The organism is Vibrio glycogenivorans (assembly GCF_051660965.1).
Taxonomy (GTDB): domain Bacteria; phylum Pseudomonadota; class Gammaproteobacteria; order Enterobacterales; family Vibrionaceae; genus Vibrio.
In genome coordinates this window covers 171,702-287,044 of the sequence record NZ_JBPVIS010000004.1, presented here as the reverse complement: position 1 = coordinate 287,044, position 115,343 = coordinate 171,702, and the positions used below count along the sequence as shown (strand labels likewise).

At 48.3% G+C, this 115,343-nt stretch carries 108 protein-coding genes and 1 riboswitch (2 of these 109 cut by a window edge); of the genes, 65 read left to right on the top strand and 43 right to left on the bottom strand.

The genetic code is table 11. From position 1 onward, the window contains the following. From ACSTTG_RS12040 to ACSTTG_RS12020, 5 genes are all read left to right on the top strand, one after another. Nucleotides 1–1,098 carry the 3' portion of a sodium:solute symporter family protein gene (locus ACSTTG_RS12040; protein ID WP_438474973.1) on the top strand. 669 nt of this gene lie to the left of the window's left edge, so the window shows 1,098 of its 1,767 coding nt (coding positions 670–1,767); its start codon lies beyond the left edge, outside the window; the stop codon is at nucleotides 1,096–1,098. Between the two features lie 139 nt (nucleotides 1,099–1,237). Then, nucleotides 1,238–2,668, top strand: coding sequence for a glucuronate isomerase (gene uxaC / locus ACSTTG_RS12035; protein ID WP_438474972.1), 1,431 nt, complete (start codon nucleotides 1,238–1,240; stop codon nucleotides 2,666–2,668). 6 nt (nucleotides 2,669–2,674) lie between these two features. Further along, on the top strand, nucleotides 2,675–4,678 hold the full coding sequence (locus ACSTTG_RS12030) for a heparinase II/III domain-containing protein (protein ID WP_438474971.1): 2,004 nt from the start codon (nucleotides 2,675–2,677) through the stop codon (nucleotides 4,676–4,678). Between the two features lie 267 nt (nucleotides 4,679–4,945). Continuing rightward, a complete protein-coding gene (gene kduD, locus ACSTTG_RS12025; protein ID WP_438474970.1) occupies nucleotides 4,946–5,707 on the top strand; it encodes a 2-dehydro-3-deoxy-D-gluconate 5-dehydrogenase KduD in 762 nt (253 codons plus the stop codon). A 7-nt stretch (nucleotides 5,708–5,714) separates the two neighbouring features. After that, entirely contained in the window at nucleotides 5,715–6,251 is a 537-nt protein-coding gene (locus ACSTTG_RS12020) for a YgjV family protein (protein ID WP_438474969.1), read from the top strand. Between the two features lie 15 nt (nucleotides 6,252–6,266). Here ACSTTG_RS12020 and ACSTTG_RS12015 read toward each other — a convergent pair whose 3' ends face one another. After that, the gene (locus ACSTTG_RS12015) at nucleotides 6,267–8,393 is read right to left on the bottom strand and encodes a methyl-accepting chemotaxis protein (protein WP_438474968.1); all 2,127 of its coding nucleotides are present in this window, start codon (nucleotides 8,391–8,393) and stop codon (nucleotides 6,267–6,269) included. A 458-nt stretch (nucleotides 8,394–8,851) separates the two neighbouring features. Here ACSTTG_RS12015 and ACSTTG_RS12010 point away from each other — a divergent pair, with 458 nt between their 5' ends. Beyond that, a complete protein-coding gene (locus tag ACSTTG_RS12010) occupies nucleotides 8,852–9,562 on the top strand; it encodes a hypothetical protein (RefSeq protein WP_438474967.1) in 711 nt (236 codons plus the stop codon). 328 nt (nucleotides 9,563–9,890) lie between these two features. Then, on the top strand, nucleotides 9,891–11,504 hold the full coding sequence (locus tag ACSTTG_RS12005; RefSeq protein WP_438474966.1) for a methyl-accepting chemotaxis protein: 1,614 nt from the start codon (nucleotides 9,891–9,893) through the stop codon (nucleotides 11,502–11,504). Between the two features lie 220 nt (nucleotides 11,505–11,724). Here the strand turns inward: ACSTTG_RS12005 and ACSTTG_RS12000 are convergent, their stop codons facing one another. The 3 genes from ACSTTG_RS12000 to ACSTTG_RS11990 form a co-directional block, all read right to left on the bottom strand. Then, the gene (locus tag ACSTTG_RS12000) at nucleotides 11,725–12,156 is read right to left on the bottom strand and encodes a hypothetical protein (protein WP_438456896.1); all 432 of its coding nucleotides are present in this window, start codon (nucleotides 12,154–12,156) and stop codon (nucleotides 11,725–11,727) included. A gap of 176 nt (nucleotides 12,157–12,332) precedes the next feature. Continuing rightward, nucleotides 12,333–12,812, bottom strand: coding sequence for an aminoacyl-tRNA deacylase (locus tag ACSTTG_RS11995; RefSeq protein WP_438474965.1), 480 nt, complete (start codon nucleotides 12,810–12,812; stop codon nucleotides 12,333–12,335). A gap of 395 nt (nucleotides 12,813–13,207) precedes the next feature. Then, nucleotides 13,208–14,059 carry an enoyl-CoA hydratase/isomerase family protein gene (locus ACSTTG_RS11990; RefSeq protein ID WP_438456898.1) on the bottom strand — a complete coding sequence of 284 codons (852 nt, stop codon included), beginning with the start codon at nucleotides 14,057–14,059 and terminating at the stop codon, nucleotides 13,208–13,210. A gap of 156 nt (nucleotides 14,060–14,215) precedes the next feature. Between ACSTTG_RS11990 and ACSTTG_RS11985 the strand changes: the two genes are divergently transcribed. After that, nucleotides 14,216–15,139: a LysR family transcriptional regulator gene (locus ACSTTG_RS11985; protein WP_438456899.1), complete on the top strand. Its 924-nt coding sequence runs from the start codon at nucleotides 14,216–14,218 to the stop codon at nucleotides 15,137–15,139. Between the two features lie 16 nt (nucleotides 15,140–15,155). Here ACSTTG_RS11985 and ACSTTG_RS11980 read toward each other — a convergent pair whose 3' ends face one another. From ACSTTG_RS11980 to ACSTTG_RS11950, 7 genes are all read right to left on the bottom strand, one after another. Further along, nucleotides 15,156–16,049, bottom strand: a complete 894-nt coding sequence (locus ACSTTG_RS11980; protein WP_438474964.1) for a DMT family transporter — start codon at nucleotides 16,047–16,049, stop codon at nucleotides 15,156–15,158. 214 nt (nucleotides 16,050–16,263) lie between these two features. Then, the gene (locus ACSTTG_RS11975) at nucleotides 16,264–16,620 is read right to left on the bottom strand and encodes a YibL family ribosome-associated protein (RefSeq protein WP_438456901.1); all 357 of its coding nucleotides are present in this window, start codon (nucleotides 16,618–16,620) and stop codon (nucleotides 16,264–16,266) included. A 220-nt stretch (nucleotides 16,621–16,840) separates the two neighbouring features. After that, nucleotides 16,841–17,050 carry a transcription antiterminator/RNA stability regulator CspE gene (cspE, locus tag ACSTTG_RS11970; RefSeq protein WP_438457583.1) on the bottom strand — a complete coding sequence of 70 codons (210 nt, stop codon included), beginning with the start codon at nucleotides 17,048–17,050 and terminating at the stop codon, nucleotides 16,841–16,843. A 264-nt stretch (nucleotides 17,051–17,314) separates the two neighbouring features. Next, nucleotides 17,315–20,071, bottom strand: coding sequence for a cation-translocating P-type ATPase (locus tag ACSTTG_RS11965; RefSeq protein WP_438474963.1), 2,757 nt, complete (start codon nucleotides 20,069–20,071; stop codon nucleotides 17,315–17,317). 92 nt (nucleotides 20,072–20,163) lie between these two features. Next, nucleotides 20,164–20,493, bottom strand: coding sequence for an SMR family transporter (locus ACSTTG_RS11960; RefSeq protein WP_438474962.1), 330 nt, complete (start codon nucleotides 20,491–20,493; stop codon nucleotides 20,164–20,166). 11 nt (nucleotides 20,494–20,504) lie between these two features. Then, nucleotides 20,505–20,885, bottom strand: a complete 381-nt coding sequence (locus ACSTTG_RS11955) for a DMT family transporter (protein ID WP_438456904.1) — start codon at nucleotides 20,883–20,885, stop codon at nucleotides 20,505–20,507. Nucleotides 20,886–20,993: 108 nt separating this feature from the next. Beyond that, nucleotides 20,994–21,926, bottom strand: coding sequence for a LysR substrate-binding domain-containing protein (locus ACSTTG_RS11950; RefSeq protein WP_438474961.1), 933 nt, complete (start codon nucleotides 21,924–21,926; stop codon nucleotides 20,994–20,996). Nucleotides 21,927–22,216: 290 nt separating this feature from the next. Here ACSTTG_RS11950 and ACSTTG_RS11945 point away from each other — a divergent pair, with 290 nt between their 5' ends. The 6 genes from ACSTTG_RS11945 (at nucleotide 22,217) to ppk2 (ending at nucleotide 27,007) form a co-directional block, all read left to right on the top strand. Further along, a complete protein-coding gene (locus ACSTTG_RS11945; protein ID WP_438456906.1) occupies nucleotides 22,217–22,882 on the top strand; it encodes a Crp/Fnr family transcriptional regulator in 666 nt (221 codons plus the stop codon). A 157-nt stretch (nucleotides 22,883–23,039) separates the two neighbouring features. After that, nucleotides 23,040–24,122: a baeRF10 domain-containing protein gene (locus tag ACSTTG_RS11940; protein WP_438456907.1), complete on the top strand. Its 1,083-nt coding sequence runs from the start codon at nucleotides 23,040–23,042 to the stop codon at nucleotides 24,120–24,122. A 358-nt stretch (nucleotides 24,123–24,480) separates the two neighbouring features. Next, nucleotides 24,481–25,326, top strand: a complete 846-nt coding sequence (locus ACSTTG_RS11935) for a magnesium transporter (protein WP_438474960.1) — start codon at nucleotides 24,481–24,483, stop codon at nucleotides 25,324–25,326. 52 nt (nucleotides 25,327–25,378) lie between these two features. Next, entirely contained in the window at nucleotides 25,379–25,813 is a 435-nt protein-coding gene (locus ACSTTG_RS11930) for a hypothetical protein (protein ID WP_438456909.1), read from the top strand. Nucleotides 25,814–25,826: 13 nt separating this feature from the next. Beyond that, nucleotides 25,827–26,198, top strand: coding sequence for a hypothetical protein (locus ACSTTG_RS11925; protein ID WP_438474959.1), 372 nt, complete (start codon nucleotides 25,827–25,829; stop codon nucleotides 26,196–26,198). A 50-nt stretch (nucleotides 26,199–26,248) separates the two neighbouring features. After that, the gene (gene ppk2 / locus ACSTTG_RS11920; protein WP_438456911.1) at nucleotides 26,249–27,007 is read left to right on the top strand and encodes a polyphosphate kinase 2; all 759 of its coding nucleotides are present in this window, start codon (nucleotides 26,249–26,251) and stop codon (nucleotides 27,005–27,007) included. 306 nt (nucleotides 27,008–27,313) lie between these two features. On the opposite strand, the gene ACSTTG_RS11915 is transcribed toward ppk2, so the two are convergent. Then, nucleotides 27,314–29,143, bottom strand: coding sequence for an ABC transporter ATP-binding protein (locus ACSTTG_RS11915; protein ID WP_438475030.1), 1,830 nt, complete (start codon nucleotides 29,141–29,143; stop codon nucleotides 27,314–27,316). 143 nt (nucleotides 29,144–29,286) lie between these two features. Between ACSTTG_RS11915 and ACSTTG_RS11910 the strand changes: the two genes are divergently transcribed. The 5 genes from ACSTTG_RS11910 to ACSTTG_RS11890 all read left to right on the top strand — a co-directional run bounded on the left by ACSTTG_RS11910 (nucleotide 29,287) and on the right by ACSTTG_RS11890 (nucleotide 36,692). Then, complete coding sequence (locus tag ACSTTG_RS11910; protein ID WP_438474958.1) at nucleotides 29,287–31,413, top strand: TonB-dependent siderophore receptor; 2,127 nt, start codon at nucleotides 29,287–29,289, stop codon at nucleotides 31,411–31,413. Between the two features lie 72 nt (nucleotides 31,414–31,485). Then, nucleotides 31,486–32,265: an ABC transporter ATP-binding protein gene (locus ACSTTG_RS11905; RefSeq protein ID WP_438474957.1), complete on the top strand. Its 780-nt coding sequence runs from the start codon at nucleotides 31,486–31,488 to the stop codon at nucleotides 32,263–32,265. Continuing rightward, nucleotides 32,256–33,179 carry an iron-siderophore ABC transporter substrate-binding protein gene (locus ACSTTG_RS11900; RefSeq protein ID WP_438474956.1) on the top strand — a complete coding sequence of 308 codons (924 nt, stop codon included), beginning with the start codon at nucleotides 32,256–32,258 and terminating at the stop codon, nucleotides 33,177–33,179. The genes ACSTTG_RS11905 and ACSTTG_RS11900 overlap by 10 nt, the downstream gene beginning before the upstream one ends. 19 nt (nucleotides 33,180–33,198) lie before the next feature. Then, nucleotides 33,199–35,163 carry a Fe(3+)-hydroxamate ABC transporter permease FhuB gene (gene fhuB / locus ACSTTG_RS11895; protein WP_438475029.1) on the top strand — a complete coding sequence of 655 codons (1,965 nt, stop codon included), beginning with the start codon at nucleotides 33,199–33,201 and terminating at the stop codon, nucleotides 35,161–35,163. Between the two features lie 653 nt (nucleotides 35,164–35,816). Next, the gene (locus tag ACSTTG_RS11890) at nucleotides 35,817–36,692 is read left to right on the top strand and encodes a nuclear transport factor 2 family protein (protein ID WP_438474955.1); all 876 of its coding nucleotides are present in this window, start codon (nucleotides 35,817–35,819) and stop codon (nucleotides 36,690–36,692) included. 55 nt (nucleotides 36,693–36,747) lie between these two features. Here ACSTTG_RS11890 and ACSTTG_RS11885 read toward each other — a convergent pair whose 3' ends face one another. Next, entirely contained in the window at nucleotides 36,748–37,242 is a 495-nt protein-coding gene (locus ACSTTG_RS11885) for a nuclear transport factor 2 family protein (RefSeq protein WP_438474954.1), read from the bottom strand. A gap of 179 nt (nucleotides 37,243–37,421) precedes the next feature. Here ACSTTG_RS11885 and ACSTTG_RS11880 point away from each other — a divergent pair, with 179 nt between their 5' ends. From ACSTTG_RS11880 to ACSTTG_RS11845, 8 genes are all read left to right on the top strand, one after another. Then, nucleotides 37,422–38,288: a LysR family transcriptional regulator gene (locus ACSTTG_RS11880; protein WP_438474953.1), complete on the top strand. Its 867-nt coding sequence runs from the start codon at nucleotides 37,422–37,424 to the stop codon at nucleotides 38,286–38,288. A gap of 170 nt (nucleotides 38,289–38,458) precedes the next feature. Further along, nucleotides 38,459–40,369, top strand: a complete 1,911-nt coding sequence (locus ACSTTG_RS11875) for an amidohydrolase (RefSeq protein WP_438474952.1) — start codon at nucleotides 38,459–38,461, stop codon at nucleotides 40,367–40,369. A 188-nt stretch (nucleotides 40,370–40,557) separates the two neighbouring features. Continuing rightward, a complete protein-coding gene (locus ACSTTG_RS11870; protein WP_438456919.1) occupies nucleotides 40,558–42,087 on the top strand; it encodes a SulP family inorganic anion transporter in 1,530 nt (509 codons plus the stop codon). 273 nt (nucleotides 42,088–42,360) lie between these two features. Then, nucleotides 42,361–42,564 carry a hypothetical protein gene (locus ACSTTG_RS11865; RefSeq protein ID WP_438456920.1) on the top strand — a complete coding sequence of 68 codons (204 nt, stop codon included), beginning with the start codon at nucleotides 42,361–42,363 and terminating at the stop codon, nucleotides 42,562–42,564. Between the two features lie 234 nt (nucleotides 42,565–42,798). After that, complete coding sequence (gene ahpC, locus ACSTTG_RS11860; protein WP_438474951.1) at nucleotides 42,799–43,356, top strand: alkyl hydroperoxide reductase subunit C; 558 nt, start codon at nucleotides 42,799–42,801, stop codon at nucleotides 43,354–43,356. 252 nt (nucleotides 43,357–43,608) lie between these two features. Continuing rightward, nucleotides 43,609–44,166 (top strand): alkyl hydroperoxide reductase subunit C, encoded by a 558-nt coding sequence (ahpC, locus tag ACSTTG_RS11855; protein ID WP_438456922.1) that lies wholly within the window; start codon nucleotides 43,609–43,611, stop codon nucleotides 44,164–44,166. A gap of 188 nt (nucleotides 44,167–44,354) precedes the next feature. Continuing rightward, the gene (gene ahpF / locus ACSTTG_RS11850) at nucleotides 44,355–45,947 is read left to right on the top strand and encodes an alkyl hydroperoxide reductase subunit F (RefSeq protein ID WP_438474950.1); all 1,593 of its coding nucleotides are present in this window, start codon (nucleotides 44,355–44,357) and stop codon (nucleotides 45,945–45,947) included. A 246-nt stretch (nucleotides 45,948–46,193) separates the two neighbouring features. Further along, the gene (locus tag ACSTTG_RS11845) at nucleotides 46,194–46,601 is read left to right on the top strand and encodes a GNAT family N-acetyltransferase (RefSeq protein WP_438474949.1); all 408 of its coding nucleotides are present in this window, start codon (nucleotides 46,194–46,196) and stop codon (nucleotides 46,599–46,601) included. Between the two features lie 150 nt (nucleotides 46,602–46,751). Here the strand turns inward: ACSTTG_RS11845 and ACSTTG_RS11840 are convergent, their stop codons facing one another. Beyond that, entirely contained in the window at nucleotides 46,752–47,717 is a 966-nt protein-coding gene (locus ACSTTG_RS11840) for a manganese-dependent inorganic pyrophosphatase (protein WP_438457586.1), read from the bottom strand. A 546-nt stretch (nucleotides 47,718–48,263) separates the two neighbouring features. Between ACSTTG_RS11840 and ACSTTG_RS11835 the strand changes: the two genes are divergently transcribed. The 3 genes from ACSTTG_RS11835 to ACSTTG_RS11825 are packed head-to-tail and all read left to right on the top strand — an operon-like array spanning nucleotide 48,264 to nucleotide 50,748. Beyond that, nucleotides 48,264–48,794 (top strand): TadE/TadG family type IV pilus assembly protein, encoded by a 531-nt coding sequence (locus ACSTTG_RS11835; protein WP_438474948.1) that lies wholly within the window; start codon nucleotides 48,264–48,266, stop codon nucleotides 48,792–48,794. A 12-nt stretch (nucleotides 48,795–48,806) separates the two neighbouring features. Continuing rightward, a complete protein-coding gene (locus ACSTTG_RS11830) occupies nucleotides 48,807–49,346 on the top strand; it encodes a TadE/TadG family type IV pilus assembly protein (RefSeq protein WP_438456926.1) in 540 nt (179 codons plus the stop codon). Between the two features lie 10 nt (nucleotides 49,347–49,356). Next, on the top strand, nucleotides 49,357–50,748 hold the full coding sequence (locus ACSTTG_RS11825; protein WP_438456927.1) for a vWA domain-containing protein: 1,392 nt from the start codon (nucleotides 49,357–49,359) through the stop codon (nucleotides 50,746–50,748). On the opposite strand, the gene ACSTTG_RS11820 is transcribed toward ACSTTG_RS11825, so the two are convergent. Next, complete coding sequence (locus ACSTTG_RS11820) at nucleotides 50,737–51,717, bottom strand: LysR family transcriptional regulator (RefSeq protein WP_438456928.1); 981 nt, start codon at nucleotides 51,715–51,717, stop codon at nucleotides 50,737–50,739. The genes ACSTTG_RS11825 and ACSTTG_RS11820 overlap by 12 nt on opposite strands. Nucleotides 51,718–51,968: 251 nt before the next feature. Between ACSTTG_RS11820 and ACSTTG_RS11815 the strand changes: the two genes are divergently transcribed. Both ACSTTG_RS11815 and ACSTTG_RS11810 read left to right on the top strand, forming a co-directional pair. After that, entirely contained in the window at nucleotides 51,969–52,373 is a 405-nt protein-coding gene (locus ACSTTG_RS11815) for a YybH family protein (protein ID WP_438456929.1), read from the top strand. A 12-nt stretch (nucleotides 52,374–52,385) separates the two neighbouring features. Further along, on the top strand, nucleotides 52,386–52,922 hold the full coding sequence (locus ACSTTG_RS11810) for a nuclear transport factor 2 family protein (RefSeq protein ID WP_438456930.1): 537 nt from the start codon (nucleotides 52,386–52,388) through the stop codon (nucleotides 52,920–52,922). 58 nt (nucleotides 52,923–52,980) lie between these two features. Here the strand turns inward: ACSTTG_RS11810 and ACSTTG_RS11805 are convergent, their stop codons facing one another. Continuing rightward, nucleotides 52,981–53,499 carry a cysteine hydrolase family protein gene (locus ACSTTG_RS11805; protein ID WP_438474947.1) on the bottom strand — a complete coding sequence of 173 codons (519 nt, stop codon included), beginning with the start codon at nucleotides 53,497–53,499 and terminating at the stop codon, nucleotides 52,981–52,983. Nucleotides 53,500–53,621: 122 nt separating this feature from the next. On the opposite strand from ACSTTG_RS11805, the gene ACSTTG_RS11800 reads away from it, so the two are divergent. The 5 genes from ACSTTG_RS11800 to ACSTTG_RS11780 all read left to right on the top strand — a co-directional run bounded on the left by ACSTTG_RS11800 (nucleotide 53,622) and on the right by ACSTTG_RS11780 (nucleotide 59,577). Beyond that, a complete protein-coding gene (locus ACSTTG_RS11800; protein WP_438474946.1) occupies nucleotides 53,622–54,542 on the top strand; it encodes a GlxA family transcriptional regulator in 921 nt (306 codons plus the stop codon). Between the two features lie 402 nt (nucleotides 54,543–54,944). Beyond that, nucleotides 54,945–56,228, top strand: a complete 1,284-nt coding sequence (locus ACSTTG_RS11795; protein WP_438474945.1) for an MFS transporter — start codon at nucleotides 54,945–54,947, stop codon at nucleotides 56,226–56,228. 1 nt (nucleotide 56,229) lies between these two features. After that, entirely contained in the window at nucleotides 56,230–57,246 is a 1,017-nt protein-coding gene (locus ACSTTG_RS11790; protein ID WP_438474944.1) for a nuclear transport factor 2 family protein, read from the top strand. A gap of 201 nt (nucleotides 57,247–57,447) precedes the next feature. Next, entirely contained in the window at nucleotides 57,448–58,458 is a 1,011-nt protein-coding gene (locus ACSTTG_RS11785; protein ID WP_438474943.1) for a LacI family DNA-binding transcriptional regulator, read from the top strand. Between the two features lie 183 nt (nucleotides 58,459–58,641). After that, nucleotides 58,642–59,577: a LysR family transcriptional regulator gene (locus ACSTTG_RS11780; RefSeq protein ID WP_438474942.1), complete on the top strand. Its 936-nt coding sequence runs from the start codon at nucleotides 58,642–58,644 to the stop codon at nucleotides 59,575–59,577. Nucleotides 59,578–59,643: 66 nt separating this feature from the next. On the opposite strand, the gene ACSTTG_RS11775 is transcribed toward ACSTTG_RS11780, so the two are convergent. Continuing rightward, complete coding sequence (locus ACSTTG_RS11775; RefSeq protein WP_438474941.1) at nucleotides 59,644–60,303, bottom strand: NAD(P)H-dependent oxidoreductase; 660 nt, start codon at nucleotides 60,301–60,303, stop codon at nucleotides 59,644–59,646. Between the two features lie 292 nt (nucleotides 60,304–60,595). Here ACSTTG_RS11775 and ACSTTG_RS11770 point away from each other — a divergent pair, with 292 nt between their 5' ends. Together ACSTTG_RS11770 and ACSTTG_RS11765 are read left to right on the top strand one after the other, a co-directional pair. Beyond that, nucleotides 60,596–60,853 (top strand): type II toxin-antitoxin system Phd/YefM family antitoxin, encoded by a 258-nt coding sequence (locus ACSTTG_RS11770; RefSeq protein WP_005448240.1) that lies wholly within the window; start codon nucleotides 60,596–60,598, stop codon nucleotides 60,851–60,853. Further along, nucleotides 60,841–61,143, top strand: coding sequence for a type II toxin-antitoxin system RelE/ParE family toxin (locus ACSTTG_RS11765; protein ID WP_438456938.1), 303 nt, complete (start codon nucleotides 60,841–60,843; stop codon nucleotides 61,141–61,143). Before ACSTTG_RS11770 ends, ACSTTG_RS11765 begins: the two co-directional genes overlap by 13 nt. A 234-nt stretch (nucleotides 61,144–61,377) precedes the next feature. Here ACSTTG_RS11765 and gcvP read toward each other — a convergent pair whose 3' ends face one another. Together gcvP and gcvH are read right to left on the bottom strand one after the other, a co-directional pair. Continuing rightward, nucleotides 61,378–64,242, bottom strand: coding sequence for an aminomethyl-transferring glycine dehydrogenase (gene gcvP / locus ACSTTG_RS11760; protein ID WP_438474940.1), 2,865 nt, complete (start codon nucleotides 64,240–64,242; stop codon nucleotides 61,378–61,380). Nucleotides 64,243–64,406: 164 nt separating this feature from the next. Continuing rightward, the gene (gene gcvH, locus ACSTTG_RS11755) at nucleotides 64,407–64,787 is read right to left on the bottom strand and encodes a glycine cleavage system protein GcvH (RefSeq protein ID WP_438456940.1); all 381 of its coding nucleotides are present in this window, start codon (nucleotides 64,785–64,787) and stop codon (nucleotides 64,407–64,409) included. A 223-nt stretch (nucleotides 64,788–65,010) separates the two neighbouring features. On the opposite strand from gcvH, the gene ACSTTG_RS11750 reads away from it, so the two are divergent. Together ACSTTG_RS11750 and gcvT are read left to right on the top strand one after the other, a co-directional pair. After that, the gene (locus ACSTTG_RS11750) at nucleotides 65,011–65,634 is read left to right on the top strand and encodes a helix-turn-helix domain-containing protein (RefSeq protein WP_438456941.1); all 624 of its coding nucleotides are present in this window, start codon (nucleotides 65,011–65,013) and stop codon (nucleotides 65,632–65,634) included. Nucleotides 65,635–65,862: 228 nt separating this feature from the next. Continuing rightward, a complete protein-coding gene (gcvT, locus tag ACSTTG_RS11745) occupies nucleotides 65,863–66,993 on the top strand; it encodes a glycine cleavage system aminomethyltransferase GcvT (protein WP_438474939.1) in 1,131 nt (376 codons plus the stop codon). A gap of 74 nt (nucleotides 66,994–67,067) precedes the next feature. Here gcvT and ACSTTG_RS11740 read toward each other — a convergent pair whose 3' ends face one another. Both ACSTTG_RS11740 and ACSTTG_RS11735 read right to left on the bottom strand, forming a co-directional pair. Next, on the bottom strand, nucleotides 67,068–67,961 hold the full coding sequence (locus tag ACSTTG_RS11740; protein ID WP_438456943.1) for a cation diffusion facilitator family transporter: 894 nt from the start codon (nucleotides 67,959–67,961) through the stop codon (nucleotides 67,068–67,070). 170 nt (nucleotides 67,962–68,131) lie between these two features. Next, entirely contained in the window at nucleotides 68,132–69,010 is an 879-nt protein-coding gene (locus tag ACSTTG_RS11735) for a LysR family transcriptional regulator (RefSeq protein WP_438456944.1), read from the bottom strand. A gap of 219 nt (nucleotides 69,011–69,229) precedes the next feature. Between ACSTTG_RS11735 and ACSTTG_RS11730 the strand changes: the two genes are divergently transcribed. The 14 genes from ACSTTG_RS11730 to ACSTTG_RS11665 all read left to right on the top strand — a co-directional run bounded on the left by ACSTTG_RS11730 (nucleotide 69,230) and on the right by ACSTTG_RS11665 (nucleotide 81,673). Continuing rightward, a complete protein-coding gene (locus ACSTTG_RS11730; RefSeq protein ID WP_438474938.1) occupies nucleotides 69,230–69,805 on the top strand; it encodes a class I SAM-dependent DNA methyltransferase in 576 nt (191 codons plus the stop codon). A 131-nt stretch (nucleotides 69,806–69,936) separates the two neighbouring features. Continuing rightward, the gene (locus ACSTTG_RS11725) at nucleotides 69,937–70,635 is read left to right on the top strand and encodes a hypothetical protein (RefSeq protein ID WP_438456946.1); all 699 of its coding nucleotides are present in this window, start codon (nucleotides 69,937–69,939) and stop codon (nucleotides 70,633–70,635) included. A gap of 154 nt (nucleotides 70,636–70,789) precedes the next feature. Beyond that, complete coding sequence (locus ACSTTG_RS11720; RefSeq protein WP_438474937.1) at nucleotides 70,790–71,623, top strand: patatin-like phospholipase family protein; 834 nt, start codon at nucleotides 70,790–70,792, stop codon at nucleotides 71,621–71,623. Nucleotides 71,624–71,782: 159 nt separating this feature from the next. Next, the gene (locus tag ACSTTG_RS11715) at nucleotides 71,783–73,249 is read left to right on the top strand and encodes a catalase (protein ID WP_438474936.1); all 1,467 of its coding nucleotides are present in this window, start codon (nucleotides 71,783–71,785) and stop codon (nucleotides 73,247–73,249) included. Nucleotides 73,250–73,455: 206 nt separating this feature from the next. Next, entirely contained in the window at nucleotides 73,456–73,974 is a 519-nt protein-coding gene (locus ACSTTG_RS11710; RefSeq protein WP_438456949.1) for an NUDIX domain-containing protein, read from the top strand. Further along, nucleotides 73,975–74,469, top strand: a complete 495-nt coding sequence (locus ACSTTG_RS11705) for a GNAT family N-acetyltransferase (protein ID WP_438456950.1) — start codon at nucleotides 73,975–73,977, stop codon at nucleotides 74,467–74,469. A 77-nt stretch (nucleotides 74,470–74,546) separates the two neighbouring features. Further along, complete coding sequence (locus tag ACSTTG_RS11700) at nucleotides 74,547–75,383, top strand: DUF6279 family lipoprotein (RefSeq protein WP_438474935.1); 837 nt, start codon at nucleotides 74,547–74,549, stop codon at nucleotides 75,381–75,383. Between the two features lie 30 nt (nucleotides 75,384–75,413). After that, nucleotides 75,414–76,178 carry a sulfite exporter TauE/SafE family protein gene (locus ACSTTG_RS11695; protein WP_438456952.1) on the top strand — a complete coding sequence of 255 codons (765 nt, stop codon included), beginning with the start codon at nucleotides 75,414–75,416 and terminating at the stop codon, nucleotides 76,176–76,178. Between the two features lie 191 nt (nucleotides 76,179–76,369). Further along, nucleotides 76,370–76,579, top strand: coding sequence for a hypothetical protein (locus tag ACSTTG_RS11690; protein WP_438456953.1), 210 nt, complete (start codon nucleotides 76,370–76,372; stop codon nucleotides 76,577–76,579). 276 nt (nucleotides 76,580–76,855) lie between these two features. Next, on the top strand, nucleotides 76,856–77,569 hold the full coding sequence (locus ACSTTG_RS11685; protein ID WP_438474934.1) for an amino acid ABC transporter ATP-binding protein: 714 nt from the start codon (nucleotides 76,856–76,858) through the stop codon (nucleotides 77,567–77,569). A 17-nt stretch (nucleotides 77,570–77,586) separates the two neighbouring features. Next, the gene (locus ACSTTG_RS11680; protein WP_438457587.1) at nucleotides 77,587–78,384 is read left to right on the top strand and encodes an amino acid ABC transporter permease; all 798 of its coding nucleotides are present in this window, start codon (nucleotides 77,587–77,589) and stop codon (nucleotides 78,382–78,384) included. An 82-nt stretch (nucleotides 78,385–78,466) separates the two neighbouring features. Further along, entirely contained in the window at nucleotides 78,467–79,258 is a 792-nt protein-coding gene (locus ACSTTG_RS11675) for a transporter substrate-binding domain-containing protein (RefSeq protein ID WP_438475028.1), read from the top strand. A gap of 50 nt (nucleotides 79,259–79,308) precedes the next feature. Next, nucleotides 79,309–80,214, top strand: a complete 906-nt coding sequence (locus tag ACSTTG_RS11670) for an amino acid ABC transporter permease (RefSeq protein WP_438475027.1) — start codon at nucleotides 79,309–79,311, stop codon at nucleotides 80,212–80,214. A gap of 253 nt (nucleotides 80,215–80,467) precedes the next feature. Then, entirely contained in the window at nucleotides 80,468–81,673 is a 1,206-nt protein-coding gene (locus ACSTTG_RS11665; RefSeq protein ID WP_438457589.1) for a hydroxymethylglutaryl-CoA reductase, read from the top strand. 83 nt (nucleotides 81,674–81,756) lie between these two features. On the opposite strand, the gene ACSTTG_RS11660 is transcribed toward ACSTTG_RS11665, so the two are convergent. Both ACSTTG_RS11660 and ACSTTG_RS11655 read right to left on the bottom strand, forming a co-directional pair. After that, a complete protein-coding gene (locus ACSTTG_RS11660) occupies nucleotides 81,757–82,152 on the bottom strand; it encodes a ribosome recycling factor family protein (RefSeq protein ID WP_438456956.1) in 396 nt (131 codons plus the stop codon). 126 nt (nucleotides 82,153–82,278) lie between these two features. Beyond that, nucleotides 82,279–82,722, bottom strand: coding sequence for a VOC family protein (locus ACSTTG_RS11655; RefSeq protein WP_438456957.1), 444 nt, complete (start codon nucleotides 82,720–82,722; stop codon nucleotides 82,279–82,281). A gap of 99 nt (nucleotides 82,723–82,821) precedes the next feature. Between ACSTTG_RS11655 and soxR the strand changes: the two genes are divergently transcribed. After that, nucleotides 82,822–83,241, top strand: a complete 420-nt coding sequence (soxR, locus tag ACSTTG_RS11650) for a redox-sensitive transcriptional activator SoxR (RefSeq protein ID WP_438456958.1) — start codon at nucleotides 82,822–82,824, stop codon at nucleotides 83,239–83,241. Nucleotides 83,242–83,263: 22 nt separating this feature from the next. Here the strand turns inward: soxR and ACSTTG_RS11645 are convergent, their stop codons facing one another. The 4 genes from ACSTTG_RS11645 to ACSTTG_RS11630 all read right to left on the bottom strand — a co-directional run bounded on the left by ACSTTG_RS11645 (nucleotide 83,264) and on the right by ACSTTG_RS11630 (nucleotide 86,354). Then, nucleotides 83,264–83,761, bottom strand: coding sequence for a YchJ family metal-binding protein (locus tag ACSTTG_RS11645; RefSeq protein WP_438457590.1), 498 nt, complete (start codon nucleotides 83,759–83,761; stop codon nucleotides 83,264–83,266). Beyond that, on the bottom strand, nucleotides 83,758–84,978 hold the full coding sequence (locus tag ACSTTG_RS11640) for an EAL and HDOD domain-containing protein (RefSeq protein ID WP_438474933.1): 1,221 nt from the start codon (nucleotides 84,976–84,978) through the stop codon (nucleotides 83,758–83,760). Before ACSTTG_RS11640 ends, ACSTTG_RS11645 begins: the two co-directional genes overlap by 4 nt. A 60-nt stretch (nucleotides 84,979–85,038) precedes the next feature. Next, a complete protein-coding gene (gene lpxH / locus ACSTTG_RS11635) occupies nucleotides 85,039–85,797 on the bottom strand; it encodes a UDP-2,3-diacylglucosamine diphosphatase (RefSeq protein WP_438474932.1) in 759 nt (252 codons plus the stop codon). A 62-nt stretch (nucleotides 85,798–85,859) separates the two neighbouring features. Beyond that, a complete protein-coding gene (locus ACSTTG_RS11630; protein ID WP_438456961.1) occupies nucleotides 85,860–86,354 on the bottom strand; it encodes a peptidylprolyl isomerase in 495 nt (164 codons plus the stop codon). 202 nt (nucleotides 86,355–86,556) lie between these two features. On the opposite strand from ACSTTG_RS11630, the gene cysS reads away from it, so the two are divergent. Continuing rightward, nucleotides 86,557–87,939, top strand: a complete 1,383-nt coding sequence (cysS, locus tag ACSTTG_RS11625) for a cysteine--tRNA ligase (RefSeq protein WP_438474931.1) — start codon at nucleotides 86,557–86,559, stop codon at nucleotides 87,937–87,939. Between the two features lie 96 nt (nucleotides 87,940–88,035). Continuing rightward, the gene (locus tag ACSTTG_RS11620; protein ID WP_438474930.1) at nucleotides 88,036–88,614 is read left to right on the top strand and encodes a thymidine kinase; all 579 of its coding nucleotides are present in this window, start codon (nucleotides 88,036–88,038) and stop codon (nucleotides 88,612–88,614) included. A gap of 68 nt (nucleotides 88,615–88,682) precedes the next feature. On the opposite strand, the gene infA is transcribed toward ACSTTG_RS11620, so the two are convergent. The 3 genes from infA to aat form a co-directional block, all read right to left on the bottom strand. After that, entirely contained in the window at nucleotides 88,683–88,901 is a 219-nt protein-coding gene (infA, locus tag ACSTTG_RS11615; protein ID WP_001040192.1) for a translation initiation factor IF-1, read from the bottom strand. 80 nt (nucleotides 88,902–88,981) lie between these two features. After that, nucleotides 88,982–89,680, bottom strand: coding sequence for an arginyltransferase (locus ACSTTG_RS11610; RefSeq protein ID WP_438474929.1), 699 nt, complete (start codon nucleotides 89,678–89,680; stop codon nucleotides 88,982–88,984). An 86-nt stretch (nucleotides 89,681–89,766) separates the two neighbouring features. After that, the gene (gene aat, locus ACSTTG_RS11605) at nucleotides 89,767–90,474 is read right to left on the bottom strand and encodes a leucyl/phenylalanyl-tRNA--protein transferase (RefSeq protein WP_438474928.1); all 708 of its coding nucleotides are present in this window, start codon (nucleotides 90,472–90,474) and stop codon (nucleotides 89,767–89,769) included. 222 nt (nucleotides 90,475–90,696) lie between these two features. Between aat and aroA the strand changes: the two genes are divergently transcribed. Beyond that, the gene (gene aroA, locus ACSTTG_RS11600) at nucleotides 90,697–91,977 is read left to right on the top strand and encodes a 3-phosphoshikimate 1-carboxyvinyltransferase (RefSeq protein WP_438456966.1); all 1,281 of its coding nucleotides are present in this window, start codon (nucleotides 90,697–90,699) and stop codon (nucleotides 91,975–91,977) included. A gap of 55 nt (nucleotides 91,978–92,032) precedes the next feature. On the opposite strand, the gene ACSTTG_RS11595 is transcribed toward aroA, so the two are convergent. Beyond that, a complete protein-coding gene (locus ACSTTG_RS11595) occupies nucleotides 92,033–92,281 on the bottom strand; it encodes a YciN family protein (RefSeq protein ID WP_438456967.1) in 249 nt (82 codons plus the stop codon). A 331-nt stretch (nucleotides 92,282–92,612) separates the two neighbouring features. On the opposite strand from ACSTTG_RS11595, the gene topA reads away from it, so the two are divergent. The 4 genes from topA (at nucleotide 92,613) to ACSTTG_RS11575 (ending at nucleotide 99,368) form a co-directional block, all read left to right on the top strand. Further along, nucleotides 92,613–95,243: a type I DNA topoisomerase gene (gene topA / locus ACSTTG_RS11590; protein WP_438457591.1), complete on the top strand. Its 2,631-nt coding sequence runs from the start codon at nucleotides 92,613–92,615 to the stop codon at nucleotides 95,241–95,243. Nucleotides 95,244–95,663: 420 nt separating this feature from the next. After that, nucleotides 95,664–96,956, top strand: coding sequence for a glucose-1-phosphate adenylyltransferase (gene glgC / locus ACSTTG_RS11585; protein WP_438456968.1), 1,293 nt, complete (start codon nucleotides 95,664–95,666; stop codon nucleotides 96,954–96,956). A gap of 1 nt (nucleotide 96,957) precedes the next feature. Then, entirely contained in the window at nucleotides 96,958–98,412 is a 1,455-nt protein-coding gene (gene glgA, locus ACSTTG_RS11580; protein ID WP_438456969.1) for a glycogen synthase GlgA, read from the top strand. 155 nt (nucleotides 98,413–98,567) lie between these two features. After that, nucleotides 98,568–99,368, top strand: coding sequence for an alpha/beta fold hydrolase (locus tag ACSTTG_RS11575; protein WP_438456970.1), 801 nt, complete (start codon nucleotides 98,568–98,570; stop codon nucleotides 99,366–99,368). Nucleotides 99,369–99,387: 19 nt separating this feature from the next. Here ACSTTG_RS11575 and ACSTTG_RS11570 read toward each other — a convergent pair whose 3' ends face one another. From ACSTTG_RS11570 to cmoA, 11 genes are all read right to left on the bottom strand, one after another. Then, entirely contained in the window at nucleotides 99,388–99,702 is a 315-nt protein-coding gene (locus ACSTTG_RS11570; protein ID WP_438456971.1) for a putative signal transducing protein, read from the bottom strand. A gap of 8 nt (nucleotides 99,703–99,710) precedes the next feature. After that, a complete protein-coding gene (locus ACSTTG_RS11565; protein ID WP_438456972.1) occupies nucleotides 99,711–100,412 on the bottom strand; it encodes a TVP38/TMEM64 family protein in 702 nt (233 codons plus the stop codon). A gap of 325 nt (nucleotides 100,413–100,737) precedes the next feature. After that, nucleotides 100,738–102,930 (bottom strand): glycoside hydrolase family 3 C-terminal domain-containing protein, encoded by a 2,193-nt coding sequence (locus tag ACSTTG_RS11560; protein ID WP_438456973.1) that lies wholly within the window; start codon nucleotides 102,928–102,930, stop codon nucleotides 100,738–100,740. A 291-nt stretch (nucleotides 102,931–103,221) separates the two neighbouring features. Further along, nucleotides 103,222–103,812: a TfoX/Sxy family DNA transformation protein gene (locus ACSTTG_RS11555; RefSeq protein WP_438474927.1), complete on the bottom strand. Its 591-nt coding sequence runs from the start codon at nucleotides 103,810–103,812 to the stop codon at nucleotides 103,222–103,224. Between the two features lie 111 nt (nucleotides 103,813–103,923). After that, a riboswitch (cyclic di-GMP riboswitch) is annotated at nucleotides 103,924–104,035 on the bottom strand. 138 nt (nucleotides 104,036–104,173) lie between these two features. Further along, a complete protein-coding gene (gene purR / locus ACSTTG_RS11550; protein WP_438456975.1) occupies nucleotides 104,174–105,187 on the bottom strand; it encodes an HTH-type transcriptional repressor PurR in 1,014 nt (337 codons plus the stop codon). Between the two features lie 185 nt (nucleotides 105,188–105,372). Further along, on the bottom strand, nucleotides 105,373–106,026 hold the full coding sequence (gene torD, locus ACSTTG_RS11545) for a molecular chaperone TorD (RefSeq protein ID WP_438457592.1): 654 nt from the start codon (nucleotides 106,024–106,026) through the stop codon (nucleotides 105,373–105,375). A gap of 178 nt (nucleotides 106,027–106,204) precedes the next feature. Further along, nucleotides 106,205–107,170 carry an alpha-L-glutamate ligase-like protein gene (locus tag ACSTTG_RS11540; protein ID WP_438456976.1) on the bottom strand — a complete coding sequence of 322 codons (966 nt, stop codon included), beginning with the start codon at nucleotides 107,168–107,170 and terminating at the stop codon, nucleotides 106,205–106,207. Nucleotides 107,171–107,173: 3 nt separating this feature from the next. Then, on the bottom strand, nucleotides 107,174–108,679 hold the full coding sequence (locus ACSTTG_RS11535; protein WP_438456977.1) for an inactive transglutaminase family protein: 1,506 nt from the start codon (nucleotides 108,677–108,679) through the stop codon (nucleotides 107,174–107,176). Between the two features lie 11 nt (nucleotides 108,680–108,690). Then, nucleotides 108,691–109,461 (bottom strand): ATP-dependent zinc protease family protein, encoded by a 771-nt coding sequence (locus tag ACSTTG_RS11530; RefSeq protein ID WP_438456978.1) that lies wholly within the window; start codon nucleotides 109,459–109,461, stop codon nucleotides 108,691–108,693. 118 nt (nucleotides 109,462–109,579) lie between these two features. Next, nucleotides 109,580–110,551, bottom strand: coding sequence for a tRNA 5-methoxyuridine(34)/uridine 5-oxyacetic acid(34) synthase CmoB (cmoB, locus tag ACSTTG_RS11525; RefSeq protein ID WP_438474926.1), 972 nt, complete (start codon nucleotides 110,549–110,551; stop codon nucleotides 109,580–109,582). Between the two features lie 88 nt (nucleotides 110,552–110,639). After that, nucleotides 110,640–111,368 carry a carboxy-S-adenosyl-L-methionine synthase CmoA gene (gene cmoA, locus ACSTTG_RS11520; RefSeq protein ID WP_438474925.1) on the bottom strand — a complete coding sequence of 243 codons (729 nt, stop codon included), beginning with the start codon at nucleotides 111,366–111,368 and terminating at the stop codon, nucleotides 110,640–110,642. A gap of 312 nt (nucleotides 111,369–111,680) precedes the next feature. On the opposite strand from cmoA, the gene ACSTTG_RS11515 reads away from it, so the two are divergent. After that, complete coding sequence (locus tag ACSTTG_RS11515) at nucleotides 111,681–112,838, top strand: D-alanyl-D-alanine carboxypeptidase family protein (RefSeq protein ID WP_438475026.1); 1,158 nt, start codon at nucleotides 111,681–111,683, stop codon at nucleotides 112,836–112,838. Between the two features lie 22 nt (nucleotides 112,839–112,860). On the opposite strand, the gene ACSTTG_RS11510 is transcribed toward ACSTTG_RS11515, so the two are convergent. Then, nucleotides 112,861–113,736: a DUF72 domain-containing protein gene (locus tag ACSTTG_RS11510; protein ID WP_438474924.1), complete on the bottom strand. Its 876-nt coding sequence runs from the start codon at nucleotides 113,734–113,736 to the stop codon at nucleotides 112,861–112,863. Between the two features lie 299 nt (nucleotides 113,737–114,035). Between ACSTTG_RS11510 and aspS the strand changes: the two genes are divergently transcribed. After that, nucleotides 114,036–115,343, top strand: partial view of an aspartate--tRNA ligase gene (aspS, locus tag ACSTTG_RS11505; protein WP_438474923.1) — the 5' portion only. Its footprint extends 471 nt past the window's final position; the window shows 1,308 of its 1,779 coding nt (coding positions 1–1,308); it begins with the start codon at nucleotides 114,036–114,038; its stop codon lies off the right edge, out of view.

Below are 115,343 nucleotides of genomic sequence, written 5' to 3'. Positions count from 1 at the left end.
CTGTTCGTCGCATGGTTCATCTTCATGTTTGTTAAGCAGCTACAAAACATCAACAACATGCAGGACTCTTACCGCTTCCTAACAGCGAAAGACTCAGTTAACGCACGTAAAGCGGCGCTGCTTGCTTTTGTACTGATGTTGCTTGGCCCTGCTATCTGGTTCGCGCCACCTTGGGTTTCTGCAATCATCTACCCAGACGCACTAGTCGCGCACTCTGACGCACTAGGCGGTAAGGCAGCAGATGCGGTTTACCTAGTGTTTGTAGAGCGTGCAATGCCAGTGGGTATGGTTGGTCTACTGATGTCAGCAGTGTTTGCGGCAACCATGTCTTCAATGGACTCTGGTCTTAACCGTAACGCGGGTGTGTTTGTTCGCAATTTCTACAGCCCAATCATCAACAAGAATGCATCTGAGAAGAAACTGATGCGTGTCAGCCAGCTTGTGACGTCAGTGTTTGGTGTCCTAATCATCATGGTGGCACTATTCATCAACTCACTACGCGAGCTAAGCCTATTCGATGCGATGATGTACGTAAGTACGCTACTACAAATGCCAATCCTAGTTCCTCTGTTCTTCGGTATGTTCATTAAGAAGACACCAGATTGGGCAGCATGGGCAACCTTGGTAGTTGGTGTATTTGTTTCTTACCTAGTGAGCTTCGTTATCACTCCAGACGTGATTGCTAACATGCTGGGCCTAGAGAACGGCTTTACTGGCCGCGAAGCCTCTGACCTTATCGTGATGAACGGTATTATTGGTCACCTTGTGATCACCGGTGGTTTCTTCTGCCTAACCACTAAGTTCTACAAAGCGCCAAAAGCTGAGCGTGCGGAAGAGCTTAACGAGTTCTGGACTGACGTTGATACACCAGTTATCGAAGAGGCAGGTCAAGACGAGTTTGACCGTCAACAACGCAACATGCTGGGTCGCCTAATCCTAGTCTTCGGTGCACTAGTGATGGCAATGGTACTGATTCCAAACCCATTCTGGGGTCGTATGGCATTCGTCTTCTGTGGCGGTGTGGTTCTGACTGTTGGTGCCCTGCTGCTTAAGAGCGCCAAGGTATCACCACAGCTGAGTGCTCAAACACAAAGCTAATTGATTTATCTCATCAAGGTCACCCTGTATAGGGTGGCCTTATTTAACCTTTACCCAACTTCTCACAATTTCATCGATACCCCAGTGTATTTAGCCAGCTGATACCAACACCTGCCTAAGTACTCTCGAGATAAGAGCAATGCCAAAGACTTATATCAACGACAACTTTCTTTTGACCTCGCCACTGGCGCAGCACTTGTATCACCAATACGCTGCGCCGATGCCGATCATTGATTACCATAACCACCTTGATGCCAAAGACATATGGCAAGATACCCAGTATGAAAATCTCGCACAGGCGTGGCTACACAGTGACCACTATGTGTGGCGCGCGATGCGCAGCAATGGCATCAATGAGCACTTTATTACCGGCAACGCGCCAGATAACGACAAGTTCGCAAAATGGTGTGAGGCGATGCCTTACCTGCTTGGTAACCCCTTGTATCAGTGGTCTCATCTAGAGCTTAAGCGCTTCTTTGATTGCGACTTATTGCTCAATCCAGACAACGAAAAGGCGATTTGGCAGCACTGTAACCAGCGCTTGGCGACTGGGCAAAACAGCACTCGTCAGGTACTCAAGCAGTTAAATGTCAAAGCGTTGTGCACTACCGACTCACCACTGGATCACCTGCAATATCATGCCGCGCTTGCGGAGTCTGATTTTGATGTACAGGTGTTACCAACCTTCCGCGCGGATGAGCTGTTTAGTTTTGATAATCGAGAGAAAATCGAAGAGCTTGCAGAGCGTCTGCATACTCTTACCGCGATTCCAGCCAACACGTTTGCTAACTATGTCGCGGCAATCGAAGCGCGTATGGAGCATTTCCACCGCTTGGGCTGCCGACTCTCTGATCTTGGCTTGACCAAGGTTGAATTTGCCGAGTGTGATGAGCGTGAAGCGGAGCGAATCTTTTTCCGCTTACGTGAGGGTGAGGAGCTTACAGACCAGGAAGTGATCCAATTAAAAACTCGCCTGTTCGTAGAGCTTGGCAAGCGCTACCACAAGTTTGGCTGGAGTATGCAGATCCACATCGGTGTGCTGGTGAATGTCAATCAGCGTCGCAAGGCACAGCTTGGCGGAGGCACAGGCTTTAGTGTGATTAACGATCGCCTGATCGCTGAGCATCTGGCAAGTCTGCTCAGCGCACTCGATAGCAGCGCTGAGCTGCCTAACACCGTGCTGTATAACCTAAACCCAAATCATAACGCCATCTTAAGCTGTATGGCGGGGGCCTTCCAAGACAGCGATTCTGCCGCTGGTAAGATTCAGTTTGGTGCGGCTTGGTGGTTTAACGACCATAAAGATGGCATGGAAGCGCAACTAACCACATTGAAAAACCTTGGCGCACTAGGGCGCTTTGTCGGCATGCTGACCGACTCGCGCAATATCTTCTCTTTCAGTCGCCATGAGTATTTCCGCCGGGTGCTGTGTAACCTGCTGGCGAAGTGGGTCGAGGAGGGAGAGCTGCCGCATGATGAGCAATTACTACAGCAGACGATAGAGAATATCTGCTTTAACAATGCGCAGCGCTACTTCAACTTTCAATCAACGAGCAACTCTGGGGAGTAATTGAGTATGCTGCAGTTTTCACAACAAGAGATGGCTTCAATCAAGCAACGAGCAACGACAGAGATCATTGAGGCTCTTAAGAAAAATAACGAAGTCGTGCTAAATAATGACGTCTTGGTGCCCGTTGATGGCCGCGCGACATGGAATCTTTATTACTTCTGTCCAGAGCACGGCGTGCGTTTGACTTGGGACCGTGATAAGCCAGAGTCTCACTGCTGTCCGGTGGATGGCAAAGAGTTTACCGGCGAACCGTACGATGGAGCTTGGTGGCGTTGGCTTAATGGCTTAAACGCCAAGGCTTGTTACGACTTGGGCCTGCTTTGGCATCTTACCGATGAGCCGATTTACTTAGAAAAAGTGCGCGAAATTCTGCTCGCCTACGCCACCTACTATCCAGATTACGAAGTTCATGGCGGTATTCCTTACAATGGTCCAGGTAAAGCCAACGCTCAGACGTTGTGTGAAGCGAACTGCCATATCGACCTTGCGCGCGGCTACGACTTTATCAAGCAAGCCCTAACGACAGAAGAGCAAGAGAAAATCGAGCAGCGCCTACTGCGTGAGGGAGCGGAGTTCTTGATGGAACATCGCACGGCGCAGCTACACAACCACGAAATGAAGATCAACGCGACCATCGGCGTAATTGGTTTGCTGCTTGATGATCAGCGTTATCTCGAGTTTGCCCTCAATACCGAGTACGGCATCCATTATCAGCTGGATAACGGCGGAATAGGCGAGGGGATGTGGTTCGAGGGCTCGATCCACTACCACTACTATGCGCTGCAAGCCCTGCTTAACTTTGAAAAGATGGCCTGCAACACGCCATATTCAGTGGCTTCAAACCCGAATTACCTCAAGCTGCTTAAGTTCCCACTGCAACTAGTAATGAATACTGGCGACTTCCCGCGCCTGAATGACTGTATTGCCGGCCAAGAGAAGCTGGTTCACGCTCATTTGTTTGAGTTCGCCTACAAGCAGACCCCGTGTGGGGAGTTTGCCCGCGTGTTGGCGAGCATTTATCAAAATATCAGTCGCGAGAATATTGACGCGCTTTTATATGGCGTCGATGAGCTGCCTGACGCTCAGCCACTGCAATGTCAATCGATTCATGCACCGGGTGCTGGGATCACCATCGCGCACGATAGTGAGATGGACAATGCGATGCTGCTTAAACATGCCCCTTACGGTGGTGAGCATGATCATTATGATCGTCTTGGTCTGATCTTAGTGCGCGATGGGGTGGAGATCTTGCCTGATCTTGGCACCACTGGATATGGTGCGGAGCTGCACTACGGCTATTACAAAAATACCGCGACCCACAACACGCTAGTGGTCAATCAACAGAATCAGTCACCAATCAACCCTGAGCTGCTGGCGTTTGCCGAGACAGAGCAGTACACCTTAGTGGATACGCGTGTTGATTGGAGTCAGGCTCCAGCAACGGTTGATAGTCATACGATTGTCCAATGGGACAGCAAGGCCTACCAAGATGTGGCATTCCGCCGCACTATGTTGTGGTTTGGCGACATGGCGGTTGAGCTTAACCATATTGACAACCCACATCAACAGCAATTTGACCTCACCTACCATGTGCGAGGTGAGCACCGAGTGAATGAGTTGCGTGAATCGATCGATAACCCACTCCAAGGGCCACTGGCGCGAATGACATCGACCCAGCTTGTAAAAGGGCAATCTCGTTTTACCCAAGCCTACGATATTGCAAACCAAGCGTCTTACAACCAGCATTTTGTGTGTGATAGTGATGTTGATGTGCTGACGGGCTACGCGCCAGACAATCCAGCAACCTCAGATCTGGCCTATAGCTTGATTCGCTCAAGCCAAGCGCAGCTAAAAGCCGCGGTATTACACGATCTTTCAGCGCAGCAAGACAAGCGCTTGGTCGGTGTGGTGTGGCAACAAGACTCAGTGTGTTTCAACATCGAGAGCCCAGACGAGGTTCGTCGTTATCGCTACGACTTAGCCGCATGTAGCCTATCTGTGATTGACTAGTAGACGCTCTGTCGTTGTCCGATTACCTGCAAAGCAAAGAGATTATGTCTAACCTTGTATAAGTGCCATTTAGCCAGCCTTCGGGCTGGTTTTTTGTGTTTATGGCACTGCAAGTGCGTGCTGATATGCGGTTTTGAACTTATGGTTTATTTTTTGCGAACCTAGGGTTGCTTTTATTTGTCATACAAATAAAATCCTATCTTCAAAAGTTGCGAAGTGGATGGTTCCTCGCATTTTTCATCGATTGTGAAAAGGTAGATAGACAACATGATTCTTAATGCTTTTAACCTGCAGGGTAAAGTGGCCATGGTAACCGGTTGTAATACGGGTTTGGGTCAAGGCATGGCCATCGGTCTGGCTCAGGCTGGCTGTGATATTGTTGCTGTCAATCGCTCAGAGCCAGCAGAGACTCAGGCGTCAGTTGAGGCGCTTGGGCGCAAGTTTATTGATATCCGCGCCGATCTCAGTGACAGTCACTGCGTGCCTGCGATTGTTGAGCAAGCCATTGCTGGGGCCGGTCGCATTGATATCTTGGTCAACAATGCTGGTATTATCCGCCGCAGTGAGGCGCTTGAGTTTACCGAGCAAGACTGGGATGAGGTGATGGATACCAACTCCAAGACGGTATTCTTCCTCTCTCAAGCGGTGGCGAAACAATTTATTGCACAGCAGAGCGGTGGCAAGATCATTAACATCGCATCGATGCTTTCTTTCCAGGGCGGTATCCGAGTCGCGTCTTACACCACCTCTAAGAGTGGCCTGATGGGCTTAACCCGCCTGATGGCCAACGAATGGGCGCAATACGGTATCAATGTCAATGCGATTGCACCAGGTTATATGGAAACCAATAATACCGAGGCACTGCGCAACGATACCCAGCGTAATCAAGAGATCTTAGCGCGTATCCCTGCCGGACGCTGGGGCACGCCTGAAGACTTGGCTGGGGCTTGTGTGTTCTTAGCCTCAGATGCAGCGAACTACATGCATGGTCACACGTTAGCCGTCGATGGCGGCTGGTTAGCGCGCTAAGGCTAAAATGATGGATAGCATGATGATGGCGCAAACCCTAGGGTTTGTTAGCTTTGCCCTTGGTGTGTGCACCTTTTATCAAAAAGACGACAAGAAACTCAAAACACTGATGATGGTTTTTCACTTCAACCATCTGATCCATTTTTTGCTATTGGGCTCGATGATCTCAGTGCTTAGCTCGGCGTTATCAGCTTGCCGTACGGCCACATCGATCTACACCTCTTCATTCAAGGTCGCCTTGGTCTTTATCGTCATAAGCCTTGGAAGTGGCCTATACATGATGGACTCGCTTAATGATCTTTGGCCGGTTCTCGGCACGGTGATCGGCACCTATACCGTATTTGCCCTGAAGGGCGTAGCGATGCGTGTCGGCTTTCTTATCGGTGCCTTATGCTGGCTTACCAACAACATCATGGTCGGCTCGATTGGCGGCAGCTTGCTCGAAGTCACCCTGATCAGCGTCAACTTAGTGACTATGAGTCGACTGATGAAACAGACTCACGACGAGTCAGTGGATGAAAATGAAACAAGAGAGCCCGCATAGGCTCTCTTAGCGGCATTAGGCGCTGTGACTGCTGACCTCAAAACGGCCAATCAGCTGCTCTAGGCGCTCTAGGGCGTTACTCATCAAGGTGACACGGCGTGAGAGTTGCTTAGTCGAGCCCTGTAGCTCTTGTACCGAGCTCTGGGCCTTATCCGCCGTCGCTTTATTTTCCAAGCTGTTTTCATCCAATTTAGAGATGGTCTGGAACAGGTCGGAAACCGCTGCATGCATCTGTTCGCTGCGCTCGGTCGAATCGACCATCAAGCTGCCATTACTCACGTTTTCAACCCCTTGCTCCATATAATCAACCGCCTGTGCTGACTTCTCATGCAGTTGCTTCATCAAGGCACCAATGTGATTGGCGGCCTCTGAGGTTCGGTCAGCCAGCGTTCTCACTTCCGAGGCGACCACAGAAAATCCGCGCCCATGCTCGCCGGCGCGAGCGGCCTCAATCGCGGCATTGAGCGCCAATAAATTGGTTTGCGCGGTAATATCCGTGATGAGGTTGATGATGTCCGAGACCTTTTCCATCTCGCTGTTGACTTGGTTGACACTGTTTGCGGAACGTTCAACAATCTGGCGCACGCTCGCCATCCCTGCCGCTGCTTGCTCCGACTCCTCCTCAGCACTTTTCACCGCCTCTTTCATTACTGCATCCATCTGGGTGGCAGAGACATTGGCATTGGTGATCTCTTGTTGCTGATACTGGCTTAGGTTAAGCATATTATTCAGTGCAGAGGACGCCTCATCACTGACACTGCCCATCGCCTGGCTGCGACGAAACATTGACTGCGATACCTGTTTAACCTCATTGCTGGCAAACACGAGCTCACTAATGATGCCATCAAGGTTGTCAATAAAGCTGTTGGTCCAGCGGCCAAGGCTGCCCAACTCATCACTACTAAAGGTGGTGGGATCCAATCGTTGACGAAGGTTGCCATCTCCCTCGGCCAGAGTCTGCATCACAAGGGTCATGTTATGGACTTTTGCCGCGAGCGGTTTGGTGATGGTCAGGCGAAAGATCATCAGACTGAGCAACATAGACAGGAACATAAGCCCACCTTGTGCCAACGCGCCCAGCCCAAACCAAAGGCTGATCAGAAAGGGAGTAAACAAGGTGACGGCCATACCTAAGGTAAACTGTTTGGCCAGCTTGTAGTCAATACTGCGGTCGCGATACACCTCTTCAAGGTCCGATTCACACATCATACCAAACGTATCGGGTGAGCCCTCAAGTTGGAACGTCACCCCCTTGCCGATAACGGGAATATGTCGATAGTCTGAATAACCTGGGTACTCAACAAACAGGTTGCTGCCGTTTTTAATGGTTTCGCGTACCCCTGGGTGGAGCTGATTGGTCGCAGGGTCGGTAAAGCGAATTTCAAACTCAGTGTGGCGCTGGATCTTGACGGTGCCCCAGTCGGTGTTGACCCCTTGTTTGAGGTTCTCACCGTGCGAGAAGGTGTTGTCTTCGAAGCGTGAGCGCGACAGAGCTGTGCCAGGTTGGATGCTAGGATCGTGTACCGATTTAACCATAAACAGGTAATTGTCGCCCGACTCACTGTAGATATGCCCGGCCTCACGCTGAATTAGGTCACCAATCACATCGTTAGGAACGCGGCCACACAGACAACCGAACCCGCCGTCCTCATTGGTAAAGGGGAGATAGAACATCAAGGTGACTTCATCGTGGAACGAGGAGCTTGAAGCGCCAGTGTCTAACGTACGTCTGTCAACATAAGGGCCGTGCAGGTAGCGCTGTGACAATCCATTTTTCAGCGCGATGGGATCAGTAATGGTCTGACCGATGTGTTGAGAATGACTTGAAGCTATGGTCACTCCTTGTTCATCGGTGATAAACAGCTCAGAGAAGTCCTTACCACGATTGAGTAGCTGCAACAGGGTTTCTGCGGCTTTGTCAGAGCCTCGGCTAGCAAGATAGAGCCCGGCATCATGGAGAAAGTTCCATTGGTTACTCACCCAAGTATTGAGTAGGTGAACACGAGTTTGAGCGATACTATCGAAGGTTTGCTCCAACTCTCGAGTGCGGTGGCGATTATGAAAGCAGGCTGTGCGCATCGCGAGTTTTCCAGTTGCCCCAAACCAGTTCAACCAGTGACGTTCTTCTTGAGATAAGTCCATGTATCCTTCCTGAAAAATCCATTAATTCAAACACTAAGCAATAATTATTCCAAAGGTAAATAAGATGTAAATAGAGGGAAATGGACTTTTTTGCTGAATCTTTGCCCTATTTGTGAGCAAGTTTCGTTATTTTGCTGATTCATATTGGTGCGTGGCACTTTTTTGGTGCATAGGGTTTTGGGAGCGATTCCCTCGCCGACTAAGCTTGATTTATCTCTCACGTGATGAGCTTTTGCTTCGCTAAAAGGCGAGATGGAACTGGATGTGTTTTTTGTTACTAATCTCAATACTCATACAGCGTGTTTCAGTCTATTTGGTGTTTGTCTCTAATCTGAATCTGAGATTTATATCATTGTATGTACATTGATATAGAAAGAAATTTTTAGTGATAGTGGCTCGTTGAGCTATGTCTGAAGTGTGACGACTATCAAAGTAGATACTTACTTTGGTATGTCGATATGCTCCGCTTTTTGGTTTTGATTACGATATTGTTGATGGTCGGCTGTGCACAGTACAACCAAGCTTCATTGCAAAACCACTTGGGTCCAACTGACTATGCGCAACAGGTCAGTGATATGGAAGTGGAGCAGAGTTTGTGGCATGAATATTCTGACATTGTCCACAGAGTCAAGCACGGGCAGGTAGTGACGTATACAGCACCAATGTTTGATGATGATTGTTTTTTGATTGTTAACCAATCTCATACCACGCTCGATATACAAGCGTATTTCGATAGTACGTCGAGCCATTGCGTTGAGGAGCGGTGGCTAGAGGATGTGATCGAGTTTGTCGACATCAAGTTAGATGCCGATTTCACACTCGGCAGCCGATTCTACGATATAACCTTGGTGGATAAAACCGCGAAAGCCCGACTACCCAATGTGGTTATTTTGGACTATCGCGGTTACGCGGGAATGAACCGGATACGCTCAGAAAGGGCGACCTTTGAGGTGTTTATACTGGCGCATGAAATCGGTCATAGTATTGAGCCTACAAATAAAACCGAGCTGACCCCAGATTTATTTGCCTTGCGTGTGGCAGATGCCTCGCTCGACGAAGCGGCCTATGACCTTCTTGAGCAAGATATTCTTAACATCAGGGGGGCCTCACTGATAGAAAGTCATGCGATTGCGGACGAGCTTAGGTACTACCTAGGAATAGAACCCTAGCGAGCGGCGTAAAGCTAAGCTACATTTCCTGCGCAAAACTGACACGCATCTAGATGCTTCCGGCACTTTTGTATTTTTATATATCAGCATAATAACGCCATCTGTCTACTCGAATGTACAGCGATATGCTTGCTCCCTGCGGAAGCGGTCACAGTTTAATGAGCTTGGTTTAAGGTACGCTGGACTGTGGCCGTTTTAATACAAAAATATCAATATTTTGTAACATTTGCTCGGTTGGTATTGAGCAAAATTGTCGTGTTCGCCCCATAAACCCATTGCTGCGTGCGCAATAATAGTTACAAATTTATAAAAATAAGAGAGGAAAGCCGTGGGATTAAAGGATATATCTATCAAGCTTAAGTTGCAGTTGATGGTATTAGTGACCGCGATTCTGATTGTACTCATGAGTGTGTTCAGCTTAGTGGTGCAAAAAGACCAACAGTTGGTTGAGCGTAATCAAAAGTTACAAGATCAAATCGAAACGGCCATCTCTTTAGCAGAGTATTATCGTAACCGTAGTGACCTATCTAACGAGCAGGCGCAGCAGCAAGCGCTCGAGGCGCTCTCATCGCTGCGCTATGAAGGAAATAATTACTTTTGGATTACCGATACCGCCAATACTTTGGTCATGCACCCATTGCGACCAGGCTCGGTGGGGAATGACATGACATATATCCGTGATGGTGCGGGTAATTACCATTGGCAGGAAATGTCGCGAATTGCCCGTACTTCCGGACAGGGTGGTTTGAATTATGTATGGATTGCGCCAAGTGGCGAAAGTCATGAAAAGATTTCTTATGTCAGCTATATCCCAGAATGGGATTGGATTGTTGGCTCTGGTTTATTTGTTTCGGATATTGATGAAGCGTTTGTTGACGATATCGTGCTCCAGATGAGTTTGGCACTGTCTATTATCGTCATCATGCTTGGGGCGAACATGGTCGTTGCGAGGACTGTCGCTAAGCCGATAGAGGTGTTGCTCGGCAAGCTAAATGTGATGGCCAGTGGTGACCTGACTAACAAGATTGCTCTGGACCAAAAAGATGAGGTCGGTCAGCTGTCAAAGAGTTTGTGTGATATGCAAACGACGATGCGTAAAACGTTGCAATTGTCTTCAGATACCTCGATGAAAGCCCAGGTGCTGTCGGAGAATATTGCTTCAACCAGTGAGCAGACCGCCGTCAGTATTGCCTCCCAGAACAGTCAATTAGAGCAGATCTCAACGGCAATGACAGAGATGTCGAGTACTGTCCAAGATGTGGCGTGTAACGCAGAGCAAACCGCCGAGCGCACTAATGATGTTGCCCAGCAAGCTCAGCTAAGTAGCACCAGTATGAACTCAACGCTTGAGGAGGTCGCGGCAATATCAAGCTCGATTGAGGAAACCTCACATCTGATGGCGCAGCTCAAGCAGGGGGTCGATAATATCGGAGCTGTAGTACAGGTTATCCACGAAGTTTCTGAACAAACCAATCTACTGGCGTTAAACGCGGCGATTGAGGCGGCGCGAGCAGGTGAGCAAGGGCGAGGTTTTGCTGTGGTTGCGGATGAGGTGCGTAATCTTGCTAGCCGCACCCAAGACTCGACTGACGAGGTGCAAAAGACAATCAACGACCTTTACAGCCAAGCCGATAAGGTGGTAGAGGTAATGGCAGCAAACGATGCCAATATCAGCTCGACAGTTGAAGCCGCCAACCAAACCAAACAGGCGTTAGACAGTATGGAGGGCGCCCTAGGTCAGGCCAACAGCATGGTGGCGCAAATCGCAGCCGCAGCAGAGCAGCAGGGCACAGTTGCCAACGAGATGAGTGAAAATGTCTCAACCATTCACCTGTCAGCCGGTGAAATCAATCAAGCCACCAATCACCTAGCCAGCCAAACCCAAGAAATGGTATCACTCGCCGAAGATCTCAAGCAGCAGCTAAGCTACTTCAAACTATAACCACAGGAGCGGGGTTCGGGTACGCTTCGCTACGGGGTACGAGGAGTTCGTAGCGTGTGTTGAATTCCTCAACCCTCAGAACGAAGTGAAGCGTGCCCCTGAATAGTAGCGAGATGTGGGTGCGTTTCGCTGTGGGGTGCGAGTAGTTTAAAGCGTGTGTTGAACTCCTCGCTCCTCGGAACGAAGTGAAACCCGCTCCCCGCCCCTAAAATAGCGTTAGCTATTTTATGAAAGTGACAAAGTAGTTGAGCATGATGCTGTCGCTGTTGAACTCGATGGCGCCGCCGTGCCCCATGTTGTGATAGGTTTGGTTGGCGGTAAACATCATGGAGAACAGCCAGTTGTCATCACTGTAGCGGTAGTCAATAAAACCACCACCAATACCAAAGCTTGCTCCGCCGACTAAGGTGTTGAGCGGGATGCTGTAGCCGCCTGTCACTGAGTGGAAGTGGCTGAAGTCGGATGCGGCTTTTGCGTAGAAACGACCAGGTTGGTTGACAATCAAGCTCGCATGCAAGCCAAGCTCATCATCCCAGTCATGGTCAACCTCTTGTTCGCCAAATTGAAAGCCAAGACCGGCACCAAACTGGCTATTTGCCATGCAGCCGAAAGAGACACTAAAAAGTGCCAGTAGTTGAATGAAGTATTTCATGAAAGTGTTAAAGGAAGCTAAAAAGTGGGGGCATAGTAATACAATAATGGCCTGATATTAAGCACATTTTTATTGTGTAACTGTACCGTAAGAGAATACGACAAGAGCAGGTGCTTTGAAAAACTAATTGAACCAATTTGGTTGATAGGGCGAAGATGACTTCGCCCCAACTGATATCAATGGAAGATTTGACTGCTAAAACGCAGATGCTTACTGTGCCCCATCAATTTGTGAAATTCTTTGTTTTCAAGCCTTAATAGGGTTTCGTGATCCCCCGCTTCTAAGTATATCTCATCCAGCTTACCAAGCATGTCATCAAACACTGTGGTCATATGGTAGGGGCTCCCTACTGGCGGCACAGCACCATGGTCACAGTCTTTGAACAGCTGATAAACGTCTTGCTCTTTCGCAAGGTGAAATGAGGCATTAAAGACATCATTGAGCTTGGACAGGCTAATTTTGTTATTCGCTGGCAATACCGCCATCATGTGACGCCCCTCGTGATCTTCAAGTACGACACCTTTGGCAAGATTCATCAGTGGGATGCCCGCCGCCCCACCGCTTTGCAAAGAGCTATTACTGTGTTTGTGTGTGACAGTATTAAACTGGATGTCATGTTCGACCAGGTATTGGTCTAATCGCGTTGCAATGGTCATACACACCTCCAAGTGTCTGGGACCTTATTTGCAATTATAGCGTAGACACAGGTTCGAGGTGCGGGGACGGGCTTCGCCCTACGAGTAGCGAGGATTTTTGCGTGTGTGGTAAGCCCTTCATTCATAGAGGCGGAGTATGGCTTGAACATCGCCCTAATATAGGTTCGAGGTGCGGGGACGGGCTTCGCCCTACGAGGAGCGAGTAGTTTTGCACGTGTGGTATGTACCTCATTCACAGAGGCGGGTATAGCTCGAACCTCACCCTAAAATCAGGGTGAGGTTCGGGTGCTGCTTTAGCTATTTGGGATGCAAGGACCTAAAAACATGTGATTCACTACTCGCTCCTCGGAACGAAGTGTAACCCGCTCCTCGCACCCTGAATAAAGCCGAAGGCTTTATTCGTCATTCACGTTTTGGATGTTGATGACGAGGTCGTTCCAATTGCGTTGGTTGTCGATTTCGAACTGTGCGCCTTGCTCGTCAGCCCAGGTAAAACGGGTGATAGCGGAGGTTTGGCTGGTGGCTTGATAGAGCCAGTAGGCTTCGGCTTTGAGTGCTTCTTCGATGGGTTTATCAATCGACTCGTAGACGGTTTGCTTACAAGCGTTGATCGATTCTGCAGGGAACTTGGCAATTCGGCGCGCCAAATTTTCTACGTATTCGCCGATTTCATCGGGCTCAAGCGCTTTATTAATGGTGCCGTAGGCTTCGGCTTCGTCGGCATCAAAGTCGCGGGCGCTGAGAATGATTTCTAACGCGCGGCCCAATCCCACTTGGCGTGCCATGCGTGATGCACCTCCGCCACACGGCAAGATACCCATCGCGACTTCCATTTGCATAAACTTGTACTTGCCGCGAGCAGCAAAGCGCATATCACACGCCAGCGCAAACTCATGGCCACCCCCGCGCGCAAAGCCTTCAATTTTGGCAATCGTTGCTTGAGGAAGTTTACTGATTCGCTCAAGTACCGCTTGCAGGTCGAGCAGTTTGGCTTCGTCGCGAGACACTGCCTGTTTTGACATATCTCTTAGCAGGTTGGTGTCGTAGTGACAGACCCAAATCTCTGGATGAGCCGATTGAAAGACTACGACCTTGACCTCACGGTCACGCTCCAGTCGCAGTGCCAAACTTGATAAGTCAGCCAGCATTTCTTGCCCTTGAACATTAACCGGTGGGAAGTCAAAAGTTACCCAGGCAATGCCGTCATCGATATCAACGTTAAACGTGGTGAAGTTCTTGTATTCCATGTTGCGATCCTCATTGGTTTGGTCACTGTTAAAACTAGAGGGCGCAGTCGGTTTCGTGTATGCGCAAGTGAGGAAAAGAGAATTAGCAATTGCGATATAATCAAATCACGTCGATTATCTAGTAATGTTATTTACGATAAGGTGCCCACTCACGTTATGGAAATCGAGTCCCTGCGTTTATTTGTTAAAGTGGCAGAGATGCTCAATATTAGTGGCGCCGGTCGAGCGCTAGGCTATGCCCCTGCGATGGCAAGCGCGCGCCTGTCCAAGCTAGAGAACCAGATTGGTACCGACCTTCTGCACCGTTCTACGCGCAAGGTCGCACTCTCAACTGAGGGAGAGCGCTTCCTCCCCTATGCGAGAGAGATCCTTGCTCAGCACGACAACGCACTGGCCGCGATTGGAACTGAACTCGACCAAGTGTCGGGTGTGCTGCGTTTTGCCGCGTCGAGCACCTTTGCTCAGCTCTACATCATGCCACTTTTGCCAGAATTTTTAGCCCGCTACCCAGACTTGGATATTGAGTTAAAGCTCGGCGACCAAGAAGTGAATATCATTGAGGGCAGCATCGACCTAGCGCTGCGAAATACCGCAGTGAGTGACAGTAATTTGCGCGCGCGCAAGCTTGCGCCCGATCGACGTATCTTGTGTGCATCACCGGATTATCTGTCTCGTCATGGCTTTATTTCTCATCCTGATGAGTTGGTTAATCATCAACTTATTGCGTTCAAAGCTAATCGAAAACGTATGCTTAGTGGTGATGACTCACCGGATATGGTGGCATTTCCTCCGCAAGCGAGCAAAGCCAGGCTAGTGTGTGATGATGGAACCAGTATGAGAATCGCGACACTGGCAGGCGCTGGCGTTTCAATGCACGCCTATTGGAGCGTTGCGAACGATATTAAGGCGGGTCGGCTGGTACGGGTGTTACCAGATTATGAGGTCGACGATCAAACCGCGATCTGGCTTGTCTATCCTAAGGCGAATGCAGTGAGTATGAAGGTGCGCGTATTTATCGATTATTTGGTCGATAAAATCGGCAACCCACCGGTGTGGGAGCGAGAGGGTGATCATAAGTGATCACCCCGATGACTAGTTAGCTTTTACTCAGGCGTAATTGGCGACCAAAGACATTGATCAATGCGCCAGTGACAATCAGACCACCGCCCATATACGTCCAAACAGAAGGCACCTCATTAAACACCCAGACGCCAATCAAGGCTGAGAAAACGATCTGAATGTAAGAGTACGCCGAAGCTTGTCCCGCAGCTTGGGTCTGCATCGCTTTAGTCAGGCCGTATTGGCCTATTTGGGTAAAGATCCCAATCAACACCAGAACACCAGTAATGTATAGGCTCGGCCAGACAAAATCTTGCCAAGCGAGCAACAGTGATGCAGGCAGGGCAACCAGAGGGAAGTAGAAGATGATCACCGAGCTGTCCTCGGTGCGGCTGAGCTTTCTGACAATGATATACGCCACGCTGCTGCCCATGGCGCCAAGCAGTGCAATCATCACACTGAACAGCGGTAAGTCTTGAGCCTGATTGCCGGCCATATTCGGCTGGACTATGACCCAAAGGCCGAGCAAGCACAATCCAATGCAGATCAACGTCGGCAGTTGAATACGTTCTTTGAGAAACAGCAAGCCCAGTAGCGCAGTCGATACCGGATGAACGTATTGCAAGATAGTCGCCTCAGCAAGTGGCAGAGTGGTCACAGAGTAGTAGACACACATCAAAGCCATTGTGCCAACGGTGCCGCGGGCCAACAGTAAGCGCTTATTGTTGCCCCAAATTGAGATTTTCTTACGTTTGACGTCGAGATAGCTGATGATCAGCGAGACCAATGCGCGCGCCGCCACGATTTCAAACACGGGTATGCCGTGAGTACTGACGTATTTAACGCAAGCGGACATAAGGGCAAAACCAAGTGCAGAGAGGAGCATAAAGCGAACTCCGGTTGGCACCTTGGCGAAAAGTTGACTAGGCATGATAGGTCTCTTAGCAATAGGGAGGCGGTATCATACGCGATACCCGTCACAGCGCATAGGCATCAAATAAAGTTTTTACTATTAAAATATAGTTTAGTTTTGAGGACATAACGGAGGGGGAGTAAACGCGAGGCGCAGGCGAGGCATGGCGTTTGTTCTAATAGCAAAAGAGCAGACCATGGTCTGCTCTTTAGATCGTCTTGGCTAGCGGCGTTTAGAATTTCTTTGGCGCAAAACCTGTCATCACCTCAAGGCGCAGCTCTTTACCAAGTTTGGTCATTGGGTGTACGACAATAAGTCCTTTTACCGAGCGTTTAAGTTTGCCCATGTCCGCTTGCTCTGCCTTGGTGATCTCGCGCGAGAAAGGCATATCTAGCAAGCTCTTACGCTCTTTGTTCAAGTCGTACTGCTGCTTGTGCTTCAGTGAGCTCGCTTTTTTGCTCAGCTTATCCAAGTCATCGGTAAACTTGGTAATCATCTCCTGATCACCACGAGACTTAGCGGCATCAAGCTTACGCTGACACGTATCAATGCGGTTGTTGAGGTTCTGTAGCTCTTTTTTAATGGTCATCTGTTTGGTCTCGGTGATTCAGAAAGGTGTGCGAGTCTAGCACAAGCTTATATGTTGTTCTAATTGTATACCTAAGTCGCCTGAAAGAGTCGCCTGAAAGAGTCGCCTCAAGAGGCAGTTTCGGCAAAGCAACTTGGGTATACAGCGCAAGTAGTTAGGCCCAGAAACGAAAAAGCCTTGCTCAAGAGCAAGGCTTTGAAACGCTTTTAAGGGCAGTAACTTATAGTGGAGTTACGTTAGCCGCTTGAGGACCTTTAGGGCCGCTCTCAACGTCGAAAGATACTTTTTGACCTTCGTTCAGAGTTTTGAAACCGTCAGAAACGATTGAACGGAAGTGTACGAAAAGATCTTCGCCGTTGTCTTGAGAGATAAAACCGAAACCTTTAGTTTCGTTGAACCATTTAACGGTACCAGTTGCTTTAGACATAATCTGTCTCCTATAAAAAATGAAAGTGATGCACTAGTGGTAGTAATTATTTCGACGACAATAACGCTAGGGTCGTTCAGGTGCTTTCACATAGGAGTAACAGCAGGGACGAACAGTATCGGTATTTCAAAAACAACTCTATCAACAGAGCAACGGTCACTATACAGCAAATTGAGTTAATGAAAAGTTATTTGTCGATAATCTTTCATTTAATGCTCTTTTTGAGCTGAAAACAGGGCGTTTTCACTAGGTAACACCCTGTCTTAACTATAGAAACTTAACTTTGGTGAACTCTTTGATCGCAGAGAGTGCAAAAGTGGGCAGTGCTGCGCCCAACACGATTGCAATCAAGTGCTCAATTTTTAACGCTTCAGTGCTGAAGATCCACTGACCAAGTTCAGTATAGATAACCCCCAGCGACAAGGTGCTTGATAGGGCAATAGCCGCAAGCAAATACTTGTTGGTAAAAGGTCGAATTCTGAACAGGGTAGTCAGTGAGCGGCTATCAAATAGATGCCACAGCTGACCAAAAATCAGCGTCATAAATGCAGCGGTTTGTGCATATTCAGCGCTGTATTGGTTTTGCAGCATCGAGTAAAACACACAGTAGCTTAATCCACCAAGCGCCAAGCCACGCGTGATGATTTGCGCGCCAAGGCCATTAGAGAAAAAGCCCTGGTCACGTTTGCGTGGCTTACGCTTCATCACATTACGCTCTTCAGGCTCCATACCCAGCGCAAGTGCAGGGATGCCGTCGGAGATGAGGTTGACCCACAAGATCATCAGTGGCGTTAGAGGCAAGATCGCCTCAGGCCCCATCAAGAGGAAGGCAAATAGGATCACCGAGACTTCACCGACGTTGGCCGTCAGCGCTTGGCGAATGAACTTGCGCAGGTTGTCATAGATCTTGCGACCCTGACGCACCGCCACCACGATGGTGCTAAAGTCATCATCAAGCAGAATTAGGTCACCAGAGTCCTTGGCGACCGAGGTGCCGGTGATGCCCATGGCGACACCGATATCAGCTGCACGCAGGGCGGGCGCGTCGTTGACACCGTCACCAGTCATGGCCGCTACCTCATTACTCGCTTGCTGAGCACGAACGATACGCAGCTTATGTTCTGGTGTCACCCGAGCGTAAACGGCGATTTGTCGACAAATCTGCTCAAGGTCGTAATCGGTCATCTTGTCGAGCTCTTCACCGGTGAGCACTTTGTCGTCGCGATTACGAATAATGCCGATCTCTTTGGCAATCGCGGTTGCCGTGGCGGCATGATCGCCCGTGATCATCACGGTTTTCAGTCCCGCATCATGACACTCTTCAATCGCCTCTTTTACTTCCGGGCGAGGGGGATCCATGATGCCAAACACACTTAAAATGGTCAGATCGTTCTCGAGCTCAGCGACATCCAAGTCAATCTCTGAGACATCCAAATAGCGGTAACCAACGGCGAGCGTACGCAAGGCGTCTTGAGCAAAGGTTTCCACGGCTTTTTCAAAGCAGACACGCGCAGCAGGAACTTGTTGGTAAGCCTCTAGCTGTGGTGCGTCTTTTGTCATAGGTAGTGGACGAATAACTTGTTGTTGGTGCGACTCACTAATGCGTGATTTCTTAAGCATCACATCGGGCGCCCCTGCGGTGGCAAGGAAATAGCGTCCTGACGGGTCACGCACAATGGCTGAGCCTAATTTACGTGTTGAGTCGAACGGCAGCTTACGCACCAAAATATAGCCAGCTTTCTCAATGAGTGAATCTTGAGTGATGCCTGTTTTTTTAGCCGCAACCAGCAAAGCGCCACTGGTCGGGCTGCCATTGACTGACCAGTGGCCATCTTTGGCATTCAGCTCAGCGTCATTACACAGTGTGCTAACAATCAAAGCAGTACTCATGATTTCACACTGTTCAACCTTCTTAATGCCATTTTGCGCGACAAAGTTGCCAATTGGCTCAAAACCATTTCCGGTGATATCCCAGAACATGCCACTGGCATCGAAGGCTTGTGTTGCTTGCATCTGATTCTGGGTCAGGGTGCCGGTCTTATCTGAGCAGATCACCGTGGTCGAGCCGAGTGTTTCGATAGCAGATAGATGTTTAGCTAGGGCGTTCTGTTTGGCCATCTTGCTTGAGCCCATGGTCAAGACAATGGTCAGCACCGTCGGTAAACCCTCTGGAATCGCAGCCACTGAGAGTGAAATACCTGTGGTCAGGATCTCAAGCCAGCTCAGGCCATGGTTGTAACCGATCACACAGATCATCGCCACAACAGACAGACCGGCGATAAGTAATAACTTCGCCAGCGTATCCATACGCACTTGCATTGGTGAGCGAGTCTCTTCGGTGCTGTTGAGCATATCGGCGATATGGCCGACTTCAGTCTCCATCCCGATGGCAGTTACGATACCAAGCCCGTTACCTGCGGTGACCTTAGTGGTCATAAAGCCCATGTTGACTTGATCGCCAAGACCGACATTCTCGCGCTCCAGAGCCGGAGTGGATTTTTGCACTGGCTCTGACTCGCCAGTCAGGGCGGCTTCATCAACAGCCAAGTTGTGCGCCTCAATCAGCCGCACATCCGCAGGCAGGATATCTCCGGTACTAATCTTAACAACGTCGCCAGGAACAAGCTCCACGGCGGGAATTTTTACCCACTCACCGCTGCGGCGAACTTCAGCCTGCGGCGCCGCCATTTGTTGCAAGGCCTCCATACCCTTTTTGGCCTTGTATTCCTGCCAAAATGAAATCCCTGTATTGATCAGGATAATCACCCCGATAGCAATCGCATCAATATAGTGCCCGGTCAGCCAAGACACCACGGTGCCGATCACGAGAATATACACTAATGGATTTTTATATTGCTCAAGATACAGTGACCAAAGAGATTGTTGCTTACTGGTGGTGATTTCGTTGCGGCCAAATGTTCTCTCTCGCGGCTCTACTTGGCGAGGAGATAAGCCTTGTTTTACATCGACCTTTAACTCATCAACAACCTCTGAGCTATCGAGAGCGTACCAATTATTGTTCATTGTGTTTACCGAATAGCAATTTAGCCCTACATCTCATCAAGAGACAGGGCTAATAATTATTTAATTAAATGGGTGAAACTATATTTTGGGGTTTATGCTGTTTTGATCACAATTATTGCTGCGATGACAGTGAAAATACCCACCCAGCCAATTGGCTTAAGTTTCTGATTAAGTAAGAAGTAGCCACCAAGTGCGGTACCCAAAATACCAATTGCGCCCCACGTTGCGTAGGCGATGGCAAGGTCCATTCCTTTTACTGCTTGAGCAAGCAGTGTAAATGCCGCAAGGACCAAAAGGATTGCAGAAAAGCCCCACTTTTTATTTTCAAAGCCATTTGACTTTGACAGTGACATATTTGCCGCGATATCTAGCAGTGCCGCGATAAGAACAAAGCCAAAATAAATATTAAAAATAGAATTCATGATCTTATTCCTTACTTGGTCATCTGTGCATGTTCATCTTTGCTTGGGCAAGCTGGTACTGTGTCCGCATGCTCTTCACCGAGGGTTACAAGCACAACACCAGCGACGACGAGCGTCAGACCAAACAGCTCTTGCATGGTCAGTTCAGCGCCAAAGTAGAAGATAGACACCACGGTAATCAAGGCGATACCTAATCCCTCCCAACAGGCATAAGCGACACCAATTGAGATTTTCTTCGCGGCCAGTGCCAAGAAGTAGTAAGAAATGGCAATCAAAATATACATCAGGCCATAGTTCAGTAGGCTTCCAGTTTGACCCGCCATATTCATAGAGCTTGTACCAGCTACTTCAGAAAGTATCGCAAGCAAAAGGAAGAACCGTGCAATAATCATTTTTTCCTCTCAGAAACATAGTTTTAGTGTAATGCAATTCATAACAAAATTGCGACTGATATGAATGTTATCGAAAAATTATGATCACGAGTGAATAACAGCTATTCATTATTGGAACAGGAAATTCTTGCTCTTGAACTCTTTTTTAATCATATTGTTTAGGCATTGAGTGAGCGGGTGATTACGTTTCGATTGTAAATAGCCACCATAGATTTGGTAGTTATTAATATTAAAAATACTCGCAGGCTGATGATAAATAACTAGGTTAGAAAAATACTTAGCCGTCGAAGGGCTGCCATACATAATTGCTTCGGAAGATGATAAAAAACTGGCAGCAGCGCGCAAGTTTAGGCTCTCAAATACCACATTCGGCATTTGGTTGTTTTGGGTATAAAAGTGCTCAAAATCGGTCTTATTGACTTGGCTATCGGGCGCTGGAATAGACACTACCGGCAGTTGTAATAGCTGCTCTAATGAGTGCGGTTGGGATAAGACTGGGTGATTTTGCCGAGCAATGATCACCACTGGCTCGTCGTAGAGTTTCTCTTGGTAGATGGCTTGCGGCAAAGCGATATCTTGGTCGGTAATGCAGTAATCGAACTCACCGAGCTTCATAGCTTCAATAGCATTGCGGTTCCAGGTACTAAAGCGCAGTTTAGCGTTGGGAAACGAGTGGATACAGGCTTGAGTCAGACTTTCGGCTTGTTCTTCTAGGACAAAGGGGTCAACGACCAGAGAGATGTTACCTGTGTAGGACACAGGGTTAAATTCACTGAACTCGCCAAGAGCAAGCTGCAGCGGGACTAACATCTCTTCAGCCGCTTGCGCCAGTTTCTGTGCCAATGCTGAGGCTTCCATACCGTGAGCGCTGCGAGTGAAGACATTTTGGCCAAATGCCTCGTTGATCTTGGCGACGTTGCGGCTCACGCTCGCTTGTGAGATACCCAAGTGGAGGGCAGTGGCTTTGGTGCTCTTGTACTTAACCAGGGTGCGCACGATTGAGAGTAGGTTAAGGTCGAAATTGTCCAGGTTAGAAATCATAGTCATAGCTCTGTTTTAGTGAAGAATGTTCTATGCGTGACCGAGAAGGTCGATATCCTAAACGCAGGCACTTCTATTTCCCTGATAGCAGATAGCTTGCTCAGAATTGCCTAAACTGACGAACAGTGGCCGATAGGGTAAGAGCAAAAGCTCAGAACACCACGCACTCAAAGTGCGTAGGATTTTTGAGCAACAAAATTATAATTATCTTCCTCGGAGAGGGTAGAGTGATTAGGTAAAGGAGCTACTGGCAAACTACTATTAAGTTAGAAATTAATAGGTTATTAGTGATGATTAGTACGCAAGAATTTCAAACACTATTTCAGGTATCGGCGCGATTAAGTGAACGACTGGTCGAGTCTGGTACGCTGCAGCGCTACTCTGCTGGCGATGTCGTTGTCTCTCAGGCGACGATGGCAGAACATATTGGTTTTGTCATCGACGGTATGGTGGCCAGTGTTCGTGACAACTATGACGGCGTTGAACGCTACTCTGCGTTTATCACTCAAGGCCTTATCTTTGGTGAGTCGAGCTTTATCGTTCCGCGTAAATCTTTTGCCACATTCAGAGCGATGTGTGATTGTATCGTGCTACTGGTGAGTTACGAGCAAATTAGACAGCTGATGGCCGAGAGTAGTGAAATCACAGAACACCTGATGGTGTCGCAGGCCAAGAAGTTACAATATGCGTCAATTATTCATTTTACTGCTAAAGAGCGAGATAAATTGGTAAAAGTGGCCACAACGGTTGATGCTATCGCTGAATTTAGTCGCCTAGATACCTTGCCGATCTCTATTGAACAGTTATCCAGCATGCTGGGTATGTCGCGCAATACCGTTAGTCAGTGCTTGAAGCAGCTTGATGAAAAAGGCGCGATTAAATTGGATAAATTAAATATCACTATTATCGATAGGGAGCTTCTTTCTGTCGGTAAAAATAAAACTAAGTTATTTTAGTAAAATATAATAAAACAAAAGGCAAATATTATCCATTGGAGATAAAGCACCAAAGGTTAATTTGAATGCCTCAGATCAGCAATACTTCACTTCTATGAAAGTCAGAAGTTGTTGTGATCCCCTACGCTTAAAAATTATAAATTATAAGTGAGATATTATGAATAATACTATTCAAGATCTATTTACATCATTGCGTGAGTATATTGATACGCATCAGCAAACTAAATCAAATATGATGACCGTTTACGCAAACCTTGATCCAAGCGATAAGAATAATCAGCGTGAACGCCCGGCATGGATGATTGAGTTAAAGAACCAGTTCGACAACCTAACGCCAGAGCAAAAGCGTGAAGCCGAAAATATGGTGGGTAGTGCATTGACGTGGGAGTTTATTGAGGAGCGCACGCTTGATGCTTTCCATCAGCATGAGGCGCAAGGTAAAGCGGCGATGATCCTGACGGATTTTGTTGATGGCATCATTGTTGACTTGCCACTGCCGGTTGAAAACCAGGTTTACTACGGTCTGCCTCAGGTTTCACACTTGATGTCGCAGTTGCATCGCTACGGCAAATATCTTGTCGTGTTGTTCTCGGAGAATGAGCACCGAGTGATTTCTGCCAATTTGAATACCGTGGGCGCAGAAGAGCTGATTGATAGTGGGATTCACGCCGGTGTATTCCTGCGTCCAGGTGGCAAAAAGGCACGTACTCAGGCGTCAGCACGCCGCGATTTGGATACGGAGAGCCGCGTGTATAAAAACGCTGCGCGAGAGATCAACGCTTACTTTATGGATGATCCTGAGTTTGACCGCATTATTTTTGGCGGCAACCTCAAGATTGCTAACCAAGTAAAAAATGAGCTGCACCACTCGGTTTCAGAGAAGCTAGTGACGATTGAGCCGATTGCCTTCGAAGCAAGTGATCAAGAGGTGAAAATCATTGTCCGTGCTATCGCGGATGAATATGAGGCTACCCATGATATTTCATTGGTGCAAGAGCTAGTGACACGCAGAAACGTGTGTGGTCGCACGGCATTTGGTAAAGAGGAAGTGCTGGCTGCACTGCGCAGCGGACAAGCCCAGCGTGTTTATGTCCCTTACCCAATTGTGGTGGAGAAGTTCAATGAGGTGTTGGTCGAGTCTATGGCCAATAATGTGGACGTTGAGATTATTCACGGTGAAGCCGCGGAGCGCTTGATCTCTCTTGGTGGGGTTGGCGCAACACTCTACTACGTAGTTTAAACAAATACTTTGTTTAAACAAATATTTATGGCGTACTCCAGGGACGGCGTTGCCACCTCTAGGGTTTATTGTCTGGCATAGATAAGTGAAGCGATCTAGCACAATTAAATCCAATGATGATTTCGGGGGAAAGGCAAATATCAACTTCAGCCTGATAGACCAGGTATTTGCCTTCGGCTTTGGTCAAGCCAAACGCGGTATAAACAAAGCAAGCACAGACTCGCTAGTTTCGCCGCGCAATTGGTTCACGCTTGGCTCCTGACTGACACTACTGCCAAGTATGAATCGTATTTACTGCAACGTTTGCTCCATCCAAGGATGGTGGAGCATTTTTTTATTCTCGAAACCGGAGAGAGTAATGGATAAGTTGAAACCTATTTGTACGGAAGATTTATCAATATTTTCTTCTGAATGTAGAGATGATTTTAAGGGGCGCTTTTCTCAACTAGATGACGAAGAGCAGATCAGAATCTTACGTATTTTGTGTGTCGAAGAGTCGGTGAAGATACTCTCGCAGCTTTCTATCTCACACGTACAAAAGCTGATCCAGAAAATTGAAAATAAAGGGTTGGACTCACTTGCCAGTCACCTGTCTCATCAGCTCGGCTTTATTCACTCTGAAGCGGAGCCCTCGAACGACTACTTGAGCACTGGTGTGATGGAGCATGTTCGTGAGCGGATTGGCTGGATTGTGATGTTGGCACTACTTGGCATTGTTTCTGGGGTGATCATCTCGCAATACGAGGATGCGATTAGTCAGTTGATCTTGCTTGCCGTCTACATGCCGGTGATCGCTGCGGCCGGCGGTAATACTGGCAGCCAAGCTGCCACGCTGGTGGTGCGATCTCTGGCGACCAGTGAGATTGGTCTGCGAGATTGGTGGCGTGTGTTTTGGAAAGAGAGTCGTATTGCGCTGTGTATGGCCACGATCGTCTCTTGTGTGATTGTCCTTCGAGTGGTGTGTTTTACTGATACCAGTTCGGTCGGCGACTTCTCTATCTGGTGGATCGCGTGCGCCATCGCGATTGCCTTGTTTATCCAGGTGACTATCTCAACCGTGGTCGGTGGTTTGCTACCGATTGTTGCTCGTGCCCTGCGCCTTGACCCTGCGGTACTCGTCAGCCCAGTACTAGCATCGATTGTCGATATCTCAGGGATCTGGATTTACTTTAACGTTGTTAGTTATGTATTAAATATTACTTAGCTGTGAAGCTAAAAATATTTATCAGCAGTTAAGTTTTAATAGGTGAATAATAATGAAAGCCAATAATATCAATGTGCTTGATGTTCTAGATTGTTATCTATTACTCAATGATAGCCATAAAAATAAAATTCTAAGTCTTTATATCAATACTGACTTTAAGGATGCGGGTAATCACAAAGCGCAACCCGATTGGAAAGTAGAGCTTATTGAAGAGATAGGTCAGCTCAGAAACGAGTATGGTGATGAGATCATACAGCATGTCGACCAATCCCTAACCTGGGATAAGGTCGAAGAGCGAATTATCGAGCAAATCATGCAACTGAGGCCCAGAGGACGTGCTCTAGCGGTCTTCACTGACTTTATTGATGATGTGTTTATTGAGTTGTCAAGACCGGTGGAAACAGAGGCCTTCTTTGGCACGCCAGAGGTAGAGACCTTGATGATCTCTCCTTGTATTCGAAAAGTATCTCACTACCCGTTTTTGTAGGTGTTGAGTTGCAATGAGTATCGATAACAGCGTAATTACCAAGTTGTCTGAGCGAGAGATCTCTGCTGTTGAGGCCTTGTATGAGCTAGAAAAAGCCTCGGGTGAAGCGGTCTATGTACTTGATGAGCATGTCGGAGTTTGGCTGTCTGATCTTGATTTTGAGTGCGAGAAAACAATCTTCAACGACCTTGGTCTCTACACGATTGAATACCAAACCCTGTCTAACTTGATTAAAAATCGTATCGTCTATAAGGAGCGCTTTTGTGAGCAGGAGTCGAACATTACTTCTGGTTACAAGTTGACCTCATGTGCTCGAGCCATGTTGGCAGCGAATAGACTCAATCTCTGGGATGGTAAGGCGATCGCGAGAAACTTTAACGTGTAACTTTCTCTGTCATTTAACCGTGAGCAGAGGCGAATTAACTGTGAAATAGAATGAATAAAAAAGAATACAAGAAAACACTAAAACATTTACAAGCAGAATTAGTTCAACTTCAAGCACATATTATTAAGCATGGTCTCAAGGTGGTGATTCTTTTTGAGGGTCGAGACTCGGCTGGAAAAGGGGGGAGCATCAAGCGTATTGTTGATAAACTCAACCCTAACCATGTGCGCGTGGTCGCCAAAGGTAAGCCCACAGATGCCGAAGAGAAACAGTGGTATTTTCAGCGCTGGGTGAAAGAGATGCCAAGTGAGGGTGAAATGGTGATCTTTGACCGCAGTTGGTACACCCGAGCAGGAGTGGAGTCGGTGATGGGGTTTGCTACCGAGGCTCAGGTGACGAGCTTTCTTAAAGATTGTCCTGCTTTTGAAAAGAGTTTGGTTCGCCAAGGTGTGATTGTGCTGAAATACTGGCTTTCGATTACCCATGCTACCCAAGAAGAGCGCTTTCACGAGCGATTGAATAAGATCACCAAGCGCTGGAAATTATCACCGATGGACCTAGAGTCTCGCTCGCAGTGGTTGCAGTATACTGATGCTAAGGAGCGTATGTTCCGTAAAACCAACACCAAGCATTGCCCCTGGTTTGTTGTCGACAACAACTGTAAGAAAAAAGGCCGGATAGACTTGATTCGTCACATCTTGAGTCAGTTTGATTTTGAGCGTAAATCTCTGGAGCCAAAGCAGTTACCCCCAGTAGAGGTTAATCGGTGTCAGCCCAACCCTGAGTTTACTGAGTTACGAGTGAACTGACGGCAAACCTCAAAAGTTCGCAGGTATTTTGACACTTCTACACTGAATTACTTGAGATGATAATGATAACTGTTATCATTAAGTGGTGGCTGGGTGAATAGGAGTGATGATTATGCTTGCGGATTGGGTTATTTGTGGTGTGATTGTGATGGTGTTTATCGTATGCATCAAATTGCGCTCGGGCAAACACGTGCACTATTGGCTCGGAGAACTGTTCAAGTTCTATTTCAGTAAATAAACTAGATAACCCATCAACCCCACATAGGGGCATGATGGGTGATAACACAATGGTTTGGCTAGTCGTTACTAATCTTCAGCTAGAAAGCCACCAGTCTGGTGTTTCCACAGCTGAGCATAGACGCCTCGTCTTTGAAGTAGCTCTTGGTGGCTGCCTTGTTCGATGATCTTGCCGTGATCCATGACGATCAGTCGATCCATCGCGGCAATAGTGGATAATCGGTGTGCAATGGCTATGACCGTTTTCCCTTCCATTAGAGTCTCAAGGTTTTCTTGTATCGCCGATTCAACCTCTGAGTCGAGGGCGGACGTGGCCTCATCCATAATCAAGATTGGCGCGTTTTTTAGTAATACGCGTGCAATCGCTACCCGCTGGCGCTGACCGCCAGAGAGCTTGACGCCTCGCTCTCCCACTTCCACGTCGTATCCGCTATGTCCTTGTTCATCTTTGAGTTCGCAAATGAATTCATGCGCGTGAGCTTTGGTTGCAGCATCGATAACGGTATCCAGATTAGCATCAGGATCACCATAAAGGATGTTCTCTTTTATGCTGCGATGCAGTAGTGACGTATCTTGGGTGATCATGCCAATGTGTTGACGCAGAGATTCTTGTTCAACCTGCGAAATGTCTGTCCCATCAATAGAAATCTTACCACCATGTACATCATAAAAGCGCAGCAGCAGGTTAACTAAGGTTGATTTACCCGCTCCAGAGCGACCAACGATCCCAACCTTCTCACCAGGTTTAATCGTCAGATTAAGCTGCTCGAAAACAGATTTTTGCTCGCTGTAATGAAAATCAACATCGTGAAACGTGATTTCACCATCGGTGACATTGAGTGCCTTAGCATTTGGCACATCTTTAACCTCGACATCATTAGAGATGGTACTTACCCCATCGACAACTGTCCCTATGTTTTCAAATAGGGCACTCACTTCCCACATTATCCACTTGGACATCCCCTGGACACGCAATGCGATACTGATGGCAACAGCAATGACACCAACCGTGACGCTGGCATCGAGCCACAGGGTAATCGATAGGGCAGCAATGGAGACCAGAAGCAGATAGTTGATGAAGTCCACACTCAGCAGTAAGCAGGTAACCATACGCATTTGACGGTACACTGTTTTTAGAAACTGCTTCATGCTGCTTTCTGCATAATCCAGTTCACGCTGGGAGTGAGCAAATAATTTGACGGTGGAGATATTAGTGTATGAATCCACGATGCGACCGGTCATCACTGAACGTGCATCAGCCTGATCCGTCGCCACTTTTTTCATTCTCGGAACGAAATAGAACTGTATTAGGACGTACATGACCAGCCAAACCACAATTGGGAGCATCAAGATGCGATCTGACTCTCCCATCATCCAGATCATCGACACGAAGTAGACTGAGATGTAGACCAGTACATCGACTAACTTCATCACGGCCTCACGGACAGCAAGTGCGCTTTGCATCACCTTAGTCGCTACACGGCCTGCGAAATCGCGTTGAAAGAAACCGACCGCTTGCTTGAGAAGGTAGCGATGGATGAGCCAACGGATCGACATTGGATAGTTACCAAGCAGGGTTTGATGCATGATCATTGAGTGAACAAACCCAAGTAGCGGCATCACAACAGCGACCAGGAGTAGCATCATCCAGATGCGATCCCCCTGATCTTGCCAGAAAGTGGCCCGATCTTGGTTACTAAGGATATCCACAAGCTCACCGAGGTAGCTCAGTAGCGTCACTTCGGCAATCGCAATGGCAGCACTCAATAGCGACATGACTACCAAGGGTAGTTCAAAACCCTTAGTGTAGTGACGGCAAAATCCAACTAAGTCTTTAGGGGGTCTAGTACTTTCTTTATTAGGAAAGGGTTGGGTCAAACGTTCAAACCAGTGGAACATAATCTCTAGCACATGTTTTCGTCAAAAAGAGGCTAATTATTACTGTCTTTTGATAAAAAAGTAAGTAAAATGCGCCGCCCAGGCCAAATAAGAATAACTATCATTTAAGGCCGTTGTAAGAAACTGATAAATTGGATTACTAAATGATGACCCCAAACTCTATTGCAGTGGCGGTACGAAAAGGTTTGTACTTTTCAGTACCTGCGATGGCCCTGGTTGCAACTCAAGCGATTGCAAACACACAACAAGATCAAGACGTTGAGACGATTAAGGTGACGGCGCAGGCGTTGAAGATTGAATCTCCTGCGCAAGAAACTCCACGTTCGGTCTCTGTCATTGATGAGGAGCAACTGCGCGAGCGCGCACCACAGAAACTTGATGAGGCGTTACGTTACACCGCAGGTGTCACTGCACAGCCTTATGGGGCAGATAATGATACCGATTGGTTTAAAGTTCGGGGTTTTGATGCAGCGACTTATCTCGACGGAAATCGCTTATTCCGCGATGGTTACTACACATGGCTTGTAGAACCATACGCACTTGAGGCTGTAGAAGTTGTCAAAGGCCCATCGGCAATATTGTTTGGCGAGTCGGCACCTGGCGGTATTGTCAACGGTGTGCAGAAGAAACCAACTTACACTCCTCAGGGTGAGGTGCGCGTTGAAGTCGGTAACAATGACCTGACAGCATTGGGTTTTGATATTGCAGACAACGCGAATGAAGATGGTACCGTTCGTTATCGCTTAGTCGGTATGCTTAAAGGTAATGATGGTGAGCTTGATGGAACAAACAACGAGCGTATTTATCTTGCTCCAAGCGTAGAGATCGACATTAATGATCGCACGATGCTTACGGTGTTGAGTAGTTATCTTAAAGATGATGGCGTGCCTACTAACCCGTTTTTTCCAGCGGCAGGTACGATTATTGACTCTGATTTTGGAACAATTGACCCGTCTACCAATCTGGGACAGCCTGATTATGATAAATACCAGCGCACTCAGTTCTCTTTTGGTTACAAACTCACACATGAGTATAACGACACGTGGACATTCAACCAGAACCTAAATTATGGTTACAACGAGTTGTTTTTGCGTAGTTCTTATGCGTTTAGTAATAATGATCCATCAGTATCAGAACTAGCGCAGGGCATCGTTTTCCGTGACGGTAAGACTCAGAGCATCACATTTGATAACAATGCGGTGGCAAACTGGTTCCAAGGCAGAAATGAACACACATTACTGCTAGGCTTCGATCTGCAGTATCACCATACTGAGGGCGTGGAGCAGGATGACTACACCTTTGGTAGCATTGATTGGTCTAATCCTGAGTACGGGAATTACACCCCGATTGATAGTTTTTACAACCTTGATCGAGACATCAAAAAATCACAAGCAAGTGTGTATGCTCAGCACCAGTTTAAGTATGCAGACCGCCTAGTCACCTCAATTGGTGCTCGTTATGACTGGGTAAAAACTGAAAACCGTGGCTATGGCTATCTAGAGGACCATTGGGGAATTAATGACGGTCAACCGACATTACTTGATCAAGATGAGTCGCGAAACGATGGACAATTGTCTCTTAATGCAGGTGTGATGTATAAGGCGGATTATGGTCTATCTCCTTATGCGAGTTACTCTGAGTCTTTTGAGGTCATCAGTGTTATCGACCCAATCACAAATGAGATTTACAAGCCTTTGGTGGGTAAGCAGTATGAAGTAGGGGTAAAATACACTCCAGATTTTATCGATGGCTTTGTTAACCTTGCTTACTTTGATATCACCCAAGAAAACGCTTTGGTAACTACACCAGACTTTTCTACCACACAAACGGGTGAAGTTACTTCCAAGGGTATTGAGCTTGATGCTGCAGCTCAGTTAACCGATAGTGTGAAGTTAATCGCCAATTACACTTACACAGATGCGAAAACTGATGAGACTGGTGGCCAAGGCGCTAAGCGTGTTGCTCTTATCCCTGAGCACCAAGCATCAGCATGGGTTAACTATGATGCATTTTCACTTGTTCCGGGCCTAAGTGTCGGTACTGGCGTTCGCTATATCGGTGAATCAAAAGATAACCCAATGGCATCAGATCTGACAGTACCAAGCGTCACCTTACTTGATGCGGCGGTGACTTATGATCTGAACTCGCAATGGCAAGCTCAGCTAAACGTCAACAACCTTCTTGATGAAGAATACATCTCAGGCTGTGACTACTGGTGCTACTACGGTCAGTCACGTTCAGTGGTGTTCAACGTCAACTATCGTTGGTAAAATCTAACAGCCCCTCCTTGAGGGGCTGTTTTTTTCGCTAAGTACCATCAACTAACCCAATAGCACATCTCTATGTATCAACTCTCCAACGTTAAGATGATTCGTGGTGGTCGCACCATTCTCAGTATTGATGACTTGACCATCCCAACCAACGAACTCACCGTGGTACTGGGCCATAATGGTTCAGGAAAATCGACTCTGGTCAGCTTACTGTCTGGTCAGCAAGGACCGGATAGTGGTCACGTTAGCCTGTTTGACAAAGCGGTGACCCAATACGACACAAAGTCGCTAGCCAAACAGGTGGCGTTTTTACCGCAAAAATTGCCGACCTCAGCAGGTTTAACCGTGCGTGAGCTGGTAAAGTTGGGGCGTTTCCCCTGGCGCGGCGCCTTTGGGCGTTGGAAAAAACAAGATAGTGAGATCATAGAGGCAGCCATGGCGCGCACCGGAGTCGATGGTTTTGCACATGCACTGGCTGATGATCTGTCAGGGGGGGAGCGACAACGCGCTTGGGTTTCAATGCTACTGGCACAGCAGTCGCCGATTCTGATCTTGGACGAGCCAACATCCGCGCTTGATGTTCACCACCAGTTCCAGTTACTGGCGCTGCTCTCTGAGCTCAATAAGAGTGAAAATGTTGGCATTATTGTTATCTTGCATGACCTAAATCTCGCCCTGCGCTATGCGACTCACATTGTCGCGCTTAAGCAGGGGGAAATCGCCTTTTCTGGCCATGTTGATGTCTTACATGATGAGGTGCAGTTGTCGAAGTTGTATCACACCCCAATCAAATTGATCCCACACCCTGAGCCGCACCTCAGTCAGCATAAGGTCGCAGTGGTATGCGAGTAATTGCCTTGAACCTTTTCACCCTGTTGGCATTGTCGACTATTTTCAGCGCCGGTGTGATGGCAAATAGCACTGCGGGAATAGTGATTGAGGACGCTCGGGGAGAGCAATATTTTTCAGCACTACCGCAGCGGGTTGTCGTACTCAACTGGGACCTTCTTGAACAAGTTCTGGTTCTTGGAGAGACGCCACTTGCGGCACCAGAGTTGAACAGTTACCGTCAGTGGGTGGTGAAACCGAGCGCCCCTGACTCTATAGAGGAGATCGGCTCGCGCGCAGAGCCGAATCTCGAAAAGATTGCAAGTCTCAAGCCTGATGTCATCTTAGCCGCAACACCGCAAGAAGATTTGCTTGATGTTCTAGAGTCTATTGCTCCTGTGGTGTATCTGCCCAATTTTGAACTGGAGTACGACTCTGCGCAGAGAGCGATGGATAATCTGAAAGTTATTGGTCAGTTACTGGGAAAAAATGAACAGGCCGAGCAAATTATCGATGAGATTGAAGCGGAGTTTTCTAGATTAAGAACGCAGTTAGCGACCCGCTATGCAGAGAATACCGATTTGGTGGTTATGCGTTTTTCAACTTTAAATTCTGTGTTTTTCTATTCTGAGAACTCTACCACTCAATATGTTGTGCGTAAGCTTGGATTTAATAACCCCATCAAGGTGGCGCCACAGGCCTGGGGCGTCAAACAGCAGCGGATTAACCCGCTGCAACACATAGAACAGGGCTATGTTATGTATTTTCGCCCATTCCCTGATGAGCCGAATCTAGCAAGCTCCCGCCTATGGCAGGCGATGCCTTTTGTTCAAGAACATCGATTTAATGGCATTGAACCTGTATGGAATTATGGCGGAGCATACTCTCTGATCTATATGGCGCAGGCCATCACCGATAGCCTGATGGAGATAGAGTAGAGTGACCCGTATAACATCTATAAAACCAGCCAGCTACACCTTAATAGTGCTTGCTATCCTGATATTAGGTATCTTGCATATCCAGCTGGACACCCATTTGAATCTGCTCGAGCAGTGGCGTTTGCTCCGTGAGCCTGGCCACGCTGAGACATTTGCGGACATCTTCTACCTCTATGCACAGTTGCCCCGTCTGTGTATGGCCCTGCTAATTGGTGCCATGCTTGGGTTGGTGGGGAGCTTGATGCAGCAGCTTACCCAAAATAATCTAACGTCACCTCTGACGCTCGGCACTTCTGCTGGTGCATGGTTAGCCTTAGTGATAATGAATATTTGGTTTGTCGACTGGGTAGCCAATTATTCGGCATTCGCCGCGATGATAGGTGCTAGTGTCGCCTTCCTGATCGTGGTCATGATCGCGGGTGTGCGCAATATGACCGGTTTGCCATTGGTCGTATCAGGGATGGTGGTGAATATAATGCTAGGCTCGATTGCCACAGCTTTGGTGCTGTTAAACAACGAGTTTGCGCAGAATGTATTTATGTGGGGGGCAGGGGATCTCACCCAACAGGGCTGGGGGCAGTTCCACTGGTTGCTACCCCGTACTTGGATTGCATTGCTACTGGTCTTTTTTGCCCCGCGTATCCTCTCTATTCTTAAGCTGGGTCAAGATGGCGCTGCCGCGCGTGGATTACCAGTGTTACCGGCCTTTGCTACGTTAATGGTGATAGGGGTATGGTTGGTCTCCGTGTCAATCACCACTGTTGGTATTATTAGCTTTATTGGCCTTCTCACGCCTAATATAGCGCGTGCTAGTGGTGCGAGGACGCCGCGACAAGAGCTGCTTTTGAGTGCGCTATTGGGAAGCTTGTTGCTCATCGCAACAGATAGTTTATCTCTCGGCTTGAGCCTGTGGCTTGAGGATATTGTACCTAGTGGTGTGACCGCAGCAGCTATTGGTGCACCGGCCTTGATCTGGTTTGCTCGTCGTCAGGTCACAGCTCAAGATCAGATTAATCTGTCGATGGTAGGGCGCTCGTCAACGGGACGAAATATTTTCTTGCTCTTAGTTGGCGCTTTGCTTTTGGGCCTTGGTTGTTATTTCTATCTCAGTCTAGATTCACAGGGCTGGGTGCTTGCTGCCCCGAACCAATACCAGTGGCAACTGAGATGGCCTCGGGCATTAACGGCGGTTTCTGTCGGCGTTGCGTTAGCGATTGCGGGTACGTTGTTACAGCGAATTGTTTATAATCCGTTGGCAAGTCCGGATATTCTGGGGGTTTCGTCTGGAGCGACCTTCGCTTTAATCATTAGTGGGATTATTTCAGGCACTGCAATGGCCTCTTTTGGTTGGGGGATTGCGTTTAGCGGCAGCATCGCCGTTCTTGCAGTGTTACTGTTTTTGACCAGAAAACGCCAGTTCGTTCCGTCCAACTTTGTTCTCATAGGTATCGCATTATCGGCTTTGCTTGAGTCATTGGTGCAATTTGCGCTTGCGAAAGGATCAGGTGATAGTTACAAAACACTGCTCTGGCTAACTGGCTCTACCTATCGTACGACCGCAGACCAAGCGCTTGCGCTGGCGACAGTTGTGGTAATACTTGCGATGATCAGTTTGTTGCTCTCGCGCTGGTTCACTCTCATCTCCATTGGTCGTGATTTTTCAGTGGCTCGAGGGCTAAATGCTCGGCTCGTCAATCAGGTTGCGCTTTGCTTGGTGGCGCTCTTGTGCGCTGTGTCTACAGCAACGATGGGCCCGGTTGCCTTTGTCGGGCTTGTCTCTCCTCATATGGCACTCATGCTAGGGGCGCGAACGTTTCAGCCACAGGTGGTGGTTGCGAGCTTGATTGGCTGCAGCTTAATGCTATGGGCTGATTGGTTGGGACAAGTGGTGATTTTTCCGGGACAAATTGCGGCGGGAACCTTAGTTGCGATTCTTGGTAGTGGTTACTTCTTACTGCTAATGCTCACGAGCAAATATCGATAAAGATTGTCTCGACCTGTCGGTAGTTGCCCGATTTAGTTGAAGTTGACACTTCGTCTGCACCTGGGTGTCGTTTCGGTCTAGATCAAAAAACAAAAAGCCAACCACAAACGGGTGGTTGGCACGATATTATGTGAGCTAAACAAGGCTCAAAAACGTCAGTTGCTAGGTCTATACTCGAACTACATACAAATCAGGCTTAGTTGAATCATATGTCTACCTTTCGAGTAAACAAAGTATTAACAAGTAATCTACATTATGCAATTTGCTTTATATAATTTTGTTTGATATTCGATATAGCTCGCGCTTTGCCTACCTCATAGTGACAATCCAATCTACAAGTAGAGTATCTACTAAGCTGAATTTGCGCTCTTTCGGTTCGATTTGATGCTTATTCTTAAGCATTGTATTAATAAAATCATTAGCTTACCTATTTAAAATGCTAAATGATGACAGATTGTAAATTGACTGTTATCACCAAAATTATTATTAAACTAAAAAACTACCGGAAATGGTTTTCGATCCCAAAATAAAGAGGTAGAAATCCACTAAAAATAGGTGACAAAGGTTTCCCGTAATTCTTCTCATTAATAAGACAGACTCAGCGCGCAAAAAGGTTCACTATCGATACAGTTTTCACGCTGGAGACGTAGTGCATGGTGTATCTTCCATTTTGCTGGCGCAGATTAGCTCAGCGGCTAGTTGGACTGCCCTTGCTGCTGTTGGTTATAGGTTGGGATTCAGATGTCGCTAACCATGAAGCGCGTAACCTTGCTCGCGCGCACGCTTTGCTCGAGGCTATTCAAACGGGAAACCAGTCGGCACTGAGGTTTGTTAGCGAGGATTACGTCCAGCATAATCTTAGCGTTCCTGATGGTAAGGCACCGCTGTATCAGATCATTACAGGTATCCCAGTGGGGATCACCGTCGATATTGCCCGCAGTTTTGCCGACGGTGATATCGTGGTGTTGCACAGTGTTTATGATGGCAGCTGGAACCATGGCTTTGCTCAAGTGATCATCGATGTATTTCGCTTTAACAGTCAGGGGTTGATCATCGAACACTGGGATAATATCACAGACCTTGCAGAGGACGGTGATGGCACCAGTCAAACCGACGGCGCTTCAACACCACCGACCGATATAGCACTTACGGGTTATAACCGTCATATCGTGACAGAGCTGGTTCATGAGTTGTTTCTTGGTGGTAATTGGACCAATGTCAGACGTTATTTTGATTTGGAAAACTACGTGCAGCATAGTGTGGATTCGGGCGCAGATGGTAGCTTCTTGATGGAATTGGAAGGTATGACGGATATGCCGTTCTATACCAGTACAGAGTTTATCTATGCCTCGGGCAACTTTGCCTTGGTTATGTCTGAGGGTCCAGACATCACTGGAGAGGATACGCAAAACACTTATGCCTATTTTGATATATTTCGCCTAGAAGCAGGCTTGGTCGTTGAGCATTGGGACGTGATTCAAGTGATCCCGCCTCAGTCTGAGTGGCGCAATAGCAACGGCAAGTGGTAGGTGAATGAGAATAAGATCGCTGTGATCTTATTCTCATTCAATTACACAGTCTGTGTTATTTCTCACTGTGATAAGCCTTAGATACGGCGTAGCTGTCTTCAAACCAGTTCCAGCTTTTCACCTTACCGTCCTCCACATGCACCCGCACCGCCCAGCTAAAGGTGCCAGTATCCACACCCGACTCGTTGACAATCGCGCTCATCGTGCCCATAAAAGCAGCTTGATTGCCATTGGCAAAACTAAAATCGGTTGTCCAACTGGTCACGCTTAGACCAGCACCAAACAGTGGCATAAATTCGTTAAGCACCGTGTCTTTAGACTCCCAATTGCCGATCCAGGGAATATCACTGTCGCCCTCGTTATGCCAAACAAAGTCATCAGCCATCAGGCTATTAAGTGTCTCCATATCACCGGTGCCTGCGGCGATTAGAAAGGCTTCCGCGACCTCGAGCGTTTGTTTGGATTGCATCTCATGCCCATCAGCGAGGGCGTTGGGGAGATGAAGGGTAAACATAAGGGCGAGTAGCCCAAGAGAGCGTGTCAATGTCATTGGGGTATATCCTTGTTCTGGGTATCAATTAGCCACAAGAGTATAGTCAAGAACAAGCAGCTTGATGGAGCACGTCGCATTGACAGTCAAAGTCACCCCCTTTGTCACCACTTATGGTTATAATCGGCCAGCATTGAGCCCATTTATATCTCTTTCGAGTCAAGGACACGCACAGAACGATGACCTCACCCAATATTGAACACATCCATTATTTTATCACTGTAGTGGAAACAGGGTCGTTTACCGCGGCAGGGCGCAAGCTCGGTCGAGACCGCAGCTCCGTTGGCCAGGCGATTGCCAATCTGGAAATTGATTTGGATGTGCAGCTGTTTGAGCGCAATGGTCGTAATATTACCCTTACCCCTGAAGGAGAGTCTCTCTATACCCGCGCTCGAACCTTGTTGCAGGGGTATCAATCGTTTTGTCAATTTAGTCAGAACCTCACATCCGATATAGAGTCATCTTTGACGGTTGGTATTGATAATTTTACTGGCTTTGAAGAGCTTGCCAGTATTGATCGCGCCATGGCATTGAAGTTCCCGGGGTTAACCATTCACTGGCAACGCCACCCAACCGATCAACTGGATGCCCATTTAGAGAGTGGGGCGATAGATGTCGTGTTACGGTTATTTCAAAATCGTGATTTACCTGAGGACTATCACCTGCGCCACGTTGATAACATCACCATGGTGAGTATTGTTCATCGCCAAGCAGAGACAGTGACTATTGTCCATCACTCTGACCTTCGTACAATGCCACTAGTGACTTATCCTGATGCAGAGAAAATCGTTCGTTTTGATCGGTTCGAGCATATTCAAAATACCTTTTCACCGGAGGCTGCACTAGAAATTATTGCTAAAAGACCAGGGTGGGGAATTTTCCCTTTGAAGGCGATTTCCCCCGACAGCCCAAACTATCAACCTATCGATCTAGATACCACGGATGCGATCAATATGCGACGTATTGTGGTTTGGCATCATCGGAAAAAGTTTGGCCAAGCCAAACGATGGTTAATTGAAAACCTAAAATCGCTACTTGAGACTTAATGTGATAGGCATCTCATCAGTTATTTATTATATGTAAAAGCGATACGAATAAAATGTCTTTGCGGGGGTAAATCCCCCGAAAAGGATGGAGTTACGATTAAGAGTTTTGTCTCGAAGTGCATACAATCATGGTCAAATTAGACCACTGATGAAAACTTGGAGCCATACTTATGTCGCTTTCATCCATGCTAAAGTACACCGCCATCGCTTCTGCTATCGCTACGCTGTCAGCATGTACTTCACCCCAAAAAACCTCGTTATTTGCCGAGTCAACAGGTTCACCGATCACACTATTTAGCGCGGCAGACGTTATTACAATGTCTGAAGCCATCGACACTGCCAACGCCGTTGCGGTACAAGACGGGAAGATCCTTGCGGTAGGGCAGCAGGAGCAACTGCTAGCTAAGTACTCGAATACCGATGGCTTTACTCATGACACCTCGTTTGCTGATAAAGTGTTGACTCCAGGCCTGATTGAGCCGCATGCCCACATTTGGCTGTTTGCTTTGGTCGCGAACACTCATTTAATTACTCCTGCAGATTGGGATCTCCCTTGGGGCGATGTTAAGGGTGTGGTAGGCCAAGAGGCTTACTTGGCGCGCCTTAAAGAGCTAGAGGCGAGCTTACCTGAGGGCGAGCCTCTGGTGACATGGGGATGGCATCGATATTTCCACGGTGAGCTTGATCGTTCAATGCTCGATGAGATCAGCACAGAGCGCCCAATCATTGTATGGCAGCGTTCTGTTCATGAGTTGTTCTTTAATACAGCGGCATTCGAAATGCTCAATGTCAAAGCTGAAGACTGGCAAGGTGATGCGAATCACTTCAACTACATGGATTACGAACGTGGTCATGCCTACGAGACAGGATTATATGCTGCCGCACCATTGTTGCTTTCGCAAATTGCGACGCCGGAAAAATTTGCCCAAGGCATAACACGTGCAAATGAATACCTGCAAGCGGGCGGGGTCACGACTGTAGTAGATCCCGGTATGATGCTGTCCGATGATATGGCCGCTGGTATGATCGATATCATGGAGCAGAAGCCGATGTTTGACTACTTCATGATTCCTGCGGGCAATACGTTCTACGATCATATGGATGGCGATGCACAAGGGGCGTTTGAAGCTGTGGAGGCACGAGTCAATGATCCATTGCTCAATGGCGAATATGTCCGTTGGTTGCCAGGGCAAGTTAAACTCTTTGCCGACGGTGCGGCTTATGCCCAGCTTATGATGATGAAGGATGGTTATACCGATGGTCACGACGGGGCATGGATCCAGTACCCAGAGGATCTAGAAAACAGTATGCGCCCGTATTGGCATAACGACTATACAATTACCGTGCATGCCAACGGTGACTACGGTCTAGAAGTAGCGGTGGATATTATGCAGAAGCTCAACGAAGAAAAAGCCCGTCAAGACCACCGCACGAGTTTTCACCACCTTGCGTATACCGATCCTGAGGATATTCAACGCGCAACGGATTTGGGTGCCAACTTTTCGGTTAACCCATTCTACCTCCACGTATTGGGTGAGCAGTATAGTTTAGATGGTATTGGCCCGGAACGTGCCCAGTATACGGCCCGAGGTCGCTCCTTCCTTGATGCGGGAGCCAAACTCTCTTTCCACTCCGATGCGCCAATGGCGCCTGGTCGTCCTCTAGCGCTGGCCTGGACAGCGGTTAACAGAACTGGCCTGTCGGGTAAGGTACTGGGAGAAGCCGAGAAGATGACGATGGAAGAGTCGATGCGCGCTATCACGATTGATGCCGCGTATGCCGCTCGGATAGAGCACCAAGTTGGCAGTATTGATTTAGGTAAGCACGCTAACTTTACCGTCCTCGGACAACACCCTTATACCATCGAGAAAACGAACCCAGAGGCAATCAAGGACATCGATGTGGTTGCCACAGTGTTCAATGGTCAGGTGATTGAAACTGAGAAAGCCTCTCAAGGGTTGGTCATGAGTCAGGAGGGCCAGAATACCCTCGCTATTCTCTCTCGTGTCGATAGCATGCGTGGTACTGGAGACAGCTGCGAAGCCGCAAAGATGTACTCGGAAATACTTGGCGAAATGTAAGCGCAGAGGCGCGAGGTGCACGGACAAAGGAAAGAGAGGTATAGGTGCTCTAATGAGCACTGCATATCACTCGCTACCCGGAACGAAGTGTGACTCGCTCCTCGCCCCCTGCCCCGTCCCTTTATTTTACATTTGAGCAATGGGCTGTTACATTGCGTAACTTTTTTGACCCGGAGTCTTTCGCATCCATGTTTGAATTACGCAGTAACCCCAACGCGTCGGCTCGCGCTGACCTGTTCGCCGGCCTGACGGTGTCTCTGGCTATGGTGCCAGAGGTCGTTGCCTTTACCTTTGTTGCCGCCGTGGATCCTATGGTTGGTCTTTATGCGGCCTTTATTGTTGGCTTTATTGCCGCCATCTTTGGTGGTCGCCCAGGTATGGTCTCGGGAGGCGCTGGTGCCTTGGCCGTTGTGGTGACCGCGCTGGTGGTCCAGCATGGTGTGGAATACTTATTTGCTGCCGTTGTATTGATGGGGCTGATGCAATTGGCGTTTGGCCTGCTTCGCTTTGGCCGCTTTATTGCGCTGGTGCCTTATCCTGTAATGCTTGGCTTTGTTAATGGTTTGGCAATCGTGATCTTCTTGGCTCAACTGCAGCAGTTCCAGACACTAGAAGACGGGCAGTGGCACTGGCTTTCAGGCACTCCGATGCTACTGATGCTTGGCCTAGTGGGGCTGGCCATGGCCATTATTCATTTTCTGCCGCGCTTTAGCCGTACCATTCCTGCCTCATTGGTGGCGATTTTGGTGGTGACCGGCCTAGTTCATGGGCTAGATCTGCAAACGGCAACCGTGATTGATTTTGTTCGCAGCATGTCAGGTAACCCTGCCGCTACGCTTGACGGCACTTTGCCAAGCTTTAGCGTACCAATGGTGCCATTCAATCTAGAGACTCTTGGCATTATCTTCCCTTATGCGCTGATCTTGGCGGCGGTGGGACTGCTGGAATCTTTGCTTACCCTCAACCTTGTCGATGAAATCACCGAAACTCAGGGACAACCAAACCGTGAGTGTGTCGCACAAGGCGCGGCTAATATTGTTTCTGGCTGTTTTGGCGGCATGGGCGGCTGTGCCATGATTGGCCAGAGCATCATCAACCTAAACTCAGGGGGGCGTTCACGCCTATCAGGCGCGACGTGTGCGCTATCCATCCTTGGCTTTATCTTGTTTGGCTCACACCTGATTGAGATGATCCCACTGGCAGCGTTGGTTGGGGTGATGTTTATGGTGGTGCTTGGCACCTTTGAATGGGCAAGCTTGCGCATGATCCGCAAAGTCCCTCGCGCGGATGTGTTTGTGATTGTGCTGGTAACCGTGGTGACTGTGTTCACTGACCTTGCGCTGGCAGTGTTTGTTGGCGTGTTGGTCTCTGCGCTGCGTTTTGCCTGGGATCAAGCAACTCGCCTAACCTTGAGTGAGAGCACAGACAATACGGGTACGGCATATCGCCTAGAGGGCGTGCTATTTTTTGCCTCAGTGACTCATTTTCACAGCTTGTTTGATATCAAAGCAGCGCCTGAGCAAGTCAGTCTCGACCTTAGCCGCGCACGCCTAGCTGATCATTCTGCTCTGGAAGCGATCCATAAGCTAAGTGGCAACTTTAAGGCGCAAGGCAAAAGCCTATATCTGCTCGGGCTGACTGATGAATGTCAGGCTCGCCTAGAGCGTGCGGGTGACCTAGTTCAGGTTCAAGTTGCGGAAGCTTCAGCCTCCGCTTGATGGGGATAGGGCAACCCCCAGAGCGAATCGGTACCTAGGTTCCTAGGTACAAAAAACGCAGATACTGTTTTGGTGTCTGCGTTTTTTTCATCTCAATATAAGTTAACCAACCTTGATACTCGTCAGCTCAAACTGGCTTGGTTGAAGGCATGGGTGACAGTGCAATGAGTGGGTACATAAAATATTCATAGACTTAGGTTACCCTCTCTATCCCCAGCTTAAATAGTCATAGCATGCGGGGAAGCTATAAGGATATTAGGGAAGTCATCGACAATGAAGAGCACACATTTTATCGAAGTAAAGCGTTACATGGAGCGTCAATACTCTCTGCCTGCCGCTTATATCGACAACCTGAAATCAGCACCGCTGAAAGGGTTTCCTAATCAATATGCCGTTCTGGTGGAGGCGTTCGATAAACAGTGGAGCTTATTGGTTGATACCAGCACGTCGAATATCAGTATTAAAGAAGTGAGCTAGTGTATACCCAAGCAAACCTCGCTGAAACTGCACCTTAAGGCCAGTTGGATATATTTACGGCGATAGCGCGCTGGCTTATTCCTCTCTTTTTGGTATTTCTTTTTCAATAGGATTTTCCTATCAAATAGATAGGCAAAGACGAATGTTCAATCGAACTCTGTTATTGCACTATACCTCCATCGGCGCAGGAGAGCGCCTCAATAGACAATAAGAACTTCAAAAGAGAGTAAGATAATGATCAATACGACTATCAAACCATTTTTAGCGACGGCATTTAAAAACGGTGATTTTGTAGAAATCACTGAGCAAGATGTAAAAGGTAAATGGGCAGTGTTCTTCTTCTACCCAGCAGACTTTACTTTCGTATGTCCAACTGAGCTTGGCGACCTTGCTGACCATTATGCAGAGCTTCAAGAGCGCGGCGTTGAGGTGTACTCGGTATCAACTGATACTCACTTCACTCACAAAGCATGGCACGATAGCTCAGACACCATCGGTAAGATCAACTACTACATGGTTGGTGACCAAACTGGCACCATCACCAACAACTTCGGCGTTATGCGCGAAGGTCAAGGCCTTGCAGACCGTGCAACATTCCTAATTGACCCAGAAGGCGTTATCCAAGCGATGGAAATCACTGCAGAAGGCATTGGGCGTGATGCAGAAGATCTGATGCGCAAAGTGAAAGCGGCTCAGTACGTTGCGGCTAACCCAGGTGAAGTTTGCCCTGCTAAATGGAAAGAAGGCGAAGAGACACTGGCTCCTTCTCTAGACCTTGTTGGTAAGATCTAAGATAACCTGAATTCAAGCTTGGGTTGCATGTTCTAAGGTCCTCCTTAACTTAGGGCGTGCAACCACCTATTTTTGCAAACCTCTTTCTAATGAAAGAGGTTTTTTTATGTCTGCTCAATCTTCAATAGGATTTTCCTATCAAATAGATAGGAAAGGACGAATGTAAAATTCAGCCCCGGTATTGCACTATATCTTCATCGGCACAGGAGAGTGCCAAAACAAACAAAAACAAAGAATTAGCGAGTAACTATTATGATCAATACGACTATCAAACCATTCTCAGCAACGGCATTCAAAAACGGTGATTTTGTTGAAATCACAGAGCAAGACGTAAAAGGCAAATGGGCAGTGTTCTTCTTCTACCCAGCAGACTTTACTTTTGTATGTCCAACTGAGCTTGGTGACCTTGCTGACCACTATGCAGAGCTTCAAGAGCGCGGCGTTGAGGTGTACTCAGTATCAACTGATACTCACTTCACTCACAAAGCATGGCATGACAGCTCAGACACCATCGGTAAGATCAACTACTACATGGTTGGCGACCAAACTGGCACAATCACTAACAACTTCGGTGTTATGCGCGAAGGCCAAGGCCTTGCAGACCGTGCCACTTTCCTTGTTGACCCAGAAGGTGTTATCCAAGCAATGGAAATCACTGCAGAAGGCATCGGCCGTGACGCAGAAGACCTGATGCGCAAGGTGAAAGCAGCTCAGTACGTTGCAGCTAACCCAGGTGAAGTTTGCCCAGCAAAATGGAAAGAAGGTGAAGAGACTCTTGCTCCTTCTCTGGACCTAGTTGGCAAAATCTAAGCTTGCTAGAACACGTTTAGGCGAATTATCGCAGTAATATCGCGCGCCCTAGTTGTATTGTTCCCCCATCGACAATCAAAGCTAGGGCGTGCACCCCAAATAAAAAACACAAACATCAAAAGGGCCCATTTTTGTTTTCCCTTTTAAATTCCTTCTGATGTTAGGCAGTCTCAAGATTAGGTATCAGTATGTTAGATCAAGCAATGAAGCAGCAGCTAAAAGCGTATTTAGACAATGTAAAAAACCAAGTGCAATTGGTTCTCAGCCTCGATGACAGCGGCACAGCCGGCAAGCTCCAGTCGCTTGCTGACGACATTGCTTCGCTAAGCAGCAAAATCGATGTGGTTCGAGATGATGCAGCGAGTGAGCGCAAGCCGGTAATGCGTGTGGTTAACCCAGAAAAAGGCACTGCGATTGGCTTTGCTGGCTTGCCAATGGGCCATGAGTTTACCTCGCTAGTACTTGCCCTGCTGCATACTGGTGGCCACCCAATCAAACTGGACGTTGAGACGATCAAGCAAATCGCAGCGCTTAACACGCCACTTGATGTTGAAATCTTCATTTCACTATCGTGTCAAAACTGCCCTGAGGTAGTTCAAGCCTTCAACATGATGGCAGCGATCAATCCGCTGGTTAACGTGACCATGATTGATGGTGCGGTATTCCAAGACGAGGTGAAACAGCGCGATATCATGGCAGTGCCGAGCGTCTTTATTAATGGTCAGCTATTTGGTCAGGGTCGTATGTCGCTTAACGAGATTCTTAATAAGGTCGATACGGGCGCGGCGGAGAAGAAAGCCAATCAGCTTAACGAAACAGCGCCATTTGACGTTCTTGTTGTGGGTGGTGGCCCAGCTGGCTCATCGGCGGCTATTTATGCTGCACGTAAAGGCATTCGCACCGGTGTGGTCGCCGAGCGCTTTGGCGGCCAGGTAATGGATACCATGGCGATTGAAAACTTCATTTCGGTTAAGACAACCACAGGGCCGAAGCTGGTGGCTAGCCTTGAAGAGCACGTTAAAGAGTACGGTGTTGAGGTTATCACCGAGCAGCGCGCTGCCAACATCATTGACGCTGAAGAGACCAACGATGGTTATACCCACGTGGTTCTAGAAAGTGGTGCTGTGCTCAAAGCACGCTCAGTTATCACTAGTACCGGTGCTCGCTGGCGTGAGATGAATGTGCCTGGTGAGCAAGAGTATCGCAACAAAGGGGTTGCCTACTGCCCACACTGTGATGGTCCACTGTTCAAAGGTAAGCGCACTGCCGTGATTGGTGGTGGTAACTCAGGCATTGAAGCAGCCATTGACCTTGCTGGTATTGTTGAGCATGTGACTGTGCTTGAGTTTGCTGACACGCTGCGCGCTGACCAAGTACTTATCGACAAAGCCAACAGCACACCAAATATCGAGATCATCACCATGGCGCAGACTACAGAGGTGCTCGGTGACGGCACTCGCGTAACTGGGCTTGAATATAAAGATCGCAATACCGACGAAATCAAGCAAATTGACCTGGCCGGTATCTTTGTTCAAATCGGTTTGGTGCCAAACAGCGAGTGGTTGAAAGACAGTAAAGTTGCACTTTCATCGCGCGGTGAGATTGAAGTGGATGCGCACGGCGCAACTAGCATGAAAGGCGTATTCGCCGCAGGTGACGTGACTACCGTGCCTTACAAGCAAATTATTATTGCGATGGGCGAGGGAGCGAAAGCGAGCCTAGGTGCCTTTGATTTCTTGATTCGTAATCCAGCTCCAGTAAAAGATGTTGAGGTCGCGTAAGTTACCAATTGAGTGAGTTTCTCACTCTGCAGTGAGAAATTTCGCCAAACTTGTCTGAGCCCACCTTAATTGGTGGGCTCAGCATTTTTGTAGCCTACTAAAGCTGAGTGACGCTCGAGCTTGGCTTTAGTTGCTATCGGGTGAGGATGATACTGGTGTATAAAGCAAGCGCGCTTGCTAGGGCTAGGCAGTTACTTTAATGTATCAATAAGCTTTATAGTCGAGCGCCCATCAAAGCGGAGAAACATGGATATAAAACAGATAGATTGGCAACAAGCGCTGCCGATCCGACATCGAGTATTGTGGCCAAATAAGGCTCCAGAGTTTAGTCGTGTTGAAGGTGACGAAAATGCCATTCATTACGGCGTGTTTGTTGACGGGAACCTAGTGTCTGTCGCTTCGATTTTTATCCACAACAATCAAGCAAGATTGAGAAAGTTTGCAACCCTGACTTCCCAGCAAGGCTGTGGGTTCGGGTCAAACCTCATTGCCCACATCATAGCGGAGCTTAAAGGCAGCAATATCGACCTGCTGTGGTGTGATGCGCGCTCGACTGCTATTGCATTCTATGAGCGGTTTGGGATGAAGCGCTTTGGCGATGAGTTTTACAAGTCTGGCACAGCGTATTTTAAAATGTCCGTTCACCTCAAATAAGACCATGAGAGTGTGACTAGGCATTGTGTGGATCGATACCTTTTCGGCTAGAGGTTTGCGATTAGGTTGATGTATTGACACTCTTTGTTGCGCATTAGAAAAAAGGCTCGAAACTATATTCGAGCCTTTTCAATCATTTGCTAATGAAAATTAAAGATTAATTTTCTCAACAGCCGTTTGAATCGCTGGCGCAATCTGGCGTTTACGAGATGTTACACCAGGTAGGTTCAGCCATTGCTCTGCTTGCTCAGAACCAAATGCTTGGTTGGCTACCTTTGAGTCAGTCGCGTCAATCCAGATAAGGTTCGCTTCACCGTTCTTGGTATCGGTTACCGAGAAAAATAGGTGGTCGAGCTGCTGTGCTTTTTTATGCGCTTGCATAGCTTCGATAAATTCGGCTTTTCTTGCAATCAACTGCTCAGCCGTGATGGTTTCCGCCACGCCGATACCGACTTTCTTACCTGCAAACTCAAAGTTTTTGTAATCCATGGTTAGGATCGTTGCTGCACTCATGTGGCTAAGGTCCGATTTAGCAATCAGCATTTTCTCACCGAAATCATTGATGTCTGCGATGCCCGCTGTTTTGGCTAGTGACTTAGCATATTGGTGGTCATAGCTGGTGGTGGTAGAAGACTCAAGCACCACAGTGTCAGAAAGAATGCCCGCTAGTGTAGTACATGCGATCTCTTTTGGCAGCTCAACGTTCATTTGCGCAGCGCGATCAGCAAGAATCGTCGCCGCTGAGCCCCATGGACGAATATCAATAGTGGCAATTTGGCTCATATTCACCGGACTACCACCGATAGCGTGGTGATCAACGATCGCCACGATGCTCGCTTCATCAATGGTTTTTTGCAGCTGAGTTTTTTGGTTAAAGTCAACTAGGCCCACTTGCTTGCCAGAAAAATCCTCAAGCACTCTTGGCTGTGCGTAATTACAATACTCAAGAGCAAAGGTGCTTTCTGGATTCATTGACTCAGGGACAACGGCTTCTCCGCCGTAGAGGTGCGCTGCGATAATTGCAGACGTTACTGTGTCAGTATCAGGGCTGATATGACCGGTCCAAACTAGGTTTTCGGTGTTATTTAGGCTTGGGTTGCCAAGGTCAAATGCCATTGCAGGTGCTGCAAGTAGAGAAAAAGAGGTAACAAAAAGGGCAGCTTTTTTCACTGGGTCTTCCTTGTGGGATTGCTCGTTGGATACTGAACGTTATGGTAGGCACTGTTTATTAAACAAATATTACAGTAATTGCAGTTTTATTATTGATATAATGGCTGTTTAGGGGGCGTCTGAACAGCCCTTCATCATCGTCTAAACTATTCTCTTGTCCTATTTGAGTTGCAATTGTTTTAGTGTAATCGATATCAGTGGCGTTTCCTTATTTTCCCAATTAGGAAACAATGCTGTGTCCCTTTTATGATACCTGCTCTTTTTCCATAACCATATCTAATGGTGGCCACTATTGTCCCTATTTGATCTAGGATTGGGTATCTAAATTTCTGATATAATTAATTATCTTGTTGTTTGGGGCTTTTAGATATCAGCCGTTAAATGCTTAATAATAAAGTTAAATAACCCATAATTATTATTACTAAGACAAGTACTAGAAACAATGAAGTCTAATATTGAAAGCATGGATTTATAGGTGGGCTGGCGAGCAACATGCTTATCAATCAAGGTGCCAAGGATATGGACAGAAAAATTAAGGCAGTTAAAAGACCTAGTATTAATGGGGTTTACCAATCCCGCAAGAAACAGTCGGGTCTAGCAATAGTCGAAATGTCAGTGGTCGCTTCGTTTTTCTTCTTGCTATTTTTTATCATCGTCGATTTGTCTGTTTTTGGTTACGTCAAACTGACGATGCAAAATGCCGTTCGTGAAGGAACCCGTTACGCCATCACGGGTCGATCAGATCTCGACCCGGACGGTAATGGCGTACGAGAAGCGGCGATACTGGCCAAGGTCAATGAAGCATCACATGGGTATCTTGAACGTCTCATGGAGATCGACGATGTCCGCGTTGAAGACCTTGATGGCAACCCTGTCACCGGTTTTGGTCAGGGTGGAGACATCATTGCCATTCATCTAGATTGCGAGTGGACTTCGATAAGTCCATTTACACATCTGTTTTTGGATGATGGCAAATACACCTTCACCGTGAGCAGTGCAATGCGAAACGAAGCCTTCGAATAAAAGGAGTCTGCTGTGAAAAACAACTTAAGAAAGCATAGCGGCTTTGCGGCCGTAGAAATGGTGCTTTTTACGCCCATTTTGATATTACTTATTGGTGGTATCATTGAGCTTTCGCAATTGCTGTATACCAACAACGTACTAGTAGGGATCGCGCGCGAGGGAGCAAACTTGGTGTCTAGGACAACCACTATGACCCCAGACGAAATCATGTCTATCGTAGCGACAACCTCTGGCCCTCTTGAACTAGAAAATGACGCAATAATATACATCACTCAAATTACTGGCCAGCAGGGTAGTGATCCGTTGGTTATTGAGCAGCACCGCTGGAGCCAGTCAGGCATTGATAAAACAAGTGAAGTTTGGTCTTTATGCCGAGCGTGGACAGACGGTATGTGCAACATGCCAAATACCAGCCCATCACTTAATAACCTTGGTATTAGTCTCGATGCAAACGAGACGATCTACGCCGTTGAAATACATTATCGCTACGCTCCGCTGACAAACTACTTCTACGACAGCAGTTTTATCATTTCTGATATTACATTTTTATAAGGAAATAAAAATGAATTTTAAAACACGTTTTCGGAGCTTAAAAAAAGCCAAAGGTTTAGTTGCTGTACTTGGCGTCATTGCTGCTCCATTTTTGGTGCTTGTTGTTGGGTTTACCATTGATACAGGCCGAGCGTTTTTGGTTCAGGCAAAACTGTTCACTGCCGTCGATGCTGCGGCCATCGCGGCAGCGCGATCCGTGTCAGAGGGAGAGAGTGCTGCTCGTGTTTCGGCGAATAAGTTATTTGCTGCTAATTTGCCCCAAGATTATCACGGTGCAAGCACGACAACACCCAACTTGGCGTTTGCCTATGACGAATCCGGTAATATCTCCATCGATGTCAACGCTTCGGTAGATATGGATACGATGTTCCTTGGTATGATTGGGGTGTCAACCCTTCCTGTGGCTGCCGAGGCACAAACAATTAGGCGTCCCGTGGACCTTGTCCTAGTGGTTGATAACACGACCTCTTTGCGATATGGCTCTGTGGGTGATGTCACGCAGGACGTTATTACGCGCTCTAAAGAATTTATTGGTAACTTCAATGAAAACTTCGACCGAGTAGCATTGGTGAAATTCGCTTTTGGTGCTGAGGTTCCGGTTTCTTTCAGCTCGACACGAGGACATAGTAGAAGTAGCTTGAATTCTGCTATCGACGGCTTTCAATTTGGATCCAGATCCGACCCGCAGTTTACCAACTCATCTGAAGGGATATATCGCGCGCTTGATGCGCTGCGTAACATCAATGACCCGGCCAGTCTCAAGGTGATCGTGTTCTTTACCGATGGCGCCCCAAACACCTTTTCTTCTAACTTCGATTTCACTCGCACCCGCACCAACTATACAGGCTCAATAATTTCAGGAGATAGCAGCTCTGGTACGCCATGGGGACTGTGGAACCATAGATCCGTGAACTCTGACCTATCTGGAACGGCAGACCAAGGCAGTAATATCAGTTCACGCCTTGCCAGCTTGCCTACCTACTATAACGCTCATGACTCAGATGATAATGAATTTAGAGTCCTGAACCCTGATCACTCGAATCGTCCTGTTACCCAGTACCGTCGTCGAAGCCACGATGCCTCGGATCTCTATGATCGTGTCAATCGGGTGTCACGTAACCTTGTTGAAGATATGGCGGAAGCTGCGAGACAAGAGGGGATCTATGTCTTTACGCTAGGTCTAGGCTCTTCATTAACCGGAACTGCGGGGCCTGATAATGAAATTGGCGAAGACTTGTTGTTACGGATGGCAAATGATCCACGAATTCTCGATGATCCCAATCTTGCTAGCGATTACCGAGCAAGCCAATTAGAAGGTGTTTATTGCCATGCGATCGATGAAAGAGCAATCGGACCCTGTTTCGATAAAATGCTGGACGTTATTATTCGACTAACACTCTGATTTTTTGACGAGATGTTTGCTCTTTGGATAGCCGTACATTGAATCAAAACCAGGTATGTTACGCTCCCAGATGGGAGCGCCCTCACCGATATGATTGATCACAGCATCAAGAAATAGCCGAGTACGCTGTGGGAGGTTTCGGTGTGGGTAGACGGCGGATATATCTCGAAAATCAGGGAGAGCAAGGTGAGTCATGATCGGCATCAAGCGACCAGTGGCGACCTCATCGCGGATCAAAAATGCAGGTACTAGAGCAAAGCCTTGCCCGTCGAGGGCATGTTGCATTAGCAGCTCGATATCACTGGTATAGTAGGTAATATTCAGCGGCAACTCTTGTTCTTGAGAGTGGCTATCAAGATATTTCAAATGAGTCTCTCGATAACTATCTACCACGTAACCACCGGCTGGAAGCGAGCTGAGTGCTTCGAGTGATTGAGGTGCGCCATAGCGGGATAAAAAGCTGGGCGCTGCGACTAAAAGTTGTCGGGTGCGGGCAATTGAGCGGGCGATTAGGGAAGAGTCATGCAGCTCACCAGCACGAAAGGCAATATCAAATCCTTCTCCGATGATATCCACCATACGGTTTTCCACTCGCAGCTCGATCAAAACCTCTGGATACTTGTCTTGAAAATCAAGTATCACTGGGCGGAGAAAATTGCGCGCCATTGCTGACATAGTCGCGATTTTCAACATGCCTTTTGGGCGCTGGTGAAAGCGCTTGGCCGCCTCGACCGTTTCAGTTAAGGTCGCACGCAGCTTCTGTGCTCGAATAACCACTTCGCTACCCGCCTCAGTCAGGGCAAAATTACGTGTCGTTCGGTTAAGTAGCCGCACGCCCAGCTCCTGCTCAAGCCGAGTAATTTGCTTAGATACGACAGAGCGGTCAATCTCGCGCAGCTCAGCGGCTTTTGCATAAGAGCCCCGCTCAACCACGTCAAGCAGCAGCAGTAGTCTTCCCGTCAGATCCATCCTTCCTCCTCGCATGATTTGCAACAGCACCACAATAGATTTCGTGCCATTGATGCACAAATGTGCGGTATCAACGGATATTTTTGTCCAGCAATCGCGGCATAAGGCGCCTAGCGAAAGTTTAGAACAAGATCTGAGTGTTATTGATGCCAGTAAGGCACTAATGAGATGCCAGTTTAGGGACTGTTTATCCAGGTCCGCCATCCGCATAATTCCTGACAGAGCAAGACATTGAACAAGAGGAAACCGCTATGACTACTTCACTGAGCAGCGAACAGATTTTGATGGATCTTGAGCGCGAGGCCTATCAGCGTACGCTGGCTCGAGATCTGGTTTGGATGAAGGATATTCATGCACAAGGAGCCTTGATGTTATCTCCTGGGAGTGAGGGGCGGCTGGCGAGCGATGTGTATGAGGATGCACTTGCCGAGCAGCGCGCAAACCCTCAGTCATCAAACGCACAAGACAGCGGGAGTTTTTTCTGGGAGCCAGTATCTGCACAGGTGAGTGCTTCTGACGACATGGGCTGGGTATACGGCGTGATCACCATTACCGATGCTAGCGGTAACAAGCAATTTGGCAAATATGTCTCGGTGTGGATCAAAGAAGAAGACAAATGGAAGGTCGCGGCAGAGATCAGAAACATGAACCAATAAGAGAGGTTTATCATGAAGTTACTAAAATCCCTACTGGTATTCGCCAGCTTGTCAGCCAGTGTAGTAGTGACATCTACGTTTGCTGCTGATGGAAAAACTGAGAGGCAGGGCAGCCTGGCAAAGGAGACGTGTGTGGTAGAAGGAGTTGAGAATATTCGTACTCCCCGCTTTAAAGATACCCCTCAAACTCAGGAAATCATGGCGATGGAGAGGCTACTGTGTCAACAGATTGCTGAGCATGCTTTTGATTCGGTTGGTGAGGGGCTACACGAGCACGGAATCATCTTACTCGAGGGGGGAGATATTCTTTACGGTCGAGATCAGCAAGTGGCGATGTTTAAAGCCTTCATTGGCGAGCAAGGCGCCTATTTGACTTACGAGCCTGCAGAGGCGCATGTTAGTCAGGATGGCACCATGGCCTGGGCGATTGGTTTGGTTAAACTAACCCTACCTGGTGAGGCGACAGAGGTGCAAAAATACGCTTCAGTGTGGGAGAAGGTTGATGGCAAATGGTTAAACGTGCTCGAAATGAGGAATAAGAACCACTAGGTTTAAAGCGCTGACACACACCCAAGTAGGCTTTATCCACTTGGGTGTGTGTATAAGGTTAAAACGCTTGCATGGTAGTGGTGAGTGCAACTCGGGTTGAGAGTGCATGCAGGGCGATATTGTGGATCATTTCATCGACGGTGGTGCAGCAATCAGCAAGGACCGAGATTTGGTATTTTTCTGCCGCTTTTGAAAGCGCAGTATGCGTTACACAGTTTTGCGTCATCATGCCACAGAGCAGTAATTCATCAACATCGTGCTCGCTAAGAACAGGCTCAAGATTGGTCCCTTCAAAACTATCAGCAAAGGTTTTTACTACCACTTCGGCATTCGCTGTGATAGCAGAAATTTCGTTGTGGATCTCCACCCCGTGGGTATCGGCATTGAAAAAGGGAGCCAGCCCTTGCTCTGGATTAGCGATATGTTGAATATTGATCACAGGGATCTGTTGTTCGTTAGCACGCGCGATGGCCTGTTTGATGTTAGCGAGTGTTTGCTGCGTGTTCCAAAGTGGGTATTTACCCTCGGGAAAATAGTCGTTTTGTAAGTCGATAACCAATAGTGCTTTTTTACTCATCTTGTTCTCCTAGCGTTAATTTCTCATCTGAATGTAGGAAGAATATCTTGTCTTGTACCCATCAAAGAAGAGTCTAAAATGACATTAATAGTGTCAAAAACGACAGTGTGCAGGGAGCAATAGTGAAACGTATCGTGATAGGAATTTGTCATTACCCCAATGCATCAAAATCGGCAGTCTTTGGATTAGAAGAGATGCTGATAATGACCAATCACATCTGCCAGCAGCAGGGGATTGAGGTTGAGCTTGTTCCTGTCATTTTTGATGTAGTGACATCTTTACCAGCACATTGTGCCGTGATCGTTTTACCGCCGAGCTCTCAGAGTGACTACTGGCTGGCCCCAGATGCGAATTTGCTCAATTGGCTCAAAGCCCAACATGCCCAGGGAGCTGTAATTGGATCCGCTTGCGCTGGGGCCTTTATTTTGGCCGCTACGGGGTTAGTCGGCCATCGACCAGTTACGACACACTGGGGTTTATCAGAGCTGTTTCAAACGCAGTTTCCTGATGTGACACTAGATACTAACCAAATTCTGATTGACCATGGGGATGTGATCTCGGCTGGAGGGATGATGTCGTGGATCGACCTTGGGTTTGAGCTAGTGGCGAAGTTTACCTCATTAAGCATCATGCGCCAGCTTGGCAAACGACTGGTCGTCGATACTGCTTTACGCGAGCAACGTTTTTATACCCAGTTTAGCCCTTCCTTCCTACACGGTGATCAATCCGTGATAGTCGTGCAGCAGATCATGAGTCAAGACTACCCCAAGCGGCTACTTATTGCTGATCTGGCAAGCCAAGTAAATATGACAGAGCGAACCATGCAGCGACGCTTTGCCAAAGCAACAGGATTGAGCCCCAACCAATACCTCCAGCGATTGAGAGTGCAAAAGGCTTGTGAACTGCTGGAAAACTCTCACTGCGCCTTCGAGCAAATCGCCAACCAAGTTGGTTATGAGGACGCTAGCGCATGTCGCAAGGTGTTTATTAAAACCATGGGATTAACCCCAAGAGAGTTTCGTGCCCGGTTTGTAAGAAGCTAAGGCCTGACATTGTTTGTGTCGCCTCTTTTTCGTCACCGCTGCTTGAGGGATGAAAAGCTGGTGGCTGTTCACTAGGAATGTCGTATCAGTGCCAGTGACGGATATTAGAGTGATCGATATCAAAAAAATAACGACGATTTTATGAATATTTTTATGTATACGTATACATATTGATTTGTTGTCATTCAATAATATGGCTTATAAACAATAAATTATGGGGTTTATGATGGATTTATTTTAATTCATATAAGAATTATTGAATGTATACGTATACCTAAATCTCGATGATAATCCACTTCACCAGTAGGTATTTACGCAGAGTAAATCACCAGAAGGCACTGAGGCGGATAGGTGTTGTTGCGTCAACAACGGCCTTAAACATTGAAACTTTGGGACTGAACTATGAACTTAAAACACATGAGTGAGATTGCGATCCAACGTCGTATTCTTGCTTATTTAGTGCTTCTCGCGGGGCACTTTTTCTACTGCTACAACTTCGTGATCATTGATTATGTTAGACCTTTCATTGTTGAGAGTTACGAAGGGTTAACTCTTGCTCATACGGCACAATTTTATACCTGGCAGTCCGTTGGTGCGCTATTAGGAGCGCTTGTGAGTGCTAAACTGGCCGGAAAGCGTGGCTTGATTTTCGTCACCCTGTTAAACGGTCTTGCGACTATGGTTAACATCGCGATGACGGACTACCTATCATGGGCCATAGCACGCCTTGTGATTGGTTTTTCTTTGGGTGGCTATTTCACGATTGCATTTACGGTGATGACTGGCCTATTCCCAGGCTCTATTCGCGGTAAACTTTCTGCCTTTATGTCGAGCATGTTCTCGGTTGTATTGATCTTTATGGGTTTCTACGCGGCGTACCTATCCAGTATCGATGCACCATGGCAAAACCTAATGATCCTTGGCGGTCTTCCACCTGTGGTGATCGCAGGCCTTATGGCGGTTGTGATCCCAAGTGAAAAAACGGTAGTGGCTTACGGCAGCGAAAACGCGACAGACGGTGATAGAGCGCAAGATGAGAAAAAGGGCAGCTGGGGTGAAATGTTCAGCTCGAAATATCGTCGCATCACCATTACGTGTTTATTGCTATCGGGCCTTAACTTTTATGGCTTTCAGTTCTTTAGTGGCTTTGTAACCACCTACCTCAGCACCGTGAGAATGTTTGATGCACAGACGGTCGGGCTTATCTTTTCGGTTGCAGCCTTCGGTAACCTATTCGGCGGCTGGCTGTGGGGTGCAATCTCAGACAAGTGGGGCCGCAAGGTCAACGCATTTGGTTTCATCCTAGCAGGTGTGATGTCTGCGTCATTCTTTGTTGCGCCTTCTCACGTGGAAATTATGGGCATCAACCTACTGGCGATCCTTGGCCTTCTTTACAACTTCGGTTTGGCTTCAAGCCTAGTGTGGGGCGCGTACTTTATCGAGCTATTCCCCGCGCGCCTTAAAGGCTATGGCGCTGCGCTATTCCACGGCGGTCGAATCATTGGTATGTGGGCGCCTATGGTATTGGTGTTCATTCAGACTCGCACCTCGCTAGAAACCGCAATGTGGGGCTCACCTATCCTTTGGCTAATCGCTGCAGGCGTTTGGTTCACGCTGCCGGAAACGGTTAAAAAAGGCCTATTTAGTAAAGACAAAAATTCACACAAACTGGCGACGGAGAAATAACATGTCACGTTTTCAACCAGCAAAAAAATTAGTAAGAGAGTATTTTGACGCGCTAGAGAAGTGCCCAGCATCAGAAGTGCAATCTGTGATGGACCAGTTCATGTCAGACGACTACGAGTTCCTGGGTAGCTACCCATTTCGTGAGCGCTCTGGGAAGTCGGAAGTCGCTGAAAAAGTGTGGCAACCACTTAAGAGCTCTCTGACGCGTATGCAGCGTCGCCAAGACATCTTTATTGGCGGCCAAAACGAATTTAACGACGAGATCTGGGTGATGAGCATGGGCCACTTTATGGGTCTATTCGATGCAGATTGGCTGGGCATTAAGCATACCGGTAAGGTGCAACACCTTCGCTATACTGAGTTTAGCTGTATTGAAAACGGCAAGATCACCAAAACAGGTCTGTTCCTTGACCTGATTGGATTCATGAATCAAGCCGGCTGTTACCCACTGCCGCCAATGACCGGTAGTCACTTCGTCTACCCAGGTCCTCGTAACCACGATGGCTTGCTTTTTGACGATGCGCCAGCTGAAGAAGGCCTGAAAACTCAAGAAGTCATGAATCTAATGGTGGACGACATCGACCGCCTAAACAAGACCGCGCCATTTGCTGATATGGAAACTCTGCGTGAATGTCTGCGTCTGCGCTGGCAGGAAGATATGATCTGGTATGGCCCTTGTGGTATTGGTGCTCAGTACACGATTCCACGCTACCAGAAAGGTCATCAGATGCCATTCCGTAGCGGCCTGAAAGATAAGGTATTCAATGGTCACGTGTGCCGTTTCGCTGAAGGTAACTTCTCGTGCTTCTTTGGTTGGCCAAACCTATCGAACAAGCCAATTGGCGGCTTCCTTGGCCTGCCTGGTGGTGAGGTGAAAGCGGACATGCAGGTGGTTGATGTCTATTACCGCCAAGACGATAAACTGTCTGAAAACTGGGTATTGATTGATATCCCGTATTGGTTGAAGCAGCAAGGCCTAGACATTCTAGAGCGCACCACTTCAATCACCAATCCATAAGCAAGGCTTAATGCATCATTAAGCCTTTATCGCCGCAAGGATGCGGCTTCTTCTTTGCCCCAGGTCATTAATTCAACAATTGATGACTCAGTAAACCTATTGCCATTGCAAAGCGGCAGCAGGCATAATTTACCCAACCTTGCGTCGATGGGGCTATAACAAGTAGCTTGCTCATCAAATCACACTATTTTGGAGTTATTTGTGTCAAAAAGTAGAAACCCAACCTCGAATGATGTTGCTCGACTCGCCGGGGTTTCACAGGCCACCGTATCACGTGTGCTGAGTGGAAAAGGTTACATCAAGGAAGACACAAAACAGAAGGTGATGGACGCGATTGCCCAACTCAACTATCGCCCTAACGCGTACGCTCGCACCCTCAACAATAGCCGCGCTAATCTGGTTGGAATTCTATTGCCCAGTGCCAACTATTCGATCTATTTAGAGCTGCTTAACCATTTAGTGCAAGCTTGCAAGCAAAAAGGCTATTCGGCGCTGCTTATCCCTGGTGAGCTTAACCAAGAGGAAAATTATTCCATTACCAACTTGCTGCAGTACAAGGTCGATGGAATCATCACCGCCTCTGCCCACCATAAGACCAACCTATATTACGAGTGTAACCTGCTGGGTTTGCCTGTTGTTCAGGTTATGCGGGTTGATGTTGACTCAGAGTGCAGTTATGCCGTGAGTGACAATTATGGGGCAGGTGAGCTGGCAGCCAATGAGATGCTCAAAAGGCGCGGACAAGAGTTGCTCTACATTACCGGTCATCTACCGTCTAAGACTAATGAGGATCGGTATGAGGGCTTTGCCAGCGAAGTCGAGCTGAAACTAGGGTACAGGCCAGAGAGTTTCACTGCCCACTTTGACTATGAAGTATGTAAGTCACTAATACGTAAAAGAGTAAAGCAAAAAGGTATCCCAGACTCCGTGCTGTGTGCGACCGATGTTATTGCTTATGCCTTTATGGATGTGGTTCGGTTCGAGTTCGGCTACCAGGTACCACAAGATGTTCAAGTGATTGGTTACGATGACCTAGAGCAGTCAGCATGCTCAGGCTATCAACTCGCCTCCTTCAGACAGGATATAAAACGCTTGTCCAACGAAGCAGTGTCTCTGCTCGAGCGGCAGATAAACGGCCAAACAGATAAGATTTATAATATTAATGTCTCGGCTAAGTTCATTGAGCGTGGAACATTGAGGGACGTGAGTTAAACCTAGCTCCTAGCTGATGGTGAAGAGTATTTGGCATTAATGAAAAATATAACAAGACACTCATTGTATTGGCACTGTGTCTAATTTCAGGAAGTAGAACGAACCCCAAAATTCGAGCTATCATCTAGTTGTTATGAATGTTTGCATTCTGGTTTTCAGCATCTCTTACCTGATAGGAGTACCATGCTAAACTCCAACCAAATACTGCTGTTTGTCGATGTCGTGCAACAAGGTTCGTTCTCAAAAGCGGCAGCGCTGCATGAGATGGATAACTCGTCGCTCTCAAAACAGATAAAGCGCCTTGAAAGTGATTTGGGTGTACAGCTACTGAATCGTTCTACACGCTCCTTCTCATTGACCTCGGCGGGTGAGGAAATCTTCCAATATGGACAGGCTCTGCGCGACACCTTGCAAGAGATTCAGCTCTCTGCGGATGCCTATCAGGAAAGACCCAAAGGCGTCTTGCGCATCACCTCACCCAGTTATTTTGGTCATCAATATTTACAGCCAGTGATCACCGAGTTTATGCGAGCTCATCCCGATGTTCAGATCCATCACTCGTTAGACGATAGAAAATCTGACATTATCTCTGATCATTACGATCTGGCCTTTCGCCTGAGTAAGTTATCTGACTCGAGCTTGATCGCTAAAACTATCGCTAAATCTCACTTTATCTTGGTGGCGGCAAATTGCTTTGTTGAAGAGTATGGTATGCCTACATCGCCCAAGGCGCTGAATGTCTTGCCAGCGGTTATCTACAGCAATCAAGAGGTGACCTTGGATACGTTTACCATCAGTGAAACGGCCAATGGTGAGGATTTTCAAGAGTACAAAATGCAGGGTCGTTATCGGGTAAATGATGTTCGCACCCTGATTGAAGCGGTCAGAGATGGCGTCGGCTATGCGCGTATTGATGCCTCAAATCTGTTTCGACCGCTCTCAGAGCTTGGGTTGGTCCAGCTGCTGCCAAATCATAGGATAATCTCCGGTGATAAGGCGATTTACGCCCTCTATCCACATCGAAAACAAACTCCGCTGGTTCGATCGTTTATCAGCGCAGTCGAGGCGCACATAGGCAACCCTCCGCGCTGGCTTGAGTATATTGAGGGCAAAACCTAGTTCAAAAAAACAAAACCACCCGCGTAAAATAGCGGGTGGTTCAATGATTCCGTCTTTTGCTAGTTACTACAGGGTAACTAGGACATCTTCAGCGGCAAGGCGAGATTTAGGTAAACCGTAGTTGTAGTCTTGGCCTTCAAGATGATAGCCCATCGCTAGTGCGAACTCACACACATACCCATCAAGTTCTTTTTCGAAGATTTGACCGATCATGTCAGGATCGACGCCCTCCATAGGTGTTGAAGCAATGCCAAGGCGTGCCAACACATGCAGGGTATTACCCAGGGCAATATAGGTTTGCGCCTTAGTCCAGTGGCCATTAAAGCCTGCTGCATCGGTCTGTGACTCAGCAAACCCAAATGCGCCATTGAGCATGTTGTCATACATCTCTGCCGGTAAGTGGCCTGAAGAAACCTCGACATCAACAACCTTGCGGTAATCATCTTTAGTGAACTTTGGGTTATGCGCAAACAAAATAATGTGTGACGCTTCTTTGGCGTGCGGCTGATTAAACTGGTGCATATTGGCGAAAGTGTCATGAAAACGTTGCTTAGCTTCATCACTTTCAATCACGATGAACTTCCATGGCTGTGAGTTAATCGAAGAAGCGGACAAACGGATCGCTTCTTTGATGACATCCATATCTGATGTTGAAATGCGCTTACTTGCATCATATTTCTTTGCTGTATAACGACGATTCAGGTCTTGGATGATTGGATGTGACATGGATAATTCCTCATTGTGTTACCGACGAGGGGCATGTTACTGATCACGGGGAAATAGAAACAGAGCGACTTTGGCCATTCATTATGGATAAATTTGCCCATAATCACTTTTGAATAATCCATGATCTGCTTCTATGTGACAATGTCATGCATCAAGCGCCTTACTCTACGCGGAGCAATTAGAGATCGTTAACGTCTAGTTGTTGTAGGTGGCCCGAACCAGTCGTTATCTAGCTTGCTATACTCAAAGTGATAGAATAGTATCACTTTACGATTCCTTTGGAGCAGCTCTTATGAAAGTAGAACTAGTTACATCGCTTAAACGTCAAGCGACTAAGATCCTCGCAGACCTCCACGATACCAAAGAACCTGTGTTGATTACCGAACATGGTAAGCCATCCGCGTATCTAGTTGATGTTGATGATTATGAGTTTATGCAAAATCGTTTAGCCATTCTGGAGGGTATTGCACGGGGCGAGCGCGCGCTAGCTGACGGTAAAGTCGTGAGTCATGATGAAGCCAAGGACAAAATGTCAAAATGGCTGAAGTAATCTGGACTGAGCCAGCGTTATCTGACCTCAATGATATCGCTGAATACATTGCACTAGAAAATATCGTAGCGGCAAAGCAGTTGGTACAAACCATCTTCTCTAGAGTTGAACGGCTAGAAACCTTCCCAGAGTCAGGTCGTATTCCGCCTGAACTAGAACATTTAAGTTATCGTGAAGTTGTCGTTAATCCATGCCGTGTTTTTTATAAACAGGATGATGGCAAGGTCTTTATTCTGTTTGTAATGCGTGGCGAGAGAGATTTACGTAAGTTCCTTTTGAACAAGCAATAACCTTGGGAGATTAGCGGCTCACAAACGACTATGCCATGATTGTGTCTCACTCTGAGCAAGCCACCTGACAGGTTCTCTGATACAGAAATGTCTGGCAATGTTTCACAAGGGTTTAGTAAGGATAGTTCTTAGCGATGGTATTGTGCCCACTGAGTGAGTCTGTTGAGGCGTTAAAAAAAGGTGAACCTAACGGTTCACCTTTAGTCACAGAAATTAGTTTTTAACGACTAACCGTTATTCAGAATAACTATCAATACTCGGACACGAACAAATCAAGTTTCGGTCGCCATAGACGTTATCCACACGATTCACCGTTGGCCAGTACTTCCAAATATGCGTTGATTGGGTTGGGAAACAACCTAGTTCACGCGAGTACGGGCGCTCCCAACTCTCAGACGCTAAGTCTGCTTGAGTATGTGGGGCGTTAACTAGCGGGTTATTCTCTAGTGGCCACTCTCCAGACTCAACCTTACTCATTTCTTGGCGAATTGCGATCATTGCCTCGCAGAAGCGGTCTAGCTCTTCCAAGTCTTCCGATTCGGTTGGCTCGACCATTAGTGTACCTGCTACTGGGAATGACATGGTTGGCGCGTGGAATCCGTAGTCCATTAGACGCTTAGCAATGTCTTCTTCGCTGATACCAGTTTGCTCTTTGAGCGGGCGAATATCGATGATGCACTCATGCGCAACGCGACCATTGGTGCCTCGGTAGAGGATAGGGTAGTGCGGACGAAGGCGCTCCATCACGTAGTTAGCGTTGAGAATCGCTACCTTAGTAGCGTCAGTCAGGCCCTCTTCGCCCATCATGGCAATGTAGGCCCATGAGATAGGTAGGATTGATGCGCTGCCTAGGTCTGCGGCGGCGACAGCAAAGTCGCTGCCCTCAACACCATTTTCGATGTGCCCTGGCAGGAACGGCGCAAGGTGAGATTTAACACCGATTGGTCCCATGCCTGGACCACCACCACCGTGCGGAATACAGAAGGTTTTGTGCAGGTTTAGGTGCGATACATCAGAGCCGATAAAGCCCGGAGAAGTAAGGCCTACCTGAGCGTTCATGTTTGCTCCGTCGAGGTAAACCTGACCGCCAGCGGCATGAACCATGGCGCATACCTCTTTAACCTGCTCTTCATATACCCCATGAGTTGATGGGTAAGTGATCATGATGCTGGAGAGATTCTCAGCGTGTTTCTCAATTTTTGCCGCCAGATCGTCAATGTCGATGTTGCCATCGTCGTCGCATTTCACTACCACCACCTTCATCGATACCATTGAAGCGGTGGCTGGGTTGGTGCCGTGTGCTGAGCTTGGGATCAAGCACACGTTACGGTGAGCTTCACCACGGCTCTCATGGTAGCGCTGAATCGCAATCAGACCGGCATACTCACCAGAGGCGCCGGAGTTGGGTTGCAGTGAGAACGCATCATATCCCGTTATCTCACACAGCTTCTGCTTGAGATCGGCAGCCAATGCGCTGTAGCCCGCCGCTTGCTCTACTGGAGCATATGGGTGGATCGCGCCAAACTGAGGCCAAGTCACCGGAATCATCTCAGCGGCTGCGTTCAACTTCATGGTACAGCTGCCCAGCGGGATCATGCCGTGGGTGAGAGAGAAATCTTTGTTTTCTAGCTGCTTCAGGTAACGCATCATCTGCGTCTCACTATGGTGGGTATTGAACACCGGGTGCGTGAGGTAGCGCGTGCTGCGTCGACAAGCCTCAGGGATCGAGGCAAATTCGTTATCGGCAATCTCAGCAGAGAGCGCCTGTGCCTGCTCTTTGATATCAAACACAGCGAACAAGACATTGATGTCTTCAATCGTGGTGGTTTCGTCGAAACTGATACCCAGCTGGCCATCGAGCTTACGCAGGTTGATCTCAGCGCTTAGAGCACGCTTGTACAGGGTCTCTGTATTGTCGCCAGTATTGACCGTCAAGGTGTCAAAGAAGCTATTATGAGCAAGTTCGTAACCGGACTTGGTTAGACCTGCAGCCAAGATAGCCGTTAAGTGATGCGTGCGACGGGCAATCGTCTTAAGCCCCTCTTCACCATGATACACCGCGTAGAAGGCGGCCATATTGGCTAGAAGTGCTTGTGCGGTACAGATGTTCGAGGTCGCTTTCTCACGGCGGATGTGCTGCTCACGGGTTTGCATCGCCATACGCAGGGCTTGATTGCCTTTGCTGTCGATAGAAACCCCAATAACACGACCCGGCATGGTACGTTTATGCTTGTCTCGCGTGGCCATAAAGGCGGCGTGTGGACCGCCATAGCCCATAGGCACGCCGAAGCGTTGTGCCGAGCCAATCACCACATCCGCACCCATTTCACCAGCAGGCTTTAGTAGAGCTGAGGCGAGTAGGTCAGTGGCCACAGTGACTAGCGTTTTGTTGGCTTGAGCTTTGGCTATCACGTCAGTGAGGTCGCGAACTTCCCCTGTTGTTCCTGGGTACTGAATCAGCGCACCAAACACATCTTGCTCTGGTAATGTATCCAAAGGAGCAACCACTACCTCAAAGCCGATGTACTTGGCTCGGGTTTTAACTACTTCGAGAGTTTGCGGGTGAACATCATCAGCGACAAAAAATACTTGGCTCTTGCTCTTGCCCGCACGCTTACATAGCGTCATTGCCTCTGCCGCTGCCGTTGCTTCATCAAGTAGCGAGGCGTTGGCGATCTCCATGCCGGTCAGGTCCATCACCATCTGCTGATAATTGAGCAGTGCTTCAAGGCGACCTTGCGAAATCTCTGGCTGATAAGGGGTATAAGCGGTATACCAACCTGGGTTTTCCAGCACGTTACGCAAAATCACGTTTGGCGTCACCGTGTTGTAGTAACCTTGGCCAATAAAGGTACGGTAAACCTTATTCTGCTCGGCAAAGGCACGCATCGATTTGAGCATGTCGGTTTCGCTTTGTGCCTCGGCGAGAGAAAGCGGCTTCTCTAGGCGGATCTGCTGCGGGACCGTTTGATCGATAAGATCATCTAGGCTCTCGGCGTTGATCGCCGCCAGCATTTTGGCTTGATCGGCTAGGTTGGGGCCATTGTGCCTGGCAACAAACTCGTGCTGTGTGCCAAGGCGCTTGAGTAAATCTGTCATCTGTGAACCTCCTCCTGAGGACTTAGCGCTGTCGTGATGGTGAGTTTTAGTTATCTCGCGCTAAGAAAAGCTGCTCTGTCTGCGGTTATTGCTGCTTCACTTACGATAGCCAGTAAGAAACGATCGCCTTAAGAAACAGTTCAGCTCGAGCAGCTTATGTGTGTTTATTCTTCTTCGATCGAGTTGTGATACTCTTCGGCGTCTTTAAGATCGCCAAGCTCTTCTGCATCACTCATTTTAACGCGAACGATCCAGCCACCTTCGTATGGCTCTTCGTTGACCAACTCAGGGCTGTCTTCTAGGTCTTCGTTGATCTCAACAATCTCACCGCTGATCGGTGCATAAATGTCTGACGCTGCCTTCACTGATTCAACCAGTGAGAAGGTGTCGCCTGCAGAGATCTCGTCTTCCACTTCTGGCAGATCGACGAATACTACGTCGCCAAGCATCTGCTGGGCGTGATCAGAAATTCCGATAGTGACCGTGCCATCTCCATTGTCGCGCACCCATTCATGGCTATCTGCAAACTTCAGTGTTTTATCCATTTTCTTGGTCTCCAAACCGTCAATTCTCAGGATTTATAATTCCAACATTCAAGTAACATACGCATAGAGTAGCAAATATTCAAATAAAATTTCCTATAGGAAACAAAATTAAGACATTTTCAAATTCCTGTGCTAATTTCTTTGAACATTAAAATGGATTTTAGCAGTTAACGTTGGTCTTCGATTGGCTGTTGACTGTCTCGATTGAGATGGAGAGAGAGGTATGACACAACAGCAACTGGATGACTATCCATCCATCACACTCGCCAAGCAGACCGCTGATGAGGCGATTGAGCCTTTGCGCCTTGGTGCACGCATTAAAGCGATCCGGCTGGCAATGACGCTGACCTTAGAAGAGGCTAGTCAGCGTACAGGGCTTGCGCGCTCTACACTGAGCAAGATCGAAAACGAGCAGATCTCGCCCACCTTTCAAGCGATGCAAAAACTTGCCCACGGCCTGCAGATTGATATGCCGCAACTCTTTGAACCACAAAGTAAAAACATATCATCTGGCCGCCGGGATATCACCTTGAAAGGGCAGGGAAAACCCCACCCGACACCGACCTATGAACACGAGTTATTGGCCACTCAACTGTCTCGCAAGAAGATGATGCCGTTCAAGAGTAAGGTACGTGCACGGGATATCGCTGAGTACCCAGATTGGGTTCGTCACGACGGTGAGGAGTTTTTGCTTATCCTGTCCGGGTCGGTGTGTTTTTACTCTGAGTTCTATGAACCCTTGCCGCTCAGTGAAGGGGATAGTGTTTACTACGATGCCAATATGGGGCACATGCTCACTTCAACCAGTGAAGAGGATGCTCTAATTTTATGGGTCACATCGAAATAAGCGAAATTTAATTTTGATGCGTGTTTCCAATAGTGTCGTAGAGTTTTTAATGACAAATCAGGCTAACAATCTAGTCACATTGTCTGTACTAATTATGTTTTTTAGACGTTAATTTGGCGGAGAGCTAAAGTCGATACAAAGACAGCTCCAATCTATAATCTCAATGTCCACTATACGAAACACGCGCTACATCGAACGATATTAAGTCAGTTGATCATGGAGAGAGTCATGACTGAACAAGTAAGTGAAGAATTATTGAAAACCCCGTTGTACCAAAGCCACTTAGATGCAGGCGCGAAAATGGTACCGTTTGCTGGCTATGACATGCCAGTCCAGTACCCATTGGGGGTGAAAAAAGAGCACCTTCACACGCGTCAAGCTGCAGGCCTGTTTGATGTTTCCCATATGGGACAGCTGTTGCTGCGAGGTGACACTCGAGCTGAGTTTATGGAAACCTTGGTGCCGGTTGATGTCGTCGGGCTAGAAGTGGGTAAACAGCGTTATGCTTTGTTTACTAACGAGCGAGGCGGGATCCAAGACGATCTTATGATTGCCAATCTTGGCGATGAGCTGTTCATCGTCGTTAACGCTGCGTGTAAATCACAGGATATTGCGCACATAAAAGCGCATCTTCCTGAGAGCCTGACACTGGAAGTCATTGAAGATCGAGCACTGCTTGCTCTGCAAGGACCTAAGGCTGCTGAAGTATTGGCGCGTTTTGCGCCGAGTGTGGCCGAGATGGTGTTTATGGATGTCGCACGCATTGAGATCCAAGGGGTTGAATGCATCGTTTCTCGTAGTGGCTACACCGGCGAAGATGGTTATGAGATCTCCGTGCCGGCCGAGCAAGCAAGTAAACTTGCGGCTGCACTCACCACAGAAGATGAGGTGGAGTGGATTGGCCTAGGTGCTCGTGACTCGCTGCGCCTTGAGTGTGGTTTGTGTCTCTATGGTCACGACCTTGACACAACCACCACGCCTGTCGAGGCAAGCCTACTTTGGGCTATCCAGCCTGTGCGTCGCAAAGGCGGCGAGCGCGAGGGAGGTTTTCCTGGCGCTGAGGTAATCATAGAGCAGATTGTAACCAAGGACGTATCACGTAAACGTGTTGGTCTGGTCGGTCAGACAAAAGCGCCAGTGCGCGAAGGCGTTGAGCTATTCGATGCTGACGGGAATTGTATTGGTGTGGTTACGAGTGGGACAGCGGGACCAAACGCAGGCAAACCCGTTTCAATGGCGTATGTCGCCACCTCGTTTGCTACCATAGGCACAGAAGTGTTCGCCTCAGTACGAGGGAAACTGCTGCCGATGACGGTAGAAAAAATGCCGTTTGTGCCGCAGCGTTATTATCGTGGTTAATAGCTAATAGCTAGGGTGATAATTCAAGCAGTTAAACTAAAAAGAGACTCATATGAGTCTCTTTTTGTTAGCGACTAGCAGGCGACGTTCAGGATCAAATTGAGCTTCATTGGCAACACCGACAGCCGTTCCGTCAAGTGAGCACGGGTGCGGGTCAGCTCTTTGACATTCAGCGCATTATCAACCGAGTGAACATTGAGCTTAACCATCAGTTCGTTACCGACCTTAGTGACCGCGACGACTCTGATGTTGGACTCTAAATCACGATTAATCAGGTTCACTTCTCTCATCACCTTAACTGTGACTTCTTTGCGCGGCGCCATCATTAACATTTCACGAAAGGCGTTTAACAGCATTTCCGATGGTACTTTCAAAAAGTAAAAGCCCATGATCAACATCATAATTGGGTCAGCAAGACCAGCAAAGCGCGCCAATGGTGTGTGGTTTAAGACAAAGGCAGTAATAAAGCCCACCGCGACCGCCAAACTGATCAGCGTATCCATTTTCCATTGCTTGGCTTCAGCTTCAATCAAACCGCTTTTACAGCGGCGTGCGTGCTTGCTGACGTACCACCAACCGATAGCGCAGCCAATCACGTTGATCACACCAAAGATAAAGGCTGTGCCAGTATCGACATCGCGTCCGCCCTCTAGCAAAGAGATCACTGCGGAATAAAGCGAGGTAACGACCAAGCCAAGGATAACCGCGCCCTTCACCGCAATCACTAGCGGCTCGAGTGCTGCTTTACCAAATGGGAAGGCATTGACGGCGGGCTTGGCAATGTAAGCAGCAACCAAAAGAGAAAGCAGTGTCAGTAGTAGACTGATGAGTGAGTATGCACCGTCAAAAATAATGACGAGCGAGCCGACGTACCAGCCCAAGACGACGCCCAGAACCGCAAAACTGAGTGACAAAAATGCTGAAAATTTGAGAATGCGGGTTTCAAGTTGTGAGTTTGACTGCGTCATGGGGGTATTCCGGTGAAAGTTCGCGGCTAATCATGGGTGACTGACACGTAATTCACAACGTTTAATTGATCCGTACAGACAGTTCTCGTCATGATTCAGGTTATTTAGTTCGATAGATCAATAGCTTACTGCAAATCATTGGTGTCAATTAATTTGGCGCTGAGCGCAGGCTAAAAGGTAAACAGGTAATCACTGATCTTATCTGCTAACCACAGCATCCCGGCGTCTTCCGCCAGGCCGGCGGTGGAGAACATACAGAAATCTTCTTGAGTCAGGCCGTAGGTGTGTTTGATCACAGCAAGCTCTTGGCTGCGCAGCTTTGGGCGTATCAGAGGCTCAGGCAGCACTCCCCAGGCACTTTCTTGTACTATAGTGTTGAGCATAAATTCAAAGCTAGAAAAGCCAAGGTACTTCAGGGCAAAAGGCTCAAGCTCTGGGTTCTCTTTTTCATTAAGGTAAACCATGATCGCCTGCATGTGGGCGCGCAGTTGCTCGTCATTCACTCGGCGCAGCATGGCTAACGGGTGATCGCTGCGACACACCGACATCATACGAATCTTACCTAGCGGGTGATACGCAAGTTTGGGATCATCAATGCGCTCATAATCAACACCAAAGGCATAGTCAACCTGTTGAGTTTCGACCAAGTTCGCTAAGTCACCACTAGAGGCAAGAACAAAATTAAATGAGGTGGCCGGGAAGCGCTTATTGAGGGCATGTGCCCACTCTTGCCAAATACTATCTGGAATCGCATCGTCACGAGCGATCCAGCGCTCAGCGATAAACTCACTAGTGGCTTGGGCACAGGTTTGGCGGATCCGCGAGGCCGTCGCAAGCAGGTTTTCACAATCTTTGACAATCGCCTTGCCTGCTTCAGACAGGCTGAGATGATTGCCGGTACGTTCAAATAAGGCCACATCCAGCTCACTCTCGAGCGCTTTGATCGCCATGCTCAGCTTAGTGCGGTTACAATCAAGCTGACGGGCAGCTTGGGAGACCGAACCGGTTGAGGCAACGGTAAAAAAGGCTTCAATTTGAACTAAGTTCATGGTTATCAATATCCTGTAACGAACAAATGTTATACAAACAGTTATGCATGGGTTGTGTATGTTTGATCCTGCCTACGAATTTGGTAGGCACCGCTTGATTATAAAGACAAGTTAGGGTCTAGTTATACCCAAGTAATTCAAGATGTAGAAGGCTACACTCTGAGATTACTTGGTTATAACTCATTGCTCCAATTAGATTCGGGCTTTAGGGAGAGTAAAATGGCATTAGATTGGGATGTTGTCGCTGATACTTGGGAAGAGAACGAGGCTGTACAGACGTTCGCCGACCGAGCGTTTTGTTCACTCAGTGGGGTCGTCGACGTTGCAAACAAAAGCATCCTGGATTTTGGCTGTGGGACAGGGATCCTCAGTCAACAGTTAGCACCAATGGCAAAAAGTATCGTTGCGTTGGATAGCTCTGAAGCAATGATTGAGCAGCTGGATGAGAAACAGCTTAGTAATGTTGAGCCGGTGGTCGATATGCTCACCCGTGGCCTAGTGGCACAACACCCGGCGTTTCGAGGTCAATTTGATCTGGTTGTTGCGTCATCGGTTTGTGGCTTTCTGCCGAACTTTTCTGATGTTTGTGACATTATTTACTCGGTCTTGGATGACAATGGCGTGTTTATCCACTGGGATTGGGAAGCACAGTCCAAAGAAGACGGCCTGACCAAAGATTATGTTGAGCAAGTGCTGTCGTGCGTTGGTTTTGGCCTCGTAACCGTCAAAGATGGCTTTGTGATTGAGACCGAGCAGGGCCCAAAAAAAGTGATGATGGGCATCGCGCGCAAGTAAGCGTTCTCTGATTAATTTCGTTTAAAACCACTTGGAGTCACTGCCAAGTGGTTTTTTTATTGTCTGACGGTATAGTTATCCTTTTCGCCGCCGATACTTGGTTATTCTGTCCTACTCATGGAGCTCTCATTATGAAAAAATGGCTGATGATGATGATCTTACTGTTGATCGGTACCGTTTCTGCTGGGATTGGCTACTACTTGTTTGTCCACCAGAGTGAGTTGGTGGTCGATGAGGTCGAGGAGGCTGAACTTACCCCTATTGAGGGGGAGCCGTCTGTTAATGAGATTGAGCCAGAACGAGAGTCTGAAGCTCAAATACCCATGCCCGAGGAGCCGATACGAGAGTACTATGTGGCAAAGCCGAGAATTGCGGTTAGGGAATCACGCGAAGAGCAAGCTTTTGCTGAGCGCGAGCTATTTCGTGGCGATAAAGTGGTTGTGCTCGAACAGGTACAAGGGTGGGGCCGGATCTCCTCCTATTTTGTTTATCATGAGGGCGGTGAAGAGGTCGCCGAATGGGTCAGACTTGATCAGTTACAATTAGAGCCGCCTGAGATAAGTAAAGAGGAGCGCTATGAAGCCCTGCAGTGGTCAATCCAAGGCTCGGATGATTATTTGCTCTATCAGCAAGCGTTCACGCAATACTCAGATCAATTGATTGAGGAGAAGCGTTGCGATCTGCTCGACTTTGAAGAGAGCAGTGGCTGGATGCGCTCGATTAATTATCCAGACAGGCAGGTTTACTTTGTGTACTGTGGCGGTTTGCTGCCCAGCGACAAGGTGTATCTTGATGTCGAAAATGGCGAAATTTTCGCTCCTTCTTACTAACCTACAGCCTTATTAACTACACAAGTCAGCCTATCAACGGTGGTGAATTCTCTCTGTTGATAGGTCGTCGCTATCAAAACTATCGATATCTTCCATTTCTAATCGGTGCGCCCTATTTATAAACTAAAGACATCAAAACTGATGTATTAGAAAAATGAATAGAGTACTTGTTGTTGAGGGCGGAGCGATGCGCGGCATCTTCGCCAGCGGGGTGTTGGACGCTTTTTTAGCCGCTGAATACCAACCTTTTGACGCCGTGATAGGGGTCTCGGCAGGGGCAGCCAACTTATCTGGTTATTTGGCTGGTAAGGTCGGTCGTAATAAGACCATCATCACCGAGATGGCGACACAAAAACGTTTCTTTGACCCACTGCGATTTTTCAAAGGTGGCAACCTTATTGATGTGAAATGGTTATGGGAGTGCAGTAAAGAGACGCTACCGATAAATATTGATGATGTCGTCAATAATATCCCTTTCTACGTTAGTGTCACGGATATCAATAATGGTCAATCGGACTATTACCAACTTGATGAATTAAACATCGACAAACTGATTGAGGCCACCACGGCGCTGCCATTGGTTTATAAAGACAGCGCCTGTCTAGCGAATTCGTGTTTTATTGACGGTGGTGTCGCTGACTCTATTCCAGTCATAAAGGCTTATCAAATGGGGGCAAAAGAGATCACCGTGATCCTGTCCAAGCCGCTAGGTTATGAAATGAATCAGCAAAAGTTTCCTAACTTAATCAGAAAGTTGATGCCCAATCACAAAGCGGTCGCTGAGGCACTAATCGCTCGTCACAGTTACTATAATAAAACATTAGAGTTTATAAAAAATCCCCCACAGGATGTCACGATACAGGTTATCTCTCCTGATGAGCGATTTAACGTTGGCAGGTTTACTCGAAGTAAAAGCAAATTAGAGCAAGGCTATCAACTGGGCATTGAGGAAGGTAACAAATTTTTGACTAATATCAATATCTGTTAACATTTGCTGGTCTTACAATAAGACTGCTAGTGAGGAAGACTATTATTTTGATTCGTATTTGTTCCGGGCTGAAAAACCACGAGTGGTAAGAAAGCGTTACTCTGCTCGGTATAACAACCAGCCCAATCGTAAGTTAAAAGACTAATTAAGGATGAGAGTATGACTAAGAAACTTACTACGGCTGCTGGTTGCCCAGTTGCACACAATCAGGACACAATGACGGCAGGCAAACGTGGTCCGGCGCTATTGCAAGATGTGTGGCTGCTGGAAAAAATGGCGCACTTTGACCGCGAGGTGATCCCTGAGCGTCGAATGCACGCCAAAGGCTCTGGAGCTTACGGAACCTTTACCGTCACTCACGATATTACCCAATACACCAAGGCGGCCATTTTCTCTCAAATAGGAAAAACCACCGATCTGTTTGCACGCTTTACTACGGTGGCGGGAGAGCGCGGTGCGGCTGATGCTGAGCGTGATATTCGTGGTTTCGCGATCAAGTTCTACACCGAGGAGGGGAACTGGGATTTAGTCGGTAATAACACGCCCGTGTTTTTCCTGCGCGATCCACTCAAATTCCCTGATCTTAACCATGCGGTAAAACGCGACCCTCGCACCAATATGCGCAGTGCTGAGAACAATTGGGACTTTTGGACCTCGCTTCCAGAGGCACTCCATCAGGTGACGATAGTGATGAGTGATCGTGGGATACCGGCGAGCTATCGTCATATGAATGGCTATGGCAGCCACACTTTCAGCCTTATCAATGCCGATAATCAACGGGTTTGGGTGAAATTCCATTTCAAAACCCAACAAGGGATCAAGAACCTAACCGACCAAGAAGCTGAGCGTATTATTGGACAAGATCGTGAGAGCCATCAGCGTGATCTCTACGACAGCATCGAGAATGGTGACTTCCCTAAGTGGATCCTTAAGATCCAGGTTATGACTGAAGAGCAAGCACAAAGCGTTGACTTTAATCCGTTTGATTTAACCAAGGTATGGCCACACAGCGATTTCCCATTGCTGGAAGTCGGGGTACTTGAGCTAAATCGTAATCCTGAAAACTTCTTTGCGGAGGTGGAGCAATCGGCATTTAATCCAGCGGCGGTTGTCCCTGGCATCGGTTTCTCGCCGGATAGAATGCTGCAAGGTCGCCTGTTCTCCTATGGTGATGCACAGCGCTATCGACTTGGGGTTAACCACCACCAAATCCCAGTGAATGCGCCGCGCTGTCCAGTACATAGCTATCACCGAGATGGTGCGATGCGGGTGGATGGCAATTATGGCTCAACCAAAGGTTATGAGCCCAATCAATATGGAGAATGGGCCGAGCAGCCAGAGCATGCCGAACCAGCATTGGATCTCACTGGTGCGGCAGGCCACTGGGATCATCGTGAGGATAGCGACTACTTCACTCAGGCGGGAAACTTGTTCCGCATTATGACGGCTGATGAGCAGCAGCGTCTGTTTGAGAATACCGCGCGCTCATTAGGCGGCGCTTCCAAACCGATACAGCTCAAACACTTGCGCCACACACTGCAAGCTGACCGGGCCTATGCCGAGGGACTAGCCGCCGCGCTGGGTATCGATATAGCACTGGTGGAGGAGAGCTATGAGCCTGCTTAAACACTTGTTGTGTTTCGATCGGTTGTTTTTTGTCTTTGAGCATATCGAAGACTCTGTTAAGCCCATTTATTACTAAGATAGCGTAACCTTAAACAAGCCCAGCACTGACTCGCGTCTCTGCTGGGCTTTTTGCTGACCGCTGCTAATTTTCTCTCAGCGAGCATCGCGTGTTACTATGGCTTCCTCGTAGTATAAGGAAGTTATGTATGCGTCATTTGCACACCAGTGTCCACCCATCGATAGCACATCTCGATCAGGTCTCAATCATCAAACGCGATGCCGCGCGCGCCATCGTGGTCAGTGGTGAGGATATTCTGCTGTTGTATACCGAGCGTTATCACGATTATACCTTACCCGGTGGTGGGATTGACTCTGGCGAAGACAAACTGGCGGCACTCGTGCGAGAACTTGAGGAAGAAACGGGCGCCAATAACATTCATTCGATCAAGCCTTATGGCATCTACGAAGAGTTCCGGCCTTGGTATAAAGATGACGCGGACGTGATGCACATGATCTCCTATTGCTATACCTGCAAGATTGACCGTCAGTTAGGCCAGACGCGCTATGAGGATTATGAGGTCAAAAATGGCATGCAGCCGGTGTGGATGAACATTCATGAGGCGATTGCCCACAACGAACAAACCATGGCTCAGAGCCCGAAAAAAGGCATGAGTATAGAGCGAGAAACCTACCTGCTGCACCGAGTGGCAAAAGAGTTACTATAAATGTTAGTGATTAGACCCATTGAAAAACAAGATGATGACGCAATCAGTCAGATTATTGACCAAGTAGGCCGAGAGTTTGGTGCCATCGGTGATGGCTTTGGCCCATCCGATGCCGAGGTGTCGGCGATGAGCGAACACTACTCAAATGAGCAGGGCGCACGGTATTTTGTCGCTGAGCTCAACAATCAAGTCATTGGGGGTGGCGGGATTGCCGCGTTAAATGACGAGGGAGTCTGTGAGCTAAGAAAGCTGTTTCTGCTGCCCGAGGCGAGAGGAAAAGGGGTTGGCGCCAAGCTGGTAACCGCATGCCTAGATTATGCACAGCAGCAGGGTTACAAGGCTTGCTATCTCGATACGCTGAAAACCATGACGGTCGCGATACGCCTCTACCAACAGTTTGGTTTTGAACCACTAAGCGCGCCTTATTCCGGTACGATTCACTGCGGGTGTGACGTATGGATGCTAAAATCGTTGCAACCCTGTCACGCACTTTAAACCCTGTGGTCATCTTAGTGCGTAATAATCGTTAAGAGGTAATCGCTTGCCATGGAGTAGGGAAGTTGGGTATCAATATGTTACGTAGAATTCTGCTGTTGATGATGGTCTGTCTGTTAGCTGGGTGTGGCGCTCGGCTGCTGTACAGTAATGTCGATTGGTTTGTGGTGGACTACGTAGAGGATTACGTTGAGCTTGAGGGAGAGCAGAAAAGCTGGCTTAAACAGCGTGTCGAGCTCTTGACTCTGTGGCATCGCCACAACGAAATTCCCGATTATATCACCCACCTTGACTTGCTGATCGACCTCGATCTGAATACCTTTACGGCCGAGCAGTTGCAAGAGCAAGAGCAACAAATTCAGCACTTTGGTGAGCGGATCCTTAAAGAGCTTGAACCCCAGCTGGTCACCTTAGTCGGGCAACTTAGTGATCAGCAGGCGAGTGAATTTATGACCAACTTGCGCTCACGCCACAGCAAGTTTCAAAAAAAATACCAATCAATGGACGATGATGAACTGCGCGAAGTCTATGCCGAGCGCGTTACTGAAAATGTCGAGTATTGGTTTGGCTCTGTGACCCCTGAGCAGGAAAAGTTAATCCAACGCTGGGCAAGTGGGGTTGAGGTGACGGTGTCCGACTGGGCGGAGTATCAGACTCAACTGCGTATTGCGATCAAGCAAATGTTGGCCGAGCGACAAGATCCACAAGTGGTGTTGCCAATCTTACAACGCATCCTTTTTCAACCGAGAAGTTATTATTCTGCTGATTTAGAAAGAAAAGTCGCGCATAATCGGCAGGTGATGAGCCAGTATTTGGTTCCGATAGTCAATATGGCCACCGAGCGTCAGTCTCGACATTATCGAGAAGCGCTGATGGATTGGAGAGAGGTGGCCACTGATATTGCACAAAATTAATGGTAAATTTTCGAAAAAGGACGAGTTACTTTGGAATGGACGCTATTGTTTCTTGCTGGATTTGCAGGAGGCATCCTTAACAGTATTGCCGGTGGCGGCAGCTTTATCACTTTCCCCGCGTTGATGATGACAGGGGTCCCCCCTATCTATGCTAACGCAACTAACACCTATGCCTCATGCGCCGGCTACATCAGTGGCACTTGGGGGTTTCGCCAGGATATTGCCCAATCTCGTCGACAGTTGTTTCTGACCATCTTAGGCAGCTTGGTCGGTGGTGCACTTGGCGCGTATTTACTCCTCACCGTTGATGACAGCCAATTTCTCACTGCCATTCCTTGGCTACTCTTGTTTGCGACCTTGTTGTTTATCTTTGGTGCCAAGATCACTGAACTATTGCAGCGAGTTCAAGGCGATGGCGTGAAAAAGGCGGGTTGGGTGTCTTTAGTTATTGCCCTGTGCTTAATTGCGGTCTCGGCCTACGGCGGCTTTTTTAACGCGGGCTTGGGCGTGATTGTACTGAGCTATCTGGTGATTGCTGGCTTTACCGATATCAATCAGATGAACGGCCTCAAACTGCTTATCTCCTCGTGCGTATCACTGATTGCGATTGTGATTTTTGTCGCTGAGGGAGCAATAGATTGGCAGCGCGGCAGTGTCGTTATGTTGGGCACCTTACTCGGTGGCTATGCCGCCGCAAGAGTCTCACGCACCATTAAACAAAGCTATGTGAAGGCATTTGTTGCTGTATTTAGCCTGTCATTGACCGGTTACTTTTTCTACGATGTTTATCTCTAAACCTCGATCACGCTTTAATAAGTTTTGAGGTTTCTTTAGCTTATTCTGAGCCAGTTTATGTCATAGTCAAAGGGTACTAAGTAAGTGTTCACTAAGGTGCTGTTCACAACGCTACAAAGTACCCTTATTCACCAACCCAACGATCCACCTATGCCCCCTTTTCTCGGTCTTTTCCGCATATAGGAGGGGTTATGAATAAGAAACTCGGTCAAGTAATGACAAGCAGTCGCATGGTATCGTTTATCGCGTTCCTATTCGCGACGTTCGCCTGGATACTCAACCTCAAGGCGCTGTTTACCTTCTCACTGATCGCCTGCGTCGCCAGCGCCAGCCTTTATTGGAGCGAGCGACGGCTCGTCAGAGGCGAGAATCGAGAGTCGAGAAGCGAGAAAAAGCTCTAATCTCGTTTCTCTCGACTGACTTCGTCAGAGGCGAGAGTCGAGAGGCGAGAATCGAGAAAAAGCTCTAAACTCGACTCTCAATGCGAGGGGCTTACACTCAGCAAGGAGCCGTTTCTTTACCGAGGACGATCAACACGCGCCCCTCGCAGCGAAGCGATCTCGCCTCTCGCAACGCAGTGATCTCGCCTCTGCCCCCAAGGGCAAAAAAAATCCCCAGATTTGTTTCAATCTTGTTATGATGGTTTTATTCCTGCGTAAACAACAAAAGATAATAAAATGAACGCAATAGAGTTTAGCCAGGTCAGTAAGTGGTATGGTGATTTTCGAGCTTTGAACAATATTAACCTGTCTGTCGCCAAGGGGGAGATCCTCGTTGTGTGTGGGCCGTCTGGCTCGGGTAAGTCGACCTTGATCCGCACCGTTAATGGACTTGAATCGCTCTCTAGTGGGGAGATTCAGGTGCTGCCTTACCTGACGGGGAGCTTGGCAGGCAAGGTGGGCATGGTCTTTCAGCACTTCAACTTATTCCCCCATCTCACCGTGATGCAGAATCTTACTCTCGCGCCGATGCGCACACTCAAGCTTTCACAGGCACAGGCTGAACAGCGCGCGCTGGCATTTCTTGAGCGGGTCAATATCCAAGAGCAGGCGCATAAGTATCCCGTGCAATTGTCGGGTGGTCAGCAGCAGCGGGTAGCGATTGCTCGTTCGCTGTGTATGCAGCCAGAGGTGTTGCTGTTTGATGAGCCGACCTCCGCGCTGGATCCGGAAACCATCCAAGAAGTGCTCGACGTGATGGTCGATCTCGCTCAAGACGGCATTACCATGATGTGTGTCACCCATGAAATGGGCTTCGCGCGCAAAGTCGCGGATCGGGTGATTTTTATGGATGAGGGGCAAATTCTCGAGGTTGCACCACCAGAGCAGCTGTTTGCTGCGCCGAGCCATCCGCGCACCCAGCAATTTCTAAACCAAATCTTGAGCCATTGATGATGAGTCATGTTTTTGTGATGGGTAGAGTGCTAAAGCCGGTTATATCAGCACTATTGCAAATCGCGGTACTGGTGTTGGCGATGGTATGGGTGTTGGACTCCGGCGCTCAGGCTATGGGCTATCGATGGCAGTGGCAGCGCGTGCCAGATTTTATCGCTTTCTACGAGGATGGGCAGTGGTGGTCGGCCGAGTTACTTCAGGGCTTAATGGTAACGTTGAAATTGTCAGCGCTGAGTCTGTTGTTTACCGTTATCTTTGGTCTGACGACGGCACTGCTCAAGTTATCTAGTTCGGTTGTCGGGCGGGCAATAGCGACCAGTTACGTGGAGTTGATCCGCAATACACCGCTGTTAGTGCAGATTTACTTGCTGTATTTCGTCTTTGGTCCAGTGATAGGGCTCGATCGCTTCTCAACCGCTGTATTGGCGTTATCACTGTTTCAAGGGGCCTACACGGCAGAGATCTTGCGCGGTGGATTAAACAGCATTGATCGGGGGCAATTCGAGGCGGCAAGCAGCCTTGGCTTGTCGCGCTTTTATACCTATTTTGATGTGATCTTACCCCAACTGCTCCAGCGCACCTTACCACCAATGACCAACGAGGTGGTGTCTCTGATCAAAAATTCTTCAATCGTCAGTGTCATGGCGATCTTCGATCTGACTACTGAGGGGCGCAATATTGTTTCGGAAACGGCGATGCCATTTGAGATCTGGTTTACCGTCGCCGCGATCTACCTCGTGCTGACGCTATCGCTGTCGGGGCTGTCAGCTTGGCTAGAGCATCGATTAGGCGCGCAGTGGCGCCGTCAATAAACTTCTCATTAAGGAGATAATAATGATTCATAAAGGACTAGGTAATGGGCTCAGAGCGATGGGCAAAAAAGGCTTAACAATAATGCTGACTGCGGTGGTTGGTTTGAGCGCAAGCTTTGCCTCACTGGCAACAGAGACACCAAATTTGGATCAAATCAAGGAGCGTGGGACGCTTCGAGTCGGTATGTCGACCTTTGTGCCTTGGGCGATGCGTGATAAACAAGGTGAGTTGATTGGCTTTGAGATTGATGTTGCCAAGCGCCTGGCTGAGGATTCAGGTTGGCAGGTTGAGTTTGTCCCTACCGCATGGGATGGCATTATTCCAGCGCTGCTGGCCCAAAAGTTTGATGTGATCATCGGTGGTTTGTCAATCACAGAAGAACGTGCTAAGAGTGTGCTTTTCTCAGATCCTTACTCACACTCCGGTATTCAAGTCGCGGCAAGCAAGTCCCTAGCCGGTGATCTGACTGAGTTGAGTGATTACGACTCGCGTCAAATCAAGATCGCGGTTCGTCGCGGCGCTACGCCAGTGCAAGTAGCGCGTGAAACCTTCCCCAAGGCCCGCTTACTGCAATTTGATGATGAGGCACAGGCATTTCAAGAGGTCCTTAATGGTAATGCCCACGCTGTGATTGCCTCAAGCCCGAAACCTGAGCATGAAGCGGTCAAGCACGCCGATAAACTGTTTATCCCGTTTAGTGAGCGCCTAGCTATGGGCAACGAAGCGTTTGCTGTGCGCTTGGGTGAAGAGGACAAAGCGCAGTTCTTTAACCAATGGATTGCGGCGCGAACCGCCGATGGCTGGTTAAAGGAGCGTTATGAGTACTGGTTTGCGACTCTCGATTGGCAAGACCAAGTGGCTCCGGGTCAATAATCAATAGTTGGGTATAAAGATGGATACAAAGCGACGTGGATAAGCGGTCAATGTTGTCTGATCAGGGATCGTTGGCAAAACAGCTGTGGTTTACTCGGCTTAATCGCCTAGATGTGCTGCTACTTGCCTTACTAGCTTTAGGGGGCTTGTGGTTGGTTTATCGCTCATCAATCGGAGTGACCTACCATTGGCAGTGGAGCCGGGCGTTTGACTTGTTGTTCACTCGCCGCGCTGACGGCGGCTTACCCTATTTCTTTCAGGGACTGATTGCCACGCTGCGTCTGAGTCTGTGGGGGATGGTGTTGGCACTGGTGCTAGGCACTTTGCTTGGCGTCGCGCGCTTGTCTGCATTGGCCATTGTGCGTGTTCCGGCCAACCTGTTTGTTCAGTTGGTGCGTAACATTCCCCCTTTAGTGTTTGTATTCATCTTTTACTTCTTTATCTCCAACCAGTTGATCCCACTGCTGGGGCTCGAACAGGTACTCAGAGGCTACCGCGGTGAGCCCAATGCGTTGCAACTCACCCTGTTTGGCCCAGCGAACTTATGGGAAAACCTACTCTCGGGTGTATTGTGTGTTGGATTGTTATCGTCGGCCTATGTTGCAGAGGTGGTACGCTCAGGTCTGATGGCAGTGCCTAAAGGTCAATGGGAGGCAGCTGATTCACTCGGCCTGTCGACTTGGGTCAAATATCGTTTCATCATCGCTCCCCAAGTACTGGCAGCGATTACCCCAGCCTTGGCCGGGCAAGCCATCTCTCTCGTCAAAGACACCTCAATCGTGTCCCTGATCTCGATCCAAGAGATGACCTTCGTCGGCACCGAAATCGCCAATTCCTCAGGCATGATCTTCGAAATCTGGCTAGTGGTCGGCTTAGTCTATTTCTTAATTTGCTTTAGCCTATCCCTAGCCTTCCGCCACCTAGAACAGCGCAGCCTAAAACACTTGAATAAATAGGAACGAGGGTCGGGTTACACTGCGTTCCGAGGCTCGAGGAATCTACCGCGCGCGATAGACCCCTCGCACCTCGTAGGGCGAAGCCCGTACCCGCTCCTCGCCCCTAGAGTCTCGCCCCTGTGTTTTAGTGGTATTTTTTTTACGAGTCAGTAGAATCGTGCCACTTATTGGTAGTGCACAGATAGACAGCGACAAACATATGCCTAAAATTAATTTACATCGACAAGACCACGCCTCTGCGCTAGCTGATGAGATGGATACCGATATGCTAAAGGATAGGCTGGAGCCTCGCTTGGGAAGAGCAAAAAACCGTCTGACTCCAAGTCCTTACATTTCAGATAAAAACCTTAAGCGTCGTTGGGACAAAATCAACAATGCGCAATGGCAGTCGCTGCTACTTGATGATACGACTCGTGAGCAGGCGGATGTTTATAACAAAAACATTGAGTACTTTATTGGTACGGTCAAGATGCCCGTCGGCGTGGCCGGCCCTTTGCGGGTCAATGGCCTGTTTGCCCAAGATGACTACCTAATTCCTCTTGCAACAACGGAAGCGGCGCTGGTGGCCTCATATCACCGCGGATCGCAACTGCTAACGGCTGCGGGTGGTGTCAGCGCAATGTTGCTCAATGAAGGGGTAACCCGCACACCTGGCTTTGCCTTTTATAGCTTGGTCGAGGCCGGACAGTTTGTTGCTTGGGCAGTGACTCAGTACGGCGCCTTTAAGCAGATCGCCGAGGCAACCACATCGCACGGCAAACTCAAAGACATCAATGTCAATATTGAGGGTAACCACGTCTACTTGGTGTTCGAATACCTAACGGGCGATGCCTCGGGACAAAACATGGTAACCATCGCCACCAATGCGGTGTTCGAGTACATCATGGACAACTCACCCGTCTCTCCAGAATTTGCTTTTCTCGATGGCAACCTCTCTGGTGATAAGAAAGCCACCGCACAAACTCTGCGTAGCGTTCGCGGTAAGAAGGTCACGGCGGAGGCGCATATTCCGGCTGAGTTGGTTGAAAAATACCTGCACACCACACCAGAGCGTATGATGCAGTTTGCTCAGATGACCACGGTTGGCGGCACGCTCAGTGGCACCATCGGCATCAATGGTCACTATGCGAATGCTTTAGCTGCGTTATACATTGCCTGTGGTCAGGATGCGGCCTGTGTAGCGGAATCGGCTGTGGGCATGACGCGTCTTGAAGTGGATCGCGATGGTGGACTGTATGCCAGTGTCACCCTACCGAACATCATGGTTGGTACTGTGGGTGGTGGTACAGGCCTACCAACACAAAAAGCTTGTCTTGAGATGATGGGCCTGCACGGCAACGGAAAATCGCAAGCGTTGGCGGAAGTGGCGGCAGCCTTGTGTCTGGCGGGCGAGTTGTCGATTGTGGGCGCTTTTTGTGCGGGCCACTTCTCGCGCGCTCACCACAAACTCGCACGCTAAATGGGCATAGCCGTAACGCGCAGCCTGTGATGTCCTAACTAGCCCAGTAGCGCCTTATCGTATCAACCGCGATAGGGCGCAGATCACCAGGTTTCCTCTAGCGAAAGGCGTGCTTGCCGTGCCTGCATCAGTGAGCACTGCGTAGCCTGCATTAACTCCGCCAACGTCATGTTTGGCTGCTCTTGCAGCATGCGCTGCAGTTTATCCTCTAAGGGCTCAAGCTTGTCTTGATGTTGATTCAATATCGCTTGCACCTTGTTGATGAGAAAATCCACCTCCGTTTTCGCTTGGACCTGATATTGGCGAACAAAGGCATCAATCGCCATCGGGCTACCAACCAGTTGCCAGTTGCGTGAGCGGCGAACTCGCTTTAACTGGCAAGACTGTGCTTCACATAACTGTTTGGCGAGGTCAACTTTCTGCCGCTCAAGGCGGTGTAGCAGGGAAGGTAAAGGGACAGTGATTGGCTCGCAGGGCATAAGTGATAAACCGCATTAGGACGCAAGGGTTAAGCTTAAAAAAGCTCGAGCACACTTGCAACACTAGTTAGGCCCACTTCTGTCCGATACAAGCCTTTGTGTCAATTGAAGCAAGTGACTTATCAGCTAAGCGATGTTGTCATAGCGATAGCGCTGCTTAGGCTCTTGGGTGAAGTATTCGACCAGCTCCCACTCAAATCCGGCACTGTCCCAAAAGTACACACGTTTACGACTGATTTCATCGGCAATTTCACCATTCATTCGATAGCCGCGCTCGAGCAATCGCTCTTTGATTCCCTCTACGTCGGAGACGATCAGTGCCAGGTGATTTACCCCAATATCATAGTAAGGCCGGCGTTGATCCTTGGTGGTGTTTTTTGCGCTGGATTGGTGTAACTGTGGCTCTTGCAGGGCGAGATAGCTCTCGCTGTTGCCAACGTGGGCCCAGCGGTAACTGTCTTGTGGGCTGTTGTCAGCACGTACCTCGAAATCGGGGGCAACGATATCTAAGAATTCAATGGCGGCATCGATGCTCGGTACAGTGATATTGGCATGTTCTAGTTTTGTCATAGCGTGATCCTTATTGATCCTATCCCAGAAAGTGGTTTAACTTGTTACTACTGAGCGTAAAACCTAAACTTAACTTGAGGTCAAGAAGGAATTTGCACTATGTTATCAGTCGGCCAAGTGGCTAAGCGCGCAGACGTTGCTGTGTCTGCGGTGCACTTCTATGAGCGTAAGGGATTAATTGTCTCGACGCGCAACAGCGGCAACCAGCGTCAATACACCAGTGATGTGCTGCGGCGTATTGCGGTGATTAAGATCGCCCAACAAGTGGGCCTATCACTTGATGAAATCAAGCAAGCGATGGCGGTGCTGCCACTTGAGAAAGCGCCGAGTCAGGCGCAGTGGCAGCAGATGAGTCAGCAATGGCGCAGTGAGCTTGAAGCTCGGATTGAGAATATGCACAAGTTGCATCAACAACTCAGTCACTGTATTGGCTGTGGCTGTCTATCGATGAAAAGTTGTCATTTGTACAACCCTGATGATGAGCAGGGGCTAGAAAAAACGGGCCCCACTTTGTGGTAGCCCGTCTTTAAGTTTGCTCACGTTAGCCGCAACATTTCTTAAACTTCTTTCCGCTGCCACAGGGGCAGGGATCATTGCGACCAACCTTGGTTGAGGTGGCAGGGGTATGATTGTCAGTCTGTGGCTCTGGGTCTGGGAAGGTACCGTCAATGTAGTACCACAGGCCATTTTCGCGTACAAAGCGTGAGCGCTCCTCAAGGCAGAACTCTTCACCCTCTTGCTCAAGGTAGGCCTTAAAGGTGACAAAGCCCTCATTGGCATTGTTGCCAGGCTCGCGAGCGACCACCTCGAGATTGACCCAGTTGCTGTGTACCGATTCAGCGATCGCCTCGCGGTCGTCTTGGGCATGACAGCTTGGGTGATAGGTGTTGATGACAAAATCAACCAGATCAAGCACATGAGCACAGTAGCGGGCACGCATGAGTTGCTCAGGGAGTTGGGCGGCGCTGTGCTGTTGGTGGACAAGCTGACAGCAGTTTTGGTAAGGCTTACCACTTTTACATGGGCATGGTTTCATTATGTTGTTCCGGTCGGTGCCGAGGCTAAGAGCTCATTGGTCCAACTGACTGATTGGTCGTAGCAGTGACTTAGGGCCTCGTCTGACAAGCCAAGCTTCAAAGCAAGGCGGTTGAGGCTCGGCCAGTTTGCGCGCTCATAGCTGATGGTGGTTCTTAATATTCGCGCCAGTATGCCACTCCCTTCGGTAAGCGCAAGTTTAACTTCATCATCAACCGGAATGGTCTCGAGCAAATCTTGCATCGGTTGGTCGAGCAGGCTATCAAGCAGCGAGAACATACCGGTCAGAAACGCTGCGCTGGGATCTGCATGGGTTCGATTGGCCAGCAGCTCACAAAAGCGTGCCCGTTGAACCGACAGCCGATAGAGGTAGTCTGGTTTAGTATCGCGTGTTGAAGCGATCGCGACTAGGGCAACAAACTTTCTCAAGCGTTCTTCACCAAGGTAAACCAGTGCTTGGTGGAAAGACTTGATCCGCACACTGACCAAAAAAGACGAGTTAACGTAGGTCAGTAGCTTATACGACAATGAGACATCCTGAGCGAAGATGGCTTCTACGGCTTTGTAGTCAATGTGGCTTTGTGATAATGCTTTACACAGCTGAACAACGGCAATAAACGATGGCTCAAGCGCTTTGCGCTGGATCATCTCTGGCTTGCTAAAAAAGTAGCCCTGGAAATAATCAAATCCAGCTTGGTGGGCAAGCTCAAATTCCTCATGGGTCTCGACTTTTTCCGCCAGAAAGCGGATATTGGACTCGGAGTATCGGTCAATATAAATACGTGCCTTGTCGATAGACATCGACTGTATATCAAACTTAATGATCGCAATATAAGGTAGAAAGGCTCGCCATGCTTTGCTCGGCACAAAGTCATCGAGAGCGATGATATAACCTTCGGCCGCGAGCTCTCGCACTGCACTGAGCAACTCAGGTGTGGGCGGGCAGTCCTCAAGGATCTCGATCACCAGATTTTTTCGTGGAAACAGAGTCGGCACGCGATTAATCAGGCTTTGATAGGGAAAATTAACAAAGCCAAAGCTATCGCCCAGCGAGCTGTAATGGGTGGACAAAAAGTGGTCAGATAGTAAGCGACTGGTCGCCAGCTCAGGGTCAACCTCAGGAAAGGTGTTATTGGGCCCGTCACGAAAAAGCAGTTCGTAACCAATGGTGTGTTTTGACCGATCTAAGATTGGTTGCCTGGCGATATAAGAGTACTTCAAGAGTCAGCTTAGGTTATTTGTCGATGCCTATACTATACTCGAATCAATTATTTTGTTTAGTTACAAATACTTAAATTGATCACATTTTCTTACGTTATCGATGTTAAAACTGTCTAATGACAGGGTTTGTTGATCGATTCGTAGTATATAACCCAGTTCCCCCCAGTCACCGATTACCACACGACGCGCTTGTTTATCGCCTAATTCAAAGCGGTGGATAGCCGGTCTGTGGGTGTGGCCATGGATCATCAGGGTGACATCGTGCTGGGTCATTACGCGCTCGACCTCACTTTGCGTCACATCCATGATTTCAAGCGATTTGGTTTGCTTATCGTGTTTGATGTCGCCCTTGATCTTGGCGACGATCCGCTCACGCAGCGCGAACGGCAGGTGATTGAACAGCCACTGTAACCACGGCTGATGTACTTTACGTCGATAATTCAGGTAGGCCTGATCTTGAGTACATAGGGTATCACCGTGCAGCACCACAGCGCGCTGGCCATAAAGCTCAATAACGGCCTCATCGTCAAGCAGCGTTACCCCAGTCTCTTTGGCAAAGCGCTTGCCAACCAGAAAGTCGCGATTGCCCTTGGTGAAAAAACACGGTACACCGGCTTGGGTTAGCGTTTGGAAGGCTTCAATAATCGAGCGAGCAAACGGCGAAGGGTCATCGTCTCCGGTCCAAAAATCGAACAAGTCGCCAAGCACATAAACGGCATCGGCTTGTGGCGCTTCTTCTTCTAATAAACGAAAGAAAGCTTGGTTGAGCTCAGGAACCTTTGGAGAGAGGTGAAGATCGGAGATAAACAGTGTGGTCATAGTCGATACGTCAATAGATGGGGCGGCGTTGCCACCCCAGTCTTTTAATTATTCTTCAATAATTATTCTTCAATAGTTGTGCCGGTGATCACAACGTCTTCAAGAGGAACATCTTGGTGCATGCCGTAAGAGCCTGTGCTCACGCCTTTGATCTTGTTGACGACATCCATGCCTTCAACCACTTCGCCAAATACACAGTAGCCCCAGCCATCTAGGCTTTCGCTACGGAAATCTAGGAAGGTGTTGTCGTTAACGTTGATAAAGAACTGCGAGCTTGCTGAGTGCGGCTCCATAGTACGTGCCATCGCTAGCGTGCCGACTTTGTTGCTCAGGCCGTTGTTTGCTTCGTTCTTGATTGGCTCGCGAGAAGTCTTCTCACGCAGACCAGATTCCATGCCGCCGCCTTGGACCATGAAACCGTCGATAACACGGTGGAATAGAGTGTTGTCGTAGAAACCATCACGACAGTACTGAAGGAAGTTGGCGCTAGTGATTGGCGCTTTCTCTTCGTTTAGTTGGATTTTGATGTCACCAAAATTAGTGTGAAGGGTGATCATGATGATGTCCTTTAGTCATGTATGTGTTTTAAGAGTAGCGATTCTATCGTAACTACCTTGATAATCCTATGTGAAAAAGTCCACTTTGGCACAAAATCCTAACGCTTCTGCTGCGATTTTAGGCGATAGAGGATTACTTAACCACGGCCGAGTTGCTATACTAGCGACCAGTTTTTTCACACACCAATATTAGATAGCGATCATGTTAAAAATATACAATTCCCTTACACGCCAGAAAGAGCAATTCAAGCCAATCGAAGCCGGCAAGGTCGGCATGTATGTGTGTGGGGTAACCATTTACGATCTCTGTCATATTGGTCACGGTCGTACCTTCGTGTCATTTGACGTTGTATCGCGTTACCTGCGCTACCTTGGCTACGACTTGAACTTCGTACGTAACATCACAGACATCGATGACAAGATCATCAAACGTGCCGCTGAAAACGGCGAGTCATGTGAAGCGCTAACCGAGCGTTTGATCGCAGAGATGCACGCGGACTTTGATGCGCTGAACATGGCACGTCCAAATGTTGAGCCACGTGCAACTGATTACATCCAAGAGATCATTGATCTGGTTGAAAAGCTCATTGAGCGCGGTTTTGCTTATGTGGCGGACAATGGCGATGTGATGTTTGAGGTGAGCAAGTACGATGAGTACGGCAAGCTTTCTAAGCAAGACCTTGACCAGCTACAAGCCGGCGCACGTGTTAGCGTTGAAGTGACTAAGCGTAGCCCACTGGACTTTGTATTGTGGAAGATGTCTAAACCAGGTGAGCCAACATGGGAATCGCCATGGGGTCCAGGTCGTCCGGGTTGGCATATTGAGTGTTCTGCGATGAACTCATCGATTCTGGGCAACCACTTTGATATCCACGGCGGTGGCTCTGATCTGCAGTTCCCTCACCACGAGAACGAGATTGCTCAATCGTGCTGTGCACACGGCACCCAGTATGTGAATACTTGGATGCACAGCGGCATGGTGATGGTGGATCGTGAGAAGATGTCCAAATCACTGGGTAACTTCTTCACCATTCGTGACGTACTGGGTCACTATGATGCAGAAACTGTGCGCTACTTCCTGATGTCAGGTCACTACCGCAGCCAGCTAAACTACAGTGAAGACAACCTAAACCAAGCTCGCGCCTCTCTAGAGCGTCTGTACACGTCACTGCGTGGCCTTGATACTTCGGTTGAGGCAAGCGGTGGTGAAGAGTACGTGACTCGCTTTGAAGCGGCAATGAATGATGACTTCAATACGCCTGAAGCCTACTCAGTGCTGTTTGATCTTGCGCGTGAAATCAACCGCGTGAAAGCAGAAGACCAGGCGGCAGCCAACGCGCTGGGCGCGATGATGGTCAAGCTTGCTGACGTGATTGGTATTTTGTACCAAGATCCAGAGGCCTTCTTGAAAGGTGATGCTGGCAGTGATGATGAAGTGGCTGAGATTGAGGCGCTGATCAAATTGCGTAACGATTCACGTGCAGCTAAAGACTGGGCGAACGCGGATATGGCGCGCGACAAGCTGACCGAGATGGGCATCGTGCTTGAAGACGGTGCAGAAGGCACGACTTGGCGTCGTAAGTAATTGGCGTCGTAAGTCATCAAGATAAAAAAGGGCTGAGATTCAGCCCTTTTTCTTAATCAGTCAAAATCAATTTCAAGTTTCAAAAGGTAAGTCTCTGTGGCTCAGATGTATTTTTATTACTCGGCAATGAATGCGGGTAAGTCCACCACACTTCTTCAATCCTCGTTTAACTACCAAGAGCGTGGCATGAATCCACTGATCTATACCGCGGCGTTAGACGACCGTTATGGTGTGGGTAAAGTGAGCTCACGTATTGGCTTGCAGGCGGATGCGCAGCTGTTTGGTGAGGCCACCGATCTGTTTGCTGAGATCACGGAGTTAAATAACGCCGAGCCGCGTCACTGCATCTTGATCGATGAGTGTCAGTTTTTGAGTAAAGATCAGGTGTACCAGCTGACGGAAGTGGTGGATAAACTCAATATCCCAGTGCTGTGTTATGGCTTGCGCACCGATTTTATGGGTGAGCTATTTGAGGGCAGCCGACACTTGCTCGCGTGGGCTGACAAGCTGATTGAACTGAAGACGGTGTGTCACTGTGGGCGTAAAGCGAACATGGTGATCCGCATGGATGAGCACGGCAACCCAATTAAGCACGGTGATCAGGTCGCGATTGGCGGTAATGACCGCTATGTCTCTGTGTGTCGTCAGCACTATAAACAGATGCTCGACAAGTAATTCGTTAGTCAATTTGCAATAAAAAACGGAGCCTGAGGCTCCGTTTTTTATTGCAAGGTAATCAAAGATTAACGAGCACGGAAGACGATGCGACCTTTAGATAGATCGTATGGAGTCATCTCTACAGTTACTTTGTCACCAGTAAGAATACGGATGTAGTTCTTACGCATTTTACCTGAGATGTGTGCTGTCACTACGTGGCCATTTTCTAGCTCAACACGGAACATAGTGTTTGGAAGAGTGTCAAGGACAGTGCCTTGCATCTCGATTACGTCTTCTTTAGCCATTTAATCCTCTTTTGTAAATGGTGTGTTTTGCACCCTCAAGCATGGGCACAAAAGCAGAATAAATAAAGTTGAGGCGTATTCTACCCTTGCCAACGACGATTTACTAGCCTTTGATGGCGCTGAAAGCGGACTTTATAGTTCATTGCCGGGCATTCATCGATTTGATAGCCAAGATAAAGCCAGGGTTTGCGTCGTTGACGGCAAAACTCAATCTGTTTTAAAACCGCCAGCGTGCCGAGCGAGAGTGGGTGATCGGGGTCGAAAAAAGTGTAAAACGCGCTGCCACACTGGGGCATTAGGTCTGTGACTGCGACGGCCACTAGGCGATCGTGCTCGTACACGTGCAAAAACTTGGGTTTAAGCCACTTGCAGTGGGAGAACTTGAAAAAGTCCTCTTTTTTCGGTGGGTACATGGTCCCATCACGGTGACGGGCCTCAATATAGCGACTGTAGAGATCAAACCAGTTGTCATCGAGCTCAGCGCGCATAATGGCGCGCAGATGTGAGGCTTTTTTTAATAAGCGCTTTTGACTTTGCGAGGGTTTGAAATCACCCACCGAGATGCGGATCGCTTCACAGGCTTTGCAATTGGCACAGTGGGGCTTATAGATCACCTCACCGCTGCGACGAAAGCCATTGGCGAGCAGCAGTTGGTAGCCTTCTGGTGAGTGGTTAGGCTCATCCAGTGCAACTGCCATGCGCTCTTTAAGCCCAGGCAAGTAAGCGCAGTTGTGCGGCGCAGTTAGGCCAATTCTAATGTGATACAAGTCTGAATTCATTTCGTCCTACAGCAAAGTAACATCTGCAATATTAACATCTAGAAAAAAAGCATCCGCTAGCAAACCCATTCTTTCAAGCTAGTCGATCAATCGAGACTGATCCATTGCGCTGCAAAGCATTGCTTATCGGTAGTCTCGGCTTGTAGTTTCTCAAGTTGGGCGATAAATGCTTCACGCGACAGCTCCAAGGCTCCGAGAGACTCAAGGTGTGGGTTCATGACTTGGCAGTCGATCAGCTCGCCCCCGTAACGTGCGAAGTGCTGACAAAAGTACCACAGAGCAATCTTAGACGCATTGGTTTGCAAGTTAAACATCGACTCGCCACAAAATAGCCGGCCAATAGATAAGCCATACAACCCGCCAACCAAACGCTCTTGATGCCACACCTCAACCGAGTGACAGTGACCAAGGCTTGCAAGGGCCTTATAGGCCGCTTGCATCTCCGGGTGTATCCAAGTCTCATCGAAGCTGCGGGTGGAGGCGCATAGGCTGATAACCTGCTCGGTCGCGCGATTAATCGAGATCTGATAGCCATGCTTACGCTGAAACTTCTTGACGCTTTTTGAGGGCTTGAAAGTTTTTGGTGCAAACACTGCTCGCGGAGCAGGGCTCCACCACAATAGTGGCTCTCCTGGGCCATACCAAGGGAATATACCGCTTTGGTAGGCTCTGAGTAGGCGCTGCGGAGAGAGATCCCCCCCAAAGGCGAGCAAGCCGTTCGGATCGTCTAACGCATCAAACGGGGAGGGGAACTCATGTGAATCTGGCGCAAGTTCAGTTAAATAGAAGCTCATATCAAGGTCGGCTAGGCTAACGATGGCACGATAGTATTAAGTTTTGCCCGAAATGCCAACTTAACCAGTCGTCAGCTTGAGTTTACGCGACAATTTCTTGATTGATAGCGAGGTTCGGCGCTGGAGTTATCCAGGCTTTTTGGGTAGTCTGCATCAACCAACAATGAATACTCACTGCTGCCCTCCCTTATCCAGCAGTAGACCTAAGGGAATAATTAGTTAATGGAAAGCTTGACCTTAAATCCGATCCAACGCGTCAATGGCGTTGTAAACCTTCCTGGCTCGAAAAGTGTTTCTAACCGTGCGTTGCTGCTTGCCGCACTGGCAAAGGGCACCACACGTTTAACCAACCTACTTGACAGTGATGATATTCGTCACATGCTCAATGCGCTGACTAAACTCGGTGTGACTTATCGTTTGTCGCAAGACAAAACGGTGTGTGAAGTCGATGGGCTAGGGCGTCCATTTGAAGCCAGTGAAGCACAAGAGCTGTTTTTGGGTAATGCTGGTACAGCGATGCGTCCACTCGCGGCGGCATTGTGTCTTGGTCAGGGTGAGTACATCTTGACGGGTGAGCCACGCATGAAAGAGCGTCCGATCGGTCATTTGGTCGATGCATTGCGTGAAGCGGGTGCTGAGATTGAGTATCTTGAAAATACCGATTATCCGCCATTGAAGATTTCAGCCACTGGGCTTAAAGCGGGCAGCGTGTCAATTGATGGCTCGATTTCAAGTCAGTTCTTAACCGCTTTCTTGATGGCTGCGCCATTGGCTGAGGGTGAGGTGACAATTAATATCGTTGGCGAATTGGTGTCCAAACCCTACATCGATATCACCTTGCATATCATGAAGCAGTTCGGTGTTGAGGTGGTCAATAATGACTACCAGCAGTTTGTTATTCCGACAGGTCAGCACTACGTGGCACCGGGTGACTTCTTAGTCGAAGGTGATGCTTCTTCAGCCTCTTACTTCCTCGCGGCTGCAGCAATCAAGGGTGGCGAAATCAAGGTCACTGGTATTGGCAAAAACAGCATTCAAGGTGATATCCAGTTTGCGGATGCACTCGAGAAAATGGGCGCAGAGATTGAGTGGGGCGACGACTACGTGATTTCGCGTGTCGGTGAGCTTAACGCGATCGATATGGACTACAACCATATCCCAGATGCGGCGATGACGATCGCCACAACCGCCTTGTTTGCCAAGGGAACCACGGCGATCCGTAACGTCTACAACTGGCGAGTCAAAGAGACCGATCGCCTTGCTGCGATGGCGACGGAATTGCGTAAAGTTGGTGCAGAAGTTGAAGAGGGTGAAGACTACCTGCTAGTCACGCCAACCGCCGAGCTTAAGCACGCTGCGATTGATACTTATGATGATCACCGCATTGCGATGTGTTTCTCGCTGGTGGCACTGAGCGATACCCCGGTCACCATCAATGACCCGGGCTGTACCTCGAAGACATTCCCTGACTATTTTGACAAGCTAGCACAGCTGAGCTGCTAGTCATTCAGGTGATAAAAAAGGAGGGCAAAGCGTCCCTCCTTTTTGCTTTGTGTGGTTATTTTTCAAGCGTGAATTCTTTTGATAGATGGTGCGCTAAGTATTTGAACATATTAAACACAGCAGTGGTATTTGGGGTAGGAAGCCCCTTGTCATCTAGGAAGTATTCGCCCTTGAAAATTAGGACACCCTCTTTTTCTTCGACGGTGTCAGCGCGCATACCTTCGATGTAGTCATCGTGTTCTTGGATAACTTGGTTGGCAATCAAGAGTAGGTCGAATTGCGAGATAACTTTCTTATCACTCATGTGTTGGGGTTCCCTAAAGTAATTGATGGCGGCAAGTTTAGAAAAATCTGTCGTGGGACTCAACCGATTTGATGAGCTTACTGGGCTATAAACGACACGTGAGTGAAATTAGTTAAAAAATATCAACTACGCAGATGAAAATGCTACGTATATAAAGAGGGAATCCCTCACGTGGTACAGCTGCAGAGGATTGCCGAAATGTCCAGCAGTCGGAAGTTTTTTTGCAAAAAGATATTGATCTTCTGAAAATCTCGCTCAATAGTAAAAAAAGAACGCATTATTGAGTATGCCGTACCGTAACGGCGTGCCTGAAATAGAGAATATAAATCGTATGGGTAAATCACTGGTTATTGTGGAGTCGCCAGCTAAGGCGAAGACCATCAATAAATACCTAGGTAAAGACTTTGTGGTGAAGTCGAGTGTCGGTCACGTGCGTGATCTACCGACTGCAGGGCAGAGCACTGGGCAGAAAAAAGCAGCCGCAGTTTCTACTAAGGGGATGAGCCCTGAAGAGAAAGCGCGCGTCAAAAAAGAGAAAGACCGCAAAGCGCTGATCAAAAAAATGGGTATCGACCCTTACAACGAGTGGGAAGCAAACTATCAGATCCTACCGGGCAAGGAGAAGGTTGTCTCTGAGCTACAAAAACTGGCGGAAGATGCAGATTACGTTTATCTCGCAACCGATTTGGACCGTGAGGGAGAGGCTATCGCTTGGCACCTTCGCGAGATCATCGGTGGCGATGAAGAGCGATACAAACGCGTAGTATTTAATGAAATCACTAAAAACGCGATCCAGCAGGCGTTCGAGCAACCGGGCGAGCTGAATATTGATGGAGTCAATGCGCAGCAGGCACGTCGTTTTATGGACCGCGTGGTAGGCTTTATGGTGTCGCCACTGTTGTGGAAAAAGGTCGCACGTGGTTTATCAGCTGGCCGTGTTCAATCGGTCGCGGTGAAGCTTTTGGTTGAGCGTGAGCGTGAGATCAAGGCGTTTGTTCCTGAAGAATTCTGGGATGTACATGCCGATACGCTAACGCAGGACAAGACCAATTTCCGCCTACAAGTGGCGCAAAAAGACGGCACTGCGTTTAAGCCAGTCAACGAGGCTGAAACCAAGGCGGCAATGAGCGTGTTGGAGAAGGCCGCTTACGAAGTGTGTAAGCGTGAAGACCGTCCAACCAGCAGCAAGCCATCTGCGCCTTACATCACCTCGACACTGCAGCAAGCGGCTAGTACCCGCTTGGGCTACGGCGTGAAAAAGACCATGATGCTCGCTCAGCGCCTCTATGAGGCGGGTTACATCACCTATATGCGTACTGACTCGACTAACCTGAGCAAAGAGGCTGTAGAGGCCGCACGCGAGTTTATCAACAGTGAGTTTGGTGACGCTTACTTGCCTGCTAAGCCACTGGTTTATGGCAGCAAAGAGGGCGCACAAGAGGCGCACGAGGCGATCCGTCCATCCGATGTGGCTGTCAAGGCAGACGATCTGAAAGGTATGGAAGCGGATGCGCACAAACTGTACTCGCTTATCTGGAATCAGTTCGTTGCGTGTCAGATGACGCCAGCGAAATACGACTCGACCACAGTGAGCGTTAAAGCTGCCGAGTTTACCCTCAAAGCCAAGGGCCGTATCCTTAAGTTTGATGGTTGGACACGCGTTCAGCGCCCACTAGGTAAAAATGAAGATCAGATTCTGCCTGCGGTGCAGGTGGGTGATACGCTGGATTTGCAAAACCTTGATCCTAAGCAGCACTTTACTAAGCCACCGGCACGTTTTACTGAAGCGGCCTTGGTTAAAGAGCTTGAGAAGCGTGGCATTGGCCGTCCTTCGACCTATGCATCGATCATCTCAACGATCCAAGATCGTGGTTACGTTAAAGTTGATCAGCGTCGTTTCTATGCAGAGAAGATGGGTGAGATCGTCACCGATCGTCTCGATGACAGCTTCGATGATCTGATGAACTATGACTTCACAGCGCGCATGGAAGAGAAACTCGACCAAATCGCGGAAGGTGAGGTGAATTGGAAACACATGCTGGATAACTTCTTCGGCGACTTCACTGATGAGCTACAAAAAGCGGAGTTGGATGAAGGCGAAGGTGGCATGAAGCCAAACCACATTGTGATGACCGATATTGAGTGTCCGACTTGTTCACGCCCAATGGGGATCCGCACGGCATCAACGGGTGTATTCCTCGGTTGTTCTGGTTATTCTCTGCCGCCAAAAGAGCGCTGTAAGACGACCATCAACCTTGGCGATGAAGAAGGCATCATCAACGTGCTTGAGGAAGACGTTGAGACGGCGGCACTGCGCGCCAAGAAGCGTTGTCCAATCTGTGAAACCGCGATGGACGCTTACCTTATCGATGACAAACGCAAGCTGCACGTGTGTGGTAACAACCCTAACTGTGAAGGCTATGTGGTTGAGCATGGTGAATACAAGGTTAAGGGTTACGATGGTCCAGTTGTTGAGTGTGATAAGTGTGGTTCTGACATGGTGCTTAAGAATGGCCGTTTCGGTAAGTACATGGACTGCACCAATGAAAACTGTAAGAACACGCGTAAAATTCTGAAAAATGGTGAAGTTGCGCCACCGAAAGAGGATCCGGTGCACTTCCCTGAGTTGCCATGTGCCAACTCTGATGCGTACTTTGTGCTGCGTGATGGCGCGTCAGGCCTGTTTATGGCGGCGAGTAACTTCCCGAAATCGCGTGAAACACGTGCGCCTTTGGTTGAGGAGCTTGCGCGCTTTAAAGACCGCATCTCGCCGAAGTTCCACTACCTTGCTGAAGCGCCAACGCATGACCCAGATGGTCGCCCTGCGGTTGTTCGTTTTAGCCGCAAGACCAAGGAAAACTACATCCGCTCAGAAGATGATGGTAAGCCTTCTGGCTGGACAGGTTTGTACATTGACGGTAAGTGGGAAATCACCGACAAGCGTAAAAAACCTAAAAAATAACCACCATTTGTAAACATCAGGGCGGCCAGTTGGTCGCCCTGTTTTTTATGTTGCGATTGTATGAAAGTTACATTGCATAAATGTAACTGATATCTAAAAAAACACAGGTATGTCCACTGTTGAATAAAATTTGTGACCACCGACACTGACGCTGCTAGTAATTTTTCTTCATAATAGGCGCTCTTAAGCACACAAGGTGCTTAATGGTGTCAAAAAAACCGCTCTTTTCCATTTTTTCGCATATAACGACTCGGTCTTACTCTTCCCAAGACGGAGCAAATTCCATTGAAGAATGTTATCGCTGAAGAGCTATGGATAGGCGGCTGGCTTATTTTTGACACAAGGTGATGCTTGTGGGACGAAACACGTATTAACAAAATCAAACCACGTGTCTCAGTTTGCAAGCGATGCCCTACAAACGTGTATTCCTGTTCCCCTCACTTTTTCAAAACAGGGTACGCGTTAAATGATAAATATAAATATGGAGAGAAAACTATGGCTGGTGTTTTAGGGATGATCCTCGCTGGTGGAGAAGGCTCACGTCTTATGCCTCTTACCGAAACACGTACTAAACCTGCTGTTCCCTTTGGCGGTAGCTACCGATTAATTGATTTCGCACTGAACAACTTCCGTAACGCTGACCTAATGAAGGTTTACGTATTGACTCAGTTCAAATCACAATCTCTATACGTGCACATGAAAAAAGGTTGGAACCCAACCAGCATCACTGGACGCTTTATCGATCTTATCCCTGCGCAGATGCGTGATGGTAAGCGTTGGTACGAGGGTACGGCAGATGCAATCTACCAAAACGTTGGCTTTATCAAGCTTGAAGATCCGGACCAAGTGGCTATTTTTGGCTCTGATCATATTTACAAGATGGATATTCGTCAGATGCTTGATTTCCATAAGGAAAAGAAAGCAAGTCTGACCGTTTCAGCGCTGCGTATGCCGCTGGCTGAGGCGTCATCGTTTGGTGTTATCGAGGTGGATGAAAATGGCAAAATGATTGGTTTTGAAGAAAAACCTGCCAATCCTAAGCCAATCCCTGGCCACCCAGATATGGCTTTGGTTTCAATGGGTAACTACATTTTTGAAACCGAGTGTCTATGTAGCGAGCTGCATGAAGATGCGAAAAACTCTGAGTCAAGCCATGACTTTGGTAAAGACATTATTCCAAAGCTTTACCCAAGTGGCGACGTGTATGTTTACGACTTCTCAACCAATGATATCCCAGGTGAGAAGCCACAAACTTACTGGCGTGATGTGGGTACGATTGGGTCTTACTGGTCAGCGCACATGGACTTGCTTGAGGAAGATGCTCCGTTTTCGCTTTACAATCGCAACTGGCAGTTGCATACCTACTACCCTCCATTCCCACCGGCGACCTTTGTTGATGCCGATCACCGCAAGGTGAAGATCACCGATAGTTTGGTCTCAGGGGGAAGTTATATCCAAGGATCAACGATTTACAAATCGGTTCTTGGTTATCGCACCAACATTGCTTCTGGTACAACCGTGTCTGAATCTGTTATTTTAGGTGATGTGAAAATTGGCGCAGGATGTAAAATCCGTCGCACCATCATCGATAAAGACGTTGAAATCGCACCAGGCACCGTCATCGGCGAAGATCTCGAGTTGGACGCAAAACGCTTCCACGTTTCTTCTGAAGGCATTGTCGTGATTGCGAAAGGAAGTAAAGTAGGATACTAAAGTGGAAAAACTAAATCTCTGGTTTCCCGTTTCAGAGGCACAAGGACTAGTGAAAAGTGGCGGCTTGGCGGATGTAGCCAAGGCGCTGCCGAAAGCGTTGCAAGAGCTGGGGCACGAGGTGGCGATCGTGCTGCCTGCGTATCGCAGCGTCCCCCATGTTTCAGACACTCAGGTGATCTTAGAAACTGAGCTGAACCATTGGCCGCACACCAGCTATTGCGTGCGCAAGACCCAACTTGACGGCGTCGATGTGTATTTGATCGACTGCCCTCAGTATTTCGACCGACCAGAGCTCTATGCAGAGAACAACCATGCTTATCACGACAATGGTGAGCGCTTTAGCTTCTTCTGTGCAGCAAGCCTAGACGTGTTGCCGAAGCTGGATATTCGCCCTGACATTGTGCATGCGAATGACTGGCATACTGGCTTTGTTCCGTTTCTGCTCAAAACGCGTTACCGTGAAGACCCGTTTTTTCACTCCATGAAGAGTGTACTTACGGTGCACAATGCACTGTTTAAAGGGATATTCCACTACCATCAGGTGCAGAATATTCCTGAGCTTAACTTATCGGGTATGGAGTTCCTTCAGTATGGTCACGATCAAGTGAGTATGTTGCGTGCGGGAATTGCCTTTGCCGATAAGATCAATGCGGTCAGCCCAAACTATGCTTCCGAGCTGCTCACTCCTCTGGGTGCGCACGGTATGGTGGATGATTTTGTTCATCGTGCCTCGGATCTGCATGGCATTGTTAATGGTTGTGACTACTCGGAGTGGGAGCCGTCGCAAGACGAGTTCTTACCGACACCGTATACCAGTGATGCGGCCTCTTTGCAGAAGGGTAAAGCCGATGCGAAGCACACACTTCAGCAAGAGGTGGGGCTGCCGGTTGGCGATAAACCCATGTTTGGTATGGTATGTCGTCTAAGCCATCAAAAGGGTTTCTCTTACTTGCTGCCAATCATTGAGAAGTTCCTGAACAATGATGTTCAGGTGGTGATCATCGGTACTGGCGAGGCGGAGATTGCTTCTTGGCTGCGCAGCATTGCTCAGAATTATCCAAACAAGTTTGCGTTTCTTGAGGCGTACAGTAATCGCTTTGCGCACCTGATTGAAGCTGGCTCTGATTTCTTCTTGATGCCATCTGAGTTTGAGGCGTGTGGTCTAAATCAGATTTATAGTATGGCCTATGGTACGCTGCCGATTGTGCGTGAAGTGGGTGGCCTGAAAGATACTGTTGTCGATTATGATCTGCATCCAGAGCAGGCGACAGGCTTTAGCTTCAACGAGCCAACGCCGGAAGCACTGTTAGTTGCAATGCAGCGTGCATTGCTATTTATGCTTCAAGATCCACAAGGGTTTGTTAAAGTTCAGCAGCGAGCGATGTCTCAAGACTTTAGCTGGCAAGAATCAGCCCACCAGTACATCAAGATGTACCAGTTGGCAATCAAGCAATAAGCTGCGGAAATTACGTTATTATTCAAGGGCTGAATCTCGATTCAGCCCTTGCTGTATCTGCGTTTGAGCAATTGCTAGTTACAAATATTGGTAGGGCGTTTGTAAGGGTTTTATGCTAGGATTTTGGGTGAGTTCGTTATTGGTAATACAGAGACATGTCAGATAGTTTGCTTTTTCACAAGACATTTAAACATCCAACCAGCAAGGAGTGGGTGGTCTTTGTCCATGGAGCAGGCGGCAGCTCGTCAATTTGGTTTAAGCAGATAAAATCTTATCGCGAGCATTTCAACTTGCTTTTGGTCGACCTGCGCGGTCATGGTAAGTCCAATCAGTTCATCAAAGATATCATCACCAACCACTACACCTTTAAGGACGTCACCAAGGATGTTTTGAAAGTGCTCGATCACCTGAGCATTTCATCGGCGCACTTTGTCGGTATGTCGCTTGGGACGATTATTGTCCGTAATGTGGCTGAACTAGAGGCACCACGTGTGCGCAGCATGGTGTTAGGAGGCGCTGTAACCCGCCTTAACGCCCGTTCTCAGGTGTTGGTTAAGCTCGGTGACATGAGCAAGAACTTCCTGCCTTACATGTGGCTATACAGCTTATTTGCCTATATCGTCATGCCGCAGCGCAGTCAGCGCGAATCACGGCATATGTTTGTACGTGAAGCCAAGAAGCTGTGTCAAAAAGAGTTTAAGCGTTGGTTTAAACTAGCCACAGACGTTAACCCACTGATGCGTTATTTTCGTGATCGAGAATTACCGATCCCGACCCTGTACTTGATGGGTGAGCGTGACTACATGTTCATCAAGCCGGTGCGGGAGATGGTATCACTCCATGCCCAGAGTGAGCTGCTCGAAATCGAGAACTGTGGTCATGTGTGTAACGTCGAGCGTCCTGAAGAGTTTAACGCCTACTCCATCTCATTTATTAAGCGTCACTCATTGGTGTAATTTAGCACTTCTAGCTCGATTAATGTGGTGCCGGTGCGCCGCATTGCCAGCAAGCGCCAAACTGACCCTCATTGTGCTCCTGACACTCACTGCATTGCCATCCAGCGAGCCCAGCTTGCTGTTGAGTTAAATAGCGCTCAATCAAGCGCTCAGCGGCCATTTTATCGTCGTCATTAAACAGCCAGACATGGGGAAAGGTTTCTTCGTTGAATGGCAGCTCACCCTGTAAGCCAAACAGACCATCGCCGCGCACCTCACAGTGGATCTGGTGTTGCTGGAGCATCTGCGCGACGATATGGGCTTCTGGCGGGTGTTTAGCAAAGTAAATCTTCATTGAGGTCCTTATTTTGTAGCCGTGACATTACGTCTGCGCTCAACGAAATTCATTACCCATTTCATCAGCACTGGGAATAATCCGAGCAGGGCAAATGAGACCAGTACCGAAGGTGACACAATACCCGCTAACGAGTCAATCTGCGCCAGTTGAGTACCGGCGTTAAGATACACCGCTGTGCCCGGCAACATACCAATTTGACTAAACAGGTAGAAACGACCGATAGACAAGGGGGTCAGACCCATCAGTAAGTTGATTAGGAAGAAGGGGAACACTGGGATTAGACGTAATGATAGCAAGTAGAGCGCGCCGTCTTTCTCAATGCCTTTGTTGATGGTGCCTAACTTGTCACCAAACTTGCCCTGAACCCAGTCACGCAGCAAAAAGCGGCTACTGAGAAAGGCAAGCGTTGCGCCAATACTACTAGCAAAAGATACTAGGACTAAACTGGTCCAAAAACCAAATAGCGCCGCACCGAGTAGGGTAACCACCGCAGCCCCAGGCACGGAAAAGGCGGTAATGCCGACATAAGCAAAGAAGTAAATTGCCGCCGCAGTGACAAAATTAGCGTCGATAAAGCTACGCAGCGCCGCCTGCTGCTCTTTAGCATTCTCAAGCGTCAGATACTGACCAAACTGTGTCGCTAGGGTTACAATGATGGCTATCAAAACCACACCCAATATCACTTTCGTATTAAGAAACTTTTTCATCACTCTAATCCCTGTTTTCGCTGCAATATATCGTAATTGAATGACTATAAAGACAGGATAGGATCGAAATTTCTTTCACTCCAAAAAAAAGGAGGGCGAGGAGCGAGTACGGGCTTGCGCCCTGCGGGGAGCGAGGAGTTTACCGCGTGTGGAGATTCCTCGAGCCTCGGAACGGAGTGAAACTCGAACCCCGCTCCCTGGGTTTAGGGCGAGGTTCGAGTACGGGCTAATACCCTACGTGGAGCGAGGAGTTTGTCGCGTGTGGAGACTCCTCGCACCTCGGAACGAAGTGAAACCCGTAGCGTAACGTCCCCGCCCCTGTGGTTTATATGAGCTTGATGGTAGCAGTTTCTGGTGTTGCGGCGCCTAGGCGTTCGCTGACTGGGCCTGGAGATGAGTTACCGATGGATACTTGGTAGTTGCCTTTGCGCCAGACTTTTTCACCTTTTGAGTTGATGACTTTGAGCTGCTCAGCATCAACCGTGAAGGTGACCACCTTTTTCTCGCCTTGCTTAAGTGCGATACGTTGGAAACCTTTGAGGCTGGTGTGTGGCAGGTTATCTGTCACGTTTTCTGGGCTGATGTAGAGCTGGACTACCTCTTCAATGTCGTACTCGCCGGTGTTCTCGACTTTAACTTGTACCTGCAAGCTGTCTTCTTGGCCAAGTTTGTCAGACTCTAGTGCCAACTGCTTGAAGTTAGTCTCTGAGTAGGTCAAACCAAAGCCGAATGGGAACATTGGCTCTTTAGTCATGTACTTATAAGTACGTCCCTGCATTGAGTAGTCTTCATAGTCAGGCAACTGAGCGATGTTTTTCGGGAAGGTGATCGGTAGATGGCCTGATGGCGACACATCACCAAACAGAACGTCAGCAACTGCGTTACCGCCTTGCTCACCTGGGTACCAGATTTGCAAGATAGCATCAGCGTGCTCTTCGATACCCTCAAGAGAAACAGGGCTGCCGCTCGCCACTACAAGCACGAGTGGACCTTTTTTCTTCTCGATGATTTGGTTGAGGTAGTTGATCTGGTTTTGTGGCAGTTTGAGATCTTCTTTATCACCAATGTGCGCAGAAGCAATCGCATCGACCTCTTCACCCTCAAAGTCAGCGCTCAAGCCAACGACTGCGATAGTCACGTCGGCACTAGCAGCGACATTTGGCGCCCAGTTTTTCGGGTTAAGGTTGTCATTGAACGGCAGGGCACCGCTGCGGTAGTTAAGTGACGTACCGAGTGATACCGCCTCAGAAATACCGCCCAGGATGGTGACTAGATTAGGGCTGATGCCGTAGTAGTTACCCATCAACATATCTGCAGAGTTTGCGAACGGTCCAGTGACGTAAGGGACTTTGATGTCCTTAGACAGCGGTAGGATGTTGTTGTCGTTTTTCAGCAGAACAATCGACTTTTGTGCCACCTTGCGTGCTAGCTCACGGTGCTCTTCGCTGTTAATGACTGAAGGCGGGATTTGATTGTACGGGTTAACGCTTTGGTCTGCGTCAAACATACCGAGCTTAAAGCGTGTTTTGAAAAGTTGCTCAGTACGCAGGGTAATTAGCTCTTCAGATACTAAACCTTGCTCTACCGCTTCGGTTAGGTGGTGGTAGCTGTAGCCACAGTTAAGCTCAACGCCGGCATCCAGAGCAACTGCTGATGCTTCTGCTGCGGTCTCTCGGTATTTAAGCTTTTCAAAGATACCGTGGATCGCGCCACAATCGGATACAACGTGCCCGTCAAAGCCCCATTGATCTCTTAGGATGTCTTGCAGCAAGAAGTGGCTGGCGTTGGCAGGCTTGTCAAACACAGCGTTGTAGGCAGCCATGACCGTTTCGACGTTAGCATCTTTAACCAGTGCCTCAAAAGCAGGCAGGTAGGTTTCATGCAGGTCCTGCTCAGTTGGAATCGCGTTGAAGTGGTGTCTTGACGCCTCTGGGCCTGAGTGTACCGCGTAGTGTTTTGCCGTCGCTGCTGATTTTAGGTAGTTAGGATCATCACCTTGTAAGCCCTGCACAAAGGCGACACCAATTTGCGAGGTCAAGAATGGGTCTTCACCGTAAGTTTCTTGTCCTCGTCCCCAGCGTGGGTCACGGAAGATGTTGACGTTTGGTGTCCAGAAAGTCAGCCCCGCGTACTGGCTGTGGTTACCCATGGATTGAGAGATAGAAAACTTGGCTCTTGCCTCAGTAGAAATAGCGCTGGCAACCTCTTTGGCCAGTTCGGCATCAAAGGTAGCGGCAAGACCAATAGCTTGAGGGAAGATCGTGGCTTTACCATTACGCGCCACGCCATGCAGGGCTTCATTCCACCAGTTGTAAGACGGAACCTCAAGGCGAGGAATGGCCGGTGCGTCATTGAGCAGTTGGCTGACTTTTTCTTCCAATGTCATCTGTGACACAAGGATTTCAGCACGTTTTTCGATTGGCAATGTGTGATCTTGAAACGAGAGGTCAATCTCTTGAGCAGAGACACACGCGGCTCCCATCCCAACAAGGGCAATTGATTTTTGTAACTTCTTCATTAATTGGTTCCTACGACAAGTAAGTAATGGTTAACCTTAGTGATGCTTTGGTTAACAAAATACCATTAATTCATCGAGGTATATTTGTTTTTTTTCACAATTGAATTGCTATAAATAATTATTGTGAGTTCGGTCGCGAAGTGGGAGCTGGTGGGTAAGTAGAAACTGCTCTGTTAGCATTCAAGCTAATGAAAGTTATCCATAATTTGAAGTTAGATATACCCACAGATCAAAAAAGCCAGCGAGTCGCTGGCTTGAATCTAAGTAATGAATAGCTAGTTTTCTAAAGGTTTAGCAAAGCTGGTTAGCTAGGGCATCACGTTGTTGCTGTGGGATCACTGACCAGTGCGTGCCTCTAAGTGCTCCCTCTAGAGAGTAGAGCAGTTCAAGGTTAACTGGTACGGTGTGGGTTTCCTGAATCGCGCGATAAGCGTTAACAGAGCCTGCTTGTTCGAGCTCAGAAACACTGCCGATCCCCGCTTTTTTCAGCATTCTTTCCGTTGCAAGGCGCAGATTAGGTAAATCTTTAAGACGCTGCGGCTTGGCGGTTTCTTGCTTAATTTTGTCCTTTTTCGCGGCATCGAGTGCCACGGTTGCCATCTCAAGTAGACGCTGGGGATTTTCTAGGCAATCTTCGGCGAGTTGAAAATACTTGGTAACAACAGGAAAGCCTTTCTTCTCATAAACATAAGGTTCAAGGCCCTTGGCGGTAATTTCTGCATCAAGTTGACTACATTTGCGAATGTGCAAACGATTGCGCACGATAAGTGCAAACATTGCGTCATCGACAAAAACGCCAAATCCGCCAAACATTGAACGTGACTTTACGCTGCCTAACTGCTCAAACAAGCGCATTGAGTCTTTTAAAATTGGTCTATCCATGGTTTTGTAAATCTCGGTAATGAAACAACAGCCACCTAAATTCAGGCCCGAGAATTTAGCGAAACCGACCCTACACCTACTAATAACAGCTAAATGCAGTGTCCTTTCACCATCGGCAACCCCGCTACCTTTCTTCAACTACGAGAGTTTTCACTCAAGTAATTGAAGGGTAAGGCCGGAGGCTTTGCGTCCCACCCTTTCAGATGGTTTGCCCTGTGCGTGGCATAGACAAAATCATAATAAAAAGCTGGATAGGTATCACATATCCAACAACCATAATGTGACGCCGATTCCAAAAAAGACTAGCCAACTTCTGTCAATTGCACACTAAATGCAGGAATATCTAACTTTGGTACACAAATTAACCTAAATGACTGATATCTTTAACAGTTAGACGTTCCACGATTTCAGGGTGCATCTCAAAAACTCGCTTATCATGTTCCTTGTTTTTGATTCGCTCGAGGAGGATCTCGAAGGCATTCTTACCCACGCGTCGTTTTGGTTGGTGTACGGTGGTCAGTGGCGGAGAGAAGTACTCGGCCAGCTCGATATTGTCATAACCGATCACCGACATATCTTCGGGAATACGAATACCGTTTTCTTGCAAGCGACTCATAAGGCCGAGTGCCATGGTGTCATTAAAACAGAATACCGCGGTCGGCTTTTCATCCATTGCAGCGATCTTGTCCGCAGCAAGGACGGCAGTATCACACTCAAAATTGCCCTCAAGGATCCAATCCTCAACCACATTGAGGTTCGCCTCATCCATCGCGCGACGGAAGCCGCTAATACGCTCCATACACGCCGCCTTTTCAAAGTGGCCGCTAAGGCAAGCAATCTTTTGATGGCCCTTGTCGATAAGGAATTTGGTTGCGAGGTAACCGCCTTCTTCTGAGTTATCGATGATTTTGTCAGCTTGTGAGGTCTCAGGGCCCCAGTCCATGATCACTTTTGGAATGTTAGGGTGGCTGTCGAGCATCTCGTTGAGCTCTTCAGTCAGATCAGAGCACATCACCAGGATACCATCGACACGTTTCTCAGCCAGCATGCGAATATAGTCGCGCTGTTTCTCGTAGATGCCACCCGTGTTGCACAAAATTAGCGTGTAGCCCTGACGGTAACAATAGCTCTCAACACCATCGATGACCTCAGAGAAAAATAGGTTAGTGGACTGAGTGACGAGCATGCCGATGGTGCGGGTTGAGTTACACTTCAAACTACGCGCTACCGCACTAGGAGCATAGTTAAGCTCCTTAACTGCTTGGTTTACTTTTTCTTGGGTAGCTTCAGCAACGAATCGAGTCTTATTGATAACGTGCGATACCGTTGTGGTAGAGACACCTGCAAGACGTGCGACATCTTTAATAGTGGCCATTGGTGTGTTCCTTAATTGTACTTATGGTTACCGCACAGATCTCAAGCGTTCGAACGTATCATGGTGAGGGAAATGCGGTATTCGCTAAGGGGTAAATAAAAAAACCGCTTTCACGAAAGCGGCTAAAAATATCCGAACATTTTAGACTGCTATCGTTTACGGTGCAAACTTAATCGCCAGCTGGACTAACTTTCCTCACCCAATAAATATAGGCAGTCCAGCTCGAGAAAGGCGACCAGTAACTCACTCACTGCGGCATAGAACCCAAACTCGTCACGTTTTTTGCATAAAGTACGAAATTGGGGTACCCAAGTGAGCAGATGCTGGCGGATAAACTGCTCCTGCTCGGCAAAAGCCTGCTCGAGGTGGCGCTCTTGCTCAAGTTCGTTCGAGCGAATGATAAGATTGCCAAGAAAATCGAGCTCAACACCGAGATGATCTGGGGGCTCGTTTAGGCCGTGGGAAACTTGGATGTTGTGCTCAGCGAGGATTTGCTTCATCTCAAGAGCGGGCTGACCATTGAGCATATGTTCAGGATCTAGATATACCGAGGCATAAGGTAGCGCCCCTTCTTTATCAGATTTAAGGAACAAGTCACAAAAATCTGCAGCGAGTTCCAATTTAGCGTCTTCTCGGTCTTGTAGGCGATTGAGTGTATCAATAAAGTTCGCCACGGGTTGCTTTAACTGTAGGTTCTCTCCCAAGCCACTTAGAAATGCGCGAATTTCTGGGCTTTGATACTGGGCAAGATCTTTGTCGTCCAACTCTCGACTGAACAGGCTTGAGAGCCACCAGTAGATCTCCGCTCGCTTATCATTAAACGCTTTCACTTCTTCAATCACGATCAACCCCACATCTCGTTCACTATGTTGATAAGTATAACTAATTTCTAAATAGTGGCATGGAGCAATAATGAGAGTAATAGACCAGCATTTCTAAGAGGCCTGACGTAATCGATTGTTAGTATAAATAAAAATGCCGCCCGATGAGAGGGCGGCATTTTTGCTGTTTACTGACTTACTTGTTGAAGACACCAAACTGCTTAGCAGCGTAGGCGACCCGCTCTTTGGGTTTCGGGTATTCCGCGGGGAGCTCAAGATTCTCAATATGCTGCAATCGCGGCAACAATCCACTGCCGTTGGCAATCTGTATTGCTAATCCCGGGCGAGCATTGAGCTCCAGTACCATTGGTCCTTCTTCTTTATCCAGAACCATATCAGTGCCCATATAACCAAGCCCAGTCATCTCCCAGGCACTCGCAGCAAGTTCAAGCAGACGCTCCCAGTGTGGGACTTGCAGTTGACTGAGCTCTTGACCAGTGTCTGGGTGGTGCTCAACCGGTTGGTCAAACTGTACTGCGCGGACAGCGCGCCCTGTGGCGATATCAATGCCTATCCCGACGGCGCCTTGGTGCAAGTTTGCTTTGCCATCTGAAGCGGTGGTTGAACAGCGCATCATGGCCATGACAGGGTAACCTTTGAACACGATGATCCGTACATCAGGCACACCCTCAACGCTGTAGCCATCAAAGCAGTCATCGAACTTAATCAAGTTCTCCACCACGGCCACGTCGTTTTTACCACCGAGCGAGAACAGGCCAGCAAGCGTGTTACTGATATGGCGCTCAACATCCTCTTCATTGATGGTAGAGCCAGAGGGCTTGGTGTAGACGCCATCCTGGTGAGAAATAACCACTAGGATGCCCTTACCACCACTACCTTGAGCAGGTTTGATCACAAAGCCCGGCCACTCCTTGACCATGTTGTGGATTCGCTTTACATCCGCCTGGGTAGAGATGGTGCCAATCAGTTTTGGCACGGTACACCCAGCAGCTTCAGCAATGATCTTGGTCTTAAGCTTATCATCCACCAAAGGGTATTTAGAGCGATCGTTATAGCGGCCAATGTAACTGTGGTTACGTTGGTTCATGCCCATGATCCCTTTGGCGCGCAGTTTACCGGGTGAGGTTAAACGTGAAAACATCGTTTAGTCCTCCGTTAGCGGTTTGAAGCGACGCAGCTCAGTTAGACGATAGCCAGTGTAAGTACCAAGGAGCAAGATTCCGCCAAGTACAACAAACTGCAGACCGATAAAGTTAAACGTTAGGTGCTGGACATAGCTGTTGGTCATCGCCAAGTACACAAGCACAGCGGTCAATAGTGAGCCACCACCTTGGAGCATAACCTCTTTAGCGCCTTCCTCTTCCCACAGGATTGACATACGCTCAATCGTCCATGACAGGATGATCATTGGGAAGAAGGTGATTGATAAGCCCTCAGTTAGGCCGATACGGAAGGCGACAACGGTAAACACTGAGATAATCATGATTACCGTGATGATCACTGCCGAGATCCGAGCAACCAGCAGCAAGTTAAGCCGTGAAAGGTAACTACGGATTACAAGGCCAGTACCGACAATTAGTAGGAAGCCGACAATACCCGTCACAAGCTGGGTTTGAACAAACGCTACCGCAATCAGAACGGGCATAAAGGTACCCGAGGTCTTTAGACCGATGATCACGCGCAAGAACACGACAATAAGGGCGCCAATCGGGATCAGCATGATGGTCTTGAACATTGCCTGCTCTTCCAGCGGAAGGCTGTGAATCGAGAGGTTTAGCAGGCCATCGGCGTCGACTTTATTGTTGGTTGCCGTCTGAGCTGAGACCTCTTGGGCAATCATAGAGAACAGGACTTGGCTGTTACTGCCACCAATCAGATCCAGAAGCGAGACATTCGATTCGTCCCAAATCAGAATATTTGGCGCCATTCCTTGAACGCCAGACTGTGGGTTAAACAGCTGCCACTGCTTGCCATCCCAAACCTGGTTCATTGGCTGAATACTTTGACGGCGGCGGCCGTCTTCAAGCTCAATCACACCGGCAATTTTGCTCGGCACACCGGCATAAGCGAGGATCTTATCAACCGCTTCGACTTTAGGCATGTCGTTGAGGATCAGTGCGGCGTTTTGACTGTCACTGTCGTTAAGCGACTTAATCAATTCACGAGTAAAGGTAATGTCGTCTGCAGAGCGCTGTTTGGAACGGTCGATCAAAGCTAGTGCAGCGGCTTCAACAGGACCGCTGAAGGTTGGTTTGCCACGCTCACCTTGCGGTGGAATAGGCTCGACATCGGCATTCGGGTCAACTAAGAACTGAGTTTTGTAGTAGATGGTCTGCGGGCCAGTGGCTTCACGAATTGACCACTCCGCACGGCGACCTGCATCGGTCTGCAGATAAGAAACACCGTAGCCCTGAGACGATGCTGATTCACTGATCAACGTATAGCCAGGCTGAGTATGTGGTGCGGCGAGTGAGGCTTTAATTGGCTCACCTTTACCAGAAAACTCGATACGTGCTTCGATATCCCATACTTGACGTGTCTCCCCGGGCGTCCAGGGCACACCGTAGGTTTGGTGTCTAAGCACACTAAGTACAATCCCAGCCGTAACCAACAGGACGACAGAGATATAGAATGGAATTTTAGACGTCATAAGTTACCTTGTTATTGTTGTTTACGTTCCGTATGAATGTAATCTTTGCTCACATCAACAAGTGCGATGTCACGAATAAAATCACGACCAAGCAGCACTGGATGAGTCATATGAGAGCGATTGGCGAGCGTAAATTGTGTTTTCTCGTGGATGTCACCTAGACGCACCCACAGGTCAATCACATAACGACGCTCACTGTCTGCATTGCTCGATTGACGGATCTTTGCCATTCGAGCCACCGGTGCTTCTACTTTTACTGGCTCAGATGACGCGTCCTCAATCTTCTGGCCTTTTGAGTCCGCAATGTGGAAACGAACCCAGCGCTTACCGTTACGCTCAAACTGCTCAATATCGGCAGCATTAAGGGAGGAGATTGAAGCGCCAGTGTCAACGCGCGCGTTTAACTCTGTTTCGAGGTTATCAAAAGTCACGCGTTCAACCCCACCAAGTACTACCTCGTAGGGTTCTCTCGGTGTCAGGTCGATAGTTTCTGCCACTTCGACTTCTTGCTCTTCCGTCTCAAGCACTACTTGTTGCTCAAGCCCTGCCTCTTCAAGACGCAGATCCCACGTGTAGTTTAGCTCTGCAATCTCGTATTCCAGACTTTCAATGTAGTCGCTCTGGTTGGAAATTTGTAGCTCTAAACGATTAATTTTGTTAACAATCGCAAGCTGAGATGATTTAACTTGCTCAAGAGTTTGCTCATGGAGAGCGACGTGATCTGTCGTTGCACATCCGGATAAGCCAACGGCTACGAGTGCAGGGAAAAGTCTTGAAGTCATTTTAGTTTGTTATTGATAAACCCGAGTAGCGCGAGTTTACCCCATAAAAAGGAAGGCGAAAAGCCTTCCTTTGGTTGTGATGTGTGCTAGAGCAAGAGTTAAGTTAAGTTTTTGTCAATTATGACTTATTTGCTACAAGGATTGCTCTTCTTGGTGCTGGGTAACCCTCGACGGTTTTACTCGGGTCATTCGGGTCTAAATAGTCCGGCAAAGAGTTATGGGTCATCCACTCTGTGGTGCGCTGCTCGCCAACTGATGTGGTGTTTTCATCGACAATACGCACGTTAACGAAACCGACCTGCTCAAGCCAAACTTTGAGTGCTTTCGCGGATGGGAAGAAGTAGACATTACGCATCTGAGCGTAGCGATCAACAGGCACCAGCACCGCGTTTTCGTCTCCCTCGATAACCAAGGTCTCAAGGATAAGTTCACCACCAGAAACAAGCTGATCTTTCAATTGGATAAGGTGATCAAGCGGTGAGCGGCGGTGATAGAGCACGCCCATGCTAAACACGGTATCGAAGGCCTCAAGTTTCGGCAGTTGCTCAATGCCCAGCGGCAATAGGTGCGCGCGCTGATCATCACCCATCAGTTTGCGAATCGCCTCAAACTGGATTAAAAACAGGTGCGAAGGGTCTATACCGACACACAGGCGAGCACCCTCACCCAACATGCGCCACATGTGATAACCGTTACCACAGCCAACATCCAGCACTGAGCGGTTTTTCAGTGGTGTGATGTGCGGCAGTACGCGATCCCACTTCCAATCACTGCGCCACTCGGTATCAATGTGGATACCGTGAACATGGTACGGGCCTTTACGCCATGGATGGAAGGTACGCAGCAGGTTCTCAAGCTTTTTCAGCTCACCGATAGGCATTGGTGTGTCGTTACCCACTTCAACTTTATCGGTCAGATTGATTTGATCAGGTTGGCCACTTGGGATCTTGTTCAGGGCACGAACCCAGCGCGCGAAGTCGCCATGCTCTGCATTTTGCCAATCGGTTAATTGCTGCGGTAGGGTATTGAGCCAAGGCTGTAAGCGGGTGTCTTGTGCAATCAATTGGTAGAAGTTGGCAAAATTAAACATAGTGGTTGAACCCAAAAAATCAGAATGTGGTCCCTAGCATCAAAGTGATACTTGCTGCTTGGCTAGGGGGCTTAGCAGCAAGAGAGAATTATTTAATGGCGAACATCGAGCCAAAGTTAAAACACTGGAACCAGACTTCGAAGCTCGAGTAGCCGATCTGTTCAAAGCGCTGCTTGTGCATCGCCACGGAGTCAGGGCGCATGACGTTCTCGATCGCGCTGCGTTTTTGGCTGATCTCAAGCTCGCTGTAGCCATTCGCACGTTTAAAGTCGTGGTGCAGATCAATCAGTAACTCGTTGGAGACGGTGTCTTCAAAGACAAACTTCTCTGACACGATCAAGATGCCACCTGGGCGCAGACCTTTATGGATCTTCGCCAGTAGCGCAAAGCGGTCTTCAGGTGACAGAAATTGCAGAGTGAAGTTGAGCACCACCACTGAGGCATTACTGATTTCAATCTCACGAATATCAGCCTCAACCACCTCAACTGGCGTATCACTGCGATAAGCGTTTACATGCAGTTTACAGCGCTCCACCATCGCGGGTGAGTTATCAACTGCAATGATCTCACAGCCTTCTTGGTGAATATGACGGCGCATAGACAAGGTAGCCGCGCCAAGCGAGCAGCCAAGGTCATAAACCCGCGTATTGGGTTTGACAAAGCGCTCTGCGAGCATGCCAATCGCTGAGATGATATTACTGTAGCCAGGTACCGAGCGTTGAATCATATCTGGAAAGACTTCGACCACGCGCTCATCAAAAGTGAAATCACCGATCTTATCGATTGGCGCAGAAAATATCGTGTCTTTATTACTCATACTGACTCTCGCTGTACACTAGCCTGACCACCTTTTATTAGTGGCAAAAAAAGGCGCGTATTTTACGGTAAAAATCCAAGTTGCTCAATGACTTCATTTTAGCCACTTTTTGCTTGTCCACTCGGTTAAGTTTTAAAGGACATTTCTCCTTTCAATATTGTACCGCGGGTAATGTGGACTATGCTCAAGATAGCAAAGGAATTTTTTGCGCTTATCTATTGAACTGTAAGTGGATTTTTTCAGTCCTACCCATGCGTGTCAGCCACGTTGGAGTAGTCAAGTTAGGGAGAACGGATTGTGAGAAAGCGTTTGTTGGTAACGGTAACACTGCTATTTTGTTGGAGCGGTATCGCATCGGCGATTGATGTCCCCAGTCCTCCGGAGCTCAGTGCCAAAGGGTATGTGCTAATGGATTATCACTCTGAGGTGGTGATCGCTGAGCAAAATGGTGATGCCGCCTTAGCGCCGGCTAGTTTGACCAAACTGATGACTGCCTACGTGGTCGGGCAAGAAATCTTGGCTCAGCGTCTGGATTGGCAAGACACGGTAACGGTGAGCGTAAACGCCTGGTCACAAAAATTTCCTGAGTCGTCCAAGATGTTTATTGCCCCTAAAGATCAAATTAGCGTGGCTAATTTAATGCGCGGGGTCATTGTTCAGTCGGGAAATGATGCCTGTGTTGCTCTCGCCGAGCATGTCGCGGGCAGTGAGGCCGCGTTTGTCAGTTTAATGAATGAGTGGGCCGATAATCTCGGTATGTACGATACCCGCTTTATCAACTCACATGGTCTGGATGCCGAGGGTATTCAAACTACCCCGCGTGATATGGCGCTGCTGATGAAAAACATCATTGAAGATGTGCCTGAAGTTTATCAAATCTATAGCGAAAAGCAGTTCACTTGGAATGACATCAAACAGTACAACCGCAACAGCCTATTGTGGGATAACGCGGTTAATGTCGATGGTGGCAAAACGGGCTACACATCAAATGCGGGTTACAGCTTGGTCAGCTCGGCCATCGACGGCGACAATCGACTCATCTCGGTGGTGATGGGCACCAATAGCAAAGATGCTAGGGCAAGCCAGTCGAGAAACCTGCTCAGCTACGGTTTTCGCTTTTATACCACAGTGAAGATTGCTGACCGAGGTGATGTCGAGTCGAAGGTTCGTGTATGGAAAGGCGATATTAACCAAATTGATGCTGGCTTTGATAAAGACGCCTATATTACTTTCCCGCGCAATAAACGCAGAACCCTAGAGCGCACTGTTGTGCTTAATGAACCTTTGATGGCACCAATTGGCTTGGGGCAAGAGGTGGGTCAAATAATCTGGACAGACGACGAAGAGGTGGTGGTCAGCTACCCACTAGTCAGCGCTCAGGCTGTCGAAGAGGGCAACTGGTTTAGCAAGCTTTGGGACGGCACGGTGTTGTGGTTTAAGTCTTTGTTTGCCTCGTTTTTGGCCAGTTGATGAGTTAGGGCAAAGTACAAGCCTAAAACAAGTCAAATTGTGAACTTGCGTTGCTCTCTAGCAAAGGAACTATCGGCGGCAGTTTATTGGCTTCCATTGTATTCTCCAGCGCCTGATATAGCGACAGCGCCAGCTCTGGCGCGAGAACATTGTCCGGGGTGTGGATCATTAAATAGGGTTGGATCCCCTGCGATATCCAAGCGGGGATCTTATTCAACCAAGGTGTATAAAAGTCGAGGTTTTCGTCCAGTTCTGGATGACCAATGAAGCGGATCATAGGTCTGGAGGCCGTAGCGATTGCATGGACCGGAACCTTAGGTTTTTTCTGGTGAGCATCGACGACCGCCGGTGTGGTGGGCGGGGCGGCGAACACCGGGCGACTGTCCATAATCACACGGTCAATTTTTTGCTCGATAAGCCAATGGTTAAGGGCTAGCTCTTCAGGCCCTTTGGCAAAGAATATCGGATGACGGACTTCAACGCCTAGTGGCAGTTCACGTGGGAAAGCGTGGCAAAAGGTTTTTAGCTGCTCTAAGTGCTCAAAACCAAACGAGGCTGGAAGCTGTATCGTCCATTGACCGACTTTTTCGACTACGGGTGCCATGGCGCTAAGAAAATCATTAAGCTCTCCTCGGCAATTGTGCAGCAGTTGCCTGTGAGTGATTTGCTGCGGCAATTTGAAGGTAAAACGAAAGTCGTCTGGGGTCGCATCGCGCCAGTTGCGCGCAGTAGCTAGGTTGGGCGTGGCATAAAACGTGGTATTGCCCTCCACAGTGTGAAAATACTGCGCATATTTTGCCAAGCGCTCGGCAGGCTTGGTGCCTTTGCCGTAAACGGTGTGCTGCCACTGGTTATGTGACCATAGCGTTAGGCCAAGTCTGAGCGGATAGTCTTTCATTTGGTTTCACTCTGTGAATGGTTCACCTAATCTACGTCATATCGACCTGCTTTTCACCCCTCATCGGCTCTATATCTCCTCATCAATTATCGGTATAATCGCGGCAAATTTTGCCTTTCTGGTAGGCTTTTGCACACTTAATAAGCTAATTGCTACCAGTTCGGTATAAAACACACCAAATTGTAAACTGAATGGTCGATTTCATCGGGCTTTCAGCGTATAAATGGAACTTTGAACCATCGGCAAATGAGTGCTGGTGGAGAGTCATCAACAAATTTTAAGATATTGGGAATTTCATTATGCGTACCCATTACTGTGGTCACCTGAACAAGTCCCTGGCAGGACAAACTGTAGAACTGTGCGGCTGGGTTAATCGTCGTCGTGATTTAGGCGGTCTAATTTTCATCGATATGCGAGATCGCGAAGGTGTCGTTCAGGTAGTCGTTGACCCAGATATGGCGGAAGCATACGAAGTTGCAAACCAACTGCGTAACGAATTCTGTATCAAGCTAACGGGTGAAGTGCGCGTACGTCCAGAGAGCCAAGTCAACAAAGATATGGCAACCGGTGAAGTTGAAATCATTGCCAAAGGCCTTGAGATCATCAACCGTGCTGACGTTCTGCCACTCGACTTCAACCAAAACAACAGCGAAGAGCAGCGCCTTAAGTTCCGCTACCTTGATCTGCGCCGCCCTGAAATGAGCGACCGCATCAAGCTGCGTGCAAAAGCGTCAAGCTTCGTGCGTCGTTTCCTAGACGACAACGGCTTCCTAGACATCGAAACGCCAGTACTGACCAAAGCGACCCCAGAGGGTGCACGTGACTACTTGGTGCCAAGCCGCGTACACAAAGGCAGCTTCTACGCATTGCCTCAGTCGCCACAGCTATTCAAGCAGCTACTGATGATGTCAGGCTTCGATCGCTACTACCAAATCGTTAAGTGTTTCCGTGACGAAGACTTGCGTGCTGACCGTCAGCCAGAGTTCACCCAGATCGATATCGAAACCTCGTTCATGAGTGCGGAAGAAGTGCGTGCAACGACTGAGCAGATGGTTCGCGACATGTGGCAAGAGCTACTGAACGTTGACCTTGGTCAGTTCCCAATCATGCCATTCTCTGAAGCGATGCGTCGCTTTGGTTCAGACAAGCCAGACCTACGTAACCCACTTGAGTTGGTTGACGTGGCTGATCTAGTGAAAGACGTTGAATTCAAAGTCTTCTCTGGCCCTGCAAACGACGAGAAAGGTCGCGTTGCTGTGATCCGCGTACCTGGCGGCGCTAAACTGACACGTAAGCAAATCGACAGCTACGGTGAGTTCGTTGGCATCTACGGTGCGAAAGGCCTAGCGTGGATGAAGGTCAACGATCGCGCTGCTGGCATGGAAGGCATCCAGTCTCCAGTGGCTAAGTTCCTAAATGAAGAGGTGATCAACGGCATTCTTGAGCGCACTGGCGCTGAGTCTGGCGACATCATCCTATTTGGTGCGGACAAAGCAAACGTCGTTGCAGAAGCGATGGGCGCGCTGCGTCTTAAGCTAGGTAACGACCTTGAGCTGACTGACACTACAGCATGGGCTCCACTATGGGTAGTAGACTTCCCAATGTTC

Coding starts and splice junctions, on each gene's coding strand:
- ACSTTG_RS11725 (WP_438456946.1), top strand. CDS start 69,937: ATGAAAAAATGGCTGATGATGATGATCTTACTGTTGATCGGTACCGTT.
- ACSTTG_RS11980 (WP_438474964.1), bottom strand. CDS start 16,049: ATGCCTAGTCAACTTTTCGCCAAGGTGCCAACCGGAGTTCGCTTTATG.
- ACSTTG_RS11885 (WP_438474954.1), bottom strand. CDS start 37,242: ATGACATTGACACGCTCTCTTGGGCTACTCGCCCTTATGTTTACCCTT.
- ahpF (WP_438474950.1), top strand. CDS start 44,355: ATGTTAGATCAAGCAATGAAGCAGCAGCTAAAAGCGTATTTAGACAAT.
- cmoA (WP_438474925.1), bottom strand. CDS start 111,368: ATGAGTAATAAAGACACGATATTTTCTGCGCCAATCGATAAGATCGGT.
- ACSTTG_RS11555 (WP_438474927.1), bottom strand. CDS start 103,812: ATGGATAGACCAATTTTAAAAGACTCAATGCGCTTGTTTGAGCAGTTA.
- ACSTTG_RS11700 (WP_438474935.1), top strand. CDS start 74,547: ATGTTACGTAGAATTCTGCTGTTGATGATGGTCTGTCTGTTAGCTGGG.
- aroA (WP_438456966.1), top strand. CDS start 90,697: ATGGAAAGCTTGACCTTAAATCCGATCCAACGCGTCAATGGCGTTGTA.
- ACSTTG_RS11540 (WP_438456976.1), bottom strand. CDS start 107,170: ATGTTTTCACGTTTAACCTCACCCGGTAAACTGCGCGCCAAAGGGATC.
- ACSTTG_RS11905 (WP_438474957.1), top strand. CDS start 31,486: ATGTATCAACTCTCCAACGTTAAGATGATTCGTGGTGGTCGCACCATT.
- cmoB (WP_438474926.1), bottom strand. CDS start 110,551: ATGTTTAATTTTGCCAACTTCTACCAATTGATTGCACAAGACACCCGC.
- ACSTTG_RS11940 (WP_438456907.1), top strand. CDS start 23,040: ATGAATAATACTATTCAAGATCTATTTACATCATTGCGTGAGTATATT.
- ACSTTG_RS11845 (WP_438474949.1), top strand. CDS start 46,194: ATGGATATAAAACAGATAGATTGGCAACAAGCGCTGCCGATCCGACAT.
- ppk2 (WP_438456911.1), top strand. CDS start 26,249: ATGAATAAAAAAGAATACAAGAAAACACTAAAACATTTACAAGCAGAA.
- ACSTTG_RS11610 (WP_438474929.1), bottom strand. CDS start 89,680: ATGAATTCAGACTTGTATCACATTAGAATTGGCCTAACTGCGCCGCAC.
- ACSTTG_RS11570 (WP_438456971.1), bottom strand. CDS start 99,702: ATGAAGATTTACTTTGCTAAACACCCGCCAGAAGCCCATATCGTCGCG.
- ahpC (WP_438474951.1), top strand. CDS start 42,799: ATGATCAATACGACTATCAAACCATTTTTAGCGACGGCATTTAAAAAC.
- ACSTTG_RS12020 (WP_438474969.1), top strand. CDS start 5,715: ATGATGGATAGCATGATGATGGCGCAAACCCTAGGGTTTGTTAGCTTT.
- ACSTTG_RS11630 (WP_438456961.1), bottom strand. CDS start 86,354: ATGATCACCCTTCACACTAATTTTGGTGACATCAAAATCCAACTAAAC.
- ACSTTG_RS11705 (WP_438456950.1), top strand. CDS start 73,975: ATGTTAGTGATTAGACCCATTGAAAAACAAGATGATGACGCAATCAGT.
- ACSTTG_RS11795 (WP_438474945.1), top strand. CDS start 54,945: ATGAACTTAAAACACATGAGTGAGATTGCGATCCAACGTCGTATTCTT.
- ACSTTG_RS12030 (WP_438474971.1), top strand. CDS start 2,675: ATGCTGCAGTTTTCACAACAAGAGATGGCTTCAATCAAGCAACGAGCA.
- ACSTTG_RS11575 (WP_438456970.1), top strand. CDS start 98,568: ATGTCAGATAGTTTGCTTTTTCACAAGACATTTAAACATCCAACCAGC.
- ACSTTG_RS11710 (WP_438456949.1), top strand. CDS start 73,456: ATGCGTCATTTGCACACCAGTGTCCACCCATCGATAGCACATCTCGAT.
- ACSTTG_RS11765 (WP_438456938.1), top strand. CDS start 60,841: ATGGCTGAAGTAATCTGGACTGAGCCAGCGTTATCTGACCTCAATGAT.
- ACSTTG_RS11990 (WP_438456898.1), bottom strand. CDS start 14,059: ATGGAATACAAGAACTTCACCACGTTTAACGTTGATATCGATGACGGC.
- ACSTTG_RS11735 (WP_438456944.1), bottom strand. CDS start 69,010: ATGAACTTAGTTCAAATTGAAGCCTTTTTTACCGTTGCCTCAACCGGT.
- ACSTTG_RS11780 (WP_438474942.1), top strand. CDS start 58,642: ATGCTAAACTCCAACCAAATACTGCTGTTTGTCGATGTCGTGCAACAA.
- ACSTTG_RS11750 (WP_438456941.1), top strand. CDS start 65,011: ATGACACAACAGCAACTGGATGACTATCCATCCATCACACTCGCCAAG.
- ACSTTG_RS11925 (WP_438474959.1), top strand. CDS start 25,827: ATGAGTATCGATAACAGCGTAATTACCAAGTTGTCTGAGCGAGAGATC.
- gcvP (WP_438474940.1), bottom strand. CDS start 64,242: ATGACAGATTTACTCAAGCGCCTTGGCACACAGCACGAGTTTGTTGCC.
- ACSTTG_RS11595 (WP_438456967.1), bottom strand. CDS start 92,281: ATGAGTGATAAGAAAGTTATCTCGCAATTCGACCTACTCTTGATTGCC.
- cysS (WP_438474931.1), top strand. CDS start 86,557: ATGTTAAAAATATACAATTCCCTTACACGCCAGAAAGAGCAATTCAAG.
- ACSTTG_RS11720 (WP_438474937.1), top strand. CDS start 70,790: ATGAATAGAGTACTTGTTGTTGAGGGCGGAGCGATGCGCGGCATCTTC.
- ACSTTG_RS11805 (WP_438474947.1), bottom strand. CDS start 53,499: ATGAGTAAAAAAGCACTATTGGTTATCGACTTACAAAACGACTATTTT.
- ACSTTG_RS11965 (WP_438474963.1), bottom strand. CDS start 20,071: ATGAACAATAATTGGTACGCTCTCGATAGCTCAGAGGTTGTTGATGAG.
- ACSTTG_RS11715 (WP_438474936.1), top strand. CDS start 71,783: ATGACTAAGAAACTTACTACGGCTGCTGGTTGCCCAGTTGCACACAAT.
- ACSTTG_RS11935 (WP_438474960.1), top strand. CDS start 24,481: ATGGATAAGTTGAAACCTATTTGTACGGAAGATTTATCAATATTTTCT.
- ACSTTG_RS11655 (WP_438456957.1), bottom strand. CDS start 82,722: ATGACAAAACTAGAACATGCCAATATCACTGTACCGAGCATCGATGCC.
- ACSTTG_RS11775 (WP_438474941.1), bottom strand. CDS start 60,303: ATGTCACATCCAATCATCCAAGACCTGAATCGTCGTTATACAGCAAAG.
- ACSTTG_RS12010 (WP_438474967.1), top strand. CDS start 8,852: ATGCTCCGCTTTTTGGTTTTGATTACGATATTGTTGATGGTCGGCTGT.
- ACSTTG_RS11960 (WP_438474962.1), bottom strand. CDS start 20,493: ATGAATTCTATTTTTAATATTTATTTTGGCTTTGTTCTTATCGCGGCA.
- kduD (WP_438474970.1), top strand. CDS start 4,946: ATGATTCTTAATGCTTTTAACCTGCAGGGTAAAGTGGCCATGGTAACC.
- ACSTTG_RS11685 (WP_438474934.1), top strand. CDS start 76,856: ATGAACGCAATAGAGTTTAGCCAGGTCAGTAAGTGGTATGGTGATTTT.
- aat (WP_438474928.1), bottom strand. CDS start 90,474: ATGAGCTTCTATTTAACTGAACTTGCGCCAGATTCACATGAGTTCCCC.
- ACSTTG_RS11670 (WP_438475027.1), top strand. CDS start 79,309: ATGTTGTCTGATCAGGGATCGTTGGCAAAACAGCTGTGGTTTACTCGG.
- ACSTTG_RS11510 (WP_438474924.1), bottom strand. CDS start 113,736: ATGAAAGACTATCCGCTCAGACTTGGCCTAACGCTATGGTCACATAAC.
- ACSTTG_RS11825 (WP_438456927.1), top strand. CDS start 49,357: ATGAATTTTAAAACACGTTTTCGGAGCTTAAAAAAAGCCAAAGGTTTA.
- ACSTTG_RS11690 (WP_438456953.1), top strand. CDS start 76,370: ATGAATAAGAAACTCGGTCAAGTAATGACAAGCAGTCGCATGGTATCG.
- ACSTTG_RS11930 (WP_438456909.1), top strand. CDS start 25,379: ATGAAAGCCAATAATATCAATGTGCTTGATGTTCTAGATTGTTATCTA.
- gcvH (WP_438456940.1), bottom strand. CDS start 64,787: ATGGATAAAACACTGAAGTTTGCAGATAGCCATGAATGGGTGCGCGAC.
- ACSTTG_RS11790 (WP_438474944.1), top strand. CDS start 56,230: ATGTCACGTTTTCAACCAGCAAAAAAATTAGTAAGAGAGTATTTTGAC.
- ACSTTG_RS11915 (WP_438475030.1), bottom strand. CDS start 29,143: ATGTTCCACTGGTTTGAACGTTTGACCCAACCCTTTCCTAATAAAGAA.
- ACSTTG_RS12015 (WP_438474968.1), bottom strand. CDS start 8,393: ATGGACTTATCTCAAGAAGAACGTCACTGGTTGAACTGGTTTGGGGCA.
- topA (WP_438457591.1), top strand. CDS start 92,613: ATGGGTAAATCACTGGTTATTGTGGAGTCGCCAGCTAAGGCGAAGACC.
- ACSTTG_RS11890 (WP_438474955.1), top strand. CDS start 35,817: ATGGTGTATCTTCCATTTTGCTGGCGCAGATTAGCTCAGCGGCTAGTT.
- lpxH (WP_438474932.1), bottom strand. CDS start 85,797: ATGACCACACTGTTTATCTCCGATCTTCACCTCTCTCCAAAGGTTCCT.
- ACSTTG_RS11955 (WP_438456904.1), bottom strand. CDS start 20,885: ATGATTATTGCACGGTTCTTCCTTTTGCTTGCGATACTTTCTGAAGTA.
- ACSTTG_RS11975 (WP_438456901.1), bottom strand. CDS start 16,620: ATGACCATTAAAAAAGAGCTACAGAACCTCAACAACCGCATTGATACG.
- ACSTTG_RS11995 (WP_438474965.1), bottom strand. CDS start 12,812: ATGACCATTGCAACGCGATTAGACCAATACCTGGTCGAACATGACATC.
- ACSTTG_RS11530 (WP_438456978.1), bottom strand. CDS start 109,461: ATGACTTCAAGACTTTTCCCTGCACTCGTAGCCGTTGGCTTATCCGGA.
- ACSTTG_RS11950 (WP_438474961.1), bottom strand. CDS start 21,926: ATGATTTCTAACCTGGACAATTTCGACCTTAACCTACTCTCAATCGTG.
- purR (WP_438456975.1), bottom strand. CDS start 105,187: ATGGCCACTATTAAAGATGTCGCACGTCTTGCAGGTGTCTCTACCACA.
- ACSTTG_RS11660 (WP_438456956.1), bottom strand. CDS start 82,152: ATGCCCTGCGAGCCAATCACTGTCCCTTTACCTTCCCTGCTACACCGC.
- ACSTTG_RS11770 (WP_005448240.1), top strand. CDS start 60,596: ATGAAAGTAGAACTAGTTACATCGCTTAAACGTCAAGCGACTAAGATC.
- ACSTTG_RS11560 (WP_438456973.1), bottom strand. CDS start 102,930: ATGAAGAAGTTACAAAAATCAATTGCCCTTGTTGGGATGGGAGCCGCG.
- ACSTTG_RS11740 (WP_438456943.1), bottom strand. CDS start 67,961: ATGACGCAGTCAAACTCACAACTTGAAACCCGCATTCTCAAATTTTCA.
- soxR (WP_438456958.1), top strand. CDS start 82,822: ATGTTATCAGTCGGCCAAGTGGCTAAGCGCGCAGACGTTGCTGTGTCT.
- ACSTTG_RS11675 (WP_438475028.1), top strand. CDS start 78,467: ATGCTGACTGCGGTGGTTGGTTTGAGCGCAAGCTTTGCCTCACTGGCA.
- ACSTTG_RS11810 (WP_438456930.1), top strand. CDS start 52,386: ATGAAGTTACTAAAATCCCTACTGGTATTCGCCAGCTTGTCAGCCAGT.
- ACSTTG_RS12000 (WP_438456896.1), bottom strand. CDS start 12,156: ATGAAATACTTCATTCAACTACTGGCACTTTTTAGTGTCTCTTTCGGC.
- ACSTTG_RS11535 (WP_438456977.1), bottom strand. CDS start 108,679: ATGACGTCTAAAATTCCATTCTATATCTCTGTCGTCCTGTTGGTTACG.
- infA (WP_001040192.1), bottom strand. CDS start 88,901: ATGGCTAAAGAAGACGTAATCGAGATGCAAGGCACTGTCCTTGACACT.
- ACSTTG_RS11665 (WP_438457589.1), top strand. CDS start 80,468: ATGGATACCGATATGCTAAAGGATAGGCTGGAGCCTCGCTTGGGAAGA.
- ACSTTG_RS11945 (WP_438456906.1), top strand. CDS start 22,217: ATGATTAGTACGCAAGAATTTCAAACACTATTTCAGGTATCGGCGCGA.
- ACSTTG_RS11910 (WP_438474958.1), top strand. CDS start 29,287: ATGATGACCCCAAACTCTATTGCAGTGGCGGTACGAAAAGGTTTGTAC.
- ACSTTG_RS11835 (WP_438474948.1), top strand. CDS start 48,264: ATGCTTATCAATCAAGGTGCCAAGGATATGGACAGAAAAATTAAGGCA.
- ACSTTG_RS11815 (WP_438456929.1), top strand. CDS start 51,969: ATGACTACTTCACTGAGCAGCGAACAGATTTTGATGGATCTTGAGCGC.
- ACSTTG_RS11565 (WP_438456972.1), bottom strand. CDS start 100,412: ATGAAAAAGTTTCTTAATACGAAAGTGATATTGGGTGTGGTTTTGATA.
- gcvT (WP_438474939.1), top strand. CDS start 65,863: ATGACTGAACAAGTAAGTGAAGAATTATTGAAAACCCCGTTGTACCAA.
- ACSTTG_RS11900 (WP_438474956.1), top strand. CDS start 32,256: ATGCGAGTAATTGCCTTGAACCTTTTCACCCTGTTGGCATTGTCGACT.
- ACSTTG_RS11880 (WP_438474953.1), top strand. CDS start 37,422: ATGACCTCACCCAATATTGAACACATCCATTATTTTATCACTGTAGTG.
- ACSTTG_RS11820 (WP_438456928.1), bottom strand. CDS start 51,717: ATGGATCTGACGGGAAGACTACTGCTGCTGCTTGACGTGGTTGAGCGG.
- ACSTTG_RS11875 (WP_438474952.1), top strand. CDS start 38,459: ATGTCGCTTTCATCCATGCTAAAGTACACCGCCATCGCTTCTGCTATC.
- ACSTTG_RS11865 (WP_438456920.1), top strand. CDS start 42,361: ATGAAGAGCACACATTTTATCGAAGTAAAGCGTTACATGGAGCGTCAA.
- ACSTTG_RS11985 (WP_438456899.1), top strand. CDS start 14,216: ATGGAAATCGAGTCCCTGCGTTTATTTGTTAAAGTGGCAGAGATGCTC.
- uxaC (WP_438474972.1), top strand. CDS start 1,238: ATGCCAAAGACTTATATCAACGACAACTTTCTTTTGACCTCGCCACTG.
- ACSTTG_RS11870 (WP_438456919.1), top strand. CDS start 40,558: ATGTTTGAATTACGCAGTAACCCCAACGCGTCGGCTCGCGCTGACCTG.
- ACSTTG_RS11840 (WP_438457586.1), bottom strand. CDS start 47,717: ATGGCATTTGACCTTGGCAACCCAAGCCTAAATAACACCGAAAACCTA.
- ahpC (WP_438456922.1), top strand. CDS start 43,609: ATGATCAATACGACTATCAAACCATTCTCAGCAACGGCATTCAAAAAC.
- ACSTTG_RS11730 (WP_438474938.1), top strand. CDS start 69,230: ATGGCATTAGATTGGGATGTTGTCGCTGATACTTGGGAAGAGAACGAG.